The following is a 115,343-nucleotide window of genomic DNA, read 5'->3' as shown; positions in this document are numbered from 1 at the left end:
ACACGTGACGATCAGATCTCCGATACCCGTAAGGCCAGAGAACGTCAGGGGATTGGCACCCATTTTCGTACCCAGTCGTGCGATTTCTGCGAGCCCCCTCGTAATGAGCGCTGCTTTCGCATTATCACCGTAACCAAGGCCGTCCGTGATCCCGGCAGCAAGGGCGATGATGTTTTTCAGGGCCCCGCCGATTTCAACACCAAGAAGATCAGGATTTGTATATACCCTGAAGTTCTTGTTCATGAAAAGATCTTGCACTTCTTCTGCAGCCTTCATATTCTTCGAGGAGACCGTGACCGTCGTCGGATGGCGCAAGCTTACTTCTTCGGCATGACTCGGTCCTGAAAGGACAACGATCGCCTCCCTGTTCACTTCATCCATTTCTTCTTCGATGATTTCAGAGATCGTCATGAGTGAATCGGGTTCGATCCCTTTACTCACATGAACAACCGTCAACGGGCCAGCCTGCTCCTCCTGAATCCGTCCGAGCACCCCGCGGATCGCTTTTGTAGGGACCGCAAGGATGATCGTGTCCACCCCTTGAAGGGCTTCTGCCAAATCGTGATAGCCGCGGATCGTTTCAGGTAGTTTAATATCTTTCAGATATTTCCCGTTCGTATGATGACGATTGATTTCGTCGATCTGTTCTTGTTTATGTCCCCATAGGCGGACCGGTACGTCGTTATCGGCGAGGACCATGGCCAGGGCAGAACCCCAGCTCCCCGCGCCGATCACGGCAACTTCTTTAGAATGTTTCACTGCCTACACCTGCCTCATTATTTTCTTGCTCTTGCAATGATACGAATAGGAGTTCCTTCAAATCCAAATGCATCCCTGATCCGGTTTTCCAGGAAACGTTCGTAAGAGAAATGCATCAATTCAGGATCATTGACGAATACAACGAATGTAGGAGGCTTGACGGCCACCTGTGTCGCATAGTAGATCCTCAGACGCTTCCCATTGTCAGTAGGGGTCGGATTCATCGCGACAGCATCCATGACCACTTCATTGAGCACGCTGGATTGAACGCGCATGGAGTGGTTTTCGCTGGCTACGTTGATCATCGGCAGAAGCGTATGGATACGCTTCTTGGTAAGGGCCGATAAGAAAACGATTGGTGCGTAGTCAAGGAACTGGAAGTGATCCCTGATGTTCTTCTCCCACTTGTTCATGGTCTTTTCATCTTTCTCAACCGCATCCCATTTATTGACGACAATGATGACGGCACGGCCGGCATCATGGGCATAGCCCGCGATCTTCTTATCCTGTTCGATGATGCCTTCGTCGCCATCGATGACGACCAGGACGACATCAGATCGTTCAATCGCTCTCAAGGCACGAAGGACGCTGTATTTCTCCGTCGTTTCATAGACCTTCCCTTTTTTCCTCATACCCGCAGTATCGATGATGACATAGTCCTGACCATCGTAGGAATAAGAGGAATCGACTGCATCCCTGGTCGTTCCGGCCATATTGCTCACAATGACCCGGTCTTCTCCAAGAAGGGCGTTCACAAGGGATGATTTACCGACGTTCGGACGGCCGATCAATGAGAACTTGATCACTTCATCATCATAATCCTCTTCCTCTTCCTGCTTGAAATGCTTCACCACATCATCCAGAAGATCACCCAGGCCCAGACCATGCGATCCTGAAATCGGATAAGGCTCCCCGAACCCAAGGGAATAAAAATCATAGACCAATTCCCTCATTTCTGGGTTATCTACCTTATTTACCCCAAGAACGACCGGTTTACTCGACCGGTAAAGGATCTTTGCCACCACTTCGTCTGCAGCTGTCACTCCTTCTCTTCCATTTGCCAGGAAGATGATGACATCGGCTTCATCAATGGCGATTTCAGCCTGCTGCCTGATTTGATCTAAAAAAGGCTCGTCCCCGATCTCGATCCCGCCCGTATCGATCATATTGAATTCATGAGTCAGCCACTCTGCAGAACTATAGATCCGGTCCCTCGTCACACCAGGTACGTCTTCGACGATTGAGATCCGTTCACCGACGATGCGGTTGAAGATCGTCGATTTCCCGACATTCGGACGTCCGACGATGGCTACTACTGGCTTTGTCATATTGTTCACCCTTTCTATCTATCGCTTCCGTTTCATTAATTCGCGTTTATGTAGAGAAGGACTGGCCCTTCACTGGGTCAGTCCCCTTAACTTAAGTATTTTAACAATAAAAGATGAAACTAGCAATTAGTGTTTTACAATAATGAATAAGCCTTCGTCCAACTCATGGGCAATTCCATCAAGGATGGCTTCCAGGTTATTGCACACTTTCTGCAGTTCTTCAATGGTTTTACAGTGAAAGACCGCTGTTCCTGAAGGCACTCTTTCAGGCGATGTGGTAACTGCTGCCAGGATGAATTTTTGTATGACCGTGCTCATTTATGGGCCTCCTTGTTCGCCTTGGATTCAGAGGGCATCCTGATGGCATTTTCAAGCGTCGGGACCTGACCGAGTATGGAGATTGCCATATCGACATCCTTTTTCTGAGGTAGCACGAAGATTCCCACGCGACCATCATCGAGATCCCGCTTTGCCAGCGGTGTAAGGGCAGGCGTACCTGAATCTTTGTAGATCCCGAGCGACGTGGAGATATCATGGAGGATCGCCTGTCGTTGACCAAGGTTCGCCAGTGTCGAACTGGCATCGAAGGTTTTGGGGGCGAGAATGAAGCCCATCCCGTACTTCATGATCTCCTCCTGTCTTGCAGGAAGTCCGATATTCATGATGTAGATATTATCGACATATAAGCCGGGGCCATCAAAATGAGGCTTGATAAACTCAATATCCACAATGTCCTTAAGCTTCCCACCAGCCATCAGCAGATGGGACACAAACATACAGACCAGACTGACGACAAGGGCGATATAAAAATTGAACACAATGAAAGTCAAGGTCGCGATCAATGAAGTGAAGATCACCAGATAATTACGGCTTTCAAAAGCAACCGCAATCCCTTCTATATAGGTGGCGCCACGTGGTACAAGCTCATAGGCATCCAGTTCCGTGAGTGTCGTCCTCTCCATATTACGGACGTCCCTGAACTGTGAAGCCGCCACCGTCAGGAAGGTGATGGCCGTGAAGTTCTCTTCCATCAGGGCAGGGATCGCGATGGCCCCAAGACCGGATGCAATGAATCCAAGTGCAATGTGGATGATCTTGCCGTGAAGATACGTCGGATATTGCCGGTAGTCCGTTCGCAGCATATAGATTCGTGTCAGGGTCCCTGCCACTACCCCGAAGATCACCGGAAAAACATAGTCATTCATAAGTGATGTGCATCCCCCTTGTTTTCCTGAAGTTTCGCATTAAATAATCGATTTATAAACAGAAGCCCATCAATCCCGACCAGGATAAGAAACGATACGGCAGCTGCGTCCATGTACTTGTGCTCACCGATCGTATGGCCAAAACCGATGGTCGTCAGAATCATTCCGATGAATACCTGCCCCAAGGCACCTCCAAGAAGGACAGATGCATACCTCACATTCCTTGAAGCAACGTCGCTGTAAAAGAGGAACCCCATTACAATCAGGACCGATACATCAAGAATGAAGGGATCTACGATCACGAGGACTGGGTCATAGATCGATACGAGCTTCACACCTGTCAGGCACATGGCCGTTGAGATCAAGCTGATGAAAAGGTACAATTTTTTACGCAGCGGCAACTCTCTTATGGTCCACAGGGCCAGTAATACAATCAGTACCAAGGGAACGGTGACTCGGTAGTGACCCATTCCGAATTCATATGGAAAGGAAGCAACCAGGACCAACGTGCAAAAGGAAATCCAAAAGCGGACCCGTCCCTTCTTCATCAGAAACGTACTGTAAACCCAGACTCCCCATAATATCCACAAATAAAATATACCTTCCATGACGTTCACTCTCCCTTACTATCTACATTATGGAAAATATTTATGTATCCCATTCATGTATGAGAAAAATCATCACTGAAAAAATAAAGGAAGGGGGTGAGAGACAGATGGGAAAAGATCGCCAGGAAAAGAAACTGAAACAGAGTAAGCGAGTGGAATCAGATCGTGACCAGGGGCTTCATTACAAAGGTGCTACAAGCATGGAAAGCCCTGATGAAAGCCGAAAGCATAGGTGATCCACCTGCTCAGAGATACGTTGGGGTTCAAGCAGACTTGAATCCATTTATCACATAAAAAAGAACGGATCCCGTCGGATCCGTTCTTTTCTTTATATTCCCCTTCTGCTGAAACGTTCTGGTTCAAGGCCACGTACCATCAGCCAGTGGTACACATGCCCTGTAAGGATGAGGGGCGTCTGATGGAGATCTTCAAGCGTCTCACAGCCCAAAGCGCTCATAAGATAGCGTATATCCGTATGGATCTCATTGACTTCCTTGATGGTAGCTTGAAGTCCATCGCCCAATAGTTTACCAAGAAGTACACCTGCCATACCGGCAGCCGATGCCCCGAGACTGATCGACTTGACGATATCCAGACTATTCATGATACCACCTGAGGAAATGATCGGCAGGTCTGTGGCCTGATGGGCTTCTGCAATGGAAATGGCCGTCGGAATGCCCCAATCATCAAAGAAATGAAGCATCCTTTCACGACGTTGATTTTCAATCCTTGAGAAGTTGGTACCTCCGAAGCCACCGATGTCGATTCCGGCTATCTTCGTTCGGGAAAGGGCCTGTGCCGCTTCCCTACTGATTCCGAAGCCGGTTTCTTTCACTATGACAGGTACAGACAGGCCTTCTGCAATCAATCCGATTCGCTCCAGTGCTCCTTTGAAGTCACGATCCCCTTCAGGCATGGTCAGTTCCTGGATGACATTCAGATGGATTTGAAGGGCATCAGCACGGATCATCTCCACGGCGTCCTGTGCCTGCTGAACCGTAGCCTCACTGCCCAGGTTCCCAAGTACGATCCCCTCAGGATTATATTTCCGTACGATTTCATATGTGGATCTTTCTGACGTGTCCTTCAGTGCGGACATCTGTGACCCCACGGCTATGGCCATACCTGTTTCCCTGGCAAGAACCGAGAGATCCTCATTGATCTTGGATGTTTGTTCCCCGCCACCACCGGTCATAGCATTAATGAAAATCGGCGAACTCCACTCAAGTCCGCCGATTTTTGTGTGAAGATCAATATCTTCAAGTGCTATATTCGGTAAGCTTTGGTGAACAAAAGCTACTTCATCAAAACCGGTCTTTCGAAGCTGACCTGTTGATAAAGCATGTTTAATATGATCCTGTTTTCGTTGAGCTCTTGTCACACGCATCACCATTTTGTATTTTATCGTAAAGCAATCCCCCGCCATAACCGGCAAGGGGATTGTAATCAAACCTGCTTTTATTTCAAATCTTTCAGTTTATCACCGATCATTTCACCGAGCTGGAACCCTGTGCTTTCTTCCGGCATTTCATAATCGGTTACTTCCGCTTCTTTTTCTTCAAGCGCCTTGATGCTCAATGAAAGGCGTTGATCTGCTTCATTCACATCAAGGACCTTCACTTTCACATCCTGGTTCTCCTGAAGGACTTCATGCGGTGTACCGATATGCTTGTGAGAAATCTGGGAAATATGCACAAGTCCTTCTACGCCGGGGAAAACCTCGACGAATGCGCCATAAGAAACGAGGCGTTTCACGACCCCTTCAAGGACGGTTCCTTTTGGTGCTTTGCTTGCGATCTCACTCCAAGGTCCAGGTAGAGTCTCCTTGATGGATAAGGAGATCCGTTCGTTGTCACGGTCCACGCTTAGTACCTTGACCGTTACTTTCTGACCTTCTGTCACTACGTCTGACGGTTTCTCAACATGTTCGTGGGAAAGCTGAGAAATATGGACAAGTCCGTCCACACCACCGATATCGACGAAAGCTCCGAAATCAGTGATTCTTTGTACGGTTCCTTCAAGGACGGAACCGGATTCGATGTCGACGAGAAGCTGCTTCTTCTGCTCTTGCTTCTCCGCTTCGACCACTGCGCGGTGGGAAAGGATCAAGCGATTTTTCTCCTGGTCCAATTCCACGATCTTGAACGTAAGAGTCTTATTCTTGTAATCTGCGAAATCCTCAACATAGTGATCTTCGACAAGTGAAGCTGGCACGAAACCGCGTACGCCGAGATCGACAACAAGACCACCCTTGACGACGTCTTTGACTTCCGCTTCAAAGATCTCCCCTTGTTCAAAGCGGTCTTTCATATCTTCCCATGCTTTTTCAGCATCAACTTTGCGTTTGGACAGGACTAAGAGCTCCTCTTCCACTTTCGTCACGATTAGCTCAAGTACATCCCCTTCACTGACTACATCGGATGCTGTTTCAATATGAAGGCTTGAGAGTTCACTGATTGGAATGATGCCATCCACCTTGCTATCCTGGACATCCACTAGGACCTGTTTCTCTTCGACCTTAGTGACGGTACCTTGAACTCTTTCACCAATCTCGAGATTTTTCACTTCGATTCCATTCATGTCTTCCATTATGTACTCCTCCTTAATCCATGACTGCAAAAAATTTGAACTTCTCGCATGCATTTTAAATATTCTTTCTATTAACTTCTAATAAATAGTCCTTTTTGTCAAGCAAGAAAGCTTATATTAATGATGGTTCTTCATTAAATCGGAGATATGACCCATGATGATGTCAGTCGTTTGCTCGGCGTTCATCTTTTGCCCCCTGATCGGATCCATATCGATCGGCGGACCGAAGACGACCCTGAGCTTCCGGAATGGTTTGTATGGACCAATGATGGCACACGGTACGACATGAGCGTCTGAGCGTAGTGCAAAGAATCCCGCTCCTGCCAATCCCTTTCCGATTTCTCCTGTTTTACTTCTAGTACCCTCTGGGAACAGACCTAAAACCTCTCCCTCTTTCAAAACCTTCAGACCCTTCCTCAATGCCTCCCGGTCGCTCATCCCCCTCCGTACGGGGAAAGCGTGGATACCCGGAAGGATCTTCCCGAGGATCGGTACATTGAAGAGCTCCTCTTTGGCCATAAACGACACGGGTCTTGGGGCTGCGACTCCGACGACCGGGGGATCCAGGTTGTCGATGTGATTCGAGCAAAGGAGGACGCCCCCTTCTTTAGGGAAGTGTTCAAGACCCTCCACCTGAATGCGGTACAACGGAGAAAGGATGGACTTCACAAGGCCTCTTGCAAAGGAATAAAGATTCACATCAACCGATCCTTTCCACTTGTTTCATGATTTCCTGCACCACTTCATTGATTGAAAGGGAGGTTGTATCGATTTCGATGGCATCCTCTGCCTTTTTCAGCGGTGCAACTTCCCTCTCGGAATCGATTTTATCCCGAAGGGCGATCTCTTCCTTCAACTTTTCAAGGTCGGAGGGAAAACCTTTTCTCAAATTCTCAGAATGACGACGCTCCGCCCGCTCCTCCACGCTCGCAAGCAGGAAGATCTTCACTTCAGCATCTGGTATCACATGGGTTCCGATATCGCGGCCGTCCATGACGACGCCGCCTTCCCTTGCAAGCTGCTGCTGCCTGCTGACCATTTCTTCACGGACCTTGGAGTGCACAGCAACATGTGAGACCGAATTCGTTACGTTTGCCTGCCTGATCTCATCCGTTACATCCGTTCCGTCTACGAGGACGATCTGTCCGCCATCTGTAGGCTGCAACTCGATGACCGTAGCATCCAATACCTCTTTAAGGGCATCCTCATCTGTCAAAGCGACACCTTTATTCAATGCTTTATATGTCAGGGACCTGTACATGGCACCTGTATCGATATAAAGATAAGACAATCTTCCCGCCACGATCTTTGCGACGGTGCTTTTTCCTGCCGCTGCAGGACCATCAATAGCTATTCTCAAATTCATTTTCATCCACCTGCTTACATTCCTAATAAATTTCTTATCCATTTTAACATAAATCATCGGGGGCGCATCAGGAAAGTTTTCCATTCAGGGGTTCGGGCTAAGAGGGGGGAACACCAAGGAAGGAAGGAGGAGAGGAAGGGCTTTACGCCCCTATCTGCCTGGATTCTTGATTGTTTCGAGTATTTCGCTGTATGTCAGTTTTTCCACTCCTTCATAAAATGTGATCTTCCGAAGGGACGGAATGGGATCATAGTGGATGAGCCACTGGGCGGCAAAGAGCAGGATCAGATGCATGATCATCAGTTTGAGGAGGATTCGTTCGACGGCTTTCATTCCATCACCTTTTCCATTTGATTAGAAAAAGTATGCACCATCCATTAGATATTATTCATGCAAACCCTTTTTTTCTGTGATCTAGCTGTTTTTCAAAACAGAATCGCATGATGTGGCGCTTATGGGCTTCATCCGGTGCAATGAATTCAATGCTTGCAAGTTTTCTCCTGTCTTTTTCCCATATTCGACTGACCCTTCCCTTCAGCTCAAGGTACTGGTTGGCCTTTTGCAAAGGGAGGACAAGGAATAGCTCTACTTCTTCCTCTTCCCGGATCCCTGCATCCTCTTTCAGGATGAGAGCGCATCCCCCTGCACTGATGTCTTCCGTAACCGTGACAATCTGATTCCCCTCCGTCTTCAGACTGATGTCGACCGGTGCTTCGATCCGGACGAAATGCCGCCTCTGGATCCGTTGAAACTCTTCCTCTGATGGACGCTCCAGCTCGATCAAAGGAATTTCCGCCATCCTTCTCCCCACCACATCCGTCTTACATTCCAACACCGTCTGGTCCTTCAGGACAAAACTCACCTTCAGGCGCGTTCCGTTGATAAGGAAAATGGATTTCCCCGTTTTCTGATGGATTGGATAATCAATCAGGACCTTATCATCTTCCAGTTCGCACACCCTGCATTTATACGTCCCTTCTACTCCGTCCTGCTCCAACTGCAGAGTCATCCCAACTTCAAACACAGTTCTTTCCTCCTATCCTTTTATACCTACTTTCATTATGCCATTCCTTTCTTTTGTTTTCCATAATTTTTCATCTATACAAGAAAAAACGGGCCATTTAGCCCGTTTCCTGCTTAATAAAGCTGTTCTGTACTTTTCATACGCTCGACTTTTTCTTCCTGACCGTTCTGTGCGTTGATGAAGATCCTGAAGGTGTCCTTTCCCATCATTCCTAGGAATTCATAGCAGAGCACCTCTTCATTCAGATCATTGACGATGACTGCCTGTCTCTCTTCCATCACTTTCAGATTCGGACTGGTGTATCCCTTTGCCTTCTCAATCGAAATGGTCGGCTCAGCCGTTTCTCGGTCATGATGATTCCTCAGGTATTCGTCTGCAGCAAATCCGACGATCTGACCGTTGTCAAGGGCCACCTTCACTTTGATTGAATCAGGATAGATCCTTACCCCATCAATCGTCTTCACGAAGGTGAAGACACCGATATTATTGTACTGAGCGCTTTCAAACAGCTCCAACTGCTCGAAATCATTATCGTTCAGGAACTTTGAAGCATTGCGTGAGGCCTCATTCAAGGAGATGACGGCATCCTTCACATTGCGGTTATTGATATACCAGATAGGATAGCCGCCTTTTTTCGTAACATCCATACTGGCATCCGTCCCACCATTGCCGATGGAAACGGAATAAAATTCAAACTCTGAGCCCTTCCCGCTTTTTTCGACCCTTGCATCCTTCGATTCACCGATACCCGAATACTTTCTCAAGAGGGCGACCGCTTGATCCTTCGTAATGTTTTTCCCTTTGAGCTTCTTGAAATTATTTTCTTTTTTCTGATTGTTTACGAACGTCGTTGTCCCGACATTTGCTTCTGTATAGCCCGTTACATTTTTTTCAACGGTCTTGAATCCGTCGATAATGGTATTATCGGCTTGCTCTTTTCCACTGGCTAGGGCCATTTCAACATCCATCCAACGGAGGTTATTCTTCATGACCAGATTTTGTACGGTTCGAAGTTCATCCTGGATTTCCGCACTTTGTTCATACAATTTTTCGAGTGATTTGTATTCTTCATCTGTCAACGGGTTCTTATCGAGGTCACGTACGGCCGTGCGATAGCTGAAGTCACCGATCTGGCTCAGGAATTCCTCCGTTTTGTTGAACGGCAGGAGCGATAGGGGCAGCTGCCCCACATCGCTGTGCGCCTGTGAAGTCAGCCTCCACACATCCGCCAAGGCCGGTGACAGAGACTTCCTTGAATTCATGGCGAGCGTGGCGCCGATTCCGTCATGCAGCATGTCCATCTGGTAAGTCAACTCATGGAAGGCTCGCTGATAATTATTCTCTGCGTTGATGAGTATCGCATTCTTCTCCTGGTGCTCCTGATACCCCCAGAAGGCCGTTCCTGCCACGCCTATGACTAATACTGCAATGATTATTCCTCGTATCATCTTGGATCACCCCTTAATTACAGAATATATGCTTCCCGATTTTCTTGATCTGTGGTCTGGTCCAAATCCATTTACTTGTGGCCGTCTCCGGATTGAAATAGTAGAGGGCACTCGACGAAGGATCCCATCCATTTATGGCATCCATAACTGCTTCCTTGGCCCTCTCATTCGGTGTGAGCCAGATCTGACCATCCGCTACGGCTGTGAATGCACCTGGTTCGAAGATGACTCCTGCCGCTGTGTTCGGGAAGGAAGCGCTGTCGATCCGGTTCAATATGACGGCAGCCACAGCCACCTGACCTTCATACGGCTCTCCCCTGGCCTCACCGTAGACAGCGTTGGCCATGAGTTGGATATCATTCTGGGAATAGCCGCTCGGTGCATTGACGGCCGATGGTTTTGCCCCGGATGATCCTTTATTGGCGTCCGTTTTCCCGGTGCTCTGCTTGCTTTGGGCGGTGCCCCCATAGTAGGTGAACTTGTTTCCTTTATTGATCTGATCATGCACATACTGTTTATCGAACTTTGAAGCTTTGGTTAACTTATCTTTCGTCGTTTTGCCTGCGAGACCATCAATGGGCAGTCCGTATTCGTACTGAAAATTACGCAGGGCCCAATAGGTTCCCCACCCGAATACCCCGTCAATCTTCCCGTTATAGAACCCTATATATTGAAGTCTCGCCTGAAGCTCGATGACATCATCACCGGTGGCCCCCTGCTGGATGACCTGCCCTGTGAACGCATCTGTTTCCGATGCTTCGGACGATATCATAACAAGGATGCAGACCAGTACTGCAGCGCCAACTTTCCAAATTCTCTTCATCATGCGTACCCTCCATATTCTCATTTCACATTTTCAGTAGTTTTTGTAGAGGCATCCATTTTATGCAAAGCTCTTTGCTCAAATATGCAGTCATCCAACACTGATCTGCATGAAATAAAAAAAACACTCAGCCTGAGTGTCTTACGGGATCCTTGATCATTTTTGATTTATAGTGGTGTTCTGATAGCCTGTGAGCTTGTTTTACCTTTTTCAATCCTAGCCACCAAAGGAAGAACATGAAGGGAATCATAAAATACACCCAGTTTTTTTCTGAAAGGAAGATATAATTGTAGGTACCATGCAGGATGATGGGCAGGGAGATCGACATGATCATCCACTTCACCTTCCCCTCTTCCGGGGAGAACTTTGCTTTTCCAAGGTAATACCCCATCAGGACACCGAATAATGCATGACTTGATACAGGAAGGAGTGCACGTCCGAATGCGTACTCCACTCCGTTCGCTACGAGGTAAAGGATATTTTCCACTGTCGCGAATCCCAGGGAAACACTTGCTCCGTAAATGATACCGTCATAAGGTTCGTCGAAATGTACATGCTGATAAATGACGACGATGAGGATGAACCATTTAAAAAACTCCTCCAGGAATCCTGAGGAAAGATAGGCGGTGGAGAAGTTCGAAGTGACAAACCCTTCGACATCCAGTACGTATTGGAGGAACATGATTGGAAAGGTGATGATCACACCAAATAAAAAGGCCTTGAACACCAGCGCCACAGGTTCTGCATCGTATTCATCGCGTAGGTAAAAATAACTCAGCAGCGCCAAGCCAGGTGCTATGCCTGCTGATAAGATCACCAGCATAAAAAGTCCTCTTTTCTTTCCGTTTCCTTCATCGTATCATGTTAAACTAGGAATGAAAATAGTATCTTATCGACTGGAGGAGAAATCCATGAAAAAGAAAATCATCGTCATCCACACGGGGGGAACCATCTCCATGATGGAGGATGCAGAGACCGGTGCCGTAAGTCCAGGCAAGGAGAATCCTCTTTCTGTCCAGACATCCATCGTATCCGACCTTGCCGATCTACACGTGATCGAGGCATTCCATCTTCCTTCTCCCCATATCACACCAGTACATATGGAAAAGATCAAGAGGCTGATCGAGGATTCATATAAAGAAGAGCCCTTCCATGGGGTGGTCATCACGCATGGAACGGATACATTGGAAGAAACGGCCTACTTCCTGGATCTCACACTATCACTGCCGATCGCAGTCGTTGTGACAGGTGCCATGCGATCAAGCAATGAAATCGGAGCGGACGGTCTCTACAACCTCATATCATCGGTTCGCGTCGCGGCCGATGATAAGTCCATCTCCAAAGGGGTCCTCGTCGTTCTGAATGACGAGATCCACTCTGCCAAAAACGTAACCAAAACCCACACAAGTAATGTATCGACCTTCCAGAGTCCTCAATACGGACCGATCGGGATCGTCACCAAGCAGGGCATCCTGTATCATCACCAGCCCACTTCAAACGAGCATTATCATGTGTGTGACGTCTCCAAAAAGGTGACATTGATCAAAGCTTATGCAGGAATGGACTCCGATCTGCTGAAAGCGATCAAGGAGCTAAGCTACGAAGGAGTCGTCATTGAGGCACTCGGACAAGGTAATCTTCCACCTGGTGCACTCGAAGGAATTAATGAACTTATTGCCGCCAACATACCGGTGGTGCTGGTATCCAGATGCTTCAACGGAATTGCTCAGGATGTGTACGGTTACGCAGGCGGGGGCAAGGAACTGAAGGAAAAAGGGGTCATATTCTCCAACGGCCTCAACGGACAGAAAGCGCGGATCAAGCTAATGGTGGCCCTGTCCCAGACAAGCGATATGAATGAGCTTGAATTGATTTTCAAACAATAAAAGAGGCTCGGACAACTTGTTTTAGTCATAGTAAAACCCGAATTCATTTGCCTGATATCAGGAGTATGAATTCGGGTTTTCAATTTGCTTCATGAACATGACTATTTCATCATTTCCAGCGGTCGATCCGAGTACAAGACGCAATTTCCAGCGGTGCCGTGAGACCCCAAGAACTCAGGGATTACCCATTGTAAGTGAAGTCTTGCACGGAGATCATGATTTATTCGGACAGTGTTCGCCACTCCATGGTCCCTGTTAAGTTTTGTCCCGACCTTTTTATCTTTCCTTCCCGGCGATATTCTCTGCGATCAGTCCTCCATGATGCCTGCCGTTTTCAATGAAGATTTCATTGGCATTATTACCGGCCGCGATGACACCTGCAATATAGATGTTGTCAACATTCGTTTCCATCGTCTCTTCGTTGATCAAAGGCCTTCCGGATTCAGGATCAAGCTCAATTCCCATCTTGGTAAGAAAACTGTGATCAGGGTGATAGCCCGTCATGGCGAATACATAATCATTTGTAACGGAGAAGGTTTTTCCATCCCTGCTGTAGGTGACGGTTTCATCCGTGATTTCTTCCACGCATGCATCGAATTCCATCTTGATTTCACCGTTTCGTACGAGGGCATCGAAATTAGGAAGGATCCACGGTTTCACACTCTTCGAGTACTCACTGCCCCTGTAGATGACCGTGACCCTTGCTCCTGCCTTATTCAATTCAAGTGCTGCATCGACAGCCGAATTTTTCCCGCCGATCACAACCACATCCGTGTCAAAGAAGGGATGGGCTTCCTTGAAGTAATGGTATACTTTATCCAATTCTTCTCCAGGTATCCCCATATAGTTGGGGTGATCATAATAACCCGTGGCAATGACGATATAGTTACACTCATATTGGTCTTTTGTGGTAGAGACAATGAAGGTGTCACCCCTTTTCTCCACCTTCTCCACTGTTTCAAAGCGATTGATCCTCAGATCCTTCCTTTTCGCCACCTCACGATAATAAACAAGCGCCTGATTCCTGCGCGGTTTATGCTCTTCAATGACAAACGGAACGTCCCCGATCTCGAGCTTCTCGCTGGAGGAGAAGAATGTCTGATGTGTCGGGTAATGATAGATGGCGTTCACGATATTTCCCTTTTCAATGATTAAAGGATTCAATCCTTGTTCTCTCAATCGGATGGAAGCCGATAATCCACACGGCCCCCCACCGACGATGATGCAATCTTCTTTTTTCAACTGTGACACTCCTTCAAATACAACGGATCTTTTTCTCGTTTGGTCTTACACATATTATGTAATACTTTTAAAAGGAGGTCAAAGAATCATGACCCCCAACTCTTCCCTTTGTCCTTTCCACCCAAGCGAAAAAGGCCGCCCTTATCGGACGACCTCATTGAGTTTCTTAAATCCAGCCCCTGAACCGACACGCTTCCGCCATTTTACGGACGCCGACCATGTAGGCAGCGAGCCTCATGTCGACGCGCCTCGTTTGGGCGGTATCGTAGACATTTTGGAACGAATTCACAAGGATCTTCTCTAACTTCTCTTCTACTTCTTCTTCGGTCCAGTAGTAGCCTTGATTGTTTTGAACCCACTCGAAATACGAGACTGTCACTCCACCCGACGATGCCAGTACATCCGGGACAAGGAGGATGCCGCGTTCCGTCAGGATCTTTGTGGCTTCAAGGGTCGTTGGTCCATTGGCAGCTTCCACCACGATCCCTGCCCTGATATTATGGGCATTCTCTTCTGTAATCTGATTTTCAATGGCAGCCGGGACGAGGATATCGCAATCGAGCTCTAAGAGCTCTTCATTAGAGATCGTGTCGTTGAACAGCTTGGTGACGGTCCCAAAGCTGTCCCTCCTGTCGAGCAGGTAGTCGATATCAAGACCGTTCTCATCGTGTAATCCACCATACGCATCAGAGATCCCGATGATCTTCGCTCCTGCATCATGCATGAATTTAGCCAGGAAGCTCCCTGCGTTCCCGAAGCCCTGGACCACTACACGCGCCCCTTCCAGGTCAATTCCTTTTTTCTTGGCTGCTTCCCGTATGCAGATCGTCACCCCTTTGGCAGTCGCCGTCTCCCTACCATGGGAGCCCCCCAGGACCAATGGTTTTCCCGTAATGAACCCTGGGGAATTATATTCATCGATGCGGCTGTACTCATCCATCATCCAGGCCATGATTTGTGAGTTAGTAAATACATCAGGAGCCGGTATGTCCTTTGCGGGACCGACGATTTGACTGATGGCCCTGACGTATCCTCTGCTCAGACGCTCCAATTCACGGAAGCTCATATCCCTTGGATCACAAATGATACCACCTTTTCCTCCACCGTAAGGCAGATCTACGATGCCGCATTTCAGGCTCATCCAGATTGAAAGGGCTTTTACTTCCTTCTCCGTAACGTTCGGGTGGAAACGGATACCCCCCTTGGTCGGCCCGACCGCATCATTGTGTTGCGCCCGGTATCCTGTGAACACCTTCACTTTCCCGTCGTCCATCCGCACCGGAATCTTCACCGTCAACATACGGACAGGTTCTTTAAGTAATTCGAATACTTCCTCGGGATACCCCAATTTATCCAATGCAAGATGAATAACCGTTTGCGTTGATTTCAATACATCATGCTGATGACTTTCTTTCCCCTTATCGGCTACCATTTTTATACTAAACCTCCCAGTATTCTACACTGTGATAAGACGTGTCGTCCGCTTTCATAGCATAGTATACACGTTTGATCCTCCTGTGCAAAGGCAGAAATGCAAAAAACGAATAAAAACTGTAATCGCTTTCATTTTTAATTTTTTCCTATCAAATTTTATCATTATTTCCTTTTCGCTTAGGCGACGGGACTGGCGCAACCCGCTTCTTACCTCATCGAACAAGCAAAAAAATCACCTTCATACGAAAGTGACCTGAACGTGCATCTATAGGGAGTTTGGGGCATCAAAAGAAACGAAGAAGCTCTCGGTCTGCATCTCTTTCGATGAGCATCCGTCCGTATTCCAGTAGAATATGCTTGGTCATGGACGATATCTCACCATATTCCTGTAAAATCGCTTCCAACAATGACCGTTCCTCCGGAGAAAGATCATCGATGAACAGATAGTAGCGGCCTTCATGAAAATACAAGCCTGTATTTCCATTGGACTGCTGCCACCAGTGGACGTCTGAAATCCGCTTGACTGCCGAGATGATATCCTCGATATCTTCCATGAAAACAAGGAGATGCCTCTCTCCAGCAGGAGCTTCCTCATGGATATCTTCCCAATCCGAATAATCCTCATCTGCTTCGAGGGTGAGGATCATGCAGACTTCTCTTTCATCGAAGGATTCAATTTCCACTGTGATTTCCATCTGGGCTTCGATCCCGAACTTCCATTGGACCTCTTCCAGCATATCTTCGAACAAATCATGCCACATATATGAATTTTTCCATTCTTCTTGTTCGAACAACCCTTTTTGCTCAAGTTCTTCGACTGTGATGGAAAATTTTATTTTGTTTTCGGATATTCGCTCCAGCTTCATCCTTTGTACCCCCTAAGTGTATGACGGTTTAACACATACTATGTTCAGGGGGTAAATCAGTGCATGGTACCTCTACAATTTGCTCTTTAGCCATGCTTCCCAATCACTCTTCTGCTGGCCGACGATATGATCTGCATATTCCGCTTTCTTATTACTCGTGAGATGATCGATGGCGAACCCTCCCATTCCGATCTCAAGGCCAGGACGAGTCTTGGTCAGGGACTCTACCAATTCCAGTAGAGCATCTACATTTTCCCTCATCGTGCAAGAGAAAAATAGGAACTTGGGCTGCACTTCATCCAATACTACTTCAATGTCATTTTCCTTGATGCTTGACCCAAGATAAATCACTTCGAACCCTTTCCTTCTCACATACAATGTGAAGATGAGGAGGCCGAGCTCATGCCACTCACCTGGTCCACATACGGCCACGACCTTAGGCAGGATGCCGTTGTGGGGGAATGAGTGCATGATGATCCCGATCCTCGACCTGAGGATGGAGGTGGCGAAATGTTCGTGCGCCGTCGTAATTTCTCCGTTCTCCCACATGTCACCGATCCTGACAAGCAGGCTACCGAGAATATCGATGACGACCTTGTCGATCGTATAGATTGAAAAAGATTGATTGATCAATTCATGAGCCTTCGTTTCGTCAAAGCTCAGTAATGCTTTTAATAAATCATCCGATATGCTTTCCGTCCTGTCCTTCTGTACAGGTGGTGAGAGTTCCTGATCCTCAAGCTCACTCTTGTCCAGAAGCGACACGGCCTGGCTGATCGTAAATCCTTGGTCCACCTTTTGTACAAGCCAGCGCAGGATGCTTACATGCTGTTCTGTATAGAGGCGATGCCCCGAATCATTCCTGATGGGCGCGATGATCTGATAGCGTCTTTCCCAAGCACGAAGAGTACCGGGTTGAACGCCTAAGATGGTTGATACTGCTTTTATATTATACTTGCCTTCTTGTTTTTTATCATTGCTCATATTAAATCCCCCATGTCCACTCTTCTCACTAGAAGTATAATCCAGAAATTCCGTTGTGTAAAATTTGTATAGGCTATGAATAACCTCTGTGTATAAGCGGGGGACTACTCCTTACCTGAACCGTGCCCGATTGTGATGATATGGGTCTCCGCTTTAGCGCCGAGCCTCAGGGGAAGCAGAGACGTACCATATCCTGCACTCGTCACCCTTGTGACTGCCTGCAGCCGGTCGACGCCGGACTTCGGATAAAGGCCCCATCCGAACAGCCTTATTTGTCCCCCATGGGTGTGGCCGCTGAGCATCAGGTCGACCCCGTCCGATGCTGTAAGCTCTGCACTCAAAGAAGGGTCATGGCTCAGCAGGATCTGGCATCTATCGGGATCGGTCCCTCTCATGGCATGGGGGAGGTCAGCCCTTTCAAGTGTTCCGTCATCTACCCCGATGAAGGTCACTGCACCGTAACCTGCGGTATCATTCACGATCTCCCGGACACCCTTTTTTTGAAACAGGGCCTTCAGCCGGTCCGGGTCCACTTCGTAATCATTATTCCCCCACACAAAAAAAATCGGTCCAATGGAAGATAATGCATCAAGATTCTGCCCCACCCTGGACAAGGGGACCCCTCCCTCGGTCAGGTCTCCAACGATGACGACTACGTCCGCTTTATCCTGCACTGCATGTATAATGTTTTCTGAAATCCTTCGTTTATGTATATCGGACAGGAAGAATATCTTCAGGGAAGGAGCATCTACCGGGTAAGAAGGGAATCGAAACGTGAGTTCCCTCACCCGATCGGCGAACGCCTCCTTCACCATGTACACTATGAGGGCAACCCCAACGATTAAAAGAATACTAATGATCCACATGACGTCCGCCCTCTCGTTTAAAATCTAAAGATATCATACCATACACGCATGAAATGGATATGAATATACAAGCATGCACCCAACCAATCCACGTTAATGCGAAGATGGACAGTAAATGGGCGAACATCAGAATATATCTCGGCTCCCTGTCCATGAGGGCTTGAAGTTCCACCTTGATTACCTTCCCTTGAAGAATGAAACCGGCAATAAAGAATGCAGAAGCCACAAAGAATCCGCCCGGGCTGAGGACGGCGCCCACGATGAGATCGGAGATTGTCTCACCCTTGTGAACAGGGAACAGACGGATGAAAGCACCTCCGAACAGGACCGATAGTACCAGTAACCGGATTTCACGCATAAAAAAACCTCCCATACATCAACGTATGAGAGGGGATGAATTTCATTCACATCATTCATCTTCGTGTATATCCAGGATCCTGAAGCCCGACTTCTCCAACTTGGAAATGAATTTGTTCATATTATCCTTTTTCTCGAGTTTTAGAACGATCCTCCGCAGGAGTTTATCCGTTTCATCGAACGTGACCAATGAGATGACAGATTCGGAATGTTGTTGGATGATATCCCCCAGACGGGCGATCCTTCCCTCGGTCTCGACTGAGGAGAAAGCGATCCTTATTCCCTTCGTATTCATGCCGAAAGCACTTTTGAAGTGATCCAGTACATCGAATCGTGTAATCAGACCGAGGAATTCCCTATCTTCACCAGCCACGGGAAGGATCGGAGCATCCTGAAGCAGGACCAACGCACTCTCAAACACATCCTTCTCCGTCACGTAGGTGCCTTGTTCCGATGCCACTTCACCTGCTTTCACTTCATTGAGGAACACGTCTTTTTCCATCCCCGACTCGAAATAATGCCGGTAGATGGAGAAACGGCTGATCGTTCCCGCGTATTTCCCATTCGACAGAACCGGTACACCGTCGATTTTATGATGTTCAAGGACATCCAGTACTTTTTTCAAGGATTCGTCTACACTTACGACATAACACTTATGCTTAGGAATCATCACGCTTTTGACAAACATGGCTGTACCACCTCTATATTATTTTTGTATAGTATATAATTCAACGTCGACAGGGCCCATCCCTTCTATCCACGGCATTTATTTTCCTCATGTTTTCTCCCCAGCTTCATATGCTTCTATGAAGGATCCTGATGAAGGAGGCGTAGGAATGAGCAGTTTTTATAAAACCTATGAACCATATGTCAGCCCGTTTGACCCATGTCCCCCCATCACCATGAAGGTGTACTCCACTCCCCCTCAGCTCTATATGGGATTTCAACCACCCGGCTTGGAGCAATTCACTCCCCGCGAAGCATTGCGGACCGGAACCTTGTGGAAAGCATTCTATGATCCGTACTACAGTCCTTACGAGAAGATGAAAGGAGACTAATCTTATATGACGCAGCTTCCCCAAGAGTACTATGACATTCTTGAAGAGCTTCAGACCGTCGACTTCGTCATTGTCGAACTGACCCTTTACCTTGATACCCATCCGACAGATCAGGAAGCGATTTCCCAGTTCAATATGTATGTAAAAACGCGTAAATCCATCAAGAAAACCTTTGAAAAGAAGTTCGGACCCCTCACGAGTTTCGGGAGCAGCTACTCGGATTATCCGTGGAAATGGAAAGAGGCCCCGTGGCCATGGCAAGTATAACGAAACCAAGGAGGCGATCCGTTTATGTGGGTATATGAAAAGAAGCTCCAGTACCCGGTCAGGGTAAGCACATGCAATCCGAAGCTTGCAAAGTTGTTGATCGAACAATACGGCGGAGCTGACGGGGAACTCGCCGCAGCACTCAGGTATCTGAATCAGCGGTACACCATCCCCGACAAGGTGATCGGACTCCTCACCGATATCGGAACCGAAGAGTTCGCCCATCTGGAGATGATTGCAACGATGGTGTATAAACTTATCAAGGACGCCACCCCGGAGGATATGAAAGCGGCGGGACTCGATGCCCACTATGTCGATCATGATGGTGCAATCTTTTATCATAATGCAGCTGGAGTCCCTTTCACGGCGTCCTATATTGCCGCGAAAGGAGATCCGATTGCTGATTTATATGAAGATATTGCAGCGGAAGAAAAAGCACGGGCGACCTATCAGTGGATCATCAATATGAGTGATGATCCAGATTTGAATGACGGCCTACGATTCCTCAGGGAAAGGGAGATCATCCATTCTCAGCGATTCCGGGAAGCCGTTGAAATCCTCAAAGAAGAACGGGACCGGAAAATATTCTTTTAGTCTATTTCGCTTCATGGAACAGGTTGATGTCATATTGTTTTTTCATGGTTTCAAACACGATGTGCCGGTTCTTCCAGGCTTCTTCTTTCCAAAGATCCTTGCTGCGATCGATGATCTCGCATCGCAGGGCATGAAACTCTTTTTCCGCTTTTTCTTTACGCTGGTGAAAGATTTTGGTGGCTCCTGCCATGCCTGCTACAGCAAGGAAGGCATACAAGTGCAGCGATCTGGATACGAAAGCGGAGATCATGGAGGCTGCTGAATAGGCATGAGGGCCAATTACCGTATGAGTCAGATAGTATAAGAATATGGTACAGCCCACCGCGGTCACCCAAAGGGCAAAATGATGCTGTTTCTTCAGTTGATCGAACTTCTTCTTCTTTTCAATGAGATTCGTCAACATCTGCTCCGTTGCACGGTCGGTGATGTTTTTCATTTCATCCATCCCCTCACCCCCCTCGATTCATTATATGAGCCCGTCCTTTTTTTAGAAGCACGTAAAAACCCGCCTTCCACGGAGGCGGGTTCTTATTCGTTCAAGGGAATCGTCAACACTTGTCCCGTATAGATTTCATTATCTTGAATGCCATTGGCTTCACTGATGATCTGTACACCGGATGGGGATTGATAATAATCCATTGCAATCCGGTAGAGCGTTTCCTGGGGCTTGACCGTATGCTGAACCACACGTCCTGCTTCTTCGCTTTTTTCTTGTTCAATCGCAGCCTGTTCCTGCTGCTTCTTTTCTTCTGCTTTTTTCGCTTCCTCTTTTTCTTTTGCCTTTTTGGCTTCTTCGCGCTCTTTCGCTTTTTTAGCTTCAGCTTTTTCTTTCGCTTTCAACGCTTCTGCCTTTTCCTTTTCTTTCTTGGCTTTCGCTTTTTCAGCTTCTTCCTTCTTCTTGTCCTGCTCTTTTTCCTTATCCTCATCAGCAGTTGGGGCCGTCTCATTTGGCTCCCCTTGATCGTATTGTACCTCTTCTACTCCATTTTTACTTGAGAAGACCACAAGAGGTCCGGATTTATTGACAAAATAAGAATATAGGCTGAGGAAAATGATGGGCATCAGGAAGAAAAACACGAGCAACAGCTTGATGAGGGGATGCTGAATCGCCGTCTTTTTCTTTTTGGATTCCCTTTTCTTCCGCTGTATTTCACTTCTGCTCGGGAGTCCGTCGGATTCATGTACAGGCTCCACTTCCTGCACCCTATCTATCTTCTTTTTTGATTTGGCAGCTTGTTCACGATATGGATCTTTACTCATAGCTATCCCTTCTTTACTCTTCAGATCTCGCCTGATGGCGCATATATAAACCCAAGAGAAAATCAATGACAAAATGCATGACGATGGTGACCAGGAGATTCCCTGTCTGGTCATAGATGATTCCCATGACAAAACTCAACGTCAACACATTGACGATAAGGAACCAATGGGCCCAGTACCTGATATGGATCACAGCAAACACAATGCTTGCCGCCACCAGTCCAAAATGGAACTGAAGGATCCCCCTGAACAACAGTTCTTCGCTCACCGCAATAATGAACGCCAAAACCATGATTTCGAAGAAGCCACGATCAGCGAATATCCTCTCGTTCACCCCACCATCATCATAATAGCGAGACGGAAGCAGTTTCATCATGATCAAATCCGCTGTCACAACCAGGATCCCGAAGGCTCCTCCGATCCAGAGGACCTCCATGTGAAAATCGAACTGTTTCCACCATTGATCAAAATCGCCGATCAACACATAGCCAAGACCGATGGAAACGGCTATGAGGAGGCATTGAGTGAACATGAGATGGAATGTCACCTGTTTTTTGGATAAACCTTTAAGGATATCTCCTTGCTTTTGCATTATACCACTGATCCTAACAGTATTTTTTTGAGCTGGTCCGCCCAATTCTCTTGGGACGGATACGAATGAACGCCCTCGCCATGGAACTCACCAAGATCTGACCCGCACCGGTCACAGCACCGTTCAGGTCGATCCTGAAGCTCCTCACCAAAATAGTCAAGGAGCACTTGACGTCTGCATGACGCCGTGTGGAGCCATCCCATGACCGAATCGAGATTCCTGCGCTTATAGGCAATGCGGGCATCCCTGATCCGCTTGATTTCTTCTACCATTCTATCAGAACGATAGCGTGCAAACGACTGAATATAATATTCAAGGAATCTGGACTGCACATCTGAAAGCTGCAGGGCAACGATGATCTCGGACCATTCCATGGAGGGGAATGCTGCTATCGCGCCTTCGATCTGCGCATCATCCGGCAGCTCGCTATGCATGAATTGAAGGGGAATGGACGCATCTTGTTCTGCATACAGGACAAGAGAGACGCTTTCCCTTCCATCCCTTCCAGCTCGGCCGATCTCCTGGAGATAGGATTCAATACTTGACGGCAGATGATAATGGACGACAAAGCGCACATTTTCCTTGTTTACCCCCATACCGAAGGCTGAAGTAGCACAGATGATTTGCAGCTTATCCGATAGGAATTGCTGTTGAATCAGGATCCTTTCTTCATGGTCCATTCCACCGTGATAGTGTGCGACCCCCTCCACTCCATGCTCGCGCAGCCAGAGGGCAACATCTTCCGCTTTCCGTTTACTGGTGAAATAAATGATTCCAGGTCCCTTGAGACGCTCCACGAACGAAAGGACTTCATCCCGCTTATGCCGGTCGTCTTCCACATTCCTCACGAATAATCCAATGTTCTTCCGATCGACCGAATGGACCAACTCGGCTGCCCCCTCCATACGGAGGACCTCACGGATATCATCCCGGACTGTCCTTGTGGCAGTGGCAGTGAGGGCAAGGGTCACCGGCATCCCGAGACGTTCCCTCGCCTCCCCGAGGTCAAGGTAGTCCGGGCGGAAATCGGGGCCCCACTGGGAAATGCAGTGTGCTTCATCGACCACGAACAGCCCTACTCTGATCCTTGAAGAGGCTGTACGGAATGCCTCACTTTTCATCATCTCCGGAGAAACGAATATGAATTTGAATCGATGGATGTGGTCCAACGCCCAGGCTTTCTCCTGATAAGTAAGAAATGAATTAAGGGCGATCACACTCTTCTCCCCATTCACCTTCATCTGTTCCACCTGATCCTGCATGAGGGATAGCAAAGGGGAAACAATAATCACCTGACCATCCAACAGCTGACCGGGAAGTTGATAGCAGAGCGATTTACCGGTTCCGGTGGGCAGCATGGACAACGTATCACAGCCATCAAGAATGGAAGTGATGGTTTCTTCCTGTCCTGCACGAAACGTTTCGTAGCCAAAGTGCCGCTTCAATTCTTCTTGTAGAATCACGGGGTCTCACCTGCCTTCGCAATGACTGCACGGATCTGAAAATAGGACAACTCAGGAAATCTTTCCTTGATCGGCTTGAGGCGCTTCGTCTTTAACTCTGTCAGAACGCCCAGCACCTCTTCGTACACCCCTTCATCTATGAATGACGTGACGGGAAAGTCATGGAGTGTCAAGATGATCTCGATCAAATGGTCTTCAATCGTATTCACTTTCAGCTCACGGATCCTGGCGATTTCCTCAACGGGTATCCCCTTCTGAAAAAGCTCGAGCGTTTTTTTGGTCGAAGCGGTGAGGGGTTGGATATGCTCCTTTTCCTCTATGATCGAATAGACTATCGGGTAGGCACCTGCATCCTCTTTGGCACGTGCGATGATGAAGTGGAGAAGGTTCAGGAATCTGAATCGGTACTCCTCACGGTCCACACCGAACCGGTCGGCTGATTGCCCTTCCGTTGCTCCATAGTCCCGATATCCCGTCAGCCTCTCAACAAGGATCCCCGGATCTTCACCAGGCGTTGTTTGGGCTAGCAAGGTGTACAGCTCTTCAAACAACTTTGCCGACAAAACTTCTGTCTTCCCCTGCTTCCGGATGAATACTTTTAACCAATCTTGAACTTTCCGGTCCCTCTGCACGGGAAAGTACGATGTTTCGTTCATTCGCGCATTGGATAACACCTGTACCAGTAGGCTGAGTCTCTTCCAAAGGAGGATGGACTGATCACCATGCTTCAATCCATCCATATGGGCGGGGTACGGTTTTTTTTGAAAGTAAAACGCCAAGCCCTCTTTTCCGGAATGAGTCAGCCGGGCGCGATTATCATCGTTCAGCGTGATGAATCCCTTATCCTGAAGCATAGCAATGCAACGGTCAAAGTACTCCCTCTTTAGTTTTGGAAGTGACAGGAAGAGAGCCTGCAGCCCAAAGAGATGTGCATCCTGTATGGATTGTGAAGACTTTTTCCCTTTCATGATATGGAAAACGGAATAAACAGACCGTTCTTCCCCCAGCCTTTCCAGGGAGTCCAAAATCAAATAGTGAAGATATGTCAATGCGATGACTCCTTAACGTGTAGGTTATTGTCAAATATTGTACCACGAAAACACCCTCAACCGAGGTTTTGTTTTGACGGAAACGGATAAAAATATGAAAAAGAGTACCTAACTATTGAAAAGTTACCCATTCCTCTATAAAATGATGATTAGTAATTGATTTTCACCATTAAACAACGTGTATAATGATGAATTATATAGAATTATCTTCGGGAGGTTTTTTCTTTGCCAAAGTATACGATCGTGGACAAAGATACATGTATCGCTTGTGGAGCTTGCGGTGCAGCAGCACCAGATATTTATGATTATGATGATGAAGGTATTGCATTCGTCACACTGGACGATAACCAAGGGACTGTTGAAGTTCCTGACGTCCTTGAAGACGATATGGTCGATGCATTCGAAGGTTGCCCTACCGATTCCATCAAGGTAGCTGACGAACCATTCGACGGCGATGCATTGAAATTCGAATAGGATGTAAAAAAGACGGCGATTGATCGCCGTCTTTTTTATGTTGTTTGAATAGAAATGAGCCCCCGGTGGAGGCTCATTTTCAATTAGGCCATGCGTCGAGTCCCGAATTGCTTCGACAGCCACTTTTGGATCCTGATGAATAGCAGTGTGAACACAGCCGCTACCAGGATTCCTTTAAGGATATTGAACGGAACGATACCGGTCACGATGATTTCTGCCGGCAGTTCGAAATTCATGAAGTATTTATAGGCTGGAAGGAAGATGAAATAGTTCATGATCCCCATGCCGATGCTCATGACCAGCGTACCGGTAACAAGCCCGGTAAGAAGGCCTTTTTTCGTTTGGAAACGTGAATAGATAAGGTGAACGGGCAAGATCAGGAGGATCCCAGCAGCAAAGTTTGCCACATGTCCTACCGGTACACCTGTTTCAGAACCGGTCAATACATAATCAATCACATTCTTGAACAGTTCCACCAGGATTCCTGCGACTGGTCCCAGAGCGACCGTTGCCATCAAGGCCGGTACATCACTGAAGTCGATCTGCAGAAACGCCGGAAAAGGCGGGATAGGGAAGTTTAAAAGCATCAATACATACGAAATGGCACTCAGCATACCAACTGTGACGAATGTGCGTGTCGTCATTTTTTTCATAGCACTCTCTCCTTTTGGAGATTCATCTCAATCGAAGATGGTCATGCCCGAGCCCCAATAAAAAACTCCCAGATAAATGATATCCAGGAGAGTTAAAGGCATGCTCGAATAGACATTCAGACTTCCCTTTTCTGAACGCATTGGCAGTAACCTTCATCTTCTCCCATCCAGACTATACTGTCGGCTTTGGAGTCTCACCAAATCCTGCCTCAAAAAGGCTCGCGGGCTTAGAAGCAAAAATGCTTCATCACCGCCGGTAGGGAATTGCACCCTGCCCCGAAGATGAATCATATTATTTTATTCTTACTCATTATACATAAGAAGTGCCATTATGTGAAGAGAAATGCTTTGAATTCGAAACAATCAGTGAATCCTTAACGTTTGCGAAGGATAGATCGGCGAATCCCTGCGTAAATCATTGGCCGCCAGAAGCTTGTCCAGTTCTATTCCATGAGCGACGGCAATAGAATAGAGTGTGTCCCCCTGCTCTACTTGATAGGAATCCTCCCTTAGACTCAATTCCTGACCTACAGCGATCGTGGCATCCTTCAGACCGTTCCATTTCTTAAGGTCATCCACGGTCAGACCATGTTCATGGGAAATGGACCATAATGTATCGCCTTTCTTGACTCGATACGAATCACCAGCAACCTGTGACGCCGCAACGGTCTGATACGGATCTTTCTTTTCAGCGAACACCACTTGTCCGACCCCGCCTTGTCCGAATACGACAAAAGGATCTATGGCATTCTCCTTCTCAAACGTCCATTCTCCTGCGTGGATCTCAAAATGAAGATGGGGACCGGTGGATATCCCGGTATTCCCTAGCTTCCCGACCGGCTCACCCCTATGTACTTCCTGCCCTTCTTTTACCCCTCTTGAAATGAGATGAGCATATACCGTCTCATATCCATTGTCATGACGAACGAATACCACATGACCATAGCTATCTGATAAGTACGACCTTGTTACGACCCCGTCTGCCACCGAATGAACGGGGCTGCCTTCCTCGCCCCCGATGTCCATTCCTTTATGGGTCCCGGATCTGGAACCAAACACATCTGTAATGGTGCCATCAACCGGAAACCTCCATTCAGCAGTGGAATCACTCTCTGCTTTTGCGACTCTCCCCGTCATGAAAATCATGCCTACACACAGCGCCAACACAATCACAATCAACAGTCTCCGACCATAATCAGCAATCATACCGTTCCTCCTATTAAATGCTCACCCAAAATTGAACAACACCTCTCACTATATGCCCCTGCCCGCTACACTATTCCAAAAAAACCCTACCCATCAGTCTGCCATTAAACAAAAGAAATATACCAAGAAAAGCGGAGGCGGGTCGTTCTGCCCCGACAAGCATAAGGCGAAGGTACCAGAAAGGCGTTCTGTGCCTTTTTGGTGCCTTTGACTTATGACCTCGAGGGGCAACCCGCCGGAGCTAGACATGAAGAAAAGCGGAGGGGGCTCGCCCTGAGGCGACAAGCATAAGACGAAGAAGCCGGAAAGGCGTTCTTGGCCTTTTTGGCTTCTTCGCCTTATGACCTCGAGCCTCCATCCGCCGGAGCTGTACAATTAGAAAAGCGGAGCGGGGCTGACATTTTACGGATGATTGCATGAAGACGGGTCCGTTCCTTTCCGCTGCAGGGACTTGCTTTCCTGCGGGGAGGAAGTCGAGCTTCCTCGGCTGCGCCTGCGGGATCTCGACCTTTCCTCTTTTCCCGCGGGAGTCAAGTCCCTTCCGCTCCAATACACTCTGTGTTTTTTTATGGTTGCTCTAAATTCTCACAGGAACTGCCTCTTCGTTTGAAATCCAACACCTCTACATATTCAGCAGAAAGGAGTCACCGGTGGAGAACGCATTTAAAATAAATGAACAATGATCGTTTATCTTCCACTCTAACGTTTTGGATACATATTGATTTGAATGCAGAGTGAACAACCATAGATTCCTTTTAGATTCAGCCAACAGCGGTTTCCGACTTGCGATCGGCTCATTCCACTGCACGTCATTTCTTATCACTAGTCATAAAAAATGAAGAGGCTGAGACAAGCAAGTTTTAGTCATAGTAAAACCCGAATCATTTGCCTACGATAAAGCAAATGATTCGGGTTTTACATTCGTTTAATGAACATTCAAATTTTCATCGTTTCCAGCGGTTGATCGGAGTGCAAGACGAAGACTCCTGCGGGAAGAGTAGCTGATGTGAGACCCCGCAGGCGTGCCGAGGAGGCTCACGGGCTACCCGAGGAAAGCGAAGTCTTGCACGGAGATCATGAGCGGCATTAAGATCCTATACTGATCGTGTTCGGTATTAAAGGGGCCTTTTTTAGTTTTGTCCCATCCTCTTCACTTATTCCTGTAGGGTGATTCGATTTGGTGCGATGGGTGTTTCGATTGGTGCATCGAATGCAAAACCGTCCCATTCTTCTTCGCTGATGTTTTCAAACATCACCTGTTTGTAGCCGAAGCTTCGCGCTGTGAGGAGGAGTGATTCGATTAGCTCCAAGGCTTCTGTTTCATCCATATTCTCCAGGTGTACTTCATTCATGAAACTGATGGTCGGGTAAGTACCCTTCTCGACTACGCGAACATTCAGCCCTTCGGGTATGGCACTTTCATAAAATTCCGAATCGGCTTCATTCATGGCTGTAACAGCACTATCCAAGTCTTCATATTCCAGGTTATCAGGCACAAGAAAATGGTCAAGCCCGTTAGGCGAGTACACAAAGAAAGCTTGTTTTGCATTCTTCGGCAGATCGATTTTCTTTAGGACCCCGTATCCGCTGAATTGCGGATAATTCCCATCCTTATCCTTGAGATGAAGCTGGTCAAAGCCCCTTCCCTGGAAGGAGTAAAACAAAGAGTAGTAGAATGCATATTCCATTGCGCTGTTGCCCGTATACGCCTCATCCCCATTCAGGGTGAAATTGATATCATCTCCATACCCTTTTGAAACGGTTCCTTCCAAGGGAACGAATTCTTCCATGCTAAGCTGTTCTTCTGGAATGAGCTTAGCGAGTTCCGTATATCCATCCAGCCACTCATCTTCATCCGACAAGTGCTTGGTCACGCTCACAGGGACAGGGACTCCTTCAGGTGAAATAAGGCCAAACGTATAGACTTCAGCATCCTCCACCATGCTTTCATAGAGGGAGAGTCGGTTCTCTTTATCAGCCACAGCCTTATCTGCTTGAAGGTCCTTGCTTTCATCCATCATGGAAGCTCCCTGATCTGAGCGGCTTTCTTCCAGTGGTGACTGCTGTAGAAGAGCAGGGCTCAGCAGGGTGAAAATCAATATGGCGGCAACGGCCACCAGTCCAGGTATGATTTTCTTCCCTTTCAAAAGTCGCTGTTTTTCACCTTGTTGGCTGATAGAAGCATATATGGACTCAGGTTTTCGCTCATCTTTGATCTTTGGAAGCTTTTTGACCAGTTTTTCTATGTCCCGGTCATTCCAATCAGATTGCTTCACTATCGTCCCCCTCCTTCCGCAACCGTTTGTTCATTTCCATCCGCATCCATTTGACGGCGCGGTGCTGGGTTGTTTTCACTTTGCTCTCCGACCAGTTCAATACCTCTGCTGTTTCCACAATGGATAGCTCCTGGAGATAGCGCATGATGATGACCATTCGATGATCCGTTGAACAATACTTCAGACATTCATACAGTTCGCGCACCTCCTCATTGGCCAGGGCGATTTCTTCAGGCAGGGGGTTCTCATCGGACAACTCACTCCGACTCCAGTCAAATTTGTCCAGAAGGCGATTTCTCCAGTTCTTCTGCTTCCTGAAGTGATCGATTGCCACATTCTTCGCTATAGAGAATAGCCAGGTCCGTTCAGAGCTCTTCCCTTCAAAATGCTGATGTGACTTGAGTACGCGGATATACACTTCCTGTACAAGGTCCTCAGCCAATTGTCTGTTCTGTACCATATAGAGAAGAAATTGAAATACATCCTGATGGTACTTTTTATACATGTCCTCAAAAACGGAGTGCACTTCTTTCCCTCCCCGTCATTCCATTAGTCGTTATATCCTTGCAAAAGGTTACACATTATCAAATATAGTAGTTTCTGGGACGTTTGGAAAGACCTATATTTCAATTCCTGCCCTGCGCACAAAAAAGAACCCATACGGCTGATGGCCGTATGGGCTGAATACGCAAAATCCATGATTGTTCCCCGTGTAACAAGAAAAATCGGGATGATCCTGCAAATCCCATGCGAGAAATGACTAATAAGGAAGAAAGAAGGTGAACGTTGTCCCTTGATCAAGCTTGCTTTGCACCTGGATATGGCCACCGTGGGCTTCCACGATATTCCGAGCGATCGCAAGACCGAGTCCCGTTCCCGCCTTCCCTCTTGTCCTTGCTTTATCCGCTTTGTAGAATCGTTCAAAGACGAATGGCAGATCCTCCTCAGGGATCCCGGATCCTGTGTCTTGTACAAAGAAGAGGTAGCCTTGGGTATTCCGATTGAGGGAGACCGTCACTTCTCCTCCCCCCGGAGTGTGCCGTATGGCGTTATCGATCAGGTTGGTCAGTACCTGTTCAATCTTATCGGGATCGATGGACAGTTCGCGTTCCCTCTCAACCTCACTCTCAAACTGGATGGCAATCTTCTTCTCTTTGGCAACGCCCACAAATTTATTGGCTACCCGTTCCGTAAAGGGCATGATGCTGACAGATTGTTCTTGAAGGGTGATATGCCCCGCTTCCATCCTTGCAAGATCGAGGAGATCATTGACAAGCCTTCCCATACGGAGCGACTCATCATAGATGATGCGGGCGATTTCTTTTTTCTCTTCTTCAGTTTCTGCAATATCATCCACAATTGCTTCACTGTAGCCCTGGAGCATCGAGATCGGGGTCCTGAGTTCATGGGACACATTCGCAATAAAATCTTTCCGAAGTTTATCAAGTCGACGTTCTTCCGTCATATCCCGTACGACGGCAACCGCGCCACGGATCGTATTGTTGTTATACAGCGGGCTGACGATCACCACGTAGCTCCGGCCTTGAAGTGTGATCTCGTCGGTTTGTTCCATGGCGGTCACCACGACGCTCTGCAACAGTTCTTTGACGATGGCCGGAATCGCTTCGCCTTCGTTGCTACCGTGCTCGTAGTACCATTGCTGGAGGAACCGGTCGGCAGGCGGGTTCGTAATGAGGATCGTACCGTCCCGATTGAAGGTGATGACTCCGTCGGCCATGGAACTCAGAATGCTCGACAGCTGTTCTTTTTCCTGATTCAGGGCATTGATATGGAACTTCAGCTGTCTTCCCATCTGGTTGAATCCCGTCGCGAGTTCACCGATTTCATCTTTTGTCAGGATCGGTACTTTCGTATCGAACTTCCCTTTCGCCACTTCGAAGGCTGCTTCCCTCATCTTCCTCAATGGCGATGTGATCCTGGTGGAGAGGAAGAATGCAAAGATGGTGGTGAGGATGATGGCGATCCCCATGGCAAGGACGATAAGCTTCGTTGTCTGTTTCGTCGTATCCTTGATCACATCAAGGGACTGATAAAGATAGACGGCCCCTTCCTGACCGTTGACGCTCAGATGGCTACCGACGATGATGATGTTCTCATGCCGGTTGGCAGAGGATTCCGATGGAACTTCATATTCCCTCTTGATGGTCTTGTCACGGACTTTCACTTCCTTCAGTTCCGGGTCATTTCTGATGAATCGGTGAATATCCTTCTCGACCCCGGTGGAGTCCTGGGAAAACAGTTCTTGGTTATCATCGACCGTAATGAGAATATTGACGGGATCATCGATGATTTCACTGCCAAGCTCGAGGCCAAGATCAAGGTCTTCATGATTCTCAATCACCTTGGCTACTTTGTCGGCAGTGATCGTGAGCTCGTTTTCCACCACATCCACATGGTAGTTCTGAAAGAACTCAAGAAGCAGGATCGTCAGGATGAAGAGAACGAAGGAAACGAGGAGAAGGATGGTGACCCAAAGCTTCCCGACTACACTACGCCACAGTCTCATTCATTTGCAACCTCGAACTTATATCCGACGCCCCAAACGGTGACGATCATGCGGGCAGCGTCTTCCGATACTTTGTTCAATTTTTCACGAAGGCGTTTGACGTGGGTATCCACTGTCCGAAGATCTCCGAAGAATTCGTAGTGCCAGACTTCTTTGAGGAGATGCTCACGATCGAACACCTTATCCGGGGCCTTTGCTAGGAAGTACAGGAGTTCATATTCCTTCGGTGTCAGGTTCACATCGATTCCATCGGCACTCACCCGGTGAGCATCGTTATCAATGGTCAGATGCTTATAGACGATGAGATCCTTCGCCTTTGCATCTGTCTGGATGAAACTGGTCTTGGAAGACCTTCTGAGAAGGGCTTTCACCCTCAGAACAACTTCCCTTGGTGAGAATGGTTTCACGATGTAATCATCGGTTCCCACTTCGAAGCCTTGGACGCGGTTTACTTCTTCTCCTTTTGCCGTCAGCATGATGACAGGCGTCGTCTTCGTCTCGCGAAGATTCTTACACACTTCGATTCCGTCCATCCCAGGCATCATCAAATCGAGAAGGATGCAATCATATTCACGTTCAAGAGCCATTTCAAGGGCACGCTCCCCGTCTTCTGCTTCTTCGATTTCATAATTTTCTCTTTCCAGATACATTTTCAATAGTCTTCTGATGCGGTCTTCATCGTCCACGACCAGAATCCGGATGTTTTCTTCCATGGGTTTTCCCCCTTTAGCATAGTTATCTCCATTTTAATCGGAAATAGTGGTACTTTAAAACCGATAAGCTTTGTTGAGGTGTTCATCTATGTACGCTTCCTGCTGTCCGCCGTTTCATTGTACCAAAAAGCTGACAGGGGCATCCATGTCAGCTTTTTGACTCTTTGCAATCAGGCATATGAGTGTAAGCCTGCAATGATCAAGTTGACGGCCACCAGGTTGAAGAGGATGATGGCGACCCCTACGACGGCCAACCATGCCGATTTCTCCCCGTGCCAACCTTTGGATAATCGTAAATGAAGAAAGGCCGCATAGAACAGGAAGGTGACCAGCGCCCACACTTCCTTCGGATCCCATCCCCAGTAACGGTTCCAGGCAATCTGTGCCCAGATCATGGCGAAGATCAAGCCGCCTAGTGTGAAGACCGGAAATCCGATGAGGACGGACCGATAGCCGATTTCATCCATGAGATTCAGGTTCACATTTTTCACCATTGGCTGCATTTTCGCAGCGATGCGCTTACGCAAGATCAACCTGAGGAGAAGATAAAGGACCGCTCCGGATAGGATTGACCAAATCACCGTATTAAGTTTCTTCGCATTGATGAGGGCAGGCATTTCAACCAGGGGCTTCATGACCCCTTTTGTCTGCAGCTCACCTTCATTCGGTCCTACGAGTGCAGGCAATGTATATTGCGCTACTGCTTCCTTCTCTTCCTGGTTGATATAGTTGAAGTCTGCCTGGTAGTCCATCCCTTTAAATACGACTGACACCACGACGAAACCAAGTACGACAACCAGTGAGAACATGACCGTTTCGAGCCAGAATGATTGTCTGCTTCCTTTAGAATGATCCACTGATTTCAGAAGGTAGATCAACCCTGCGACGAAGCTGATGGAAAGGATCGCTTCACCGGCCGATACGGTCGTGACATGGATCTTCAGCCAGTCACTTTGAAGGGCTGGGATCAGCGGTGAAATTTCCGTCGGGAACATGCTTGCATAGGCAATGACGAGCTGCGCAAACGGCAGCGCGATGATTCCAAGAACGGTAGATTTATACATAAAGTAAATGATGATGAACGCACCCACAAGCATCATTCCGAAGAATGTGGTGAATTCAAAGAGATTGCTCACCGGGGCATGACCCGCAGCCCCCCATCTCAGGAAGAAATAGCCGATTTGCGCAACGAACCCGATGATCGTCAATGTGATACCGATCGTACCCCATTTGCGCTGATTTGTTTCCGTCGTGTTCTTTTGGCGGATACTTCCACCAAAGAAGAACGTCGCCACCAGATACGTGATAAAGGAGATGTAGAGCAGGTTACTGCTCCATTCTGCCATTGTTGTCGACATCCTTTTTCCCCCTTGCTTCTTTCGATTCTTGTTGATCTTCCGGTTCCTTTATTCCTGTTCCATCCAGGATGTGGCTGATTTCGTGCTTGAGGCCATGCCAGTTTTTATTCGTATGCCCCGCAACGATGATGCCCTCCTCGGACTTTCTAAGCCAGATTCTCCGGTGATGCCAATACGCCCCCTGGATGACTCCGATCATGAAGATAGCTCCCCCGACTGCCAGGATCCAAAGCGTTAGGTCCTTTGAGAACGTCAGGGCTGAGATATCCCGTGAATCAATCCCTGCGAACGATAGCTTATACTCATTTTCCCCGAGTGGTTCCAGGTTTTTCTGGATTCCGATGAAGGCAACCTCCCCATCCGGTTTTTCAGGTGAGAACAACTCGAACAGGAATGCCGGGTTATTTGGTAGTGGAGAGGCAGTTTGAGGCTCGCCCTTTTTATCAAATCCTGAAAAATCAGGATAATAGCCTTTGAGCTTCACTTTATAGCCATCATCAAGGTCATACTCTTCCTCCGGATCCATCAGATTGACGGTGAACGCCCCGTGCTGATCACCCGTGTCTTTTTTATCCAGAGTGAAGCTCATGCTTGTCAACTCATCAAGCTTATAGCTAGTCTGATAAACCGCATAGTTGCCGAATTTCAGAGGATGATTCACCCGGATGGATTCTTTTTTCTCTTCGGACCGTTCCACTTCCTGTCCCGGAAGGCGTTCTCCTGATTCCTTATAGAGGACCACATCGGTCTGGAAATTCTTCGCGACATCTCCATTCTTCTCGATGGCCTCACTGAACACTTCTTTGTCTTTCTCTTTATCATAGGTTTCCATGATGAAGTTTTCATTTTTGATGAAATATTCGTTATCCGTTCCGGGAACCGCGCGGGTTTCTCCTTCCCGGATCCAGATAGTTTCATTCAGGTACATACCCGGGACGAATCGGAGCATGCCGCCTATGAGAAAGATGATCAGGCCGATATGATTCACATAGGGACCCCAGCGCGAGAATCGATTTTTTTCCGCCAGGATGCTTCCATCTTTTTCTCTTATCTTATACTTCTTATCTGATAATCTCTTCTTTACATCATCCATCGCTGTCGGCTCAAGACTAGAAGCCTCAGTCTTCCCATAAAATCTCTGCCTTTTCAGGAATCCTTCATGCCGGTCGACCCTTTGATTCTTGAGGGCCCTGTGAAGGGGGATCACCCTGTCCAGGCTGCAGATGACGAGGGATACTCCGATGGAAGCGACAAGGAGAAGATACCACCATGAACTGTATAGATCATGGAATCCAAGGGTATAGTACAGATCTCCTAAGAACCCGTATACATCTCCATAGAACTCTTCCGGCGGCCTTCCTCCGGGTATGTATTCTTCCTGGGGCAGCACCGTGCCCAAAGCCGATGCAACAAGCGTGAGGACGATGAGCCACACGCCCACCTTGACGGATGAAAAGAAATTCCAGATCTTATCGATGATGGATTTACTGTAGGTTTGAGAACGCCTGGCGCTTCCCTCATAGCGCATATCATGCAGCTTCTCATTTTTTGCTTCTTCTGTAAGGGCCCGTCCACACGATTCACACAGGACCGTCCCATTGGGATTGACGTGACCGCATACGCATTTGATCTCTTTCATGTAAAAACCCCTTCTGTCAGGCTGGCGTTATGGCTTGATACTCTCAAGATCTTCTATGATATCTTCTTCTGACATCGTCCCCGTGATGATCTTTTCGATTTCCCCATCTGGGTTGATCAGCATGGTCGTCGGAAGCGGATCGATTCCATAAGCATTCTGCACTTCTTCTTCCTTATCGACGACAATCGGGAATTCCAGCCCGTACTTCGAGGAGAAGCTGTTGATCAGGAAGTCCGACTGCCCTACATTCACCGCAAGGATCTGAACGCCTTTATCCTCATACTTTTTATATTGATTGTTCATATAGGGCATCTCACGTTCACAGGGCTTACACCATGTCCCCCAAAAATTCAGGAATACCCCCTGCCCTTTGTAGTCGGAAAGCTGATGGGTGTTGCCATCCATGTCTTTAAGGACAAAATCAGGAGCCTGATCACCCACCTGAAGCTTTCCGCGATCTTCCTTGGTGAAGTTGGCATACAGCGTGTAGCCGACGGCTGACACCAGTATCAGCAAGATGACCGACCGGATCATCAGTCTGCGCTTTTTCTTGTTCATCGTAACCCTCCTTGCTCTGAAATCGCTATCAAAATAAGTGAAATAAAATGACTTCCTATCGAAGTCCTTATGTATGCCTCCCCATCACTTCAAAAATGATAGAAGGAAAGGGGATGATCGATTGATCAACCCCTGCCAGTGTCTGGTTCAACCGTTTCTAGAAGCAGGGGCCTTCCCCATAGATGGTAAAATTCCTTTCCAATTATACCATTTTTCTTCATGACGGTCTTTCAGATTATATGAATGATTCGTGACACTTTTATTTGTTGGCGGCTGATTCTGCCAGCGTGCGGAGCTGCTTAACTTCGTGAGGGGTCAGCTCTCTTCCTTCACCAGCTGTCAGACCCTGGAGGGTGAGGGAGCCATAGCGCTCGCGCTTCAGCTTCTGCACCGGGTATCCGATATGCTCGAACATGCGGCGGACCTGACGATTACGGCCTTCATGGATCGTGATTTCAATGATGGACTTCCCTTGCTTCTTGTCCATGCTCAGCATTTTCACTTTCGCCGGAGCGGTTCTACCATCCTCGAGCTTCACACCCTTTTCAAGTTCCTTCAGCTTGAATTTGGATGGGATGCCCTTCACCCTGGCAACGTACGTCTTTTCAATTTCATTGCTCGGGTGCATGAGGAGGTTCGCGAACTCTCCGTCATTCGTAAGGAGCAACAGGCCTGACGTTTCGTAGTCAAGACGACCGATCGGGTAGATCCTCTCGTCGATTTCCTGGAAGAAATCCGTCACGACCTGACGATTCTTATCATCGGTCACGGCAGAAATGACGCTCCGCGGTTTGTAAAGCATATAATAGACTTTATTTTCCCGTTCGATCTGGACTCCGGAGACATCCACCCGGTCGGAAGCCGCTACCTTGGTTCCCAATTCTTTGACGACTTTCCCATTCACTTTGACTTTGCCTTCTATGATCAGCTGCTCAGCCTTGCGCCTTGATGCGACACCGCTGTGTGCAATAACTTTTTGTAAACGTTCCACGGTCTTTCACCTCATTTTTCTATTCCTTCATGAATTATGGCATAAACCATGGAAAATAGAAAGGTATAAAAAGAAAACGGGGGTTCCGCTTTCCTTTTATACCTTTTTAGAAATGTTGCCCTATTAGAACATCAGTGTCACTACGAAGATGGCCGCTGCAATTCCGACCACATCGGCGAGAAGACCGACCTTCAAGGCGTCCCCCATCCTTCTGATCCCAACAGCACCGAAGTAGACGGTCAAGACGTACAGTGTCGTGTCTGTACTTCCCTGTAGTACAGATGCAAGCCTCCCTATGAAGGAGTCCGGTCCATACGCCGCCACCATATCGCTCATCATTCCGAGAGCGGCCGTCCCGGAGATCGGCCGGATGATGGCGAGGGGGACGATTTCCGGCGGGATCCCTATGGCCAGGAGACCCGGCCGGATCAGATCGACAAAGAATTCCAAAGCACCTGATTCCCTGAAAATCGTGATGGCAACAAGCATTCCGATCAGGAAAGGGATGATCGACACGGCAATCTTGATGCCTTCCTTCCCTCCTTCCACGAAGGATTCGTAGGTTGGGACTCTCTTCCACGTTCCGTACAAAAGAATGAAGCCGATCAATAGGGGGATCATCCAGAGTGAAACCAACGAAATCCACTGCATCACTTCACCCCCCGCTTCGTTCTCCTGTAGTGGAAGTAGCGGTCAATGAAGATTGCACCGATTGCCGACAGGATGGTTGCCACCAGGGTAGGACCCACGATTTCCGTCGGCGAGGCTGAATCATATTTCATCCTGATGGCAATGACTGTCGTCGGGATCAGGGTGATGCTTGAGGTATTGATGGCCAGAAACGTGATCATCGACCTGCTCGCAGAGTCCCGCCCACCGTTCAGCTGCTTCAGCTGTTCCATCGCTTTGATCCCAAGGGGGGTAGCCGCATTCCCAAGTCCGAACATATTCGCCATCATATTGCTTAAGATATACCCCATGGCCGGATGGTCTGCCGGCACTTCCGGGAACAGCCTCTTCACAAACGGCCTGCAGAGTCCCGCCAGCTTATCGAGGAGCCCCGCCTCCTGGGCAATCCTCATCATCCCGAGCCAAAAAACGAGGACGCTGATGAGGCCGATACAGAGGGTGACCGCTTCATTGGCCGATTGAAAGATGGCTTCGTTCACTTCGGCCATCCTCCCATTGATCACAGCAAAAACGAGACCGATGATCGTGAGCGCCACCCAGATGATGTTAACCATTTCCGTTCACACCAAGCACCGATTGGATGGAGCCGGCCCATAGCTTCCACCAGCTTTTCTTCTCGGGTTTTGATCCTGATTCAAAATAGACCGGGAGAGAGTCCACTTGTTCATCATCCAGATAGACGAGGGCATTGCCGACAACATCAGGCGCCCCCTTTCCATCGGCCCATTTCTTCTCAGGCTTCATCATCCTGTACTCCACCCTGACACCGTCCACTTCGTTCTTTTGAAGGGTCAGGACCGCATCTCTGTCCACACGGACATGCCCTTGATAAATAGGGTCATCGATGTTTTCGATTTTCCCTTTCGCTATGACGATTTTATAGTCATACTGCTTGAATCCATACTCGAACATGGAGATATGATCATTCCAATCATCCGGTCCGTTCAATGTAACGGCGATCAAGTTCTCCCCATCTTTAGAGGCTGTGGAGACAAGCGTCCGTTTCGCCCTCTTGGTGAAGCCTGTTTTTCCTCCCGTACTGTATTTATAAAGCTCCGTCAAAAGCCTGTTCTTGTTCTTCCACTTCCTGTCCCATTTCTCTTCAGGATTGGGCGCTGTATGGAGCTTGGTCCCGGCAATCTCAGCATAGCGCTCATTTTTCATGGCGTACCTGGTCAGGATCGCCATATCCCTTGCGGTGGAATAGTGGTCCTCATGATCATCCAACCCATGTGGATTGGAAAAATGGGTGTTTTCCATACCAATTTCACGGGCTTTTTCATTCATCATATAAACGAACCCATCGAGACTGCCTCCTACGTAATCTGCAATGGTAACCGCCGCATCATTCCCCGATCTCAGCATCAGCCCGTACACGAGGTCTTCCAATTTGATTTTCTCCCCCGCTTTCAGGTACAGCGAGGATCCTTCTGTTCCGACGGCATCATCCGGCACCGTTACATCGCGGTCAAGCTTCCCAGATTCCACAGCCAGGATCGCTGTCATGATCTTGGTGATACTCGCAATCCTGCTTTTCTCATCCGCATCCTTTTCATACAGGACCCTGCCAGTTTCCTGATCCATCAGGATCGCCCTCTGCGAGCTCACAGATGGAGCAGCCTGTACCTTTCCTGAAACCAATGAGAACAAGAGGACAACGATCAGGAGGCTGTATATGTAGACTTTCCGATTATTCCCCTTCACCTGCATCTACTCCTTGTCATGACTATTTGTACAAGTTTATGCGGGACAACGGGTAATATGATTGAATACTCCCTTGCGCTTGCCATAAAAAAAACACCGCCCAATCCGGACGGTGTTTCAGAATCATTCATTGCTCTCCAGCGTTTCCTGGAATTTTTCAAAAAACAGATCTGCTTCCTCATCTGCAAATTCTTCTTGTACATAATCGGGCAGTGGTGGAAGCTCCTCTATGCTCTTCAACCCGAAATATTCGAGGAATTCTTTGGTCGTACCGAACAGGTAGGCCCTGCCTGTTCCCTCGGCGCGCCCCACTTCTTTCACCAGCCCTTTCGATGTGAGGGTTTGTACGGGACGTTCTGTCTTGACCCCCCGGATCTGTTCAATCTCAGCACGTGTGATGGGCTGCTTGTACGCGATGATGGCCAAGGTTTCAAGTGCCGCCTGGGACAGGAGGCTCACATTTGGTGATTCCACCAGCTTTTTAAGGTATTCAGCATGTTCTTTTTTTGTGGCGAGCTGATAGGCACCCGCGATTTCCACAACTGCGATTCCGCGGTCATCATACCATTCTTTCAGTTCATTCATTCTGTTAAATGCTTCGTCTTCCGGTATCTCCAAAACCGAACAGACCTGTTTCAGGGAAAGACCTTCGTCTCCAGCTGCGAAAAGCAGGCTTTCGAGGATGGCTTTCCAATTACGTTTGTCCAACTAGTCCTACCTCCTCACTTGCTTCCACAAAAATTTCCGTGAAATTCTCTTCCTGATCGACGATGATCTTTTGACGTTTCATCAATTCAAGGACGGCCAGGAATGTGACAACCAGATGATCTTTTTGATTGGAGGGGAAAAGGCTGGTGAAGGTAGTTCGCTTCCTCAAACTTTGCAGGCTCACTAAGATTTCATCCATTCGTTTTTCTATGGAAATCTCCTGCCTGGTAATTCTCGTTGACACAGGCTTTTGGAGCTTTTTGCGTCGCAATAATTTATTGAATGCACCGAGCATATCATAGACTGTAACCTGGCCGATGCTGTCTTTCAGGTTTGAATCCTCTATGTATTCAGATAGGTCGCTTGGCGGCTTCGTGAAGACCTGGCCCCGCTCTTCTTCCCTGCTCCGTAGTTCTGTGGCAGCTTCTTTGAATTTGCGGTATTCAATCAGTCTTTCCACCAGTTCGTCCCTCGGATCCTCTTCCTCGAATTCGATTTCTTCATCGAGGGAATCTTCATCGTATTTCGGCAGGAGCATCTTGCTCTTGATCGCAAGGAGCGTCGCCGCCATCACAAGATATTCACTCGCAACGTCGAGCTTCAGATCCTTCATGGCGTGCACATAGATCATATATTGCTCGGTAATCTGTGCCATGGGGATATCATAGATATCGATTTCCAGTGAATTGATCAGATGCAGTAGAAGATCCATCGGACCTTCGAACGCTTCAATTTTCACGTTATATTCCATTTCATCACCAATTTCCATTGTACAGACTTAAAAAAGAGCTACTTATTAGTATAGTAGATTGACTACCATTCTCCAATAGAAATTTTACCCCCTGCTCAATTCGTTTCACCATACGGGGGAGTATGCTACACTAACCCTATTGAAAGGAGCGGTTGAATGACACAACACCCCATCCCCTATATCGAATTCCTCGCCCACTTCAATGGGAGCAGGGATTATTTTGAGTGCCATGAGGTCCTAGAAGAATACTGGAAAGACATCGATCCCGGCAACAGGGACTCCCACTGGGTCGGCCTCATCCAGATTGCCGTCGGGATGTATCATTATCGCAGGGATAACCTGAATGGTGCAGGACGAATGATCCGTAAGGGTACGGAGAATTTGAAGCGTCACCGTTCGGTCGTGAGAGATTTAGGCCTTGATGAAAGCAGAATGTTTTCCATCCTTTCAGAAACAGAGGAAAGCATTGCGAAAGAAATGCCCTATCGCAGTGTCAGCCTCCCAATACAGGATCCAGACCTTCTCCGATCGGTTCAGCAGTGGTGCACTCATAACGGATACGGCTGGTCTCTCCCGAGTGACTTGACCGATCACGAGCTCATTCATCGACATTCACGCAGGGATCGCTCCCAAGTGATCCAAGAACGTGAAGAAGCCCTTCTCAGAAAAAAAAGAAACTAGCCTCAGGGCCAGTTTCTTTTTTTCATTCATTCATTTCCCCTTCGCATCTTTCGAAAAAGGAAGCGGTTTCTTCGTTGGGTTTGACGTCTAGCTCAGAGTACATGTCCTTCAGATGTTTCACCATCGCCTTTCCGATTCCCTCATGGCGATGGGACGGATTGACGGAAATGTGATGGATTTCCATCGCGCCTTCTTCTTTCTGCACTCCGATCAGTCCAACTATGTCTTCTTCTTTCCATAAAAAAAGCTGCCAATTTTCATCCGTTTCATACTGCTTCATGGTTTGCTGAAGCTTCTTCAGATCCTTTTCACTTGGCATGAAAGATAATAATCCCATTGCGATCTTTTCAAAAGCCTTTTTATATCGGATTAACATATTTACCCCTCGTTACGTTTATATCCAGATAATTGTATCATGGACAAAACAATCATTTTAATAAGCGAATGTTTTACTATCTTACTAAAACTGTTCTTTTTTATCAACTACCGTTTAGTTTCCCGCTAAGAAGAGCCAGTAAACCACTCCCCACGCCAAACCAACTGCCAAAAGAAGGAAAAATAAGCGCGTGTTATTTTTCGACATAGCATCCCCCCCGATTCAACACCCGATCTATGAACGTATCTGGTAGACTCGCACTCTATCTAGTATAACAGGTCATGGGAATATCCGGCACCTTCAGCCAGGATATTCCCATGAACGTCACATTCAATCGAGTGGTAGGTCAAGGGAGAGGATATCCTCATAGGTCTCCCTTTTCACTACAAGGCGATCCTTCCCTCCTTCCACGAAAACGACGGGCGGACGAGGGATACGGTTATAGTTATTCGCCATGGAATAACCGTATGCGCCTGTGCAGAAGACGGCCAGGAGGTCACCAGGTTCTGAAACCGGTAACGGCAGATCCCAGATCAGCATGTCACCTGACTCACAGCACTTCCCTGCAATGGATACGGTCTCTTCCACAGGTGTCCCTGCCTTATTGGCAAGTACCGCCTCGTATTTCGCGCGGTACAGAGCAGGACGGATATTATCACTCATCCCTCCGTCGATGGCGACATATTTCCTTACTTCCGGTACGACCTTGGTCGATCCGATGCTGTAGAGGCTCGTCCCCGCATCCCCCACCAGTGAACGACCCGGCTCGATCCAGATTTCCGGCATGTCCAGTCCATGACGCTCCACTTCTTCCTTCACCACTGTGATCATGTCTTTTACATACTGTGCAGGTGGGATCGGCTGATCTTCGTTCGTGTACCGGATACCGAAGCCTCCACCAAGATTGATGACCTGAGGTACGAACCCATGCTGCTCCTCCCACGATGCCACGGTGTCGATGATCTTCCTTGCGGCCAGGATGAAGCCGGTCGTTTCAAAGATCTGCGACCCGATATGACAGTGGAGTCCAAGGAGTTCGATGCCCTCCATGGCCACTGCCTTTTTCATCGCCTCTTCGGCTTGGCCGTTTCCAAGATCGAAGCCGAACTTCGAATCCTCCTGCCCGGTGAGGATATAATCATGGGTATGGGCCTCGATCCCAGGAGTGACACGGAGAAGCACCTTCGTCGACCCTCCACGTTCAGCGAGTATGGCGCCAATCAGCTCAAGCTCGTGGAAGTTATCGACGACAATGCAGCCGATCCCAAGTTTGAGTGCCATTGCAAGCTCTTCATACGATTTATTGTTTCCGTGAAAATGAATCTTCTCGACTGGAAAACCCGCTTTGATCGCCGTATGGAGTTCCCCTCCGGAAACCACGTCCAAGGACAGCCCTTCTTCTTTCATCAACTGAAAGATCGCAATGCTTGAAAAGGCTTTGCTCGCGTAGGCAACCTCCGCTTTGACGCCCAGCTCTTCAAACGTATCCTTAAAGCCGCGTGCGCGTTCCCTGATCAGTGATGTATCATATATGTACAGGGGGGTACCGTATTGTTCCGCAAGCTTTACGGTATTGACCCCACCTATGGTCAGTTGACCCTGTTCGTTAATTTCCTGAGATCCATGAAGTTCCATTCTCTGCTCATTCCCCTCTTTAATCCTTTACTAATTAAAAGTAATTTACCATAGAATGAGGGGGCTTGCAATCCTTCCAGGATTCAGCTCGGCTGTTTGTGACGGTTCCGTGCATGGACGATGCTTGGTCTGATTTTGGCACCCGGCACCGAACGCCTGATGAGGATCTGTAGGAACGCTTTCGGACTGAATGGCAGCAGGGGCCACATGTAAGGAGTATTCAGTGACTTGATATTGGTGACGAATAGGACGTAAAGGGTACATCCGATCACGAGTCCCGGAATATGGAACAACGCCACGAAAATTAAAATGACCAATCGTGCCATCTTGTTGGCGACGCTTAATTCATAACTCGGGGTGGCAAAGGTACCGATCGATGCAACCGCTACATAAAGGATGACCTCCGGTTGGAAAAGCCCTACATCGATGGCAATCTGACCGATCAGGACCGCCGCGATCAGACCCATGGCCGTTGAAAGCGGCGTTGGCGTGTGTATGGCCGCTATCCTGAACATCTCCACCCCGAGATCTGCAATGAAGAGCTGGGCGATCACCGGGATATTGGTCTGTTCATCGGGACCAACATACTTGATTGCTTCCGGCAATAATGATGGATCCAAGACAAATAGGTACCATAAAGGCAGAAGGAATAACGATGCCAGGACACCTAGGAATCTCGTCCAGCGGACAAATGTCCCCACTGCAGGAGATTGGCGATATTCTTCCGCATGCTGGAGATGATGAAAATAGGTGGTCGGCGTGATGATCACACTCGGTGAGGTATCCACGAAGATCAGGACATGCCCTTCCAAAAGGTGGGTCGCCCCGACGTCCGCCCTTTCCGTGTACCGGACGAGGGGGTACGGATTATACCCTTGTTTGACAAGGAATTCCTCGATTGTTTTATCGGCCATCGTCAGGCCGTCGATTTTTATGCTTTGAAGCTCTTGTTTGACGATTTCGATCAGGTTCGGATCGGCCACGTCCTCGATATAGGCGATGGAAATGTCCGTTTTGGACCGTTCACCTATCCTGAAGATTTCGAACCGGAGTCTCGGATCCCGGATCCTCCTGCGGGTCAGGGCTGTGTTGACGATGATATTCTCCACATAGCCATCACGTGAACCCCTTACCACCTTTTCCGTATCCGGCTCTGACGGTTGCCTTCCGGGATAGCTCCTCACATCGACGATCAGGGCTTCCGGGGCCCCTTCCACAAAGACGGCGATCAACCCTGATAGGACTTCATCCACCGCTTCCTCCACCGTTTTGACAGGTTCGACGGACTGGTGGACCAGACGATTGTGTACAATATCATAAATCTTACTGGTTGCCCGTTCATTATCATTCACATCAACGAGTTCTTCAACGATATGAATGACATACGATGCATCGGTCAATCCATTGATATAATAGATATGGACACCCTTCTTCAGGATCATCAGCTTACGTACGCCCAAGTCGAAGCTTTTATTCAGTCCAACATGGTTTTGCATATACTCTTCGAGTTTCCCCAAGTCTTTTGGAATCGGGGTCTTCCTGATTTCACCCATTGTACCCACTCCTCTCTAAGATGATTTCCACTGCTTTTTTCGTGATGGGACTGCCCTGGGAGTAGTGATCCCGCTTCGCCATTTTCCCTATATCCCCTACACCGACGATCACCGGCACATCCAGTTCATCCAGACAATACACCGTATCACCAGTCAATCTGCCCATTTCCATTTCCGGCACGCCGAATTTATCGACTCCATAGGGGGTGAGCTCTCCGAATTTATCAATGCACACGTCGACCCTCGTCCACTCCGCATGCCTTGTATGACTGGCAACGGCTATAACACCCAGCACTTCGATATCATCATGCTGCGCTACGTACTTCATGGCTCTCTCTCCAGACCCTTCCCCAAGGAAGCCGCTATCATCGAACATGACAAAAACGGGGTCGCATTTAGCCTTTTTGATCAACTTGACCACTTCCGGCCCGGAGAGGACGGTCGGATTCCCCTTCGTGCTGGAAATACAACGTCCCCCGAACTCCTTGGCCACGCATTCAACGGCCTTTTTCGCATATTCGTCACCGTCGGTTATAAGGATGACCTTCCGTTTCTTCTCTGTCATTTCAACGACCGCCTCTGCTTTTGATTACGGCTGTACCAAGTACAGCCAATGGAATAGGGACCCTGCGATCTTGCCCAGGACAATGGCCATGATGAGCGTGATGATCTGGCTTTCGATCCCGATCCTTTTTGCCAGGATGGGAAATACATTGAGCACCTCCGTCAGGGCAGCTGCCATCAAACCGATGAAAATGCCGCTTGCTGCACCGATGGGAATCAGGATGATGGCGGCTGTGTGAAGCGTAAAATCATTCAGTGAGATGACCGTGCCCGAAAGCGCCCCCGTCACGACTGCCCATTCATAGGAATGGATCATTTTCATCGTTTTCGTCAACTGTGTAAGCCTGGGGATGATCCCGAGGACCGTCAAGAATGCCACCAGCCCCGAGCCTACAGCAAGTCCCCCTCCGAACCCAACAAACAGTGCCAGGAGGATTTTAATGGTCATCGAGCTTTTTCTGACTTTCTTTGTTTTCATGCATGATGACATACTGATCAAGGTCCTGCTGGTAGTTGAACATCTCTACTTCTAGGGGGCTTGGTTCTTCATTGATCCGTTTTTTGAACACATGATTGAAGAACAGAATCATCCCGAGTCCCAGACCGATGGAATAGGGGATTTGATAGATCAGCGGATGTGGGTCTACTCGACCGGTAATGAAAAAATACATGCGCTGATGAACTTCCCTCATGCTCACATCTTCATGGAAGTTGATGATGGCGAGCGCCGTTCCGATGAATAAGAGGAGCCAGACGCCTGCGAAAAGGGGAAGGGATACCTTTTTCTTTTCATACACCACTTCGATGATTGTTTGGACCGGACCGATCGTTTGGATATCGAGAGAGGGATGGACGGCATTAATGCGCCTGATGGCCGTCATCACATCCACCACGATGATGTTTTTATCTTCCACTGTAACGTGATGGACAGGTATGTCTCTGATGCTTTCCAAAATCGGCTCCGGTGCGATGAGCTGGGCAATCTGCCCCAATTTCACTAAACTCTCTTCCCTCACTTGGATCCGGTGGCGCAATCGGATATACAGAACGTTCTCCAACATACTCACTTCCTGATTTCCTTGATTTTCACCTTGTTACCCATAGTATGGATGTTCAAAAATTATTTATGTAAACGCCCTGTTTCCTCTCCACACCAAAAAGCCCGCAGGCCCCTTTATTCAAGGGTCCTGCGGGTTTTCATTCTGTATTCATTTGTTCCTTCATCGACTTGAGGATTTTCTTTTCAAGCCGTGATACTTGCACCTGTGAAATGCCTAGCCGCTCGGCCACCTCCGACTGGGTTTGATCTTTGTAATAGCGGAGGTACACGATCAGGCGCTCTCGTTCATCCAGTTCCAATATCGCTTCTTTCAGGGCGATTTTATCAAACCATTTATAGTCGGTCTGATCGGCGATCTGATCCAGTAATGTGATGGGATCGCCGTCGTTTTCATAGACCGTTTCATGGATGGAAGATGGAGCCCTGCTGGCTTCTTGCGCCATGATGACTTCTTCCGGGGAATACTCCAGATGTTCGGCCAGTTCGTTGACAGTCGGCACCCTTCCGAAGGTTTTCGACAACTCGTCCTTCGCCTTCCGGATCTTATTCCCCATTTCTTTGAGGGACCGGCTCACCTTGACGGTGCCATCGTCCCTGATGAAGCGCTGGATCTCCCCGATGATCATAGGGACCGCATAGGTGGAGAATTTCACATCATAACTCAAGTCAAATTTATCAACGGATTTAAGAAGGCCGATGGAACCGATTTGGAACAGATCATCCGGCTCGTACCCCCGATTGAGGAAACGCTGGACAACAGACCAGACCAGCCGCATATTCTTCTGGACAATAATGTCCCTCGCTCCCTGATCACCATCTTGACTGAGTTTTATCAGTTCCTTGACCTCGTGATCCTTTAAGAATGGCTGCGCCTTTTCCTTTTCATTTTTCACTTCGACATCCATGGGCACGACTCCTTAATTGCATAGCGTTTTACTATTGGTTAAGTGCTTTTTCAGCCTTACCGTGGTGCCTGTACCTGGGTGTGAGGATATTTCGATTTCATCCATGAAGTTTTCCATGATTGTGAAGCCCATGCCAGAGCGTTCAAGTTCCGGCTTCGATGTATATAAGGGCTGGCGTGCTTCATCCACATCCCCGATCCCGATCCCTTCATCTCGGATGGTCATATCGATGTAGCCATCTTCTTCCATGATGACAGAGATGAATACCTGGCCCGTCGGTTTGTTTTCGTAGCCGTGGATGATGGCATTGGTGACGGCCTCGGAGACGACGGTTTTAATTTCCGTGAGTTCATCCATAGTCGGATCAAGCTGCGCGATGAAGGATGCCACGGTTACACGGGCAAAGGACTCATTCTGACTCACTGAACTGAACTGGATACTCATTTCATTCCTCATTCAAGCGACCCCCAATCGTTGCAATGCATTTTCTTCAGACGGTTCAAGACGAATGATCTTGAATAGACCTGACATCTCAAAAAGGCGGTTGACTGAATGAGAAATGGCACAAACGACCATCTCTCCATGTTTTTGCTTGATTTGTTTGTAGCGGCCCAGGATGACGCCCAAGCCGGAACTATCCATGAAGCTCAGTTCTTCAAGGTTCAGGATGATATGGCGGATATTTTCATTCTCGATCAGGGCGGATGCCCTTTCCCTTAATTCATCGGCGGTATGATGATCCAACTCCCCGCTCAGACGGATGCACAGGACGTCACTTTTCACTTCTAGGTCAATAGCAAGACTCACTATAGAAAGCCTCCTTCTCTGTCTTATAGTGAGTGATTTCGCTATTCTTTTTCAAGAATCCTTCCTGATGACAAAACTAGAAGGAATTCGCCATAATTAGTCAATGTTTATAGATCGGTCTTGGTGAACATGCTCATGCTTCGTTTATAGAAGTCCCACCAGCTTGCCTTCTTCACATCGCTCTTTGCCACAAGTGGTGTTTCAAGTACCTTCTTCCCTTTGTTCATGATGACGAGCTTACCGATTTCGTCCCCTTTCTTGACCGGGGCCTTCACCTCATCTGCAATGCTCACCTTCTGCTCTACCTTATCAAGTTTCTCTCCTTTTTGAGTCAGGATTGACACAGGCTCTTGTGTGACGGCTTGGAGTTTGCGATCCTTCCCTTTCGACACTTTGGCTTCGCCTATGTCGTCACCCTTTTTATAGAGGGGCTTGGTTTGATATTGATTGAAGGCGTAATCCAGCATGGTGCTCACTTCGTTGTTGCGGTCCTTAGGGGACGGTGCACCGAACACGACGGCGATGACCCTCATATTGCCTTTTTTCGCCGTGGCGGTGAGACAATATTTCGCCTCGTTGGTGAAGCCGGTTTTAAGACCGTCCACTCCATCATAGAAACGGACAAGTTTATTGGTATTCACCAGCCAGAACTTCTTATCTGTATTCTCCCTGAGATACGATTCATAGCTTCCGGTGAACTTCGTGATCCCTTCATATCTCAGTAATTCCTTTGCCATCATGGCCATATCATGGGCAGAACTGTAATGGCCCTTTGACGGAAGTCCGGTTGGATTTTTAAACTGGGTGTCCTTCAATCCCAGTTCCTTTACCTTGGCATTCATTTTCTCAACGAAGCCTTTTTCACTGCCTGCGAGATGCTCCGCCATGGCGACGGATGCGTCATTGGCAGAACCGATGGCGATTCCTTTCAGCATTTCCTCCACAGACATTGTTTCACCCGGCTCAAGGAAGATCTGTGACCCGCCCATCGATGCTGCATGTTCACTGGTGCGGATCTTGTCTTTCCAGTCGATCTGGCCATTCTCGATTGCCTCCATGATCAGGATCATGGTCATGATCTTTGTCATGGATGCCGGAGCCAAGCGTTCATGACTGTTCTTATCGTATAGGACAGAGCCCGTATCCCTTTCGATCAGGACCGCTGATTTTGCCACTTCAGCAAGTTCGGACTTCTTCTCCTCAGCAAATCCCGATACGGGGTTCAATGAAAAAATAAAGAAACATAGCGTCAGGATAGACAGTACACGTTTCATGTTAAGATCCTCCATTCATCTTCAATATTCAAAACTTCTATCACCATTTTTTCCAACATAGACCTTTTTATACAAAGGCTTCCGAAAATTCTCTGCAGATGTTGTGGATTCTCACTGTCTCAAAGCACAAAAAAACCACCTTCCGTTTTCAGGAAGGTGGTGCTGGTAATCAATGTGTGATTTCTGTGTGGATCAAGGTCGGTGCTGCTACTTTCTCAGGAGATAGCTTGATGCTTTCATATAGCTTTTCTTTCACCCGTTCCAGTTCAGCTTCATCATTGCTGTATATGGTCACCAATGATTCCCCTGCCTCTACAGGGTCACCGATCTTTTTCCTGAGCTCGAGGCCGACGGCAAGGTCGATGACGGAATCCTTCGTCGCCCGTCCCGCTCCGAGCCACATGGCTGCAGTTCCGACGGCATCTGCGATGATCTCGGATACATATCCTGATTCCTTGGCAGGCAGTTCACTCACGTGGGCAGCCTGAGGGAGTTTTGCTGGTTCATCCACGATGGATGCGTCTCCCCCTTGAGAGGCGAGGAAGACCTTGAAGCTTTCAAGGGCGGATCCATCCTTCATGGCTTTTATCAATCGTTCCCGTGCTTCTTCAATGGAATTCGCCTGTTCGGCCAGGTAGACCATGTGACTTCCAAGGGTCAAACAAAGTTCAGTCAAGTCTTCCGGTCCTTCACCCTTCAGCGTATCGATTGCTTCCTTCACCTCGAGGGCATTCCCGATGGCAAACCCGAGGGGCTGACTCATATCAGAGATGACGGCCATCGTTTTCCGACCAACATTATTTCCGATATTGACCATGGCACCGGCGAGCTCTTTGGAGTCTTCAAGAGTCTTCATAAAGGCGCCTGCTCCGGTTTTGACGTCGAGTACAATGGCGTCGGCTCCTGCTGCGATCTTTTTGCTCATGATAGAGCTTGCGATCAGCGGTATGCTATTCACCGTCGCCGTTACGTCTCGAAGCGAGTACAGCTTTTTATCAGCAGGGGTCAGGTTTCCACTCTGTCCGATGACAGCCAGCTTGTTTTTGTTCACAAGACGGATGAATTCGTCATTTTCGATTTCCACATGGAAGCCTTCGATGGCTTCAAGCTTATCAATGGTCCCGCCCGTATGCCCGAGCCCGCGGCCGCTCATCTTCGCCACAGGTACTCCAACGGCCGCTACAAGGGGGCCAAGTACGAGGGTCGTCGTATCACCGACGCCACCCGTCGAGTGTTTATCCACTTTGATGCCTTCTATGGCGGAGAGGTCGATCTGATCCCCCGACTCCACCATCGCCATGGTTAAATCGGCACGCTCCCTTTCGGTCATATCCTTGAAGAAGATCGCCATGGTCAAGGCGCTAACCTGATAATCCGGAATGGATCCTTCTGTATATCCATTTACGATGAAGTTGATTTCCTCCGTCGTCAGTTCTTTTCCATCACGTTTTTTCTCTATTAGGTCAACCATTCTCATCACTTTCACCCACTTATACGTATTAGCTTACAATGACTTGACGATTTCTTTTACATACGAAAGGAAGTTGGCACGGACCAGTTCGGTCGTCTCCATGACCTCATCATGGGACAAGGGTTGATCCAGGATTCCTGCAGCCATATTGGAAATACATGAGATCCCGAGAACCTTCATACCGCCGTGACGGGCCACGATGACTTCGGGAACGGTGGACATTCCGACGGCATCGCCTCCCAGGACACGTGCCAGGCGGACTTCTGCAGGTGTTTCATACGTAGGACCTGTATTGCCAACGTACACCCCTTCCTGCACATTAATGGAAATCTTACCTGCAATTTCCTTGGCAAGCTGGCGAAGATCCCTGGAATAAGCTTCCGACATATCCGGGAAGCGGGGACCCATGCGGGAGTCATTCGGGCCGATGAGGGGATTCCCACCCATATTGTTGATATGATCCGTAATGATCATAAGGTCGCCTGCCTTGAAGCTCTCATTGACGCCTCCAGCCGCATTCGTTACGATCAGAATCTCGACTCCAAGCTCCTTCATTACGCGCACCGGGAAGGTTACTTTATCAAAGTCATATCCCTCGTAGAAATGGAAGCGCCCCTGCATCGCCACGACTTCCTGACCTGAAAGTCCGCCGTACACAAGCTGACCCGCATGTCCTTCCACTGTGGAAACAGGGAAGTCGGGTATTTCATTGTAGGGGATCTTAACAGGCTCTTCGATCTCATCTGCCAGTACTCCGAGTCCGGAACCCAAGATCAAGCCAATTTTCGGTGTCTTGGTGAATCGTTCGTTCAGGTAGCGTGCGGCTCTTTCAATTTGTTCGTATTTCATGGTCACCTCTCCTTTACCTCTCTATATTGGTGGCGGCAGCTGCTGCCCGGCCATCTAACATTCAACGTGTGGAACCTTATTTCAGTGATGTCAGGAAGCTTTCCCCGAACTTTGGATGTTTCACATTGAAGTTATCGGCAACCGTAGCCCCGATATCGGCGAATGTCTTCCTCACAGGAAGCTCTTCACCCTCTCCGCTGAATCGCTTTGAATAAGCAAGAAGCGGCACATATTCACGCGTATGGTCCGTTCCAGGGGCCGTCGGATCATTCCCGTGATCAGCCGTGATAATCAGAAGATCTTCCTCGGTCATTTTCTCAAAAACCTCTGGTAGCCTGGCATCGAATTCTTCCAATGCTTTCCCATAACCTTCAGGATCGCGTCGATGGCCGAACTGGGCGTCAAAGTCGACTAGATTCAGGAAGCTCAAGCCTGTAAACGGCTGGTCCATGGTGCGGATGAATCCATCCATTCCGTCCATATTGTCCTTTGTCCGAACTGAATCCGTGACCCCTTCCCCGTTATAGATATCGGAGATCTTCCCGATGGCAATCACATCATATCCCGCATCCTTCAGTTCGTTCATAACGGTGCGATCGAATGGTTTCAATGCATAGTCATGTCGATTCGATGTTCTTTTGAAAGCACCCGGCTCACCGATGAACGGGCGGGCGATGACACGTCCAACGAGGAATTCATCATCCTTCGTGAGTTCCCTTGCAATTTCACAGATGCGGTATTGTTCTTCAATGGGAATGATGTCTTCATGTGCAGCAATCTGAAGAACGGGATCGGCGGATGTGTACACAATCAGGGCACCGGTCTCCATATGTTCTTTCCCCAGTTCATCAATGATGGCCGTTCCGCTTGCAGGTTTGTTCCCGATGACGGTCCTGCCCGTTTCCGCCTCCAGTTTCTGGATGAGCTTTTCCGGGAAGCCTTCCGGATAGGTTTTGAACGGCGTATCAATGTTCAAGCCCATGATTTCCCAGTGGCCTGTCATGGTGTCTTTCCCTACGGATGCCTCCTGCATTTTCGTGTAGTGGGCAAGAGGCTTTTCAGCCTTGTCGATCCCCTTGATTTCACGGATGTTGCTCAGACCCAGCTTGGCCATATTGGGCATATGAAGCCCATTCATGTGTTCCGCGATGTGACCGAGGGTATCGGCCCCTTTATCATCGAACAGGTCCGCATCGGGTGCTTCCCCTATTCCCACTGAATCCATCACGATCAGGTGGACCCTTTTGTATGTATAGCTGCTCATATTATCTGCCTCCTGTAAACAACCGCCTTTAAAACGGTTACATTTTCATCAATGCTAGTAGTGTACCCTCTGCCACTGAGCGTGAATCAGAACGATACAACGTCAGAAGTCTGACATCTATATTCTACTTTCCCCTTCAAAAAAATACAAGGGAGATCCCGCAAATTTTGCGGGATCTCCCCTCCCCTAAGCCCTTGGATGGAATTTTGTATACACATCCTTCAGACGGGTCTTTGTCACGTGCGTATAGATTTGTGTGGTGGAAATATCGGCATGTCCGAGCATTTCCTGAACCGCCCGCAGATCGGCTCCATTTTCAAGGAGATGCGTGGCGAATGAATGCCGTAATGTATGAGGCGTGAGTTCCTTCTCAATATTGGCCTTTTTCTGCAGGGCCTTGAGATTTTTCCAGAACCCCTGCCTGCTCATCCCGCGGCCATGATGGTTCAGAAAAAGGTGATCATCCCGTTCTCTCCCCGACCTGAGCTTCAGACGAGAATGTTCGAGATAATCCCCGAGTACATTCATCGCCGTCTGGCCGATGGGAATGATCCTTTCCTTATTCCCCTTTCCTATACAGCGGATGAAGCCCATATTGAGGTGAAGATCATCGAGCTTCATACCAATGAGTTCACTCACACGGATACCCGTTGCGTATAAGAGCTCAAGCATGGCCTTATCCCTCATGCCGAGAGGGGTGGAGGCATCGGGCGCCTCCAGGAGCGCTTCCACCTCGGATAAGCTCAGGATCTTGGGAAGCTTGCGTTCGGTCCGCGGTGTTTCGAGATGGACCGTCGGATCCTGCTCCACGGCCTTCTCCCTTAAAAGGAACTGGTGGAATGAGCGGATCGAAGCGACATGCCTTGCCACAGTCTTCGACGATTTCCCCTGATCACCAAGATGACCGAGGAACTGGACGATGTTCACACGTGACACTTCATTCCAGCCTTCCATTCCTTCTACATTCTTAATATAGAGGGAGTAGCTCTTCAGATCGCGCTTGTAGGAATCAATCGTGTTCTTCGAAAGCCCTTTTTCCACTGTTAAGAAATGCATGTAATCTTCTATATGGTCTTCCAACATCCATTACTCCCCGTTCGTATAAAAAAATAATAATCGATCATACCAGTGTGCTTCCTCGTCTGCAACCGCCGAGGAAACTTTCACGGCCGACCCCTCCGGTTCATCATATCGGTGATACCCTTCGTATTCTTCACCGATCCACATGATGCCGTAATAAAAAAGGATCGTCGATCCCGTAAAAAGGATAAACACCTTCAGCGTCTGCCAGATCATCCGGACTCCTTTACCCATCTTCCATCCTCCCCGTCATCTATTAATACAAGCTATGACGGTTTTCCTTCATTTTATACCTGAACGGATGAAAGTTTAGGCGGTTTCCCGGCAAAAAGCCCCGAAGATTATGTATATCGCATGCTTGCGACGGGATCCCCGGGGCTTCGATTACTCTTCATTATCCTGGCATCTTGAGCAAATGCCATGAAAGGTCAATCTGTGGTCTTTTATTTTAAACTTCCAGTCACGTTCCACAATGTTTTCAACGTCTTCCAATAAGTCTTCCTGAATTTCATCCACTGCTCCACATTCAATGCATACGAGATGATGATGGAAGTGGGCAGCTCCTTCTTGGCGAAGATCATAACGTGATACTCCATCGCCAAAGTTGATTTTATCCACAATTTTCAGCTCGGACAACAGCTCCAGGGTGCGGTACACCGTGGCAAGTCCGATTTCCGGAGATTTTTCCTTAACGAGGAGGTATACATCTTCGGCACTGAGGTGGTCTTCTTCATGTTCGAGCAGCACCCGCACAGTCGCTTCACGCTGGGGTGTAAGCTTGTAACTGGCTGAGTGAAGGTGCTTTTTGATTCGTTCGATACGGCTTTCCATGGTCCCTTCCTCCCCCGTCAATATCTAGTTTATTATAACAAAAAGGGAGGAATAAGCAAAATAAAATTATTACAAACAAAAAAGTAGAATGATTCTTATATAAGAATGGATTTACTTGATTTTTGAAATAACCGTTTCCATCAGACTCGGAGAAAGGTACGCCTCCACTCCCGCTGCCACCGTAATGACGGCGATGGCTGCCACAAGGAATACCACGTATCGTGAAAAGAACGGGATCATGGGCAACTGCATGGACGTTTGTCCCCTCATGAAAATCTTCCTGATCAACGTGATGGAAAAACTTGCGCTCACTGCTCCTATGAAGATGAAAGCCGGGATGATGATGATGTTTTGTGGAAGGATGCTGACGAATGACAGCAGGAAGCCACTCCAGCCCATCTGGTTCACGAGAAAGCCTACGGAAAAACCGACCACGACCCCCTTCATGAACACGAGAACGAAGATCAGCGGAAGTCCGATGATCGAAATCCCGAGCAACCAAAGGATGCCAAGCGACTTCACATTATGAAGGAAGCTTTGCCTGAACATATCTTCGGAAGAAGTCATCCTCCCCCCTTCTATCTCGGTGAAGAATTTCCCCAGATAAAGATACAGATCTTCTTTCTGGGCGAAAGACAGGGAATTGACGACGATGGCACCGAAGATCACACCCATGAGGAATAATGTGATCATGAATAAATAGATCGAGGAATGGGCTTGTACATGTTGGATTAGTGGATTGGATTGGGAAAATTTTTTACGCATCACTGTGCTCCTCCTAGACATCGATTACTAATCTATATGAGGGAGCACCCAGACATATGACAAGATCCCTCCCGGATGACCGAAAGGGACCTGTATGGAAAGGATCAGCGCGCTGCCGCCTGTAGTTCAAGATACTGAATGGCATACGCCGTCTTGGCGTCATAGATTTTCTTTTCCTTCATGAGTGCCTTCGCTTCCTCCAGCCCCACTTCCAAGAGCTCGACGAATTCATCTTCATCCGGACCCTTCGCATCTTCCATTTTATACAGATCCTTTGCGACGTACAGATGCACTAGTTCATCAGCGAATCCCGGGGAAGTGTAGAAGGAAATCAAATGCTCAAGCTTTCCGCATCCATATCCCGTTTCCTCTTCAAGCTCCCTCTCTGCTGTAAGGGCAGGCTCTTCACCAGGCTCAAGCTTACCTGCAGGGATTTCAATAATGGCTTTCTCCAAGGCTTTGCGGTACTGCTCGACCATGACGATCTTTCCTTCTTCCGTGAGGGCGATTACTGCCACCGCGCCCGGATGCTTGATCAGTTCACGTTTGGAGGTCTTTCCGTTCGGGAGCTCCACTTCATCAATCTGAAGGTTGATGATCTTTCCTTCGTATACGGTTTCCGACTGGATCGTTTTTTCTTCGAATTTACTCATTTGCGACTCTCCTGTTCTTTCAACGCTGGATTCTTCATACATTCTACCATACTTCCGAATCGGGGTGGAATTCTTGGAGATTCTGGTGGATAAAGATCGTGTCATCCTTAAAGGCAAGGCGTGGGAGATCAGAAGGAAGTTGAAGGAATACAGTCTCCGGTTCGATACGGTCCATGATTGGATCAAAGCGATGCATTCCGAGTCCCGTTAATTGTTTATCCCGTCCCCCATCCGTTAATATAATAGAGGAAAGAGTATCGGAAGGGATGGATGAATAGTGGATAAGAGAGAACTTGGAAACTCCGGTCTATATGTATCAAAACTCGGACTCGGATGCATGTCCCTCGGGACGGAGGAACAATCGGCGGTGGAGATCGTCCGCTATGCACTGGACCATGGCGTGAACTATCTAGATACCGCCGATTTATATGATTTTGGACAGAATGAAAAAATTGTGGGACAAGCCTTGAAGGGGCGCAGGGACCAAGTAATCCTCGCGACCAAAGTCGGGAACCGCTGGGACGATGTGGATGATGGGTGGCGCTGGGATCCTTCCAAAAGCTACATAGAGAAAGCCGTAAAGGACAGCCTTCGCCGCCTGGGTGTCGACTATATCGATCTGTATCAGCTTCACGGTGGCACGATCGAAGACCCTTATGAAGAAGCCATCGAGGCTTTTGAAACGCTGAAAAAAGAAGGCTTGATCCGGGCGTATGGAATTTCGTCCATCCGTCCGAATGTGATCAAACGTTTCCTTTCACACGCCGATATCCAGAGCATCATGATGCAGTACAGCCTCCTCGACCGCCGCCCTGAAGAATGGATGCCCCTCCTTGAGGAGCATGGTGCAAGCATTGTGGCGAGAGGGCCCCTTGCCAAAGGGATGCTTTCAGAGCGGATGCTGGCAAAAGCCTCGGAGAACGTCCGGGAGAAGGGCTATCTGGACTATTCTTACGGTGAACTGGAACAAACGCTTTCGTCCATTAAAGAGAGACTGGACTCTAGAAGCATGAATGAACTTGCCCTTCAGTACGTGCTCTCCCACCCGTCGGTCGCTTCGGTCATCGCAGGAGCAAGCTCAAAGGAGCAGCTCGCTCAAAACATCGACGCGGTGAATGCTGATCCGCTCACGGATGAAGAAGTCAAGCTCCTGAAGGATTTGACCACATCTTCCAGATATGATGCCCACAGGGACTGATCCATAGGAAAGGGACGGCTATCCATAGCCGTCCCTTTCTCTTTATCCTCGATCTTTGAACTCTTTCCAATTCATGCTGCTCTCATTCAAGAGCTCCTCGAAGCTTTTATTCTTCTCCCGACGCTTTTGCTCTTCTGCCTTCAAGCGCCGTTCTTCGGCTTTCTTGTCGGCCTCTTCGTTCTCAAGCTCCTGCTTCTTATGTTTAAGCTGCTCGAATAGATCGGCATTGATGGAATGTTTGAGCGTCAGTTCTGCTTCCTGTTTCTTTTTCTTTGACATCTCGATCCCTCCCCACCCCTTAGTTATAAAACGTCCGACCTCATAAGTCCACTATCTTGCAACAATTCGTTCAGGAAAAGGGAGTTCGGGTGTCAATTAAAAAAAGACCGGGTATCGAAAACCCGGTCTTCCTAATTCACGACTCTCTTTCATTCGGAATCAATAGGCTTCAAGCTTTACATCATCATGGACGATGAGGTCCGCAGCCGTTGATGACTTGATGTCGTCCACGCTGAACCCGTTGGCCACTTCCCGGAGAACCAGCCCTTCATCTGTGACGTCCATCACGGCACGATCGGTGATGATGCGATCCACGACGCCCCTGCCTGTAAGCGGAAGGGTGCATTCCTTGAGGATCTTGCTCTCCCCGCTCTTATTCACGTGCTCCATGATGACGATGATGCGTTTTGCCCCATGGACAAGGTCCATGGCTCCGCCCATCCCTTTGATCATCTTGCCGGGGATCATCCAGTTGGCGAGATCACCATTTTCCGCCACTTCCATTCCACCGAGGATGGCGATATTGATATGTCCTCCCCGGATCATGGCGAAGGACTCCGCACTATCAAAGTACGCTGACCCGGGAATGGCCGTCACGGTTTCTTTCCCTGCGTTGATGAGATCTGCATCCACTTCCTCTTCTGTCGGATACGGTCCGATACCGAGTAATCCATTTTCTGATTGAAGGACCACCTGTTTATTCTCCGTGATGTAGTTGGCTACGAGCGTCGGCATCCCGATGCCGAGGTTGACGTAGAAGCCATCCTCGATTTCTTTTTCCGCACGTCTGGCAATCCGCTCCCTCATACTTCCTCGATCCATTTCCTCCACTCCCTTTCTTATGATTTTACCGTTCTCCGCTCGATCCGCTTTTCTTGATCGGCTTGAATGAGCCGTTGGACGTATACGCTCGGCGTATGGACCTCCGCCGGGTTCATGCTGCCCGTTTCCACAAGCTCTTCCACCTCGGCGATGGTCACCTTACCGGCAGCGGCAATCATAGGATTGAAGTTTTGGGCGGTTTTATTGTAGATGAGGTTTCCCATCTTATCTCCCTTCCAAGCACGGACAAGTGAAAAATCGGCGGTGTAGGCCTCCTCGAGGAGGTATTCCTTCCCATTGAAGGTGCGCGTCTCCTTGCCTTCTGCCACAGGGGTACCGACGCCTGCCGGAGTGTAGAATGCCGGGATGCCGGCTCCGCCCGCACGGATTTTCTCAGCGAGGGTCCCCTGCGGGACGAGCTCTACTTCCAGCTCTCCAGAAAGGACCTGACGTTCGAACTCTTTATTCTCGCCTACATACGAACCGATCATCTTGTCGATCTGTTTGTTCTTCAATAGTAAGCCTAGTCCCCAGTCATCCACCCCGCAGTTATTCGAGATGACAGTCAAGTTCTTGACGCCTTTCTTTTCAAGGGCCAGGATCAATTTCTCCGGGATCCCACACAGGCCGAAGCCTCCTACCATCAATGTGGCCCCGTCCTGGATATCGGCCACAGCTTCATCATACGATGTGTATACGGTTTTCATCTCGTTCCCTCCTTATTCTATTGATTCAGCTCAACGATCGTCGCGACGCCCTGTCCTCCACCGATGCAAAGCGTGGCAAGACCGTGGGTGACATTTCGCTTCTTCATCTCGTGAATGAGGGTCACAAGGATCCTGGTCCCGCTCGCACCGATCGGGTGGCCGAGGGCAATCGCCCCACCATTCACATTCAGGCACTCCTTATCGAAATGAAGCTCTTTATCAACAGCGAGCGATTGGGCCGCGAAGGCTTCATTCGCTTCGACGAGCCCCATATCTTCAAGGCTCATCCCTGTCTTCTCCATAACCTTCTTCACCGCCGAAACCGGTCCGATCCCCATCACACTCGGATCGACGCCTGCACTGGCATTCCCTTTGATCACGACAAGGGGGCTGATTCCGAGCTCATCCGCCTTCTTCTTCGACATGACCACCACTGCTGCTGCACCGTCGTTGATTCCCGATGCGTTTCCTGCCGTGACCGTCCCCTCTTTTTTGAAGGCCGGACGGAGCTTGGATAGTCCTTCGGCCGTCGAGCCTTTCCTCGGAAACTCATCCTGACGGAATACGACTGCTTCCCCTTTTCGCTGCGGAATCTCCACCGGTACGATTTCATCGTCGAATCTTCCTTCTTCGATGGCTGACACAGCTTTTTGCTGACTCCATGCGGCGAATTCATCCTGCTCTTCCCTCGTTAACCCATACCGATCACACAGATTCTCAGCCGTGACGCCCATATGGTAATCATTGAAGGCACACCAGAGGCCATCAGAAATCATGCTGTCGACCACTTTTTGATCCCCCATCTTATAGCCGTCCCTTGCCCCTTTTAATAAATAGGGGGCCATGCTCATATTCTCCATCCCTCCGGCAACGACGATATCCGCATCCCCCGCAAGGATGGCCTGCGTTGCCAGGTGGACGGTTTTAAGGCCGGAGCCGCATACTTTATTGATGGTCATGGCGGGGACGGTTTCCGGCAGTCCCGCCTTGATGGAAGCCTGACGTGCTGGGTTCTGCCCAAGGCCGGCCTGAAGCACATTCCCCATGATCACTTCATCAACCTGATCGGGATTCACCCCCGCTTTATTCAATGCTTCTTTGATCACAATGGCGCCAAGGTCCGGCGCCGATACGCCCTTCAGTGAACCGTTGAATGTCCCGATTGCTGTCCGGACTGCACTGACGATGACTACTTCATTCGACATCATTCTTCCTCCCTTTCTTACAATCTGGTGTGTTTTTAAGAGAGTTCGACCATAAAAACATTCCCATCATACAGTTTTCGATGAAAGCGCTTAAAACCCTCTAAATTTGACGAAAAATTTTTAGTTGATTTATATATTAGAATATTTCTACAATAGAAGCAGGAGGGAGATTATGAAACTACCTAAACAAGTGACCATCATCGAAGTCGGTCCCCGGGACGGACTTCAAAACGAACAGAACTTTGTGCCGACTGAAGTAAAAGCCGCCTTCATCCGAAAGCTCAAGGCAGCAGGGATCAAGGAGATGGAGCTGACTTCATTCGTTTCCCCGAAATGGGTGCCACAGATGCGTGACGCATATGATATTGTGGAAAACTGTCTGACGGAGGATTCTCGTGACATCGTATTGGCACCGAACCGGAAAGGGGTCGAACGCGTCTATGAAACAGGATGCCGTGCCATCGCCGTATTCGTGGGCGTGAGCTCGGGGTTCAATCGGAAGAATATCAACAAGTCGACGGAGGAGGCCTTGGAGGAGACCTTGCCTCTAGTCAAGGAAATGAAGGAACGGAACTATTTCGTCCGTGCCTGCATCTCGACGGCATTTCACTGTCCGTATGAAGGGAAAGTTGATCCCTATGAGACCCTCGCCATCTGTAAGGCGTTCCGTGATGCCGGGGTGGATGAACTGAGCGTCGCGGATACAATCGGGCAAGCCAATCCCCTCGAGGCATTCTCCCTCTTTTCCCTGTTGAAGCGTGAATTGCCCGACGTGCTCATGACGGCGCATTTCCATGACACACGGAAGATGGCCCTGCCCAACATCCTCGCTTCCATGCAGGCAGGCGTCACCAGGTTCGATGCATCGGCGGGCGGTCTCGGAGGTTGTCCTTTCGCACCGGGTGCAACAGGAAATGTTGCAACGGAGGACGTCGTCTACATGCTGGACTCCATGGGGATCTCCACCGGGATTGATCTTGAAAAACTGACCGGGGCCATTCGGGAGGTCTCTTCCCACATTTCACGAAAAATTGAAAGCGGTTACTATAATCTAAGTCTTTGATATCCTTTTAGCGCTCCCTTTGGGTGGCGCTCTTTTTTTATCTGTGGAGTGCTCTCCGTTTCTCTTTTCAGCCCGATTTGCTACTATGGAAGAAAATGATGTTTCGAGGTGAGCCATGAGATGAAGAAGAAGTTAGCCGTACTGGGAGGCGCCGTCTCCACCCTGGGCCTGCTCGGCCTCTACATAACCAACCGCTTCATGTATTTGCCGAAAAAAGGTGAGAAGGACATTTACGAACGGGAGATCCAGGCAAACCGCCTGATCGAACGTGAATACAATACCCTTCCGAAAGAGGAGGTCACCATCACCTCTCCCTTCGGTTATTCCATCAACGCCGTTTTCATCACCCCGTATCCAGAGGGGAAATTCATGATCTTCTGCCACGGTGTGACGGAGAACAGATGGAACTCAGTGAAGTATATGAATCTATTCCTAAAGAGGGGCTTCAATGCCGTCATCTATGACCATCGACGCCACGGGAAGTCCGGCGGGAAATCGACGAGCTATGGATATTATGAGAAGCAAGATCTGAAGGCCGTGGTGGACGAGTTGATCCGTCGCGAAGGAGAAGATATCCAATTCGGGATCCACGGGGAATCCATGGGGGCCGCCACCCTCCTTCTATATGCAGGGAGCGTCGAGGACAGAGCAGACTTCTATATCGCGGATTGTCCTTATTCCGACTTCGGCCAGCAGCTGACCTACCGGATGAGCGCAGAGGCGAAGCTTCCATCCAAAGCGGTCCTCCCCCTCATCAACGGGATGCTGAAGCTCCGGGAAGGCTATACCTTGAAGGACATCGCGCCACTTGCCGTCGTGGACCGGATCAAAAAACCCATCCTCTTCATCCACAGTGCCGATGATGATTTCATCCTGCCCCGCATGACGGAGGAGCTTTTCCAAAAGAAAAAGGGACCCAAGCAACTATACATGGATTTCAAAGGCGCACACGCCCAATCGTATAATGATAATCCAGAGAAATATGAAGAGGTCATCGATGAGTTCCTTCAGCGTTTCACCGGAGGCGGGGCATCATGATCCCTAAGGCATTTGCTGAAAAGATGGTGACCATTCACGGGGAGCGGGGCATGGAATGGATCCGCCGGACGGAAGAGCTGCTCGCCTCCATCAAGCAGGAACGCAATCTCACATTCGGGGAGCCATTCGACCTCAGCTACCATTTCGTCGTCCCTGCATCTGATGGCAATCACGACTACGTGTTGAAGACAGGGTTTCCCGGTCAGGAATTCACCCATGAATACCTGGCTCTCAAAGCCTTTGAAGGGCCGGGTGTGGTCAAGTTGATGGAAGGCAAACCGGAAGAAGGCTGGATGGTCCTTGATCTTGTAAAGCCCGGAACCCCTCTCCACACCATAAAGGAGGAAGCGGACGTGCTCGGCATCTGGTCTGAATGCGCAGGGGCGCTTTGGCGTCAGCTTCCAGACGACGATGCAGATTTCCCGACGGTCTCAGATTGGTCTAGGGGCCTCTCCAGGCTCCGTGAGCGCTACGGTGGAGGAACCGGCCCCATACCGGAGTATTTGCTTGAAAAGGCTGAAACCCTTTTCCCCGAGTTGCTTTCAACAGCCGGTCCCCTTTATCTTTTGCACGGTGATCTGCATCACGGCAATATCCTGCATTCAGACAAGGACGGCTGGACGGTCATCGATCCGAAAGGACTGATCGGAGAGCGGGAATATGACTGCATCCAGTTCATGCTCAATCATTGGCAGGACCACCCGGAACCCCTTTCGCTCCTCGCTTTGAGGGCCGGGACGCTTGCATCTTCCCTTTCCCTTTCCTACGGGAGACTGATCCGCTATGGTCTTTGCCACGCTATACTCTCTGCCAGCTGGTGCACGGAAGACGGCGTCGGCGACCCATCCAACGGCATTGAACTGGCCAAACTATTCGACACACTCATCCAAGACGAACACTGACAGAAGGAGACACGACATCATGACATTCTATAAGACTTTATTTTTTGACGTGGACGACACGCTACTGGACTTTAAAGCAGCAGAAGAAGAGGCCATCACCCTTCTCTTCACGGAACATGGGATACCCCTTACGGAAGAGACAAGGACCCGTTATTCAATCATCAATCAATCCCTGTGGCGAGACCATGAACAAGGAAGATTGGATCGGGATACGCTGCTCAACACCCGATTCTCTCTCTTCTTCAAGGAACTCGGACAGGAAGTCGACGGGAAGGCTCTCGGCGAACAGTATCGATCCTATCTTGAAAAGGGGGATAAGCTCATGGACGGCGCCCTTGAAACCATCACAGCCCTGAAGGAAAATCACGATCTTTACATCGTCACCAACGGGGTATCGAAAACTCAATATAAGCGCCTCACTTCTTCCGGGCTTCATCCCTTATTCCTAGAAACCTTCGTATCCGAAGACACCGGCTATCAAAAGCCGATGAAAGAATTCTTCGACTACGTCTTTGCACGGATCCCGGGCCTTGACCGGTCAGCGAGCCTCATTATCGGCGACTCCTTGACTGCAGATATCCAAGGGGGATCCATGAGTGGGATCGATACCTGCTGGTACAACCCTACCGGTAAGCCGAATGACAGCGGAATCGTGCCTACCTATGAAATCCGCGACCTCCGGGAGCTTCTGAAGCTTCTACAAAAATACGAGGCTGAGACAAACATGTTTTAGTCATAATAAAACCCGAATCATTTGCCTACGATAAAGCAAATGATTCGGGTTTTAAATTTTTTGATGAACATTCAAATTTCATCGTTTCCAGCGGTTGATCGGAGTGCAAGACGAAGACTCCAGCGGGAAAAGTAGCTGATGTGAGACCCCGCAGGCCTGCCGAGGAGGCTCACGGGCTACCCGCGGAAAGCGAAGTCTTGCACGGAGATCATGAGCGGTATTAAGATCCTATACTGATCGTGTTCGGCTTTAAAGGGGCCTTTTTTAGTTTTGTCCCAGCCTCGTTTCGGTTCATTCCGGGAACAACACAAAGTTCATTCGTCCATTGATGATCTGACCGGGACTTTTCAGTTGGAAGGTGTTGCTTGAAGGTGAAAAGTCGATTTTCAATTGTTCGTCAAGGAAGACCATCTTGGACTTCTCCACAAGGATGGGGCCATCATTCGTCTCGATCACAAGATCCTCGCCTTCCACGGGCTCACGTACATACCAGAGCGTCGGAATCCCACTGACGACGCACCCGCATCCCTCTGTGTCATACTTTAATTTTAAATGGCCTTCCCGGCCGGAAATTTTCTGATTGATGATTTCACTTGCTTTTTCGGTCCACTCGATTTTCATCTTGTCTGCCTCCTTTACCCTTCCATACTATCATAGTTGGAGAAGACGTATTGCAATTTCGGCTCAGTCCCTATACTATCAAAGAGATTACACGATTTTGAAAGGGTGGATTATGATGTCAAAAGCACAGATCAAAGTGAACGATAACGGGTCTTTCCGGGTCAGCGGGGATGTCGAACTCGTAGATGCCGACGGAAATGTATTCCCAACCAAACCGGTCTTCACCCTATGCCGATGCGGCATGTCTGCGAATATGCCGTTTTGCGACGCATCCCACAAAGGGAAGTTCGATTCCTGCGTGCGCGCCGAAAAAGTCCTGGACGAGGAATAATCACTCATCGATCCGGATATCTGCTATGTCAGCTAGCCGGATCGCATGGACCTCACCGAAACGATCCACTACACGAAGCTTCCCCTCAATGGAATCTGCGTGCTGAATTTCCCCCATGAGGAGACGGTGCTGCTTCCTTTCATAATGAGTGATCAACACACTTCTGCTATATTCCATCGCTTCTGTCACCACTTCATTCATCATCTCGAACTCCTGTTCATCGAGCTCCCTCCGCTTTTCAAACGAGTCTTCCTCCGCCCAATCCCTCAGCATTTTCACATGCTCGGGAAGCATCATCGATGTCCACTTGATTTTCCCACGATCGCGAATCATTCCGTTCACCTCTCATTCCTTTACGATTTATGACCGCCGACCAGCTTGGCCCGGTGGCGTGCCGTACCGGCCGCCGTGTAGGATACCGCCCTCAGAAGGGATGAAGATCCATATTTACTCCGGATCCCGTCCACCACATAGCCGAGTCTTTTCAGTTCCGGACGCTTCAAGTCGAAAAGCGACATTTGAAGCGGGCCATCTTCCACGATATTGGATAACGTAATGGATAATTTCCGGACGGTTCTTCCGCTGTAATTCTCTTCGAACAGTTCCAGGCAGGTCCGGTAAATTTCCATCGTGATGTTTGTCGGCTCTTCCACCGTCCTGGACCGGTGGAATCCACCGCCGAATTCTTCATGACTGTATCCGAGGCCGAAGCTGATGGTCCTTGCCGCCTTTTTATGGGAACGGGCTCGCCGGGCGACCTCCTCGCACATCTCCAGGATGACATGTTTGATTTCTTCCTTGTCTTTATAATCCCGAAGCAGGATCTGACCTTTACCGAAGCTCACCTGTCCATCCATGATGGGGGCCCCGATTTCAGACAGGTCGACTCCCCATGCATGATGGTACAGCTGATTTCCCATGATCCCGAATTTCGCTTCAAGTTTCCCGAGCTCATACTGGGCAAGCTGGCCCACCGAAAAGATCCCCATTCGGTTCAGCGTTTTTTCAAGGCGTTTGCCGATCCCCCACATCTCGCTCAAAGGAGAAAGCGGCCATAATTTATCCGGGACATCTTCATACGTCCACTCGGCGATCCCCTTGGATTTCGCATCAAGGTCAAGACAAAGCTTGGCCAGGAGCATATTCGGTCCGATCCCGATGGCACATGGAAGCTGAAACTCCCTCTCCATGTCATCCTGGATCTTACGGGCGACTTCCTCCGCCCCGCCCCACAGTCCCATTGCCCCATCGATCTTGATGAAACTCTCATCCACACTGTACGTATGAATGGCCTCCTTCGGGACGTAACGGTGGAACAGCTTCGTGATCTCCATGGATATCCGTACATAGGTCGCCATCTTCGGCTCCACCAGGCATATCCGGTCGTCCCGGGGGATTTCATACATCCTCGCCCCGGTCTTGATCCCAAAGTCCTGCTTCAGCTTCGGTGAAGCCGCCAGCACGATGCTCCCCTGACGGCTCTGATCGCCGACGACCGCCAGATAGCAATCCAGGGGATCAAGTCCCATCATCACAGCCGAACAACTGGCATAGAAGCTCTTCATATCGATGCACAAAATCTTTTGATGCGGAAGCCCGCTGTAATCGACACTCATCTCTCCCACCCCCAAACCAGAACATCCGTTCCACATAGTATATGATGATTGTATACGAATATACGTTCCTATTTCAACAAAAATTATTGGTAAAAAGAAAAGCGGAGGCGGGTCGCACTGAGGCGACAAGCATAAGACAGAGAACCCGGAAAGGCGTTCTGTGCCTTTTTGGGTTCTCTGCCTTATGACCTCGAGCCTCAACCCGCCGGAGCTGGACACAAAGAAAAGCGGAGGGGGCTCGCACTGAGGCGACAAGCATAAGGCGAAGATCTCAGGAAGGCGGTCTTGGCCTTTTTGAGATCTTTGACTTATGACCTCGAGCCTCAAGCCCCCGGAGCTGGACATGAAGAAAAGCGGAGGCGGGTCGCACTGAGGCGACAAGCATAAGGCGAAGACACCGGAAAGGCGTTCTGTGCCTTTTTGGGGGCTTTGACTTATGATCTCGAGGGGCAACCCGCCGGAGCTAGACATAAAGAAAAGCGGATGGGGCTCGTTCTGAGGCGACAAGCAAAAAGCGAAGACACCAGAAAGGATTCTTACCCTTTTTGGGTTCTTCGCTTTTCGACCTCGAACTTCCACCCCACTCAGCAGTTATTGTCCTTAAGGTAAGCAGAGAGCCTGACGCGATCCTCTACCGCCTGTTTCAATAAACTGAACTGCCCGAGGATCACCGCATCCTCTATTTTTTTCAGTACGATCCAGGCTTGATCATAGACGTCCTTGTCGATGATACCGGATTCCATGGCATCATCAAGTTCATCCGCATCAAGGATTTCCCTCTCACCGGTAGGCAGCACCACCAAGTCAAGGTATAGGTCGTCCATCCAGGGCACCCCGTCCTCCTGCCCCGTTCCCCGGCAAATGTCGATGTACCACTGCACAATTTCCCCTTCTCCGTTGAACATCGTTGTAAGAGTGTAAGCACCGTGGGATGGAAAATGCTGAAGCCACTGATACCCATTGTCCACAAGACACACTCTCCGCTCTCCGTAGCTTTTCCAAAGTGGCTCTCCCACTTCCTTCATCTCTACCAGCGTAATGTCTCCTTCGAACCCTTCCCGTTTGACAGAGGTCATGCCATACCGCTTTGTCAAAACCCGTTTCCACCCTCTACGATCGCCAAATTTCCTTTTCATCCTGCACTTCTCCCCTATACTGAAAATACCCTTTTTTCCTATGAAACGTAAAAGGATCGGTCACAGTGACCGATCCTCCCATTCAATTTGCAACAGGCCGCGCAGGAACCATCACCCGCTCATGCTGAAGATTCACCACGACCTTCACGTCCATTCCGATGGAAGGGTCCGTGAAACGCACATCATAAACCCCCGGCACCTCCTTGGTGACGGAACGAAGCATCACTTCTGAAAATCTCGGATCTTGGAGGACGAGACGGACGGCATGGCACTCCTTCATACTCCCCTCATCGGAGAGGAGGCTCATTTTTTCCGCCTCTGCCCTGCGCGGATGGGACTCGGAAATCTCTCCGTCTGCTTCTACCTTGACTTTATCCCCGAGACCTACGTCCTCAACCGGGATTTCATCCCCGTTCCCATTTATCACGACTGCCTCTTGTACAGAAAACCATATATCATTGATTAAAAGTTCTTTTGCTTCCACCTGGGTGACAAAGCCTATGTATGATCCACTGGACTGTCTATGTTCCACCGCGTTCCCCATTCCGCAGCCGGTCATCAGGACCATGGCGGTGACAAGCATCACAGCGATCGAATAATTCTTCATAGACTCCCTCCCCTCCCTACTTTAGACGGATGAGCAGGGGAAAAAGTTTCATGAAAAATGAAAATTTCGAATAAATCAAAAGATGATCAATCCCGTTTTCAGTCGAACATCCGTCCCTCAACTAGGGGTGCGGTAAGGTCCGATCATTTTTTGAAGAAGAATCGATTCCCGACGGTTTCAATCACACCAGGGAAGAGCTGATAGAATAAACTGCCGGTATTCATCCACCGCGGAAGATTGATTTCCCTCTTGGAAGTAAACAAGGCATGAATCACTTTATCTGCCACTTTATCTGGGTTCAGCATGAACTTTTCGACATTTTTCACATAGGTGCCCGACTCATCCGCAATGGTAAAGAAGTCGGTGGCAATCGGTCCTGGATTGACAGCCGTCACCAATACGCCGTACCGCTTTGCTTCCATCCTCAGACCGTTCGTGAAGCCGAGGACCGCATGCTTCGACGCCGAGTAGGCACTTGATTTGGGCGAAGCAAACTTCCCTGCTTGGGAAGCGATGTTGACAATATGACCATAGCCCTGCTCCTTCATGATCGGCAGGACTTCTCCGGTGCATGCCATCAGTCCGAGGACGTTGACATCGATCATCCCCTTCACTTCCTCAAAGGACACCTCATGGGCTTCTTTGAAGATTCCGAAGCCTGCATTATTGATCAACACATGGATAGGTCCGAACTCTGCCTTGATTTCCCTGAATGCCTTCGCTACTGCCTCGTGGTCCCGTACATCAAGGGGATAGCCCACTACCTTGACACCGTATTGATCCCGAAGTTTTGCGGCCAACCCATCAATGAGCGGGGTTCGGCGTGCGATGAGGGCAAGATTTGCACCGGACTCGGCGGCCTTTATCGCCATCCTCTCCCCGATTCCCCCGGAGGCACCGGTGATGATGATGGTTTTTCCTTGTATCTTAGAATTCATTGAAACTCCCTCGCTTAAGAAAAATAGTAGTACACCCCATCTTGTTTCTCTACTTTTATTCTATCCGATGCCTCAAGATAATCAAGCTGCCCGATTGTTTCGGATAAGGTGAGACCGAGCTCCTTCTTGTACACGGCAGGGAACAGCCTTTTGCAGATCTCAAAGGCCGTCATGGGGCGGGCCTGGATCATCGTCTGGACGGAAGCGGCCCGCTCTTCCTGCTTTCGCTTCCTTCTGACGATGAGTCCCTGTACATCCCGGACGTCCTCTCCGTGCCCTGTATATGCCACCGAAACCGGCACGTTTGTCAGTTTATCGAGGGATTCATTATACTGCAGCATGGGCTTCGGTCTTCCTCCGCCAGTGAATAATGGTTCAATCAACGGGTTCGGGGAAATATGGGCCAGGATATGGTCGCCGGCGATGAGGGTGCCATCCTCCTCACGATAAAATGACAGGTGACTCTGAGCATGTCCAGGGGTACCGATGATCGTCCAGCCTGGAAGACCGGGCAATTCTTCTCCTTCTTCTACGCAGCGGTCAAGGGGACGATTCCCCATCAGGATGAGAAGATGTTCAAACGATGTGATCTTCGAAAGGATTTCTTCATCTACTCCCGATTCCCGGGCAAGGTTGAAAAAGAACGTGCCATACGCGTCGAGAAAATCCGAATCCCTGTGCAGCCAGTGACGGTTATACGGATGCCCGATGATCTCCACCGAAGGGGCGAATCGCTCGACCATGCCTGCATGATCGGGGTGATGGTGGGTCAATACCACCTGGTCGATGTCCTCCAGCCCGTATCCCGCTTCACCTATCTGTGCATTCAAACGCTCCCACGCTTCCTCTGTAAGGGGACCCACATCGACTAAAGTCAACGCATCCCCTTTCAATAGGTAAACATTCACATCCCCTACTGCATACGGTGTGGGTAAAGTGATTTTGGTTATGGTATCCTTCAATGTCTTTCACCTACAGTTAGATAATTTATTGGACCTGATGGCTTAAGCCGCCCCGCAAAAATGAATGGTCCTTCATTTCAGTGTACCTTGTAATCCCGCCCGTGTCATTTTTCTTTTTTCAGAATAAACTGAAATAAACCTTGACAGACGGGTTGCCTATCGAAGATAATCACCTATAATACGAATCGGCCAAAGCGATGAGAAGGACCAGTAGCATGCTGATGATGCAAGAGAGCGGTATCCACCGGCTGCAAGATACCGCCATCCTCTCTGCATGCGAACCTACCTTTCGAGCGTCTTTAATAAAGAACGTGTTCCAGCGTTATTGGAAAATGAGTGTGCCCGCTTATCGGGCAAAACAAGGTGGTACCACGGGAGCAGATCCTTTCGTCCTTTTTCTGGATGAAGGGTCTGTTTTTTTATTTTTGTACACTCAGGAGGGGAATGAATAGATGAACACATTATTTATTGGAGCAGGCTCGATGGCTTGTGCGTTGATGAGAGGGGCATTGAAATCCGGGGCGTTGAAAAAGGAAGAGACGTATGCGCTCAATCGTTCGAATGACATGCGGATGAAGGAACTTGATGAATGGTTCGGGGTGTTGAGACCAGGTGGCGGCCAATCATTTGACCTGGTGGTACTCGCCATGAAACCCAAGGATTTTGACGAAGCGGCAGATGTGATCCGGAACCATCTTTCCAGCAAAACGGTCATCCTGTCGGTCCTCGCAGGAATTCCGGTCTCTTATATTCGTGAAAAGCTCGGGTTCCAAGGGGGGATCGCACGGGCCATGCCGAATACGAGTGCCGCCCTTGGAAAATCAGCGACCGCCGTGACCCTTGATCGCTTTGACGATCGAGTCATGGAAGAAGCCGTCGTGCACCTGCTGGACTCGGTGGGTCTGACCGTGGAGGTGGAAGAACATCAGCTCGACCTTATCACCGCCTTATCGGGGAGCGGACCGGCCTATATTTATTATATGGCGGAAATGATGCAGGCAACGGCCGTTGAACTCGGCCTCCCATCGGAGCTTGCGCGGGATTTGACCATCCGGACGATCACCGGCGCAGGGGCCATGCTTGAAGAATCGGGACTGGACGCCGAGGAGCTGAGGAAGAATGTCACGAGTCCTGGTGGGACGACGGAAGCAGGAATCGAGGCGTTGAAGGCACACGGAGTGGAACACGCCATGTTCGAGTGCATTTCTTCCGCACGCAATCGCTCGGAGGAACTTGGCAGGCAGCTCATCAAGACAGAAAAGGACTGAAGCATCCCGGAGCAGATTTCTTTCCCATCCTCATGCCGCGTTGATATAATCTTGTGCATCGGGAAAAATAAAATCCTGAATTGGCAGAATGGAGGGAAAAGAATTGAATCGAAAACTATTTCAACCATATACGATCAAGAATGTAGAATTGAAAAACCGCATCGTCATGGCGCCGATGTGCATGTACTCTTCCCATAATGAAGACGGAAAGATTGAAAACTGGCACCGCACGCACTACACAAGCAGGGCTGTAGGAGGAGCGGGGCTGATCATACAGGAAGCTACCGCCGTCACACCTCAGGGCCGCATCTCCCCTCAAGATCTTGGAATCTGGAGTGATGATCACCTTGACGGCCTGACGGAGCTTGTCACCCTCATGAAAGAACAAGGGGCCAAAACCGGCATCCAGCTTGCCCACGCCGGAAGGAAAGCCGTTCTTGAAGGGGATATCCTCGCACCGTCCGCCATCGCCTTCAACGACGACATGAAAACGCCTGTTGCCATGACGATCGAACAGATCAACGAAACGGTCACAGCGTTCATACAGGGTGCTGAAAGAGCCAGAAAAGCCGGATTCGATGTGATCGAAATTCATGGCGCCCACGGCTATCTCGTCAACGAGTTCCTATCCCCCCTCTCCAATAGACGGGAAGATGAATACGGAGGGAGCGCAGAAAACCGCTACCGCTTCCTGAAGGAAATCATCGACGGGGTCAAAACCGTATGGGACGGTCCCCTCTTCGTCCGTGTGTCGGCGAAGGATTACCATGAGGACGGCCTCGACGTGGATGATTATATCATCTTCTCCAAATGGATGAAGGAGCAGGGAGTCGACCTTATCGATGTCAGCTCCGGAGCCGTTGTTCCGGCACGGATTCCTGTCTTCCCCGGCTACCAGGTGAAACCGGCTGAACGCATCAAGCATGAGGCCGATATCGATACAGGTGCTGTTGGACTGATTACCTCGGGTCTTCAGGCAGAAGAGATCCTTCAGAATGAGCGCGCTGATCTCATCCTTCTCGGAAGGGAGCTGCTTCGGGATCCATACTGGCCCCGTACGGCAGCAAAAGAACTCGGTCACGAGATCACCCCACCCGTTCAATATGAGCGTGGATGGTAAGGCATACGCAAACCAAGGAGGGCATGTCATCGACATGTCCCTTCTTTTTGTCTCCGCTCACTCAGAAAAACCGGTTTTCCTTTGTAGGGAAGCCGGTTTTTTCTGGATTATTCGGTGTAGATCTTTTGGATTTCATATTGAAAACCCTGATACCGGTAATTTTGCTTTTGATACATCTCCCGGGGCGTATCTTCTCCGTCCGCTACAAGGATCACAGTGCGATCCGAATATAGCTCCATAACCTTTTGCTGCAGTCTGGAAGCTATCCCTTTTTTACGATAATCTTCGTGTACCATGAGGCCGTCGATTTCAGCCGTCCCCTCTTTCAGGATCACGTCGACCGCTCCTGCGGGATGTCCTTTGTAATAGGCGAGGAGCTGGGTAACATGGTCATCTTCGAAATGTTGTCGGTGAACGGCCACCTTCCCTTTGGCAAATGATTCACCGTAGATCAGATCCTGTTCATATTGAAACGCAAGGTAATCGTCGAGGCCGCTGATGACTTCAACCCTTATATCAGGATCTTCCTCCATCCGGGGAAAATCGTTCGGGTGGATCGCGTACAGCTCTGTGAAGCTGATCTCAAATCCCTTGGACGCCAGGTGATCAGACAATCCGTCAATCGGCTTTTTATTCTCAGGAAGATGGAACTTCACATGCTTTTGTCCCCTTGCCGCATGATAGTCTTTCAAGTAATCCGCCGTTTCCCTGAATTCCTCCAGGCGGGGCGCCCGCAAAAATTCAATATAATTGCTGCTGTACCTTTCAAGGAACTCCGGGTCATGGACATGTTTGTACAATTCATTTTCTTTCACTAATCGTCCATCGCGATGGATGTTTTTATAGGTGATATGCGTCATGATTGTTCCTCCATTGATTTCCGCGGTACGGTGAATTCCAACAGATCATGGGCCATCATGGTTTCAGGGAAGATGGCTTTTGCTTCCTGTACCAGTTCCGGCCATGCCTCTTTCGCGTAGCGCGATGATATATGCGTCAGGAAGAGAGCCCTTGCCCCGGCATCACGGGCCGTAGCCGCTGCCTGTGCAGTGGTGGAGTGGAAATAATCCCTCGCCATCTGTTCCTGATCCCTGTTAAACGTGGCTTCATGAATGAGAAGGTCTGCCGATTCAGCGAGTGCCCTTGAATTCGGACAGACCCGTGTGTCACCGAGTATGGTTACGGTACGACCCGGGACAGGGGGACCAAGGAAATCCGTTCCATTGATGACCTTGCCATCTTCAAGGGTCACAGTCTCGCCTGCCTTCAATCGTTTGTAAATCGGACCGGGTGCGACCCCTGCTTCCTTCAGACGCTCGACCTGAAGGACGCCTGGTGCATCCTTCTCCGTGATCCTGAACCCGAAGGATTGAATTCCGTGATCGAGCTTTCGGGCTTCAACGGTGAATTGGTCATCACTGAAAATGATCCCTTCCCCGATTTCCACCACATGGAGGGGATAGCGAAGATGGGTCTTGCTGACGGACAGGGAAACCTCGATGAACGCTTTGATCCCTTCCGGTCCGTAAACCGTGAGGGGGCTCTCCCCTCCCTGGAAAGACCTGCTGCCTAGGAAGCCCGGTAGCCCGAATATATGATCACCGTGCAAATGCGAGATGAAGATCTTTTCGATCCTTCTCGGCCTGATATTCGTATGTAAGATTTGATGCTGTGTCGCTTCTCCACAATCGAAAAGCCAGATCGCGCCCCTTTCTTCCAATAGCTTAAGGGCAACGCTTGATACATTGCGGAATTTGGCGGGCACACCTGCACCCGTCCCTAGAAATTGCACATCCACGTTCTTCACCTCTATGTATTCTGTCCTTTCATCATAGCACATCTTTCCCTGTCCTATTAGTAGTGGATATCGGAAAAGAGCCAATCTTTCATACTTTTATCAATTTGAGCCATTCTAATCAAAGGAGCTCCTGCAGTCAGGCAAAAGACTTGCTTATTGAAGAATTAGTTTTTACAATGAAATCATTGTACAAAAGAGGAAGTACCATGCCGGATTTACCGGCAAAAAGATAAAGTGAGGTCATGACATTGAATAATCAGCAAACACCATCTTCTCTCATTACGATTTTCGGGGCGACTGGTGATCTAGCCAAGAGGAAATTATATCCATCCCTTTATCATTTATTTACAAAAGGAAAGATCTCCAAGCACTTTGCCGTCATCGGCATCGGGCGCAGGGAATGGTCGAACGAAACCTTCCAGGAGCACGTAAGAACCTCTGTACATAACGCAATCGGAAGTAATGAAAACATAGAAGAGTTTGTATCCCATTTTTATTATCAGGCTCATGATGTATCAAGCGATGAATCCTACAGGGAATTGAAAACCCTCTCGGATCAGCTGGATGAACAGTATCAGCTTGAAGGAAATCGCATCTTCTATCTCGCCATGGCACCTGAATTCTTCGGTACCATCACGGAGCAACTCAAGAAGCAAGGCGTTACGGATGCAAAAGGTTTCCAACGACTTGTGATCGAGAAACCATTCGGTCACGATCTTCCGTCTGCTGAAGCACTGAATAAACAGATCCGCGAATCCTTCTCTGAAGACCAGATCTATCGCATCGATCATTATCTCGGTAAGGAAATGGTTCAAAATATTGAAGTAATCCGTTTCGCCAATGCTATGTTCGAACCACTCTGGAATAACCGCTACATCTCAAACATCCAGGTCACTTCTTCGGAAGAGCTCGGGGTGGAGGATCGCGGCCGTTACTACGAGAAAAGTGGAGCACTCCGTGACATGGTGCAGAATCACTTGATCCAGATGGTGGCCCTCCTTGCCATGGAACCGCCAATCAAGCTGACAACCGATGAGATCCGCAGCGAGAAGGTCCGCGTTCTTCGCTCCCTTCGTCCAATCGAAGGCGAAGAAGTGAAAGACTACTTCGTACGCGGTCAGTACGGACCGGGTAAAATGCACGAACAAGCTGTACCGGGTTACCGCGAAGCAGACAATGTGGATGATGAGTCCAACACGGAAACATTCGTGGCAGGAAAACTGATGATCGATAACTTCCGCTGGGCAGGTGTGCCATTCTATATCAGAACGGGCAAGCGCATGGAAACAAAATCGACGAAAATCGTCGTGCAGTTCAAGGATATCCCGATGAACCTCTACTACAATCCTGGGAAACCACTTGCGCCGAACCTCTTGGTGATCCATATCCAACCTGAAGAGGGCATCACCCTTCACCTTAACGTTAAGAAAACCGGACAGGATATTGAAACGACTCCTGTCAAACTGAATTTTGCCAGCCACGACCTGGATGGCATCAACACACCGGAAGCATACGAAAAATTACTCCATGACTGCCTGAGGGGCGATGCGACGAACTTCACCCTATGGGACGAAGTGAAATTGTCCTGGGCATTTGTTGACAAGATCTCTGAAATTTGGGAATCTACTCAACAGGAAGACTTTCCTAACTACCCTGCCGGCTCCATGGGTCCAAAGGCAGCAGACGAGCTATTGGACAAAGATGGTTTCAACTGGTGGCCGATAGGGAAACTTGATGTAGAATAACAATGATACTTGAAGGGTGAGGAAACAATGAAGATCTATGACGTAACTGCTCCAATCCACAGCGATATGCCGGTATACAAAAACAAGCCGGAGAAAAAGCCGTCCATCAAGACCGATACAAACGGACACGTAACGGAATCACGCATCTCCATCGACCTACATACCGGTACACACGTTGATGCTCCCCTCCATATGTTCAACGAAGGGGAAACAATCGAAACGATTGATATCAAACAACTCGTCAGACCGGTGAAAGTATTTGATCTGACAGATGCAGAAGAAAATATTTCCTACGACGATATCAAAGACCTTGATATCGAAGAAAATGATTTTGTCATCTTCAAGACGAAGAACTCATGGGATGAAGGGTTCAACTTTGAATTCATCTATGTAGCCGCAGATGCCGCCAAGCACCTTGCAGAGAAAAAGATTGCAGGTGTCGCCATCGATGCGCTCGGAATCGAACGTGCCCAGGAAGGTCATCCGACTCACCGCACATTGATGGGGAATGGAGTGATCATCATGGAAGGTCTCCGACTCAAAGACATTGAACCGGGCCAATACTTCATGGTCGCAGCTCCCCTCAACATACAGAAAACCGACGCTTCTCCTGCAAGGGTCCTCTTGTTTGATGAAATGATCGGATAAGCGAAACACTAAAAAGGGTACCAAATCCATCAGATTTGGTACCCTTTTTTGGTATAGATCATTAAAGTGAATGACCCTATTCAAACCAAACATATAATAACCCACACATAACATGCATAGCCCCGAATTAATCCGTATCAAAAAGAACTTTACTATATACCACGGGAACATATGAATCACGTACATTACGATTATCCTTATCCCCGAAACAGTTCGCTTTGATAAAAATCTTTACTGCGAAAAAAAAAACGCTTAGAAAAGAAAGAGCTGCTACTATACTATCCTAATTAAATTATCCATATAGATTCCTCTGTCATCCCTCGTTTAACCTTGCGAGAGTCCGTGTTGTGGTGTGATTCGTTCACAACATCCTGATAAAATCATATTCTTGCTGAATTGAGGTAACTGAAGCGAAAAAGCATACGGAATTAAATGTGTTAGAAAGGATGAATTCCCTAGACATTTATGTTATTTTTGGAGATTGATGGATTTCATAAGCACAGATTAGAATAACTAATAGGAGGAGACGTCATATGAGAGAAAAAAGAAGTGATATTTTTGGGTTCCTTTCCCTATGGGTTGGTTTTATAGGTTTGTTAAATTGTCTTGTTCCTATCGTGGGGTTAATTATTATAGTGTTTTCGATTATCTTTGGAATAATCTCATTGATAAAGAAGGAGCGGACAAAATGGAAAGCAATCACAGGTATTTCTATTAGTTTTACTGCGTTAATCATTGCAACCGTTGCAATTATAATCTCATTTATTCCGGACCCCACTTTAAGCCAGGGCGACAAGCCTGATTGGGCGCCAGAAAAAGTGTATGATTATGGTTATCCCGTCAAACATGATGAAGTTGAGATATCTGTTAACAAAGTGTTCTTTAGCTATGGAAAAATGGTTCGCCCGGGTATTACCATCAAAAATATTGGCGAAGACACAGTGCAATATTCCCCTAATGATTTTACATTGGTACAAGACCAAGGTAATGAAAAAGGGAAACGCATAAACCCGGTAACTAATTCCGAATACCTGCTAAAAAGCGGAGAATTGGAACCGGGAGAAGAGATCTCAGGTGAAATCGAATTTGTTTTTCCCGTTAACAATTCTTTCTTTGCCTTAGTCTATAAAGATGAAGTCTATATAGACATAACCTATAATTGATTAATCATAGTTCTATATGAAGAGAGATAAACCTCACCTAATGAAATACTTATTGTTACCACCTTGAATTTAGGTGGTTTTTTATTGCAAAACAAAAACTGACTTATAACGATTCATAAGTCAGTTCCAAGTTATTTATTCAAAAAGCAACTCAAGTCGTAACTCGATATCATGAAGAAAGCTTCTTTTTGTTTTTAAATTTGGACTAGAATATAATAATCCACTACACTAAGATTAATGAAAATCAAAAGTTTTGGCAAACAGTACCCCCATAGGCAATGGAGGATCTTCATACTTTTGTCCCTAATCCCTCAGAAAATCCTTATTAAAGCTTGTGTCGGTTTTCGTGTCGTTCCGGGCGCCTTTACTTCCCTTGATGCCCCTTGCAATGGAATCTTTTCCGTACTTGTCCTGGAGTTCAGAAACGACTTTGTACAGAGGTTCTTTTTCTGCTTCTTTTTTGTAGGAGAAAAGGTCAAGCTGTTCCGTTGCTTCGCTCTTTTCCACCACGTCCTGGGCTGTTACCCCCAGGAGCCTCACAGGTTCGCCGTTCCAATGCTTCATGAACAGGTCCTTTGCCACTGCGTAGATATCCTCTTTCTTTCCTACGGGATTCTCAAGTTTCCGGCTCCTGGTGATGGACTTCCTGAACTTGTCCTTGATCATCACCTGAATCGTCATCCCGAGGACGTCCTTCTGATGGAGCCTTGAGGCGACTTTCTCACTGAGTTGCAATATGACGGCCAACAAATCGTGTTGATTGGTGGTGTCTTTCGGAAGCGTAGTGGAGTTCCCCACACTTTTATAATCATAGATTGAATCGGGGTCGACGATCCGCCTGTCGATCCCATTGGCTTTTTCCTTGAGCCGGAGCCCATTGATCCCCAGGCGGGACTTCAATTGGATATCGTTGGCGAAGGCAAGGTCCCTGCAGGTCTCGATCCCCATCCCGTTCAACTTCAACGCTGTTTTTTCCCCGATCCCGTGCATGTCGATGACCGGAAGCGGCCAGATTTTCGCAGGCAGATCACGCTTCCTAAGGACCGTGATGCCCATGGGCTTCTTCATATCCGAAGCCGTCTTGGCCAAGAACTTATTAGGGGCGACACCGATACTGCAGGGAAGATCCAGTTGAGAAAGGATCTGTGATTGGATTTGACCGGCAATTTCTACCGGTGAACCCAGTTCAAACGAATCGGTGATATCCACATACCCCTCATCGATGGAAACGGGTTCCACGAGCTCGGAATATTGTCTTAAAATATCAAACATGCCTTTGGAGGCAGATCGGTAGCGCTCAAAATTCGGACGCATGACAATCAGCTCCGGACAGAGTCTTTTCGCCTCCCAGACGGGCATGGTGGTCTTTACACCGAAGCCCCTCGCCTCATAGCTGCAGGTGACGACGATTCCCCTCCGCTCCTCGGGGTTCCCGGCTATGGCCAGCGGCTTCCCTTTCAAGGTTGGGTCATATGCCATCTCCACGGATGCATAGAAGCTGTTCATATCGACATGGAGGATCACCCGTCCATTTTTAGGATAAAAATTTTTCATACGATCGCGTCTTTCTTAGTTGGATTGCACTTCTTGTTCCGTGACATAGGTTTGGATGTCAGTAATGCCCTTCAATCCGGCCACCAATCGATCGGGATTGATCTGGGTGAGCATGCGATCCTCGAGATTGATGATGCCCGAGAAGTAGTCAGCCTTCCCGTATGCAAGCAAACCGACCTGGGTGAGGGCCGCATCGGAAAACTCGAGGATTTCCTTGGCTTCTTTCACAAGGAGGCCAATCGTCATGATCTCACTCTTCACCACGATAAGAAACGCATCGGTTCGGTCGAGTGATGAAGAATATAGGATTTCTGCAAGGTCAAAGACAGGAATGAGTTCACCCCTTACCTTCGTCACCCCAAGCACAAATGATGGAAGATGGGGAATCGGGTTGATCCCCTCGGATTTTTCAATAGAAACAATGGTATCAACGGGAAGGGCATACTCTTCTTTCCCTGCGTGAAAAACAATGACTTTAGCCATGAACTGACTCTCCTCTCCGTCCGTCTTTCGACCTGGACGTTCGTCTTCCTTTTAATGTACCATAGATTGCCATGTAAGGGGAGTCAGAACAAAAGGTCCACCAGCAAACGCGCTGATGAACCTTTCTCTGGAGCCGGTATTATTTAGATGATGCTGCTTCTTCCACGATGGCAATGACCATCTCAGCCAATTTGTACAGCTCTTCAACAGGCATTCTTTCATTTTTCGTGTGGATTTCTTCATATCCCACAGCTAGATTGACCGTCGGGATGCCGAATCCTGCGATGACGTTCGCATCACTGCCCCCGCCACTTGTTAGAAGCTCACTCGGACGCCCCACTTTCGCTGCGGCACGTTTTGCCACTTCTACGACTTCATCCCCATCGGAGAACTTGAATCCCGGGTACATGACTTCGATCTCCACTTCTGCTTTGCCACCCATTTCGGCGGCTGCTGCATGGAATGCTTCCTTCATTTTTTCTACTTGCGCTTCCATTTTTTCAGGAACAAGGGAGCGTGCTTCTGCCAAGATATCGACTTGCTCGCAAACGATATTCGTTGCCTTTCCGCCTTCGAAGCGTCCGATATTCGCCGTCGTTTCTTCATCGATACGACCGAGCGGCATCTTCGAGATGGCTTTTGAAGCGATGGTGATGGCGGATACGCCTTTTTCAGGAGCAACCCCGGCGTGTGCCGTAATGCCGTAGATTGTCGCTTTCACTTTCGCCTGGGTCGGCGCAGCCACGATGATATTGCCGACTTTCCCATCGCTGTCGAGGGCAAAGCCGTACTTCGCCTTCACGAGTGAAGAGTCGAGGGCTTTAGCTCCGACGAGGCCAGATTCTTCCCCTGCCGTGATGATGAACTGGATGTCACCGTGCTCGATGTTGTTCTCTTTCAACACTCTTACGACTTCGAGCATTGTAGCAAGACCGGTCTTATCATCGGCCCCAAGGATGGTCGTACCATCCGAATAGATATAGCCATCTTCCTTCAGTTCAGGCTTGACGCCCTTAGCAGGAACGACAGTATCCATATGGGAAGTGAAGTAGATCGTATCCGCACCTTCCTTTGTTCCTTTGAGGTTGCAGATCAAGTTTCCGGCACCGTGTCCCGTTACACCTGTCGTGTCATCCTCGAACACATCCACACCAAGTTCGGTGAATTTAGCGGTCAATACTTTCGCAATCTCCGCTTCGTCCTTAGTTTCAGAATCGATCTGCACCAATTCCATGAATTCATTCAATAAACGCTCTTGATTGATCATATTCGTACCTCCAACATTATGTAATCACTCTACTAGTATAGCGCTAATACCCCGGCGTCACAAATAGAGTGCTTTCATGCAGGCCGGAACCTTCCCCATTTGAGCGGATGGTGGCAGGATAAGCTCTTTTTGATTGTCGGAATAGGGAAAGAAGCCGCCTCCGCTTTTCTTTAATGTCCAGCTCCGGCGGCTTGAGGCTCGAGGTCATAAGTCTAATCACTCAAAAAGGCACAGAACGCCTTTCCGAGTGATCCGCCTTATGCTTGTCGCCTCAGGGCTAGCCGCCTACGCTTTTCTTTTGTCCAGCTCCGGCGGGGTGACCCTCGAGGTCATAAGGCAGTCAACCCAAAAAGGCACAGGACGCCTTTCTGGGCTGACTGCCTTATGCTTGTCGGGTCAGCCCTCCCCGCCTACGCTTTTCTTGTTACAGCGGGATGTTTCCGTGTTTCTTTTTGGGGCGGTCTTCTTTTTTGTTCCTCATCATGTCGAGTGCCTGGATGAGTTTGATCCTGGTTTCGCGGGGGTCGATGACGTCGTCGACCATGCCACGAGATGCTGCAACGTACGGGTTGGCGAATTTCTCTCGGTATTCTTCGATCTTTTGTGCCCTGACTGCTTCTGGATTGTCGGATGATGCGATTTCCCGGGCAAAGATGATGTTCGCTGCACCTTGTGGGCCCATGACGGCGATTTCCGCGTTTGGCCATGCAAATACGAGATCTGCTCCGATGGATTTTGAATTGAGAGCTACATAGGCTCCCCCATATGCTTTCCGGAGAATGACGGTCATCTTCGGCACAGTTGCTTCGGAATACGCATAAAGGATCTTGGCCCCGTGGCGGATGATGCCCCCGTGCTCCTGTTTGATGCCAGGGAAGAAACCGGTCACGTCTTCGAAGGTGATGAGGGGAATATTAAAGGAATCACAGAATCGGATGAATCTCGACGCCTTATCAGATGAATCGATATCCAAACCGCCTGCCATGACCTTCGGCTGATTGCATACCAGGCCGACGACTTCTCCCTTGATCCGTGCAAGACCGACGACGATGTTCTTGGCGAACTCTTTTTGAACCTCCATGAAGCTTCCTTCATCGACCACTTGATTGACGACCGTCCGCACGTCATACGGACGGATGGCATCGAACGGGATGATGTCGGTGAGATCCGGTCGATAATCATCTGATTCGCCTGAATCGATACGAGCTGGCCTCTCCTCATTGTTTTGGGGAAGGTAGGTGAGTAATTTCCTGACCTCGCTCAGCACTTCTTCCTCGGTTTTGCCCCTGAAATGGGCATTGCCGCTGATCGAGTTGTGAACCTTCGCCCCTCCGAGATTCTCGGCGCTGATCTTTTCACCGGTCACGGTCTCGATCACCTTCGGGCCGGTGATGAACATCTGACTCGTATCATCGACCATGAAGACAAAATCCGTGATGGCAGGGGAATACACCGCCCCCCCTGCACAAGGTCCCATGATGACGGAAATCTGAGGGATGACTCCCGAGTAGATGGCATTCCGGTAAAAGATGTGCCCGTAACCGTCGAGGGACACAACGCCCTCCTGGATCCGTGCTCCGCCTGAATCATTCAGTCCGATGAACGGGGCTCCATTTTTAACGGCAAGATCCATCACATGGGAGATCTTTTGTGCGTGCATTTCACCCAGTGCTCCCCCAAACACGGTGAAATCCTGAGAAAACAGATAAATGGGCCGTCCATCCACCTTTCCATATCCGGTCACGACCCCGTCCCCCGGTCCTTTCATTCCTTCCAAACCGAAATCGACGCTTCTATGTTCAATGAAAGGGTTCAATTCCACAAAGGTTCCCTCATCAACGAGCAATTCGATCCGCTCACGTGCTGTCAGCTTTCCTTTGGCATGCTGCTTGTCAATCCGCTCATCTCCGCCCCCAAGCTCCACTTCGCGCCTGCGCTCATATAGTTCATCAATTTTCTCATAAATATCCATTATGGTGTCTCTCCCTTCGATGCCTTTTTCTCACAGAGTTCATAGAGTACGCCCATGGATGATTTCGGATGAAGGAACGCAACCGAAGCCCCTCCAGCACCCGTTTTCGGTTTATCATCTATCATCCGGACGCCTTTTTCTTTAAGCTCCTGGATCCTCTCTTCGATCGTTTCGACAGAAAATGCTATATGGTGAAGCCCCTCTCCCCTTTTCTCAATAAATCCTGAGACAGGGCTTTGATCAGAAATAGGCTCCAATAGTTCAATCTTAAGATTCCCGGCATCGAGGAAAGCCACTTTCACCCCTTGATTGGCTACCTCCTCGACCTTTAAAAGCGGAATGCCCAGCACGCCCTCGTAAAAAGGAAGTGCCTCTTCAATAGAGCGGACAGCCACTCCGATATGATCGACTTTCTTCATTCTCTCATCCCCTTGTTGTCACTATCACCACTATCCTATTTCCATAAATGTTGTCGAAATTCCTCCTATAAGCACAAAAAAAGTAAACGTTTTCTTACCTCGGGATCCTTGTTATATTGAAGATTTCACGATAAAATGATGAGTAACCACGCGAACAGATTGGAGCGAACCATTACATGGGCAATAAGAAAATCCAACGAATCATCGTATTCATCATGTTATTCGCCATGATCGCATCCACCATCATGGCCGGATTGACATTCCTGCTATAGCCATACAAAAAAGTCCGCTACGACGTAGCGGACTTTTTTGTATGAAAGGTTCGTGATTTCTTGATTCCTTTGAAGGAGCTTTTCAACTGCAGGTATTCCTCCATTTCACGGACGAACTGATAGAGAGCGGCTCTCGTCTCAAATTCTTCGCGCGTCTTGGGAAGTTCCATCTGTTCGAATTCGACTTTCATATCATAGAGCATTTTCAAGTAAAAGAGAGCGGTGTTCCCGGGATGGATATGATCCCGCAGTTCCTCAAGGAAATCGGCGATCCGGTGGCCCTGTTCCACGGTTTGTGACAGTGAAGCTGCAATGGGCAGGATCCGCTGAAGAATATAAAACTGCTTTTCCCTCATTTTAAAATACAGATAGTACAGATTTTCATGGCGCAGGAAGTGATTTTCCACGTCTTTGAATGCAAGGGTCTTCGCTTCCCTGAGAAGCTTTTCCGTTTCCGTGATTTCCTTCCCGTCCCATTTACCATCATTCGTTTTAAGATAATTGATCATTTCACAAAAGATCTTATAAAAGTTCTCTTCGATCCGTTCTTGATATTCCACCAGCTTGGTTTCGACACTGGGCATATAGAGATTCATCAAAAGGGCGATGCCGATTCCCGTCAAAATGATCCCGAGCTCATTTTCATACAACCCAAGGGAGACGCTCCCTGCGGAATATACGTGAAGGATGATGACGGAACTCGTTACGATTCCCTCAGAAATGTTGAGCGCAACGGTGATTGGAATGAAGATGAGGAGTACGAGTCCGATCACGGCAGGATGATAGGAGATCAACTCAAAGAGGGCACCTGACATAAGCATGGCGATGACACATGCCAGAAACCGGCTCCAGGATGCATTGATGGATTTCTTCTTCGTATTCTGAATGCAGAGGATGGTGAGGATCCCTGCCGATACGAAGTTATCCAGGTGAAGCCACTGGGCCACACTGATGGCAAGCGCTGTCCCTATACCGGTCTTCAGGGTGCGGTATCCAATTTTAAGCATAGGTATTTTCAATCTATATGTCACAACCTTTTCTATCGATTGATTTTGGCTTCTTATAGAATACCACATTTCAAGTCGGGCGATGCCCGATTCAAAACCTTAATTGAATTAGAAATAGTGTGACAGCCACTCCAAAAGAAAAACGGAGCCGCTCAGGCAGCTCCGTTTTGGCGTCACAGTATTTTTTCAAGGAAGACCTTGCCCCTTGTGCTGGTTGGATTTGAGAAGAATTCTACAGGATTTCCTTCTTCCAGTATGACCCCGTCGTCCATGAATACGACCCGGTCCGCCACTTCCCTGGCGAAGCCCATCTCATGAGTGACGATCACCATCGTCATCCCCGAATGAGCGAGTGCTTTCATGACGTCGAGTACTTCTTTAACCATTTCAGGGTCCAGGGCAGAGGTGGGTTCATCGAAAAGCATCACTTTAGGCTCCATGGCCAGTGCCCTTGCGATGGCTACCCGCTGCTTCTGTCCGCCGGAAAGACGGTTGGGGTATTCATCACACTTATCTTTCAACCCCACTTTCGTCAGGAGTTCCATTCCTGCCTTGGCTGCCTGATCCTTTGAGACTCCCTTTACACGGACAGGTGCATACGTCACATTTTCAAGGACGGTCAAATGGGGGAAGAGGTGAAAGTGCTGGAACACCATCCCGACTTCCTGACGAACTTTCCCGATATTCTTTTTGCTCACCAGCTGTTCTTCAAAATGAATATCACCGGATGTTGGCTCCTCAAGGAAATTAAGGCAGCGGAGAAGGGTTGATTTTCCTGATCCCGAGGGACCGATTACGGCTACCACTTCCCCTTTCCCGACGGAAAAGTCGATGCCCTTCAATACGTTTAATTGTCCAAAAGACTTATGGATGGATCTTCCCTTAATCATTGCCTTTCAGTCTCCTTTCAATAAGCTTCCCGATGAATGTCAGGATGATGACGAGGACGTAGTAGATCAGCCCTGCGAACAGGAGAGGCTCGAAAAAGGAATATAGATCGCTTCCCACCATATACGAACGCCTCATGACGTCTGCTGCACCGATCACCGTTACGATGGCCGATTCTTTCGTCAAAGTGATGAACTCATTCACAAGTGCAGGCAGGATGTTCTTGATGGCCTGAGGAAGGATGATATCCATCATCATCCGCGGATAGGAAACACCAAGTGCAAGGGCTGCTTCTTTCTGACCCTTATCGACTGCATTGATCCCAGCCCTGATGATTTCAGAAATGTAGGCGGCTGAATTCAGTGAAAAGGCAAGTATGGCCGCGACTGAGGCCTCTATCTGGGTTCCGAACAGCTGTGGAGATCCATAGAAGATGATCATGAGCTGGAGGACAAGCGGCGTCCCGCGGAAAATGGACGTGTATAAGTCTGCCAGAATGATAAGCGGTTTGATCCGGCTGATCTTCAATAGGGCCAAGAGGATACCGAATAAGAAACCAAGGACCGCGGCGATGGCGACAATTTTCAATGTAACCTTCAACCCTTCAAGTATGAAAGGAATCGAAGGCGTGAGCTGTGCGAAATCTAGTGGCATGCTATCTCCTCCAAGTAACCGGGGAAGGGAACCCCCTTCCCTTCAACCTTATTCTTCGTTGTCGAACCATTTTTCGGCAAGCTTATCGAGCTCCCCGCTGTCTTTCAATTTTTTCAATTCATCATTGAACTCTTTCGTAAGCTTACTTTCTTTCGGGAAGGCGATGGCGTATCCTGACTCTTCCTCATCCACAGGCATGGTCACACCTTGGAGACTGTCTTCTTTATCAAGGTATCCCTTGGCAACCGTATTCTCGATGATCAAGGCATCGAAACGGCCATTTTGCAGATCCTGGATGAGCTCAGGAATTCGGTCCCTGCTTTCGACCTTTACATCCATGCTTTCGGCAAGTGACTTCGCTGCATCCTCCTGGATCGATCCCAACTGCACACCCACTGTCTTCCCGTCAAGATCCTTTTCCGATTTGATTCCACTTTCTTTCGTCGAGATGATCATGTCTTCGGCAGTATAATATACATCACTGAAATCAACGTTTTTCTTACGCTCCGGTTTGACACTCATGGCAGACATAACGAAATCCACCTGTTTCGTCTTCAAAGCGGTGATCAGACCGCTGAATTCCATGTCCTTGAATTCCACTTCATACCCAAGCTCGTCTGCGATCATATTCGCTACATCAATATCGTAACCTACGATTTTGGAGCTGTTGGCCGTATCAACAAATTCAAACGGTTTATAATCTGCCGAAGTCCCCATCACGAGTTTTTTCGGATCTCCTGTTGTGGTCTCGTCTTTGTTCGTCCCGCATGCCGCCAAAGAGAAAGTCAGTGCGACAGCTGCTGCAGATAGTAGTATCTTTTTCATGTGTTATGCCCCCTGTATTTGAATATTTATAAGTGATAATGAATAATTATTGCATAAAAGTATTTTAGCAAATTACGAGCGTTATGCAAGACTATTTTCACATATTTTAAGAAGTTTGTATATTCTGATATTTAACCTCTTAAAAAATCCCCACCTTTCAAGATGGGGATTTCGCTTATACTTCTTCGCAATATTCATCAAAGTACGACTGCAGTTTCGATACGACCGACATTGGATCATGTCCTTCAATCTCATGACGCTCTACCATTTTGAGGATCTGACCATCCTTCAGCAGAGCAAATGATGGAGAGGAAGGCGGGTATCCTGTGAAATAACTGCGGGCCTTCGCAGTTGCTTCCTTATCCTGACCGGCAAATACCGTCACGAGTCGATCCGGGCGTTTATCATAATGGATGGAATGAGCCGCAGCCGGACGAGCAATCCCTCCCGCACAACCGCAAACGGAGTTCACCATTACGAGGGTGGTGCCTTTTGATGTGAGGGCCTGATCGACATCCTCTTCGGTTGTCAGCTGTGAATAGCCTGCCATTTCGATTTCCTGGCGTGCCTGCCGGACAACATCATTCATAAGTAAATTAAAATCTATATCCATGTGGACCTCTCCTTTTCCTTTTCAGCATATCCTTATCATACCAATGAACCTACTGTGGTTTCAATAAAATTCACCTGATCCCGCTCTTATAGAGGGTCAATAGTTCTTCAATCGCCTTTGTCGTCGTGGTGTCCGAACGTTTCAGTCTCTCTTCCATCAGGGGGAGCGTTTCCTTGATCTTCTCATTGAACAGAAAGTCTGTCAAAACCCGCTCTTTCAGCATGGTATGGAACCATTCTTCTTTTTGCTTTTCCCTCCTGCTGTCAAAGACGTGTGACTTCTTCATCTTTTGCTCGAACGTACGGATCAGCTGCCAGAGTTCGCTCAGCCCCTCCTTTTTCAGGGCGGAACACGTGTGGGCGCCCGGAGTCCACCCTTTTGTGGCAGGCGTAAGGAAATGCAGGATTTGATTCAATTCTTTTTTCGTCTTCTCTGCAAGGGAGCGATTCTCGCCGTCTGCCTTGTTCACGACGATGGCATCGGCGAGTTCCATGATTCCCTTTTTCATCCCCTGAAGCTCATCACCAGCGCCCGTAATGACAAGAAGCATGAAAAAGTCCACCATTTGCCGGACAAGCACTTCACTTTGTCCGACGCCCACGGTTTCAATCAGGATGACTTCATAGCCGGCTGCTTCACACAGAAGGAGCGTCTCATTCGTCCGACGGTGGACGCCCCCGAGGGTTCCGGCCGTCGGGGATGGCCGGACGAAGGCCAGGGGATTTTTTGAGAGAAGCTCCATACGGGTCTTATCCCCAAGTATACTCCCCCCGCTTAAAGACGAGCTCGGATCGATGGCAAGGACCGCCACCTTCATCCCTTCCTCACACAACATCTCTCCCAATTGCTCGATGAATGTGCTTTTTCCTGCGCCGGGTACGCCCGTGATACCGATCCGTAGCGAATGGCCCGTATACCCGAGCAACTCCTGCAATAGCTGTTGACCTGCCGCATAATGCTTAGGGGAACTGCTCTCGATGAGGGTGATGCCCCTGGCTAGGGAGGCCCTGTTCCCCTGAAGGATGCCTTCTTTCATCTCCTCGATCGGGATCGGCGCAACCTGTTTCTTGACGAACTTCTTTTTAGGAGGTGCCATCACTCCACCACTTCCTCGTATCCGAGAACACGGTAGATCTCTTTGATTACTTTTTGAGCAGCCACGGGGATGATGGTGCCCGGTCCGAAAACAGCAGATGCCCCGTTGGATAGAAGGAATTCATAATCCTTCGCGGGAATGACCCCGCCGATCACCACCAGGATGTCCTCCCTTCCAAGTGCCTTCAGCTCTTTCACGAGCTCGGGAAGGAGCGTTTTATGGCCGGCTGCAAGGGAGCTGAATCCGACCACATGCACATCATTCTCCACAGCTTGAAGCGCCGTTTCTTCGGGAGTCTGGAAAAGGGGGCCGATGTCTACATCGAAGCCGAGATCGGCAAAGGCCGTGGCAATGACCTTGGCTCCCCTATCATGCCCATCCTGTCCCATCTTCGCGATGAGGATACGAGGTCTCCTTCCTTCATTTTCAAGAAATTCCTCTGCCATCCCCTGCACTTCGCGGATTTCCTGTTCATTGGAGAAATTGGAGCTGTATACCCCGCTGATGCTCCGGATCGTGGCTTTATGCCGGCCGCATGCCCTTTCTACAGCATCTGATATTTCTCCAAGCGTCGCTCTTGCACGTGCGGCTGCCACCGCACGGTCAAGTAGGTTCCCATTCCCGGAGGCTGCTGTTTCAAAGAGATCGTGGAGTGCCTTTTGAACCACTCCCTCATCTCGGGTTTCCTTGAGCTGTCGGATTCTCTCCACCTGTTTCAGCCTGACCGCCGTGTTATCGATATCGAGGGTATCGATCGGATCCTCTTGATCGAGTCTGTACCGGTTGACCCCGATGATGGCTTCTTCTCCAGAGTCGATCATTGCCTGCCTCCGAGCAGCTGCTTCTTCGATCCTCATTTTCGGGAGGCCTGTTTCAATGGCTTTGGTCATCCCTCCCAGTTCTTCGATCTCCTCGATATGTTCCCATGCCCGCTCCATGAGTTCATGGGTAAGGGATTCCACATAATAGGAACCTGCCCATGGATCGATGACTTTGGTGATTCCCGTTTCCTCCTGGAGGTAGAGCTGGGTATTCCGGGCAATCCGCGCCGAGAAATCAGTCGGCAGTGCAATGGCTTCGTCCAGTGCATTCGTATGGAGCGATTGCGTATGCCCCATGGCGGCGGCATGGGCTTCGAGAAGGGTACGTGTGACGTTATTGAACGGATCCTGCTCGGTCAGGCTCCATCCGGAGGTCTGGGAATGGGTACGAAGGGCGAGAGATTTTGGGTTGGCCGGTTCAAATGTTTTCATCATCTTGGCCCAGATGCGCCTGGCTGCCCTCATCTTCGCAACTTCCATGAAGTAGTTCATCCCGATCGCCCAGAAGAAGGATAACCTCGGTGCGAATGAATCGATCCCGATCCCTGCTTTCAATCCCGTGCGCACATAGTCAAGGCCATCTGCCAGGGTGTAGGCAAGCTCGATATCCGCCGGTGCCCCCGCCTCCTGCATATGATAACCCGAGATGCTGATGCTGTTGAACTTCGGCATATGCGTGGCTGTATAATCAAAAATATCCGCAATGATTTTCATCGACATTTCGGGAGGATAGATATACGTATTCCTGACCATATATTCTTTCAAAATATCATTCTGAATCGTTCCGGAAAGCTTCTCCCTGCTTACGCCCTGCTCTTCAGCTGTGACGATATAGAAAGCCAAAATCGGAAGTACGGCCCCGTTCATCGTCATGGACACAGACATCTGATCAAGGGGGATCCCGTCAAAAAGGATCTTCATGTCGAGGATTGAATCAATTGCCACACCCGCTTTTCCAACATCCCCCAGTACCCTCGGGTGATCGGAGTCATACCCCCGGTGGGTGGCAAGGTCGAAGGCGACGGACAACCCTTTTTGCCCCATGCTCAGATTCCTTCTGTAAAAGGCATTGCTTTCCTCGGCAGTGGAAAATCCAGCATACTGCCTCACCGTCCACGGACGGGATACGTACATGGTCGGATAGGGCCCTCTCGTAAAAGGGGCCATTCCCGGGAGATCATTCAAATGCTCGCTGCCGTCCAGATCACGTTCGGAATAGCGGGACTTGACCTCGATGGATTCGTTTGTTGTATAAGAACGATCATGTTCTTTCCCTATTTCACCGTTCCCGGAAGCAAACGGGTCGATGGCAGACCAATCAGGCTTGTTCATCATCATTCATTCCCTCCTCCCAGATGGATAGTAATCGGTCCAGCTTCTCCAGGGCATCCATTCTCATGTGGATCGAACCATTTATCCCAGGAGCAGTTCTCGACCCGGCGATGTCCAGGGTGATCCCTGGATCAATGGCGATGATCGATTCGGACGCTTCAGGCAGGAAACGGTCGTACTCTGCGTCCGTTCCACAGATGACATAATAGGAATACCTTGTTTCCTCTATGAATCTCAGGATCTCACTTTTTGTATGGCACGGACTGCTTTCCTTCGTGTATATGCCCCCGACGGCCAGGAATCCTTTTGTAAAGTCGGCTCTCGCCTTATAATCCTTCCAATCCCCCAGACCGATGATGCCGGCAATCGGTTTTGACCCCCTCTCTGCAATCCGCTGTGCCCTTACCCGGAGACGTTCATATGGGAGGGAAAGGCGCCCGGGCAGATCGTCCTCCACAGATGAGAGCGTGTCCTCAGGATTTGCGTATGCATTTGTACCGATCAGCGTGCTTTTACCTGAAGAAAGGTCATTCAATCGTTCCGCGTGCACCGCTTCAAGATCACGTGCAAGGTCCCCGCTCTCGATATAAGGAATGACCCCTCCGGACTCTTGGATCCGCACGAACTCTTTCCATGCTCTCCGACCGACTTCCTCGGTCAGCCATTCGATATAATACGATCCGGCACCCGGATCGATCACTTTGTCCAGATGGGATTCCTCCCCGATGATCATGGGGATATTCCTTGCCATCCGTTCTCCCAGAACACTTCCGCCACTCCCGTCAAACGGTTGAACATCGATATAGTCAACTCCTCCAAGCGTGGAGGCAAATGCTTCTCCTCCGCTTCTGAGCATATTGACGTATGGATCCAATCGGGATTTATTCAGTGGAGACGTTTCGGCACTCATGCTTCCCCGTTCTGTTGAATCATCCCCGTATGTTTGAATGACGGTCTTCCAAAGGGATGAGAACGCCCTCATCTTCGCCAATTCCATGAAGAATTGACTGCCTACAGCGAAATGAATGTGGATTTTCCCTGCGATTTGATCCATCGTCCACCCCTGTTTCAGCAAAACATCAATGTAGAGGACCCCCTCGGAAAGAGCCAGTGCAAGTTCTTGCACCGCATGGGCACCTTGACTATGATACGGTGAAAGATCTATTATGATGGGCTTTAAGGCAGGTGCAAAACCATGGATGGTTTCCAGATTCCTTATCCAAGCTGGAACATCCCAATCTTTCCCGGAAAAGAGTCCTTGAGATACGGGATCCCAACCGAACACTCCCGAGAAGGCCCCGCCTTTTTCCGTCTTCCACGCATTCATCAATGAAAAATCCCGATCGGTGAGGAAGAATGCATCGGCATCTTTTCCCTTTGCAAGAATCTTTTCCATGAATGGAGGAAAGCCTTCGGGATCGAGTTCATCCCCTCTGAAGGAAATGCACTCCTGTCCTTTCTCCATCGCCTCTTCCAATGCTTTGAACAACCCTTCCCAATTGTTGCGCCAAATGCGCGGGGCCACTTTTGGGCTCCTGCGCTGCGATGTTGCCGCTAATTTGGAAGGAAGATCGTCTTTTGTATATAAAGGCTTCAATGTTATGCCTTCGTAGGTTTCTGTCCGGAGGGAATCAAAGGATTTCCCCTTCAAAGCCGATTCTGCGGCTGCCTTCCACTCCTCGACGGTACGTGCTTCAAATTCCTGCTCCTTCATCTCCCGCAGCATGAAACTCCCCCTATAATGTAATCGTTTACAAATATGAAGATTCGAAATGTTTTCTCTTTACTATTTTAGTATATAGAAAGAAGCCATCAGGTTCAATGCGGGCATATGAAAAAACGTCCCGGGGGACAATCCCGGGACGTTCCTTATCACCATTACTTTTTCGCGTTGATATACAGCTTTCCTTCAGCGCGTTTTGTTTCTACATTTCCGAAATCATCTTCCACTTTCACTTCCACGACTGCTCCAGGAGCTTTCACGTTGGAAGTGGCTGTGTAATAGCCTTCATAATGCCCTTCAGACGTTTCCCTCATCGGGAGTTCTGTCGCATTCGAGGTCATGCTGCGGGCATTCGTCAATGGCATATGGAGAACGAATGTCGCATCGAGTCCAGGCTCACTGTCAAATTCGATCTTGACTGATTCACCTGATTTCAATTCCTTATCTTCTCCAGGAAGCACATTGGAAATCTCAAGATCCCCGTATTTAGCCTCGATGGTGACTTTCTTCGTGGTTTTGTTGCCTGCCTTGTCTTGAGCAACGACTTTAATGACATTTTCACCTTGTTCAAGAAGGATTCGATGGCTGAATGCACCATCCTTCACGTCTGCCTTTTTGCCGTTCACCTTCACCCAATCAAGATTGTCATCAGACACAGTCCCCTTGACGGTAACCGTTTCTTTATTGGTTTTGGATTTATCGGCAGGAGATGTGATGGAAAGCTCAGGCTTTTCTTGATCAAGGATGATGGTAACAGGTTCGGATGCCCCTGTTTGCCCCTGCTCAGTGGAAGCCTTGGCCGTCAGTACATTTTCCCCTTCCTGCAGGCTGACATCAGCAGCGAATTTACCTTGACTGTCTGCTGTTGTTGTAGCCGCTTCTTCATCACCATTCAAGATGATGACATCTGTGTCAGGAGCCGATGTTCCTTCCACTTTCACCTGATCCTTATTCGTGAATGAACCATCTTCAGGTGATGTGATGACCGGCTCTTTCACTTCATAATTCACGGTTGCACGAATCATATAGTTTCCTTCATCTTCAGGAGACTGAGACCATGCCCCGCTGACACGCTGCCAGCTGCGTGCAGCATATTCCCCGTCTTCATCTGTTGCAAGTCCTGGGGCATTCGGATTGGCTTTTGTCTGCGTGTAGACCATGTAGAAGTCACCATCGACCATGATGCCTTCATCACTGAGGTCGACCTGTGTCCATTGACCGTTACGGAGAGCTTCCCCTTCGAATGGTCCAGCAAGCTTCTTGCCTGGAGCACCGTCCGGACCGCTTGCATCATAAACTTCCACTTCAAACTCGGTCCCACCCGGTACCGGCCATTCTGTATCCCAGAATCGGAACAGACCGCCAGTGACGAGGGCTGTATCATTTCCTTCCGCAAGGGACATCTTCACAGCCCATGAGTTGCCAGCTGCATTATAGGCACGTGCATTTTCAGCCGTACCGTCATCATAGCCGATTTCACCAGGGTATCCGATGAATGGTTTCAGTGCAAAATCCTTCGTCTCGGATTCCCCACCTTCAACCGTGACTGATTCTTCTTGACTGTAATAATTAGGAGCGACCACTTTGACCGTATAGTCGCCTTCATATACGTTCAGCTCATATCGTCCGTCAGCGTCCGTTTGGACAGGTTGAACGACAGCATCTTCAAGGACCATGACCGTTGCATTTGCAACAGGATCCCCGGTCAATTGATTCGTGATCGTACCCGTGACGGTTCCTTTAGGAATTTCTTCAAGGGTGAAGTTGGCAGTCGTTGTACTGTCTGCTTCAATCGTCACACTCTGAGTCTGGGAACGGAATCCGTATGTCGATGCCTGCAGGGTGAAATCACCAGCTGCATGAGCGATCTCATAGGATCCTGTTGCCGGATTTGTATAGACACTTCGTCCAGTTTCCAAAACAGATACTTCTGCTTGAAGTGGAAGGAGGACAGGTGCCGGAGCTTCCTTGCTTTGATCTTTAGCCGCAGGCTTTTCAACCTGGATCTTGGCTGGATCTACTTTCGGCTTTTTGGAAACGGAAGAAGCGGCATCCTTCTTCGAATCCAATCCAAGGCTCATTTTCTTGGATGGCTGCAGGGATGAATCGGTCAGCTTGACATCATCAAGGTACCATCCTTGCTTCGGAACACTTCCATCGCTTGTTACATTGAATGCAATGTAGATGCGTTGACCTGCGTATTCACTCAGATCCACCTCTCCATCGATCCATCCGGTCGTCGTTCCGTTGACACGGAGAGCCTGTGTCCACTCTTTGCCGTCTGTAGAGACGAATACATGACCGAAATCATATCGGGTTTCAAGGTCATGCCACTGTTTGAACTGGAGGAAGCTATTTCCTTCAGGCAGATCGACCGGTGGCATCTGCAGGGACATGTTCGCGCTGTTTGCATAATTACCATCTAGCTTTGTAGCATACACTTTTTCACCGGAGGCTGCATTTCCCGGTCCGGAAGTAGGGATTCCCCATTCCCAGCTATTCCCGTTCCCATAAGAGAACCAGCCAGCAGGTTCAGATTCGAAGTCCTGCTCGTAACCGACCGAAATTCCAGGAAGAAGTTCCAGGGAATAGTCATCTGTGGAAACCTCATTCCCACCAAAGTCTACCGCTGTCCATTTATAGGTCACGTTGTCCCTATTCAACGCATCAGCAGGGATGACCGCTTCGTAGGTGCCTTTAGTGAAGTCGCCGCTTTTACGCTTTGCGTCCACATCGACCCACTCACCATCTGCATTTCCATACGACAGCTTAACGGATGTGACACTGACGTTATCCGTTGCTTCTGCTTCCAATTTCAAATCCATGCCTTGATAAACATCTGTCGGTTGTTCATGGTTGATGGTCGGTGCTTCTGTGTCATCGCCTTCTTGCGCGACCTGACCACTCACCTTACCAAGACCATTCATGATGGAATTGACTGCATCGAATGCGTTGACAAGACCATTCCCGAATCCGTTGTTCGGCACATCAGGATACGTGCCGTTCGTCAATGGTACAGCAGTCGTGTTCAAGATTTCCTCAATCTGATCGACTGTCAGGTTGGCGTTCACCTGTTTCAGGAGAGCTACAACAGCTGAAACGTGAGGTCCCGCCATGGACGTCCCGTTCCATCCGCCTTCGTATGTCCCGCCTGGAACGGAAGATCGGATGTTCACACCCGGTGCTGCGATATCCGGCTTGATTTCATCGTAAGGTGATGGACCAAGCAGGGAGAAGCTTCCTAGGTTGTTATTGATATCCGTTGCCCCGGTTGCATAGGACTCAGGATAGTTTGCCGGGTTCGCGATGGAACCAGGACCACCAGGATTCGTAAGGGTCGTATTTCCTGCTGAGAACTCTGGGAAGATTTCCGCCGCTCTCCACGCATTGACCATTTCACGATACCATTCGTCAAGTCCTTTCCCACCGCCCCATGAGTTGTTAACAACGTCCGGAGCTTTTTCAGGATGTGGATTGCCCTCGGCATCTTTTGGAGCAAGGATCCATTCCCCTGCGGCCAATAGATCGGCATCCGTCCCACCTTGGGAAGTGAACGCTTTGACAGCGATCCATTTCGCACCAGGAGCCACTCCGATCTGATTGGAACCATTCGGCTCGTGACCGACCATCGTACCGGTTACGTGCGTTCCATGCCCTTGATCATCATACGGTGTGCCCTGGCCGGCAGTCGCATCGAACCAGTTGAATTCATTGTCAGGCGTATTCGGGTTTTGTGGATCGAACCCTCTGTACTGTTCCTTCAACGCCGGGTGATCCCACTGGACCCCGGTGTCGATGGAAGCGACTACGGTACCGGATCCATCAATGCCCATATCCCATACGGCAGGTGCTCCGACTTTGTCGATATTCCATTCGACAGCGGCCGTTTCACCTTTCTTCTTGGAGGTTTCCTTCTCTTTTACCACCTCTGGCTTGTTGAGCTGACGAACTTCATTCGGCAGGATTTTCTCAACTTCAGCGTAAGTGGAAAGCTTCTCCATCACTTCTTTCGTACTTGTAACGGCCATGCCATTGACAACATAATAGCTTTGGATGTCTTTGACTGCACCGGATTTCTTTTGCTTGGTTAAGTATTCTTTTACTTCTGCTTGTGTTTCAAGTGAGGTAGCACGAAGCTCTGAAACAACGAGATTCCGCTTCAACAATTTACTGTTGTTGGCAGAAAGCTTTTGCTTCTTCGCATTTTTTTCTGCTTTCTCGGCGATTTTTAACGTATCTACCTGCTCCTTGAATTTTACTAAGTATGTGACGTGCTTATCTTTGTCGAATTGTTTCTGGAGCTTTGATGTGATCTTGGATTGTGGAGACACTTTGGCAGAATCTTTTACTGAAGTCGATGGCTTTTCCTTTTGAGCGGCACTGACAGCCCCTGCGTTAAAAGGAAATAATAGTGGAACGAACATCGCTAGTGTCAAAATGATGGATAACCATTTTGCCCTCTGTCTTCTTCTTCCCTTCATCCAATTCCCTCCGTTTGGTTTCATTTTGGTTTTCCGGTCATGATCTCCTTCCATTTTTATTTCACCTGGTAAATAGTAGGTGCTGAACCAAACATAACCAAAGGTTCCTGTCGAATGTTGTAGAGGAATGTCATATATATTCCTAATATTCTGAAAATAAACAGAAAGACTTAGGTACCCTTTTACGAATCGTGACGAAGGGTGTATTAATGAATGACCATTCACCTATCGCATCCCTTATTTTACCGCTTTATGTGGGCCATTCGACTATTCCTTACAAATAGGACACAATAATTCCTCATTAAGTCTCACTTGGAGTTATTGGAAAAAACCATTTAGCCTATCGTCCTATTCGTACTGAATAATTCACCTTATGAAATATTCTTCTGTAACTAATCCGTGCCATTTGCCTACACTTCCCTCCACCTTCTCCTCTCCCTTCACCCTAAAGTCTCATGAAACCCCAAATAAAAAAGGACCCTCCTCCCAGGAAGGGCCCTTTCTCATTTAGTAGATAGACGTTGTTTCTTTTGATGTGTTCTCGAGGATTTCTTTCACTCTCTGCAGGAATCGTCCGCATACAAGTCCGTCCAATACGCGGTGATCCAGGGACATACAGAGGTTCACCATGTCACGCACGGCAATCATTCCGTTGTTCATGACAACAGGACGCTTGACGATCGATTCCACCTGAAGGATCGCTGCTTGAGGATAATTGATGATCCCCATTGATTGCACTGATCCAAAAGAACCCGTATTGTTCACTGTAAATGTACCACCCTGCATATCTTGGGAAGTCAGTTTCCCGCTTCTTACTTTTCCAGCAAGCTCGGTGATTTCCCTTGCAATGCCTTTAATGGTCTTTTCGTCTGCATTCTTGATGACCGGTACATAGAGGGCATCATCGGTTGCAACGGCAATCGACAGATTGATATCCTTCTTCTGGATGATCTTATCGCCCGCCCACATGGAATTGATCTGCGGGTACTCTTTCAGCGCCTGTGCAACGGCCTTGACGAAGAATGCGAAGAAGGTCAGATTATAGCCTTCCTTCTGCTTGAATTCTGTTTTGAGGGAATTGCGGTAGTCGACCAGGTTGGTGACATCCACTTCCATCATCGTCCAAGCATGTGGTGCTTCATGCTTGCTCCGAAGCATATTAGCGGCGATGGCTTTCCTGATTCCGGTCACAGGGATTTCAATATCACCCGGTAAGGTCGTTACATCCGGTGTCTGCGGAGCAGGTTTTTTTGACGGCTGCGCTGCTGGTGCTCCTTGTGGTGGTGATTCCTGTTGCGGAGCGGCCTTCGGTGCTTCGCTCGCCTGAGGGATGTTGCCAGACTCGATGATCTTTTTAAGGTCTTTCCTTGTAATCCGGCCGCCGGCTCCTGTTCCCGTCACCTGGGTCAGGTCGATTCCGTTTTCCTGGGACATTTTCAGGACGGCAGGAGAATATCTGCCTTTATTGCTTGTATCCGCTGAGGCAGGTGTAGACGGTGCTGCTTCTTCTTTCTTTTCCACCTTTTCTTCAGCAGGAGCATCATTGCCCCCTTCTAATTCAATCGAACAGATGAGCTCTCCAACTTCAAGAGTGTCACCTTCTTCGGCAAGGAGTTCCTTGATGACCCCTGTAAAAGAAGAAGGTACTTCTGCATTGACTTTATCCGTTTGCACTTCAGCGATCGGATCATATTTATTGACCGTATCTCCCGGAGACACCAGCCATTTGCTGATCGTCCCCTCGGTTACGCTCTCGCCTAACTGAGGCATTTTCATTTTTTCAATCCCCATGAGGATCCCTCCTTATCATACGGTGATACGTTAAAATTCAGCCAATTCCCTCATTGATTTTTCCACTTTATCAGGGTTGATCATAAAGTGTTTTTCCATTGTCGGTGCATATGGCATGGCCGGTACATCCGGTCCGGCCAGACGCTTAATCGGAGCATCGAGGTCGAACAAGCAGTTTTCCGCGATGATGGCAGACACTTCACCCATGATGCTTCCTTCTTTATTGTCTTCCGTTACAAGCAGTACTTTACCCGTCTTGGAAGCTGCTTCGATGATCGCTTCTTTATCCAATGGATAGATGGTACGAAGATCGAGGATATGTGCTTCGATGCCGTCCTGAGCAAGCTTTTCCGCTGCTTGAAGGGCAAAGTGGACGCAAAGGCCATAGGTGATGACCGTAATGTCTTCCCCTTCGCGCTTCACATCTGCTTTTCCGATTGGAAGCGTGTAATCGTCCTCTGGCACCTCGCCTTTGATGAGGCGGTAGGCCCGTTTATGTTCAAAGAACAGTACTGGGTCTTCATCACGGATTGCTGCCTTCAGAAGGCCTTTAACATCATAAGGCGTTGAAGGCATGACGATCTTCAGACCAGGCTGGTTGGCAAAGACCGCTTCTACTGATTGGGAATGATAAAGGGCTCCGTGTACTCCTCCGCCATACGGTGCGCGGATGACCATCGGACAGCTCCAGTCATTGTTGGAACGATAGCGGATTTTGGCTGCTTCGGAAATGATCTGGTTGACAGCAGGCATGATGAAATCAGCAAACTGCATTTCGGCAATTGGTCTCATCCCGTACATGGCAGCTCCGATCCCAACACCGGCAATGGCCGACTCGGCAAGGGGCGTATCGATGACGCGATCCTCCCCGAATTGATCGTATAGTCCGTGAGTCGCCTTAAAGACGCCTCCTTTTTTGCCGACGTCCTCGCCGAGCACAAATACTTTTTCGTCTCGTTCCATTTCTTCTCTCATGGCCAATGTTACGGCATCAATATAAGACATTACTGGCATAGTGGTTCTCCCCCTTACTTCTCTTCTGCGTAAACATATTTCATAGCGGATTCCGGCTCTGCATAAGGAGCAGCCTCTGCGTAATCCGTTGCTTCATTCACTTGTTTCATCACGCGGTCATTGATTGTTTTCTCCAGCTCATCGTCCATGACGCCTGTTTCTTTTAAATAGGCACCGAACGTAATGATCGGATCATTCGTTTTCGCTTTCGCCACTTCATCTGGAGAGCGGTAGCTGCGGTCATCGTCATCTGAGGAGTGGGGAGTCAAGCGGTAGGAAACCGTCTCGATCAAAGTCGGTCCTTCTCCGCGTCTTCCGCGATCAGCCGCTTCCTTGACCACTTTATACACTTCGATGGGGTCATTTCCATCAACGGTGATTCCTGGCATGCCATATCCGATGGCGCGGTCTGATACTTTCTCACATGCCAATTGCTTCTCGATTGGCACCGAGATGGCATATTTGTTGTTTTCACACATGAAGATGACCGGAAGTTTATGTACACCGGCAAAGTTTGCTCCTTCGTGGAAGTCTCCTTGGTTGGATGAACCTTCACCAAACGTCACAAATGTCACAAGATCTTTTTTCTCCATTTTCCCTGCGAGTGCCAGCCCCACGGCATGCGGCACCTGGGTGGTTACCGGGGATGAACCCGTGACGATACGGTTTTTCTTTTGACCGAAATGACCAGGCATCTGACGACCGCCTGAGTTCGGATCTTCTGCTTTGGCAAAGCCTGAAAGCATCAATTCTTGAGCCGTCATCCCGAACGTGAGGACAACGCCCATATCACGATAGTATGGAAGAACATAATCCTTCTCAGTATCAAGTGCAAATGCTGCACCGACCTGGGCGGCCTCTTGTCCTTGACATGAAATGACAAATGGGATCTTACCTGAACGGTTCAACAGCCACATCCGCTCATCAATTTTTCTGGCGAGGAGCATAGTTTCATACATCTCTACTACTTTCTCATTGGAAAGCCCTAATTCTTCATGACGATTGCTTGCCATTTTTTCAACCTCCTACAGCGTTTATGGATAGCAGGGTGCCTTCTGTCAGGTCCCTGTGTAATGATATGTTCGAGCCGCTTTTGTATTGTCTAGCTGCGGGGCTTAGGGGCTCGAGGTCATAAGCTGTTCTGATCAAAAAGGCAAAGGACGCCTTTCCGCTCAGCCCATCTTATGCTTGTCGCCCCTAGCAAAGCCCCTCCGCTTTTCTTTTGTCCAGCTGCGGCAGGGTGACCCTCGAGGTCATAAGTCGTGCCGGACAAAAAGGCCAAAAGCTCCTTTTCGCCGTCCCGCCTTATGCTTGTCGGGTCAGAGCACCCCGCCTCCGCTTTTCTTTTGTCCAGCTGCGGGGCTTAGGGGCTCGAGGTCATAAGCTGTTCTGATCAAAAAGGCAAAGAACGCCTTTCCGCTCAGCCCATCTTATGCTTGTCGCCCCTGAGCAAAGCCCCTCCGCTTTTCTAGCCATGTATGGCTTTTCCGTCTACTGCCAGGGCGGCTTCGCCTATGGCTTCTGAGAGGGATGGATGCGGGTGGATGGTGTGGGCGATTTCCCACGGGGTTGCGTCAAGTACTTTGGCGAGTCCTGCTTCGGAGATCATGTCGGTGACGTGTGGACCGATCATGTGAACGCCCAGGAGGTCATCGGTTTCCTTATCCGCGACGATCTTGACGAATCCGTCTGATTCTCCGTACACAAGGGCTTTCCCGATGGCCCTGAAATTGAACTTCCCGACTTTGACGTTATGACCTGCGTCTTTTGCTTGCTGTTCCGTCAATCCTACACTGGCGATTTCAGGACTGCTGTAGATGCATTTGGAAATGAGCGTATAGTCGATTGGATGAGGCTTTTGATCAGCGAGATGCTCCACTGCCGTGATCCCTTCATGTGACGCGACGTGGGCAAGCTGCAAGCCACCGATCACATCTCCGATCGCATAGATATGGGATTCTTTCGTTTGGTAGTATTCATTTACCTCGATGAACCCTTTTTCCACCTTGATATCTGTATTTTCAAGGCCGATTCCTTCGACATTCGCCTGACGTCCAACGGAAACGAGGATTTTTTCAGCTTCGAAGGTTTTTGTTTCCCCTTTGTGCTCGGCACTGATTGCGACACTTCCCGCCCCTTTGTTGAGCGTATCAGAGAGGACTTTCGCGCCAGTGACGATCTTGATGCCTTTTTTCTTCATCAATCGCTGCATTTCTTTGGCGATATCTTTATCTTCTGTCGGTACGATGGTGTCCGCATACTCGATGACCGTCACATCCACATCAAAATCTGATAGCATGGATGCCCATTCGATCCCGATGACCCCGCCTCCTACAATGATGATGGATTTCGGCAAGGTTTCAAGGGAAAGAGCTTCATCGGAAGATAAGACAGCCGTTCCGTCAATTTCAAGCCCCGGCAGTGAGCGCGGGCGGGAGCCTGTTGCCACGATGACATTTTTCGGAATGAGCATGGCGTTTTCTTCACCGTTGTTCATTTCGACTGAGATGGTTCCGGGCATCGGTGAGAAGATGGACGGCCCAAGGATCCTTCCAAGTCCTTCGAAGACATCGATCTTCCCTTGCTTCATCAAGTGTTGTACACCTTTATGAAGGCCTTCGACGATGCTTTCTTTGCGTGCCTGGACTTTAGGGAAGTCAAGTTCCACTCCATTGATCTTCACCCCGAAATCTTCACTGTGCTTAGCCGTTGCATAGACTTCAGCACTCCTTAGTAGCGCTTTACTCGGAATACATCCCTTATGGAGGCATGTTCCTCCCAGTTTCCCTTTTTCCACGATTGCTGTTTTCAGACCCAATTGAGATGCACGGATGGCGGCGACGTATCCGCCTGTTCCTCCACCCAGAATGACAAGATCATATTCTTCAGCCATTGTTCATGACCTCCTTATTGTATCCGGGCCTCACTTTTTGACGTTCCCGGATATTCTTTGTATTCTTCTTCACTTTTGAGGACGCGCAGTGCCCCTTCGGCAAGGGCCTGAAGTTCATTTTCACCTGGTTGGATGATGACATCGGCAATCCAGTTGATCCGTTTGGAAATGGCCTTGACGAACCCTTTTCCGTATGCAAGCCCTCCCGTCAGGATGATGGCATCCACCTTGCCGCTCAGCACGGCACTGGCCGCTCCGATTTCCTTGGCAATTTGATAAGCCATAGCGTCATAGACGTGCCGGGCTTTTTCATCACCATGTTCGATCATCTTTTCTACTTTCACCGCATCGCTTGTACCGAGGTAGCCTACAAGACCACCCTGTCCAACAAGCTTCTTCATGATTTCCTCGCGGTAGTAATCACCTGAGAAGCACAGGTCAACAAGATCCCCTGCTGGGACTGTCCCTGCACGTTCAGGGCTGAATGGACCGTCGCCGTGCAGTCCATTATTGACGTCGATCACCTTACCGAGATGATGGACACCGACGGTGATTCCACCTCCCATATGGGTGATGATCAGGTTCAGCTCTTCATATTTCTTACCGAGCTGCTTGGCCACCCTTCTTGCGACTGCCTTCTGGTTGAGGGCATGGAAGATACTTCTGCGCTCGATCAGGGAGAATCCTGACACCCTGGCGAGAGGCTGCAGCTCGTCCACTACCACCGGATCGACGATATAGGATGGGATATTGAGTCCGGATGCAATTTCGAATGCCAGGATGCCTCCGAGATTCGATGCGTGCTGACCGGATACACCTTCTCTGAGGTCGCGGAGCATCTCTTCGTTCACAAGATAGGTTCCACCTTCAATGGGCTTCAAAAGGCCACCCCGTCCACAGACGGCACTCAGTTTGGAAATGTTGATCCCTTCTTCATCAAGGGCTTCGAGGATCGTATGCTTGCGGAACTCATATTGATCGATGATGGTCTGGTATTGATTGATGGTTTCCGTTTCATGCCGGATCGTTTTTTCAAAAACGGAACGGTCTTCATCGAAGACCCCGATTTTTGTCGATGTGGATCCCGGGTTGATGACTAGGATCCGATGCTTGATTTCTTGCACAGCAGTAACCTCCAATAGGGCGAATTATATCTTTATTCTCTCTATTCCAAGGACCCCCTGATGACAAAATGTCGTTTACATAAAGATGGGGTACCCCTCCTTTTTTGGAGGAGCACCCATCAATGTGTTTTAGCGGCGGCTAAGGATGTGATGTCCGTTTTGAAGGAATTGACTCCTTGAACGGCGCATTTTCTCGATGCGTTCTTCTGCCATGCGATCAGCAGCTACATACGTAGGAACATGATCACGCTTGGCAATTTCAATGACGCGCTCAACATTATTATAAACCTGTTCAACCTTTTTCATGGCTCTCTCGCTGTTATATCCATAAAGCTCATCCGCGACGTTGATGACCCCACCTGCGTTGATGACATAATCCGGCGCATAAACGATTCCCATTTCGTGGATGGCATCTCCGTGACGGGATTCTTTCAGCTGGTTATTTGCAGCTCCGGCAATCACTTTCGCCTTCAGCTGTGGAATCGTTTCGTCATTGATGATGGCACCAAGGGCGCAAGGTGCGAAGATGTCACAATCTACTCCATAGATTTCATTTGTATCTACAGCTTTTGCACCAAACTCTTCTACAGCACGCTGAACAGCTTCTTTATTGATGTCCGTTACGATCAGATTGGCACCTTCTTCGTGAAGGTGACGGCACATATTGTACGCTACATTGCCGACACCTTGGACTGCAATGGTTTTCCCCTCAAGTGAATCTGTTCCGAAGGCTTCCTTGGCTGCAGCTTTGATTCCGCGGTACACGCCGTAAGCTGTTACAGGGGATGGATTCCCTGATGAACCGAATGCAGGTGAAATCCCTGTCACATAATCTGTCTCTTCGTGGATCAGGTCCATATCCGCAACGGTCGTACCTACATCCTCTGCTGTGATATATCGACCGTTCAGTCCTTGGATGTAGCGTCCGAATGCACGGAACATCTCTTCATTCTTGTCTTTTCGTGGATCTCCGATGATGACGGTCTTACCGCCTCCGAGATTCAATCCGGCTGCAGCATTCTTGTATGTCATACCTTTGGCCAGGCGAAGGGCGTCTTCAATCGCTGCTTCTTCTGATTCATAGGTCCACATGCGTGTTCCGCCTAGTGCAGGGCCGAGAGTGGTGTCATGGATGGCAATGATGGCTTTCAATCCTGATTCCTGATCTTGGCAGAATACCAATTGTTCGTAGTCGTATTGTTCCATATAGCTGAAGATTTTCATGAGTGTTTCCCCCTATTTATAAGTGTAATTGTGTTAGCGGTTTTCAGAAGAGCAGATGGCGAGTGCCAATGAGTATAGCTTGCTCTCAGCCAGGTCCGACCTGGATGTTAATACAATTGGTGCTTTGGCTCCGGATATGACGGCAGCCACCTTTGCCCCTGCGAAATACATGAGGGACTTATAGAGGATGTTTCCTGATTCTATCGTTGGCACCAGGAGGATATCCGCATTTCCAGCGACCTCGCTGACAATTCCTTTTTGCCCGGCTGCAATCGATGAAACGGCGTTATCAAGGGCGAGCGGCCCGTCCACCAGGCAATCTTTGATCTGTCCCCTTTGGTTCATTACCGTAAGGGATGCAGCGTCCAGTGTGGCCTGCATTTGAGGATTGATGACCTCGACGGCTGCCAGAGGAGCCACTTTAGGCCGGTCGATTCCGATGGACCGGGCAACTGAAACGGTATTTTGAATGATTTGGGCCTTTTGCCCAAGGTCCGGTGAGATGTTCATGGCTGCATCGGTGACAAAAATGAGGTTTTCGAAACCTTCCACCTCAAAGGCAGCTGCATGCGATAGCACATTTCCGGTCCTGAGACCCCACTCTTTATTCAGTACGGCCTTCAGAAGGACGGAAGTGGAGACATGTCCCTTCATCAGAACGTCTGCTTTTTTTTGATTGACGGCTTGAACTGCTAGTTCTGCAGCATGTTGCACAGATGGTGAATGGATGACCTTGATCCGGGTGCTGTTTAGAAGGTCGCGTTGCGATTCTTCCATGACCCTTTCGATCTTCTCACTGTCACCAAAGAGTAAGAACTCTGCCATCCCCCGTTCCACCGCCATGGATACGGACTTAAGGACTTCTTTGTCTTCAGCCGCAGCAACAGCCACGGTGGCATTTTCCTTTCGGGTTGCTAGATCTACTAGAGATTGGAGATTCATGTATGTGATTCAACCCCTTTTACAATTATCGGTTCCACTATTATACTTCGCAAGAAGCGTGCCAACTTTCAAAAACGTGAAAACGCTTCATTTACCTCGAAGTAAGCGTGCAAGTTTTTTCAGGGTGTGCAAATTATTTCATGCTATTTATTTCAATATTATACTTTTCAATTTTATAATATAGATTCCTGACAGAAACATTGAGTGCTTTTGCCGTGGCGGTCTTATTCCCTTTATGTTGTGCTAAAACCGACTGGATTATATGTCTTTCATACCATTCGAGCCGTGCATTCAGATCGGTCGCTTCCGGATCCGACTCGATCTCGGTGGTGCGTTCCTTCGTATGTCCCATGGAGGAAAGATGCTTTTCATCTATATAGGTTTCACTTGCCTCCATGAATATGACGGCCCTGCCAAGTACATTTTCCAGTTCGCGGACGTTCCCGGGCCAGTCATGCTCCATCAGCTTCACTGAAGCCTTTTTCGTCAGTCCTTCCACCTTACGCCCATAATCCTGATTGATCTTCGCGATGAGGCGCTCGGATATCAATGGGATGTCCCCTTTCCGATGACGAAGTGGCGGGATCTGGATCGGCATTCGATTGAGTCGGTAATAGAGATCTTCTCTGAATGATCCGTCCCCCATGCCTTTCTCGAGATTCACATTCGTAGCGGCGATCACCCGGACGTTTATGGGAATGGACTTGGTTCCTCCCACCCGGACGATTTCTTGTTCCTGGAGCACCCTTAAAAGCTTTGCCTGCGTGTTGGCACTCAGCTCCCCGATCTCATCAAGGAAAATGCTCCCATTATTCGCTTCTTCAAAAAGACCCCGCTTGCCCCCGCGCTTCGCTCCGGAGAATGCGCCATCTTCATAACCGAACAGCTCACTCTCCAACAAGTTTTCAGCAAGAGCCGCACAGTTGACCCTGATGAACTTGTTGAATTTCCGGTCGCTTGCATTATGTATGGCGTGGGCAAACAGTTCCTTTCCGGTGCCTGATTCACCCCGGAGCAAAACCGTCGCCGGCGTCTTCGCACCGAGCTTCGCCTGTTCGATGGCAATCTTCATTTCTTCGGAAGTCCCGATGATATCGTCAAAAATATATTTTGCCTCAAGGGTACGGATGATCCTTCGCGCCCGGTCCAATTCATTCGTGAGGGATTGGATCTCAGACATATCATGGATGACACCGACGCTCCCTTTCAGAATGTCATTGACAATGATCGGTGCCACATTGACGATGACTTCCTTTCGCTTCGGGCCGACACGCATCCTCGTCCCCCTGATGGCCTTTCGGGTCCTGAGGACTTTGAGGTGGATGCTTTCGCCTTCGGAGATATCCGCAGTTGCCGGCTGACCGATCACCTCACCGCTTGAAAGTCCCGTGATCCTGGTATAGGCGGGGTTGATCAAGATCCCCTTTCCTTCCTCATCAACGACCGAAATGGCATCATCACTCGATTGGATGATCGCTTCAAGCATCGTCTGGATTTCCTTCAGATCCGTGATCTGTTCAGCAAGGTTCACCACTTCGGTAATATCCTTGAACACCGAAAACGCACCGATTACTTCATCCGTAGATGTGATCATCGGGATCCTGCTCGAAATGATCTTCAAGCCGTTCTGGAGAATCACCTCCTGGTTGATTTCAGACCTCCTCGTTTCGATGGTCGAGATCAACCGGCTTTCAGGCACGACTTCAAGAATGTTCCGGTTTAAGGCATCTTCGCCACTGATCCCCGTCATTCGCTGAGCACTTTGATTGAAAAGGATGATCTTACCCCTGTGATCAATTCCGATCATCCCGTCATCCGTGGAATTGAATATGAGATCCCGCTTGAAGGATTCACTTGTGAGTTCATGGATCAGCTCTTCTTTTTCCTCGAGGAGCTTGGAAATGAGAAAGGCGACACTTCCCGGGATGAGCACAGTGTTCTTCCCGCGTCGATCCCTGATGTCTTCGAATACTTCCCTATCCCCCGTCACCTCGATGACGATATCGATGGAAGCATCAAGATATGGTCGCCAGTCATCTCCGCTGGCAATACCCCACTCCCCGGCAAGCTTTACCCCTGGAGCCTGCCTGTCCACATCGATGACCGCTACTACATTCATGGAGGAGGCTTCATGGAGAATTTTCAAGATTGCCACCCCACCTTTTCCTCCCCCTACTATAAGAACATTCTGCAACATTCTTCACCCCATCGCTTTGTCCGTGCAATATATTTCACAGTTCCATTTTACCTCACAAGGGCCACCTTGACAATTTTCATGATGGAGGTAAAATTCAAGTAAGTGGATACAAAGGGGAAATGTACATAATGTCACGCCTTATCGCTTTGATCATCATGCTCATACCCGGCGCATTTGCAGCGCTCGGTATCAAGCTTATGAGGGACATGCTCTTCGGCATCCTGCAGCCTCCCATACCTTACCTCTGGCTGCAATTCGTACTTGGGTTGGTCTTCTTCGTTGCAGGCCTAGGATTCATCGCAGGATTTGTTCTACACAGGGACCGGAAAAGGAACAAAGTTCAACCTCGTTTCACAAAAAAAAGCTAGCCCGCGGGCTAGCTTTTTTTCGTATTCGTATTCCTGATCCCGACTGCGCGCTCGGGAAAATCGGTAATGAGGGCTGGGCACTCTATACGCAACAGTCTATTTATCGACGTTTCCTTATTTACCGTATAGGGCCTCACCAGAACCCCCGCATTCAGCGACTGGAGGATCATCTCATCTGTGACCGCGTTAAGATTCGGATGGATGGCACCTGCCCCGATGGAACGGGCATAGGACCATGGCATGAAAAGGCGGTTCGAGTAAAGGGCTGCCACTTCCACTGCCGGATTCAACTTCCTGCACTTCACAAGGGAGTAATGATTGAAGGAGGAAATGATGATCCGTTCATCATAACCATATTTCCTGCTCAGTTCGAAGATTTTCTCCTCTAGGCCGATATAGTCCATGACACTGTTTTTCAATTCGATGTTACAGAGGAGATCATTCCCCCTCATCCATTCGAAAACTTCGATCAGGGAAGGCACCCTGCACCGTCGCAGCATCTTCCATTTTCCGTTCGCCTTGAGTTTTTGGATATCCTTGAGGGAAAAATCCTTGACGAAGCCTTTACCATTCGTCGTGCGATCGAGAGTTTCATCATGGATGACGACCACCTGACCGTCCGACGTAAGCTGTACATCAATTTCGAACCCATCAGCCCCGACCCGTGCTGCCTCGTCGAACGCTTCCATTGTATTCTCTGGATGAGTCCCTGCGGAGCCTCTATGGGCAAAGATCAATGTCATACTTTCACGTCCTTTTTTCTTCTATGTATGGTCGGTACCCTTTCACACAAAAATAAAAACCCGGCATCCACCGGGTCACACGTTCTACTTACCCTTTCAAGAAGCCTTATGCTCCAAACGCAGCTTGTCAGCCACCATCGCAATAAACTCGGAATTGGTCGGTTTTGCTTTTGTCATGCTTACAGTATAACCGAATAGGGAGGAGATGGAATCGATATTCCCACGGCTCCAGGCTACTTCGATGGCGTGACGGATCGCACGCTCGACCCTCGAAGCGGTAGTGTTGTATTTCTTCGCGATATCAGGATAGAGGACCTTCGTGATGGAACCAAGGAGTTCGATGTCATTGTATACCATGGAGATCGCTTCCCTTAAGTACATATATCCTTTAATATGTGCCGGTACGCCGATTTCATGAATGATGCTTGTGATGCTCGCATCAAGATTTCTCGGTTTATGATCAGAATTCATTCGGGAGGAAGGCTTCTTGATGATCGGGTTCGTTTTCCCGCTTACCTGTCGGATATGGCTCACCAGATTTTCCATATCGAACTGCTTCAGGATGAAATAGGATGCACCGAGATCGACCGCTTTTTTCGTCACGTCTTCCTGACCGAAAGCTGTCAGCATGATGACATTCGGGATATTCTTCCTCTCTCTAAGGCGTTCGAGAACGGCAAGGCCATCCAAATGGGGCATGATGATATCCAAGACGAGTACGTCCGTTTCGACTTCCTCCAAGAGATCAAGGCAGTCTTGTCCATTATGGGCAATCCCTACAACTTCCAAGTCATTTTGCGAGGCAATATAATCTTCCAACAATGAGGTGAGTTCCCGGTTATCATCCACAATACAAACTTTAATCGATTTCACTAAACGTTTCCTCCTCAGTCCAAATAAATTCACTGTTATTTTTTATTGTAAATTACTTTTTCGACAATGCAACCTAATTTCCTTTTATTTTTGAAAAAAACTTGAAATATATTCTTTTTCCTTCGTTTTACTTTCATTTTCTCTGAATTTCGACCTGATTCGATTTCCACCCTGAACTTTTGTCGAATTATCTTTATTGTAATGGAAATCCTTCCATTTCTCAAACGCACGAAAAAATCCGGCGCTTGCTCAGCGCCGGATTCATTCAACTTGCTCTGCTATGATCTTTTTTGTAAATATCGATGCCTGCTTCGCTCAGCATCCACTCAATATGGACACCGTACCCGCTCGTGGGGTCATTCACGAATACATGCGTGACAGCCCCTACGACCTTCCCGTCCTGAATGATCGGGCTACCGCTCATTCCCTGGACGATCCCGCCGGTTTTCTTCAGGAGCTTTGGATCCGTCACCTTCAGCACCATCCCTTTGGTAGCAGGGTACTTCTGTGGGATCGTGCTCATGATTTCAATATCGTACATTTCGACTTCCTTGCCATCGACCACCGTAAGGATCTGGGCAGGCCCTTCCTTCACCTGGTGGGAAAGGGCGATCGGCATGGGCTTATCCATCCGCTCATTCTCGATGCTCTGATTCAGGCGCCCGAATATACCAAAGGGACTGTTCCTCGTGATATCCCCGATCACCTTATGATCGGATGAGAACCTTGCCAGTTTCTCCCCCGGCTTTCCATCGCTCCCTTTTTGGATGGAGGTTACTTCGGAATGGACGATTTCGCCATCTGCAACGACAATCGGCTTCTTCGTATCCATATCCGATATCACATGTCCAAGGGCCCCGTATTTCTTCGATTGTGGATCATAAAAGGTCATCGTGCCGATTCCAGCAGCCGAGTCCCTGATATACAGGCCGAGCTTATAAGCAGCATCGCCTTTTTCCCTAACCGGCAGGAGAGTGGTTTTGATCGTTTTTTTCTCTCGTTTCACCACAAGTTTCAAGGACTCCTGGTCTTTTCCCGCGGATTGGACAAATGGGGCCACGTCGGAAAGTTCTTCGATCTTGGTTCCATTGATTTCTGTGATCATATCCCCAACCTGGATCCCTGCTTTTTCACCCGGAGAAACTTTTCCTTCTTCCGTATTCACAAGATGATGACCGACGACCAATACGCCAACGGTATTCAATTTGACCCCGATCGATTGTCCACCCGGGATCACTTTAAAATCTTTCAGCACTTCAACATTGACTTCTTTGACGGGGAGTCCGGCAAGTTCAAAGACCACTTCATCTTTGCCGACCCGGCTGCCTCCCACGGATAATTGTTCGTTGTTCGACGAAAGCTGGACCGTCCCTTCAGATGCGGCAGCAGGAGCTGATATGGGGAGAGCAACTTGATCCCCTTCCATCATCCTAATGAACGTGGGCGTTTTCACCCACTGTTGGACAGGTTCCAAAAAACCGATAAAAATGAGCGAAACAAGGAGAATTCCACCTATGCATTTCCTTAACGAATCTGACTTCACTACTTTCACTCTCCTCGCTTCTAATCCAAACACACTGGTGATTTGGCTACAGTTTTACTTTTGCCTTTTGAAAGGACATTTATAACTGGTAATAATGAAAAAAAGCTACCCGCATTGGATAGCTTTTCATGTCTCTTTGATGCTCCCCGCCAAATGAAGGAGCTCCTTGGCATGTTCAAGTGTAAGGTCGGTGATCTCCACACCGGAAATCATACGTGATATTTCCTGAATTTTCTCATTTTCCTCAAGTCTTTTCACCTTTGTGCTCGTACGCCCGTTCGCTTGTTTCTTCGAGATGAACAGATGACAGTCTGCCATCGCTGCAACCTGCGGAAGATGGGAAATGCACATCACCTGTGAATGGACGGCCACTTGATAGATCTTCTCTGCAATCGATTGAGCGACCCTTCCGCTGACCCCTGTATCCACTTCGTCGAAGATGATGGAAGTAATCCCCTGATGCTTGGAGAAGATCGTTTTAAGGGCGAGCATGATGCGTGACAGTTCTCCTCCTGAAGCGACCTTCGAAAGGGGCTTCAGCGGTTCTCCAGGATTCGTCGAGATATAAAACTCGACTTCATCCCATCCGTCTCTCTTGAACTTCCGGTTTACAGCATCCCCGTCGGTCAGGAACTTGACCTCGAATTTCGTTTTATCCATGTATAGCTGTTTCAACTGCTCGTGGATGCTGACCGTTAGCTTCTTAGCCCACTTCTTACGGGCGATGGTCAGATTTTCCGCCTCGACAGAAAGATCATTTTCAAGGGAGCGCAGCTGATCTTGCAGCTGTTGAACATGTGAATCCTTGTTAACGATCGTTTCAATTTCTTCTTCGATCCGTGAGCCATACGCAAGCACCTCTTCGATCGATGACCCATACTTCCGTTTCAGTCCATTGATCTCATTCAGCCTGGACTCGATCATATCAAGCCTGCCCGGTTCAAATTCCAGTTGATCCAATTCCGCCCTGATGGCATGTGCGGCATCCTCAAGGATGTAATAGGCCGAGGAGACTGACTCAAGCGTCCCACCAAACTGGGCGTCCACTTCCGCTGCAGTCTCAAGATGACCCATGGCAAGCCCCGCCCAGTCCATACCTTTTCTTTCCCCTCGCAGGCTGTCATACGACGTCTGAAGGGCTTCATATAGCTTTTCGAAATTGACGAGCTTCAGCTTTTCATCCTGCAGTTCATCATCTTCATGAAGGCGAAGCTCCGCATCCTGGATTTCTTTTTGCTGGAACTGGATAAGATCCAGGCGATGAGCCATCTCCTGTTCATTTTCATTCAAGCGCTTAAGCTGTCTGGACACGGTCTGATATTCTTCAAACACATCTAGATAGGCCGTGAGCGACGATGCAATATCCTTCCCCCCAAACTGATCCAGAAGGGTCAGATGAAGGTGCTCATTCATAAGCTCCTGATGCTCATGCTGCCCATGGATGTCAATGAGGGTCGACCCGATTTCACGCATGGTGGCAATCGTCACAAGCTTTCCGTTCACCCTGCAAACACTTTTACCCGTACTGGAAATATCTCTCCTGAGAACAATCATGCCCTCTTCGATGTCGATGCCGAATTCGGAAGCCTTCGCATGACAGGGATGACGGGGATCGTCCAAAAGGAATAACCCTTCAATCTCTGCTTTTTTCTCTCCATGGCGGACGAACTCGGAGGATCCCCTCCCGCCCACCAATAGATGGATTGCGTCGATGATAATGGACTTCCCCGCGCCTGTTTCCCCTGAAAGGACCGTCAATCCTTCTTCAAATGAAAGGGCGATCGAGTCGATGATGGCAAAATTTTTGATTGAAAGCTCCTGTAACAAGAAATACTCACCTCATATAATAAGACACTTCCGATCATGCATCCCGGATAGAACCGAATCACGTTGGAAAGTGCCTCTGTTTTCATTTAATTTACCCCGTTGAACGGGTGGTCAACCTTTTATAGCATATCAAGGAAACGTTTGGAAATCACTTCGGTTTCCGCTTCGGATCGACAGATGATCAAACAAGTGTCGTCCCCACAGATCGTCCCTAAGATCTCTTCCCAATCCAGGTTGTCGATGAGTGCCCCGATGGCATTTGCATTTCCCGGGAGCGTCTTCATGACCAGCATATGACCTGCAGCATCGATCTTGACGAAGGCATCCGTCAACGTCCTCTTCAGCTTTTGAAGGGGGTTGAAACGCTGGTCAGCCGGCAGGCTGTACTTATAGCGCCCGTCCATAAGCGGGAC

General features: G+C 48.8%; 120 protein-coding genes, 1 riboswitch and 1 other annotated feature (2 of these 122 only partly in view). Of the genes, 21 read left to right on the top strand and 99 right to left on the bottom strand.

What is annotated here, in order from left to right; genetic code table 11:
• From AF331_RS03190 to AF331_RS03170, 5 genes are all read right to left on the bottom strand, one after another.
• A protein-coding gene (locus AF331_RS03190) for an NAD(P)H-dependent glycerol-3-phosphate dehydrogenase (RefSeq protein ID WP_235576349.1) crosses the window boundary here: on the bottom strand, positions 1–699 show its 5' portion. 291 nt of this gene lie to the left of the window's left edge; only the first 699 of its 990 coding nucleotides appear in the window; its start codon is at positions 697–699; its stop codon lies off the left edge, out of view.
• 77 nt (positions 700–776) lie between these two features.
• Positions 777–2,087 (bottom strand): ribosome biogenesis GTPase Der, encoded by a 1,311-nt coding sequence (gene der, locus AF331_RS03185; RefSeq protein WP_053426726.1) that lies wholly within the window; start codon positions 2,085–2,087, stop codon positions 777–779.
• Positions 2,088–2,213: 126 nt separating this feature from the next.
• The gene (locus tag AF331_RS03180; protein WP_048005893.1) at positions 2,214–2,405 is read right to left on the bottom strand and encodes a capping complex subunit for YIEGIA; all 192 of its coding nucleotides are present in this window, start codon (positions 2,403–2,405) and stop codon (positions 2,214–2,216) included.
• Entirely contained in the window at positions 2,402–3,292 is an 891-nt protein-coding gene (locus tag AF331_RS03175) for a YIEGIA family protein (protein ID WP_053426725.1), read from the bottom strand. The genes AF331_RS03180 and AF331_RS03175 overlap by 4 nt, the downstream gene beginning before the upstream one ends.
• Positions 3,289–3,900: a YphA family membrane protein gene (locus AF331_RS03170; RefSeq protein ID WP_053426724.1), complete on the bottom strand. Its 612-nt coding sequence runs from the start codon at positions 3,898–3,900 to the stop codon at positions 3,289–3,291. Before AF331_RS03170 ends, AF331_RS03175 begins: the two co-directional genes overlap by 4 nt.
• 107 nt (positions 3,901–4,007) lie before the next feature.
• On the opposite strand from AF331_RS03170, the gene AF331_RS21710 reads away from it, so the two are divergent.
• Positions 4,008–4,136 carry a YpzI family protein gene (locus tag AF331_RS21710; RefSeq protein WP_082346690.1) on the top strand — a complete coding sequence of 43 codons (129 nt, stop codon included), beginning with the start codon at positions 4,008–4,010 and terminating at the stop codon, positions 4,134–4,136.
• A 92-nt stretch (positions 4,137–4,228) separates the two neighbouring features.
• On the opposite strand, the gene fni is transcribed toward AF331_RS21710, so the two are convergent.
• From fni to prsW, 9 genes are all read right to left on the bottom strand, one after another.
• Positions 4,229–5,281: a type 2 isopentenyl-diphosphate Delta-isomerase gene (fni, locus tag AF331_RS03165; protein ID WP_053427760.1), complete on the bottom strand. Its 1,053-nt coding sequence runs from the start codon at positions 5,279–5,281 to the stop codon at positions 4,229–4,231.
• 77 nt (positions 5,282–5,358) lie between these two features.
• On the bottom strand, positions 5,359–6,492 hold the full coding sequence (gene rpsA, locus AF331_RS03160; protein ID WP_053427759.1) for a 30S ribosomal protein S1: 1,134 nt from the start codon (positions 6,490–6,492) through the stop codon (positions 5,359–5,361).
• Between the two features lie 114 nt (positions 6,493–6,606).
• On the bottom strand, positions 6,607–7,188 hold the full coding sequence (locus AF331_RS03155; RefSeq protein ID WP_053426723.1) for a lysophospholipid acyltransferase family protein: 582 nt from the start codon (positions 7,186–7,188) through the stop codon (positions 6,607–6,609).
• A 1-nt stretch (position 7,189) separates the two neighbouring features.
• On the bottom strand, positions 7,190–7,861 hold the full coding sequence (cmk, locus tag AF331_RS03150; RefSeq protein WP_053426722.1) for a (d)CMP kinase: 672 nt from the start codon (positions 7,859–7,861) through the stop codon (positions 7,190–7,192).
• A gap of 144 nt (positions 7,862–8,005) precedes the next feature.
• Complete coding sequence (locus AF331_RS03145; RefSeq protein ID WP_053426721.1) at positions 8,006–8,188, bottom strand: YpfB family protein; 183 nt, start codon at positions 8,186–8,188, stop codon at positions 8,006–8,008.
• A 55-nt stretch (positions 8,189–8,243) separates the two neighbouring features.
• Positions 8,244–8,879 (bottom strand): flagellar brake protein, encoded by a 636-nt coding sequence (locus AF331_RS03140; protein WP_053426720.1) that lies wholly within the window; start codon positions 8,877–8,879, stop codon positions 8,244–8,246.
• Between the two features lie 113 nt (positions 8,880–8,992).
• Positions 8,993–10,327 (bottom strand): germination protein YpeB, encoded by a 1,335-nt coding sequence (gene ypeB / locus AF331_RS03135; RefSeq protein ID WP_053426719.1) that lies wholly within the window; start codon positions 10,325–10,327, stop codon positions 8,993–8,995.
• A gap of 13 nt (positions 10,328–10,340) precedes the next feature.
• Complete coding sequence (gene sleB / locus AF331_RS03130; RefSeq protein WP_412177704.1) at positions 10,341–11,153, bottom strand: spore cortex-lytic enzyme; 813 nt, start codon at positions 11,151–11,153, stop codon at positions 10,341–10,343.
• Positions 11,154–11,277: 124 nt separating this feature from the next.
• Positions 11,278–11,973: a glutamic-type intramembrane protease PrsW gene (gene prsW, locus AF331_RS03125; protein WP_053426718.1), complete on the bottom strand. Its 696-nt coding sequence runs from the start codon at positions 11,971–11,973 to the stop codon at positions 11,278–11,280.
• Positions 11,974–12,061: 88 nt separating this feature from the next.
• Between prsW and AF331_RS03120 the strand changes: the two genes are divergently transcribed.
• A complete protein-coding gene (locus AF331_RS03120; RefSeq protein ID WP_053426717.1) occupies positions 12,062–13,036 on the top strand; it encodes an asparaginase in 975 nt (324 codons plus the stop codon).
• 276 nt (positions 13,037–13,312) lie between these two features.
• Here the strand turns inward: AF331_RS03120 and AF331_RS03115 are convergent, their stop codons facing one another.
• The 7 genes from AF331_RS03115 to AF331_RS03085 form a co-directional block, all read right to left on the bottom strand.
• Complete coding sequence (locus AF331_RS03115; RefSeq protein ID WP_053426716.1) at positions 13,313–14,278, bottom strand: YpdA family putative bacillithiol disulfide reductase; 966 nt, start codon at positions 14,276–14,278, stop codon at positions 13,313–13,315.
• A gap of 166 nt (positions 14,279–14,444) precedes the next feature.
• Positions 14,445–15,710 carry a Glu/Leu/Phe/Val family dehydrogenase gene (locus tag AF331_RS03110; RefSeq protein WP_053426715.1) on the bottom strand — a complete coding sequence of 422 codons (1,266 nt, stop codon included), beginning with the start codon at positions 15,708–15,710 and terminating at the stop codon, positions 14,445–14,447.
• 286 nt (positions 15,711–15,996) lie between these two features.
• A complete protein-coding gene (locus AF331_RS03105; RefSeq protein WP_053426714.1) occupies positions 15,997–16,578 on the bottom strand; it encodes an adaptor protein MecA in 582 nt (193 codons plus the stop codon).
• A gap of 72 nt (positions 16,579–16,650) precedes the next feature.
• Positions 16,651–17,562, bottom strand: coding sequence for a MerR family transcriptional regulator (locus tag AF331_RS03100; protein ID WP_053426713.1), 912 nt, complete (start codon positions 17,560–17,562; stop codon positions 16,651–16,653).
• A 104-nt stretch (positions 17,563–17,666) separates the two neighbouring features.
• On the bottom strand, positions 17,667–18,428 hold the full coding sequence (locus AF331_RS03095) for a metallophosphoesterase (RefSeq protein ID WP_053426712.1): 762 nt from the start codon (positions 18,426–18,428) through the stop codon (positions 17,667–17,669).
• The gene (locus AF331_RS03090) at positions 18,415–18,786 is read right to left on the bottom strand and encodes a hypothetical protein (RefSeq protein WP_053426711.1); all 372 of its coding nucleotides are present in this window, start codon (positions 18,784–18,786) and stop codon (positions 18,415–18,417) included. The genes AF331_RS03095 and AF331_RS03090 overlap by 14 nt, the downstream gene beginning before the upstream one ends.
• Positions 18,787–18,837: 51 nt before the next feature.
• On the bottom strand, positions 18,838–19,473 hold the full coding sequence (locus AF331_RS03085) for a CBS domain-containing protein (RefSeq protein WP_053426710.1): 636 nt from the start codon (positions 19,471–19,473) through the stop codon (positions 18,838–18,840).
• 148 nt (positions 19,474–19,621) lie between these two features.
• Here AF331_RS03085 and AF331_RS03080 point away from each other — a divergent pair, with 148 nt between their 5' ends.
• From AF331_RS03080 to cotJC, 3 genes are read left to right on the top strand one after another with little or no spacing between them, the layout of a single operon-like run.
• Positions 19,622–19,843 carry a spore coat associated protein CotJA gene (locus AF331_RS03080; RefSeq protein ID WP_053426709.1) on the top strand — a complete coding sequence of 74 codons (222 nt, stop codon included), beginning with the start codon at positions 19,622–19,624 and terminating at the stop codon, positions 19,841–19,843.
• 6 nt (positions 19,844–19,849) lie between these two features.
• A complete protein-coding gene (locus tag AF331_RS03075; protein ID WP_053426708.1) occupies positions 19,850–20,110 on the top strand; it encodes a spore coat protein CotJB in 261 nt (86 codons plus the stop codon).
• 24 nt (positions 20,111–20,134) lie between these two features.
• On the top strand, positions 20,135–20,704 hold the full coding sequence (cotJC, locus tag AF331_RS03070) for a spore coat protein CotJC (protein ID WP_053426707.1): 570 nt from the start codon (positions 20,135–20,137) through the stop codon (positions 20,702–20,704).
• A 1-nt stretch (position 20,705) separates the two neighbouring features.
• Here the strand turns inward: cotJC and AF331_RS03065 are convergent, their stop codons facing one another.
• The 5 genes from AF331_RS03065 to AF331_RS03045 all read right to left on the bottom strand — a co-directional run bounded on the left by AF331_RS03065 (position 20,706) and on the right by AF331_RS03045 (position 24,987).
• Positions 20,706–21,149 (bottom strand): DUF2663 family protein, encoded by a 444-nt coding sequence (locus AF331_RS03065; RefSeq protein ID WP_053426706.1) that lies wholly within the window; start codon positions 21,147–21,149, stop codon positions 20,706–20,708.
• An 83-nt stretch (positions 21,150–21,232) separates the two neighbouring features.
• Complete coding sequence (locus tag AF331_RS22115) at positions 21,233–21,964, bottom strand: LysM peptidoglycan-binding domain-containing protein (RefSeq protein WP_053426705.1); 732 nt, start codon at positions 21,962–21,964, stop codon at positions 21,233–21,235.
• Between the two features lie 13 nt (positions 21,965–21,977).
• A complete protein-coding gene (locus AF331_RS03055) occupies positions 21,978–22,556 on the bottom strand; it encodes a CPBP family intramembrane glutamic endopeptidase (protein WP_235576302.1) in 579 nt (192 codons plus the stop codon).
• A complete protein-coding gene (locus AF331_RS03050; RefSeq protein ID WP_053426704.1) occupies positions 22,556–24,019 on the bottom strand; it encodes a RecQ family ATP-dependent DNA helicase in 1,464 nt (487 codons plus the stop codon). The genes AF331_RS03055 and AF331_RS03050 overlap by 1 nt, the downstream gene beginning before the upstream one ends.
• On the bottom strand, positions 24,016–24,987 hold the full coding sequence (locus AF331_RS03045) for a YpbB family protein (protein WP_160316478.1): 972 nt from the start codon (positions 24,985–24,987) through the stop codon (positions 24,016–24,018). Before AF331_RS03045 ends, AF331_RS03050 begins: the two co-directional genes overlap by 4 nt.
• Before the next feature lie 306 nt (positions 24,988–25,293).
• On the opposite strand from AF331_RS03045, the gene AF331_RS03040 reads away from it, so the two are divergent.
• On the top strand, positions 25,294–25,542 hold the full coding sequence (locus tag AF331_RS03040; RefSeq protein ID WP_048005917.1) for a ferredoxin: 249 nt from the start codon (positions 25,294–25,296) through the stop codon (positions 25,540–25,542).
• An 83-nt stretch (positions 25,543–25,625) separates the two neighbouring features.
• On the opposite strand, the gene AF331_RS03035 is transcribed toward AF331_RS03040, so the two are convergent.
• The 15 genes from AF331_RS03035 to AF331_RS02965 all read right to left on the bottom strand — a co-directional run bounded on the left by AF331_RS03035 (position 25,626) and on the right by AF331_RS02965 (position 41,316).
• Entirely contained in the window at positions 25,626–26,195 is a 570-nt protein-coding gene (locus tag AF331_RS03035) for an ECF transporter S component (RefSeq protein WP_053426702.1), read from the bottom strand.
• 151 nt (positions 26,196–26,346) lie between these two features.
• Positions 26,347–26,483: riboswitch (FMN riboswitch) on the bottom strand.
• 75 nt (positions 26,484–26,558) lie between these two features.
• Positions 26,559–27,401, bottom strand: coding sequence for a M23 family metallopeptidase (locus tag AF331_RS03030; RefSeq protein WP_053426701.1), 843 nt, complete (start codon positions 27,399–27,401; stop codon positions 26,559–26,561).
• Positions 27,402–28,555: 1,154 nt separating this feature from the next.
• Positions 28,556–29,677 carry a hypothetical protein gene (locus AF331_RS03025; RefSeq protein WP_053426700.1) on the bottom strand — a complete coding sequence of 374 codons (1,122 nt, stop codon included), beginning with the start codon at positions 29,675–29,677 and terminating at the stop codon, positions 28,556–28,558.
• Positions 29,664–30,203 (bottom strand): RNA polymerase sigma factor SigX, encoded by a 540-nt coding sequence (gene sigX, locus AF331_RS03020; RefSeq protein WP_053426699.1) that lies wholly within the window; start codon positions 30,201–30,203, stop codon positions 29,664–29,666. Before sigX ends, AF331_RS03025 begins: the two co-directional genes overlap by 14 nt.
• 234 nt (positions 30,204–30,437) lie before the next feature.
• Complete coding sequence (locus AF331_RS03015) at positions 30,438–32,204, bottom strand: ATP-binding protein (RefSeq protein WP_053426698.1); 1,767 nt, start codon at positions 32,202–32,204, stop codon at positions 30,438–30,440.
• Entirely contained in the window at positions 32,201–32,917 is a 717-nt protein-coding gene (locus AF331_RS03010; protein WP_053426697.1) for a response regulator, read from the bottom strand. Before AF331_RS03010 ends, AF331_RS03015 begins: the two co-directional genes overlap by 4 nt.
• A gap of 170 nt (positions 32,918–33,087) precedes the next feature.
• Complete coding sequence (ccsB, locus tag AF331_RS03005; RefSeq protein WP_053427756.1) at positions 33,088–34,263, bottom strand: c-type cytochrome biogenesis protein CcsB; 1,176 nt, start codon at positions 34,261–34,263, stop codon at positions 33,088–33,090.
• Positions 34,244–35,914, bottom strand: a complete 1,671-nt coding sequence (gene resB, locus AF331_RS03000; RefSeq protein ID WP_053426696.1) for a cytochrome c biogenesis protein ResB — start codon at positions 35,912–35,914, stop codon at positions 34,244–34,246. Before resB ends, ccsB begins: the two co-directional genes overlap by 20 nt.
• Before the next feature lie 27 nt (positions 35,915–35,941).
• Positions 35,942–36,472 (bottom strand): thiol-disulfide oxidoreductase ResA, encoded by a 531-nt coding sequence (resA, locus tag AF331_RS02995; RefSeq protein WP_053426695.1) that lies wholly within the window; start codon positions 36,470–36,472, stop codon positions 35,942–35,944.
• Positions 36,473–36,731: 259 nt separating this feature from the next.
• Positions 36,732–37,463 (bottom strand): pseudouridine synthase, encoded by a 732-nt coding sequence (locus tag AF331_RS02990; protein ID WP_048005925.1) that lies wholly within the window; start codon positions 37,461–37,463, stop codon positions 36,732–36,734.
• A gap of 123 nt (positions 37,464–37,586) precedes the next feature.
• Positions 37,587–38,114: a spore maturation protein gene (locus AF331_RS02985; protein ID WP_053426694.1), complete on the bottom strand. Its 528-nt coding sequence runs from the start codon at positions 38,112–38,114 to the stop codon at positions 37,587–37,589.
• Complete coding sequence (locus AF331_RS02980) at positions 38,114–38,707, bottom strand: nucleoside recognition domain-containing protein (RefSeq protein ID WP_053426693.1); 594 nt, start codon at positions 38,705–38,707, stop codon at positions 38,114–38,116. The genes AF331_RS02985 and AF331_RS02980 overlap by 1 nt, the downstream gene beginning before the upstream one ends.
• A complete protein-coding gene (locus AF331_RS02975) occupies positions 38,700–39,863 on the bottom strand; it encodes a D-alanyl-D-alanine carboxypeptidase family protein (protein ID WP_053426692.1) in 1,164 nt (387 codons plus the stop codon). The genes AF331_RS02980 and AF331_RS02975 overlap by 8 nt, the downstream gene beginning before the upstream one ends.
• A gap of 117 nt (positions 39,864–39,980) precedes the next feature.
• Positions 39,981–40,565, bottom strand: a complete 585-nt coding sequence (gene scpB, locus AF331_RS02970) for an SMC-Scp complex subunit ScpB (RefSeq protein WP_053426691.1) — start codon at positions 40,563–40,565, stop codon at positions 39,981–39,983.
• Complete coding sequence (locus AF331_RS02965) at positions 40,552–41,316, bottom strand: segregation/condensation protein A (protein ID WP_053426690.1); 765 nt, start codon at positions 41,314–41,316, stop codon at positions 40,552–40,554. The genes scpB and AF331_RS02965 overlap by 14 nt, the downstream gene beginning before the upstream one ends.
• Positions 41,317–41,472: 156 nt before the next feature.
• Between AF331_RS02965 and AF331_RS02960 the strand changes: the two genes are divergently transcribed.
• Positions 41,473–41,997, top strand: coding sequence for a DUF309 domain-containing protein (locus tag AF331_RS02960; RefSeq protein ID WP_053426689.1), 525 nt, complete (start codon positions 41,473–41,475; stop codon positions 41,995–41,997).
• 22 nt (positions 41,998–42,019) lie between these two features.
• Here AF331_RS02960 and AF331_RS02955 read toward each other — a convergent pair whose 3' ends face one another.
• The 18 genes from AF331_RS02955 to AF331_RS02870 form a co-directional block, all read right to left on the bottom strand.
• Positions 42,020–42,373, bottom strand: a complete 354-nt coding sequence (locus tag AF331_RS02955; RefSeq protein WP_053426688.1) for a GNAT family N-acetyltransferase — start codon at positions 42,371–42,373, stop codon at positions 42,020–42,022.
• Positions 42,374–42,703: 330 nt separating this feature from the next.
• Positions 42,704–44,008: a diaminopimelate decarboxylase gene (gene lysA, locus AF331_RS02950; RefSeq protein WP_053426687.1), complete on the bottom strand. Its 1,305-nt coding sequence runs from the start codon at positions 44,006–44,008 to the stop codon at positions 42,704–42,706.
• A gap of 83 nt (positions 44,009–44,091) precedes the next feature.
• Entirely contained in the window at positions 44,092–45,561 is a 1,470-nt protein-coding gene (locus AF331_RS02945; protein ID WP_053426686.1) for a spore germination protein, read from the bottom strand.
• On the bottom strand, positions 45,554–46,126 hold the full coding sequence (spoVAEA, locus tag AF331_RS02940; RefSeq protein ID WP_053426685.1) for a stage V sporulation protein SpoVABEA: 573 nt from the start codon (positions 46,124–46,126) through the stop codon (positions 45,554–45,556). Before spoVAEA ends, AF331_RS02945 begins: the two co-directional genes overlap by 8 nt.
• A gap of 24 nt (positions 46,127–46,150) precedes the next feature.
• Complete coding sequence (locus tag AF331_RS02935; protein WP_053426684.1) at positions 46,151–46,573, bottom strand: stage V sporulation protein AB; 423 nt, start codon at positions 46,571–46,573, stop codon at positions 46,151–46,153.
• Positions 46,563–47,183 carry a stage V sporulation protein AA gene (locus AF331_RS02930; protein ID WP_048006389.1) on the bottom strand — a complete coding sequence of 207 codons (621 nt, stop codon included), beginning with the start codon at positions 47,181–47,183 and terminating at the stop codon, positions 46,563–46,565. Before AF331_RS02930 ends, AF331_RS02935 begins: the two co-directional genes overlap by 11 nt.
• A 139-nt stretch (positions 47,184–47,322) precedes the next feature.
• On the bottom strand, positions 47,323–48,090 hold the full coding sequence (gene sigF / locus AF331_RS02925; RefSeq protein WP_053426683.1) for an RNA polymerase sporulation sigma factor SigF: 768 nt from the start codon (positions 48,088–48,090) through the stop codon (positions 47,323–47,325).
• A 12-nt stretch (positions 48,091–48,102) separates the two neighbouring features.
• Positions 48,103–48,546 carry an anti-sigma F factor gene (gene spoIIAB / locus AF331_RS02920; RefSeq protein WP_048005938.1) on the bottom strand — a complete coding sequence of 148 codons (444 nt, stop codon included), beginning with the start codon at positions 48,544–48,546 and terminating at the stop codon, positions 48,103–48,105.
• Positions 48,547–48,897 carry an anti-sigma F factor antagonist gene (spoIIAA, locus tag AF331_RS02915; protein WP_053426682.1) on the bottom strand — a complete coding sequence of 117 codons (351 nt, stop codon included), beginning with the start codon at positions 48,895–48,897 and terminating at the stop codon, positions 48,547–48,549.
• Positions 48,898–49,004: 107 nt separating this feature from the next.
• Entirely contained in the window at positions 49,005–50,171 is a 1,167-nt protein-coding gene (locus AF331_RS02910) for a D-alanyl-D-alanine carboxypeptidase family protein (RefSeq protein ID WP_053426681.1), read from the bottom strand.
• Positions 50,172–50,340: 169 nt separating this feature from the next.
• Positions 50,341–51,648, bottom strand: coding sequence for a pyrimidine-nucleoside phosphorylase (locus tag AF331_RS02905; RefSeq protein ID WP_053426680.1), 1,308 nt, complete (start codon positions 51,646–51,648; stop codon positions 50,341–50,343).
• A 27-nt stretch (positions 51,649–51,675) separates the two neighbouring features.
• Positions 51,676–52,491 carry a purine-nucleoside phosphorylase gene (locus AF331_RS02900; protein ID WP_053426679.1) on the bottom strand — a complete coding sequence of 272 codons (816 nt, stop codon included), beginning with the start codon at positions 52,489–52,491 and terminating at the stop codon, positions 51,676–51,678.
• Between the two features lie 76 nt (positions 52,492–52,567).
• Positions 52,568–53,755: a phosphopentomutase gene (deoB, locus tag AF331_RS02895; RefSeq protein ID WP_053426678.1), complete on the bottom strand. Its 1,188-nt coding sequence runs from the start codon at positions 53,753–53,755 to the stop codon at positions 52,568–52,570.
• A 186-nt stretch (positions 53,756–53,941) separates the two neighbouring features.
• Positions 53,942–54,835: a site-specific tyrosine recombinase XerD gene (gene xerD / locus AF331_RS02890; protein ID WP_053427755.1), complete on the bottom strand. Its 894-nt coding sequence runs from the start codon at positions 54,833–54,835 to the stop codon at positions 53,942–53,944.
• Between the two features lie 6 nt (positions 54,836–54,841).
• Positions 54,842–55,069: a YqzK family protein gene (locus AF331_RS02885; RefSeq protein WP_048005944.1), complete on the bottom strand. Its 228-nt coding sequence runs from the start codon at positions 55,067–55,069 to the stop codon at positions 54,842–54,844.
• A gap of 150 nt (positions 55,070–55,219) precedes the next feature.
• A complete protein-coding gene (gene fur / locus AF331_RS02880; RefSeq protein ID WP_048005945.1) occupies positions 55,220–55,666 on the bottom strand; it encodes a ferric iron uptake transcriptional regulator in 447 nt (148 codons plus the stop codon).
• Positions 55,667–55,777: 111 nt separating this feature from the next.
• A complete protein-coding gene (gene spoIIM, locus AF331_RS02875) occupies positions 55,778–56,431 on the bottom strand; it encodes a stage II sporulation protein M (protein ID WP_053426677.1) in 654 nt (217 codons plus the stop codon).
• A 104-nt stretch (positions 56,432–56,535) separates the two neighbouring features.
• Positions 56,536–57,084, bottom strand: a complete 549-nt coding sequence (locus tag AF331_RS02870; protein ID WP_053426676.1) for an NUDIX hydrolase — start codon at positions 57,082–57,084, stop codon at positions 56,536–56,538.
• An 85-nt stretch (positions 57,085–57,169) separates the two neighbouring features.
• On the opposite strand from AF331_RS02870, the gene mciZ reads away from it, so the two are divergent.
• On the top strand, positions 57,170–57,295 hold the full coding sequence (mciZ, locus tag AF331_RS22110; RefSeq protein ID WP_222115160.1) for a Z-ring formation inhibitor MciZ: 126 nt from the start codon (positions 57,170–57,172) through the stop codon (positions 57,293–57,295).
• A 66-nt stretch (positions 57,296–57,361) separates the two neighbouring features.
• Positions 57,362–58,282, top strand: coding sequence for an aldo/keto reductase (locus AF331_RS02860; RefSeq protein ID WP_053426674.1), 921 nt, complete (start codon positions 57,362–57,364; stop codon positions 58,280–58,282).
• Between the two features lie 42 nt (positions 58,283–58,324).
• On the opposite strand, the gene AF331_RS02855 is transcribed toward AF331_RS02860, so the two are convergent.
• The 4 genes from AF331_RS02855 to AF331_RS02840 all read right to left on the bottom strand — a co-directional run bounded on the left by AF331_RS02855 (position 58,325) and on the right by AF331_RS02840 (position 61,298).
• A complete protein-coding gene (locus tag AF331_RS02855) occupies positions 58,325–58,561 on the bottom strand; it encodes a YqkE family protein (protein ID WP_048005950.1) in 237 nt (78 codons plus the stop codon).
• Between the two features lie 159 nt (positions 58,562–58,720).
• Entirely contained in the window at positions 58,721–59,383 is a 663-nt protein-coding gene (locus AF331_RS02850) for a CoA transferase subunit B (protein WP_053426673.1), read from the bottom strand.
• A 17-nt stretch (positions 59,384–59,400) separates the two neighbouring features.
• Positions 59,401–60,090 carry a CoA transferase subunit A gene (locus tag AF331_RS02845; protein ID WP_053426672.1) on the bottom strand — a complete coding sequence of 230 codons (690 nt, stop codon included), beginning with the start codon at positions 60,088–60,090 and terminating at the stop codon, positions 59,401–59,403.
• A 17-nt stretch (positions 60,091–60,107) separates the two neighbouring features.
• The gene (locus tag AF331_RS02840; RefSeq protein ID WP_053426671.1) at positions 60,108–61,298 is read right to left on the bottom strand and encodes an acetyl-CoA C-acetyltransferase; all 1,191 of its coding nucleotides are present in this window, start codon (positions 61,296–61,298) and stop codon (positions 60,108–60,110) included.
• A gap of 169 nt (positions 61,299–61,467) precedes the next feature.
• Here AF331_RS02840 and AF331_RS02835 point away from each other — a divergent pair, with 169 nt between their 5' ends.
• From AF331_RS02835 to AF331_RS02820, 4 genes are all read left to right on the top strand, one after another.
• Positions 61,468–62,358 carry a hydroxymethylglutaryl-CoA lyase gene (locus tag AF331_RS02835; protein ID WP_053426670.1) on the top strand — a complete coding sequence of 297 codons (891 nt, stop codon included), beginning with the start codon at positions 61,468–61,470 and terminating at the stop codon, positions 62,356–62,358.
• 120 nt (positions 62,359–62,478) lie between these two features.
• Positions 62,479–63,396 (top strand): alpha/beta hydrolase, encoded by a 918-nt coding sequence (locus AF331_RS02830; protein WP_053426669.1) that lies wholly within the window; start codon positions 62,479–62,481, stop codon positions 63,394–63,396.
• Entirely contained in the window at positions 63,393–64,298 is a 906-nt protein-coding gene (locus tag AF331_RS02825) for an aminoglycoside phosphotransferase family protein (RefSeq protein ID WP_053426668.1), read from the top strand. Before AF331_RS02830 ends, AF331_RS02825 begins: the two co-directional genes overlap by 4 nt.
• 19 nt (positions 64,299–64,317) lie before the next feature.
• Positions 64,318–65,031: a YjjG family noncanonical pyrimidine nucleotidase gene (locus AF331_RS02820; protein ID WP_053426667.1), complete on the top strand. Its 714-nt coding sequence runs from the start codon at positions 64,318–64,320 to the stop codon at positions 65,029–65,031.
• Between the two features lie 291 nt (positions 65,032–65,322).
• On the opposite strand, the gene AF331_RS02815 is transcribed toward AF331_RS02820, so the two are convergent.
• Positions 65,323–65,652 (bottom strand): iron-sulfur cluster biosynthesis family protein, encoded by a 330-nt coding sequence (locus AF331_RS02815; protein ID WP_053426666.1) that lies wholly within the window; start codon positions 65,650–65,652, stop codon positions 65,323–65,325.
• A gap of 115 nt (positions 65,653–65,767) precedes the next feature.
• Here AF331_RS02815 and AF331_RS02810 point away from each other — a divergent pair, with 115 nt between their 5' ends.
• On the top strand, positions 65,768–65,983 hold the full coding sequence (locus AF331_RS02810; RefSeq protein ID WP_048005959.1) for a CDGSH iron-sulfur domain-containing protein: 216 nt from the start codon (positions 65,768–65,770) through the stop codon (positions 65,981–65,983).
• Here AF331_RS02810 and AF331_RS02805 read toward each other — a convergent pair whose 3' ends face one another.
• The 6 genes from AF331_RS02805 to AF331_RS02780 form a co-directional block, all read right to left on the bottom strand.
• Positions 65,984–66,316 carry a YolD-like family protein gene (locus AF331_RS02805; protein WP_053426665.1) on the bottom strand — a complete coding sequence of 111 codons (333 nt, stop codon included), beginning with the start codon at positions 66,314–66,316 and terminating at the stop codon, positions 65,984–65,986. It abuts the gene before it with no gap.
• 20 nt (positions 66,317–66,336) lie between these two features.
• Positions 66,337–67,599 carry a Y-family DNA polymerase gene (locus tag AF331_RS02800; RefSeq protein ID WP_053426664.1) on the bottom strand — a complete coding sequence of 421 codons (1,263 nt, stop codon included), beginning with the start codon at positions 67,597–67,599 and terminating at the stop codon, positions 66,337–66,339.
• Positions 67,600–68,183: 584 nt separating this feature from the next.
• Complete coding sequence (locus tag AF331_RS02795) at positions 68,184–68,735, bottom strand: ribonuclease FAU-1 family protein (protein WP_053426663.1); 552 nt, start codon at positions 68,733–68,735, stop codon at positions 68,184–68,186.
• Positions 68,736–68,817: 82 nt separating this feature from the next.
• Positions 68,818–69,342 carry a DUF3221 domain-containing protein gene (locus tag AF331_RS02790; protein ID WP_053426662.1) on the bottom strand — a complete coding sequence of 175 codons (525 nt, stop codon included), beginning with the start codon at positions 69,340–69,342 and terminating at the stop codon, positions 68,818–68,820.
• A 143-nt stretch (positions 69,343–69,485) separates the two neighbouring features.
• The gene (locus AF331_RS02785; RefSeq protein ID WP_053426661.1) at positions 69,486–70,280 is read right to left on the bottom strand and encodes an SDR family NAD(P)-dependent oxidoreductase; all 795 of its coding nucleotides are present in this window, start codon (positions 70,278–70,280) and stop codon (positions 69,486–69,488) included.
• Between the two features lie 14 nt (positions 70,281–70,294).
• The gene (locus AF331_RS02780; protein ID WP_053426660.1) at positions 70,295–71,242 is read right to left on the bottom strand and encodes an MBL fold metallo-hydrolase; all 948 of its coding nucleotides are present in this window, start codon (positions 71,240–71,242) and stop codon (positions 70,295–70,297) included.
• A gap of 188 nt (positions 71,243–71,430) precedes the next feature.
• Positions 71,431–71,640 (top strand) — a binding site (T-box leader).
• 54 nt (positions 71,641–71,694) lie between these two features.
• On the opposite strand from AF331_RS02780, the gene proC reads away from it, so the two are divergent.
• Both proC and namA read left to right on the top strand, forming a co-directional pair.
• Positions 71,695–72,510 (top strand): pyrroline-5-carboxylate reductase, encoded by an 816-nt coding sequence (gene proC, locus AF331_RS02770; protein ID WP_053426658.1) that lies wholly within the window; start codon positions 71,695–71,697, stop codon positions 72,508–72,510.
• Between the two features lie 103 nt (positions 72,511–72,613).
• Positions 72,614–73,630, top strand: a complete 1,017-nt coding sequence (gene namA / locus AF331_RS02765; protein WP_152915526.1) for an NADPH dehydrogenase NamA — start codon at positions 72,614–72,616, stop codon at positions 73,628–73,630.
• 107 nt (positions 73,631–73,737) lie between these two features.
• Here the strand turns inward: namA and AF331_RS02760 are convergent, their stop codons facing one another.
• On the bottom strand, positions 73,738–74,490 hold the full coding sequence (locus AF331_RS02760) for a GNAT family N-acetyltransferase (RefSeq protein WP_053426656.1): 753 nt from the start codon (positions 74,488–74,490) through the stop codon (positions 73,738–73,740).
• Positions 74,487–75,428, bottom strand: a complete 942-nt coding sequence (gene rnz, locus AF331_RS02755) for a ribonuclease Z (RefSeq protein ID WP_053427754.1) — start codon at positions 75,426–75,428, stop codon at positions 74,487–74,489. The genes AF331_RS02760 and rnz overlap by 4 nt, the downstream gene beginning before the upstream one ends.
• Positions 75,429–75,670: 242 nt before the next feature.
• Between rnz and zwf the strand changes: the two genes are divergently transcribed.
• From zwf to AF331_RS02740, 3 genes are all read left to right on the top strand, one after another.
• Positions 75,671–77,173: a glucose-6-phosphate dehydrogenase gene (gene zwf / locus AF331_RS02750; protein ID WP_053426655.1), complete on the top strand. Its 1,503-nt coding sequence runs from the start codon at positions 75,671–75,673 to the stop codon at positions 77,171–77,173.
• A 27-nt stretch (positions 77,174–77,200) separates the two neighbouring features.
• Positions 77,201–77,821, top strand: a complete 621-nt coding sequence (locus AF331_RS02745; RefSeq protein ID WP_053426654.1) for a cyclase family protein — start codon at positions 77,201–77,203, stop codon at positions 77,819–77,821.
• A gap of 533 nt (positions 77,822–78,354) precedes the next feature.
• A complete protein-coding gene (locus tag AF331_RS02740) occupies positions 78,355–78,984 on the top strand; it encodes a DUF4352 domain-containing protein (RefSeq protein WP_053426653.1) in 630 nt (209 codons plus the stop codon).
• A 303-nt stretch (positions 78,985–79,287) separates the two neighbouring features.
• Here the strand turns inward: AF331_RS02740 and AF331_RS02735 are convergent, their stop codons facing one another.
• The 5 genes from AF331_RS02735 to mce all read right to left on the bottom strand — a co-directional run bounded on the left by AF331_RS02735 (position 79,288) and on the right by mce (position 84,679).
• Complete coding sequence (locus AF331_RS02735; RefSeq protein WP_053426652.1) at positions 79,288–80,538, bottom strand: DNA polymerase IV; 1,251 nt, start codon at positions 80,536–80,538, stop codon at positions 79,288–79,290.
• Positions 80,539–80,553: 15 nt separating this feature from the next.
• On the bottom strand, positions 80,554–81,021 hold the full coding sequence (locus tag AF331_RS02730) for a chemotaxis protein CheW (protein ID WP_053426651.1): 468 nt from the start codon (positions 81,019–81,021) through the stop codon (positions 80,554–80,556).
• Between the two features lie 139 nt (positions 81,022–81,160).
• Complete coding sequence (locus AF331_RS02725) at positions 81,161–82,288, bottom strand: tripeptidase T (RefSeq protein ID WP_053426650.1); 1,128 nt, start codon at positions 82,286–82,288, stop codon at positions 81,161–81,163.
• Between the two features lie 424 nt (positions 82,289–82,712).
• Positions 82,713–84,260, bottom strand: a complete 1,548-nt coding sequence (locus AF331_RS02720) for an acyl-CoA carboxylase subunit beta (protein ID WP_053426649.1) — start codon at positions 84,258–84,260, stop codon at positions 82,713–82,715.
• Positions 84,260–84,679, bottom strand: a complete 420-nt coding sequence (mce, locus tag AF331_RS02715; RefSeq protein WP_053426648.1) for a methylmalonyl-CoA epimerase — start codon at positions 84,677–84,679, stop codon at positions 84,260–84,262. Before mce ends, AF331_RS02720 begins: the two co-directional genes overlap by 1 nt.
• Positions 84,680–84,855: 176 nt before the next feature.
• On the opposite strand from mce, the gene prli42 reads away from it, so the two are divergent.
• On the top strand, positions 84,856–84,951 hold the full coding sequence (gene prli42 / locus AF331_RS22105) for a stressosome-associated protein Prli42 (protein ID WP_148795406.1): 96 nt from the start codon (positions 84,856–84,858) through the stop codon (positions 84,949–84,951).
• 17 nt (positions 84,952–84,968) lie between these two features.
• On the opposite strand, the gene AF331_RS02710 is transcribed toward prli42, so the two are convergent.
• From AF331_RS02710 to AF331_RS02630, 17 genes are all read right to left on the bottom strand, one after another.
• Positions 84,969–85,958: an aromatic acid exporter family protein gene (locus AF331_RS02710; RefSeq protein WP_053426647.1), complete on the bottom strand. Its 990-nt coding sequence runs from the start codon at positions 85,956–85,958 to the stop codon at positions 84,969–84,971.
• Positions 85,959–86,131: 173 nt separating this feature from the next.
• Positions 86,132–86,848: an amino acid ABC transporter ATP-binding protein gene (locus AF331_RS02705; protein WP_053426646.1), complete on the bottom strand. Its 717-nt coding sequence runs from the start codon at positions 86,846–86,848 to the stop codon at positions 86,132–86,134.
• Positions 86,841–87,500, bottom strand: coding sequence for an amino acid ABC transporter permease (locus AF331_RS02700; protein WP_053426645.1), 660 nt, complete (start codon positions 87,498–87,500; stop codon positions 86,841–86,843). Before AF331_RS02700 ends, AF331_RS02705 begins: the two co-directional genes overlap by 8 nt.
• 48 nt (positions 87,501–87,548) lie before the next feature.
• Positions 87,549–88,325 carry a transporter substrate-binding domain-containing protein gene (locus AF331_RS02695; RefSeq protein WP_053426644.1) on the bottom strand — a complete coding sequence of 259 codons (777 nt, stop codon included), beginning with the start codon at positions 88,323–88,325 and terminating at the stop codon, positions 87,549–87,551.
• A gap of 175 nt (positions 88,326–88,500) precedes the next feature.
• Positions 88,501–88,938 carry a BrxA/BrxB family bacilliredoxin gene (locus tag AF331_RS02690; protein WP_053426643.1) on the bottom strand — a complete coding sequence of 146 codons (438 nt, stop codon included), beginning with the start codon at positions 88,936–88,938 and terminating at the stop codon, positions 88,501–88,503.
• A gap of 70 nt (positions 88,939–89,008) precedes the next feature.
• Positions 89,009–90,034: a methylmalonyl Co-A mutase-associated GTPase MeaB gene (gene meaB, locus AF331_RS02685; protein WP_082346684.1), complete on the bottom strand. Its 1,026-nt coding sequence runs from the start codon at positions 90,032–90,034 to the stop codon at positions 89,009–89,011.
• A complete protein-coding gene (gene scpA / locus AF331_RS02680; protein WP_082346848.1) occupies positions 90,034–92,190 on the bottom strand; it encodes a methylmalonyl-CoA mutase in 2,157 nt (718 codons plus the stop codon). Before scpA ends, meaB begins: the two co-directional genes overlap by 1 nt.
• Positions 92,174–93,913 (bottom strand): methylmalonyl-CoA mutase family protein, encoded by a 1,740-nt coding sequence (locus tag AF331_RS02675; RefSeq protein WP_053426641.1) that lies wholly within the window; start codon positions 93,911–93,913, stop codon positions 92,174–92,176. Before AF331_RS02675 ends, scpA begins: the two co-directional genes overlap by 17 nt.
• Before the next feature lie 152 nt (positions 93,914–94,065).
• Positions 94,066–98,391: a S8 family peptidase gene (locus AF331_RS02670; RefSeq protein ID WP_053427752.1), complete on the bottom strand. Its 4,326-nt coding sequence runs from the start codon at positions 98,389–98,391 to the stop codon at positions 94,066–94,068.
• 507 nt (positions 98,392–98,898) lie between these two features.
• Positions 98,899–100,182, bottom strand: coding sequence for a dihydrolipoamide acetyltransferase family protein (locus tag AF331_RS02665; RefSeq protein ID WP_053426640.1), 1,284 nt, complete (start codon positions 100,180–100,182; stop codon positions 98,899–98,901).
• Between the two features lie 30 nt (positions 100,183–100,212).
• Positions 100,213–101,196: an alpha-ketoacid dehydrogenase subunit beta gene (locus tag AF331_RS02660; protein ID WP_053426639.1), complete on the bottom strand. Its 984-nt coding sequence runs from the start codon at positions 101,194–101,196 to the stop codon at positions 100,213–100,215.
• Between the two features lie 14 nt (positions 101,197–101,210).
• Positions 101,211–102,209 (bottom strand): thiamine pyrophosphate-dependent dehydrogenase E1 component subunit alpha, encoded by a 999-nt coding sequence (locus AF331_RS02655; protein WP_053426638.1) that lies wholly within the window; start codon positions 102,207–102,209, stop codon positions 101,211–101,213.
• A 455-nt stretch (positions 102,210–102,664) separates the two neighbouring features.
• The gene (gene lpdA, locus AF331_RS02650; protein ID WP_053426637.1) at positions 102,665–104,089 is read right to left on the bottom strand and encodes a dihydrolipoyl dehydrogenase; all 1,425 of its coding nucleotides are present in this window, start codon (positions 104,087–104,089) and stop codon (positions 102,665–102,667) included.
• Between the two features lie 14 nt (positions 104,090–104,103).
• Positions 104,104–105,213, bottom strand: coding sequence for a butyrate kinase (gene buk / locus AF331_RS02645; protein ID WP_053426636.1), 1,110 nt, complete (start codon positions 105,211–105,213; stop codon positions 104,104–104,106).
• A gap of 129 nt (positions 105,214–105,342) precedes the next feature.
• Positions 105,343–106,437, bottom strand: coding sequence for a branched-chain amino acid dehydrogenase (gene bcd, locus AF331_RS02640; protein WP_053426635.1), 1,095 nt, complete (start codon positions 106,435–106,437; stop codon positions 105,343–105,345).
• A 33-nt stretch (positions 106,438–106,470) separates the two neighbouring features.
• Positions 106,471–107,379, bottom strand: coding sequence for a phosphate butyryltransferase (gene yqiS / locus AF331_RS02635; protein ID WP_053426634.1), 909 nt, complete (start codon positions 107,377–107,379; stop codon positions 106,471–106,473).
• A gap of 133 nt (positions 107,380–107,512) precedes the next feature.
• Complete coding sequence (locus tag AF331_RS02630; protein ID WP_053427751.1) at positions 107,513–109,573, bottom strand: sigma-54 interaction domain-containing protein; 2,061 nt, start codon at positions 109,571–109,573, stop codon at positions 107,513–107,515.
• 131 nt (positions 109,574–109,704) lie between these two features.
• On the opposite strand from AF331_RS02630, the gene AF331_RS02625 reads away from it, so the two are divergent.
• Positions 109,705–109,944, top strand: coding sequence for a DUF2627 domain-containing protein (locus AF331_RS02625; protein WP_053426633.1), 240 nt, complete (start codon positions 109,705–109,707; stop codon positions 109,942–109,944).
• An 8-nt stretch (positions 109,945–109,952) separates the two neighbouring features.
• Here AF331_RS02625 and AF331_RS02620 read toward each other — a convergent pair whose 3' ends face one another.
• The 5 genes from AF331_RS02620 to ahrC all read right to left on the bottom strand — a co-directional run.
• Complete coding sequence (locus AF331_RS02620; protein ID WP_053426632.1) at positions 109,953–110,687, bottom strand: glycerophosphodiester phosphodiesterase; 735 nt, start codon at positions 110,685–110,687, stop codon at positions 109,953–109,955.
• A 96-nt stretch (positions 110,688–110,783) separates the two neighbouring features.
• Positions 110,784–111,560 (bottom strand): sporulation transcription factor Spo0A, encoded by a 777-nt coding sequence (gene spo0A, locus AF331_RS02615; RefSeq protein ID WP_053426631.1) that lies wholly within the window; start codon positions 111,558–111,560, stop codon positions 110,784–110,786.
• Positions 111,561–111,825: 265 nt separating this feature from the next.
• A complete protein-coding gene (gene spoIVB, locus AF331_RS02605; protein ID WP_053426629.1) occupies positions 111,826–113,103 on the bottom strand; it encodes a SpoIVB peptidase in 1,278 nt (425 codons plus the stop codon).
• Between the two features lie 126 nt (positions 113,104–113,229).
• Entirely contained in the window at positions 113,230–114,930 is a 1,701-nt protein-coding gene (recN, locus tag AF331_RS02600) for a DNA repair protein RecN (RefSeq protein ID WP_053426628.1), read from the bottom strand.
• A gap of 119 nt (positions 114,931–115,049) precedes the next feature.
• A protein-coding gene (gene ahrC, locus AF331_RS02595; protein ID WP_222115393.1) for a transcriptional regulator AhrC/ArgR crosses the window boundary here: on the bottom strand, positions 115,050–115,343 show its 3' portion. 159 nt of this gene lie beyond the right edge of the window; only the last 294 of its 453 coding nucleotides appear in the window; the start codon falls outside the window, past its right edge; the stop codon is at positions 115,050–115,052.

Source organism: Rossellomorea marisflavi (genome assembly GCF_001274775.1).
GTDB lineage: Bacteria > Bacillota > Bacilli > Bacillales > Bacillaceae_B > Rossellomorea > Rossellomorea marisflavi.
This window is presented reverse-complemented; position numbering and strand designations above follow the sequence as displayed.

What these genes read in the sequence shown, in the direction of transcription:
- der (WP_053426726.1), bottom strand. Translation starts at nt 2,087, where the DNA reads ATGACAAAGCCAGTAGTAGCCATCGTCGGACGTCCGAATGTCGGGAAA.
- AF331_RS03180 (WP_048005893.1), bottom strand. Translation starts at nt 2,405, where the DNA reads ATGAGCACGGTCATACAAAAATTCATCCTGGCAGCAGTTACCACATCG.
- AF331_RS03175 (WP_053426725.1), bottom strand. Translation starts at nt 3,292, where the DNA reads ATGAATGACTATGTTTTTCCGGTGATCTTCGGGGTAGTGGCAGGGACC.
- AF331_RS03170 (WP_053426724.1), bottom strand. Translation starts at nt 3,900, where the DNA reads ATGGAAGGTATATTTTATTTGTGGATATTATGGGGAGTCTGGGTTTAC.
- AF331_RS21710 (WP_082346690.1), top strand. Translation starts at nt 4,008, where the DNA reads ATGGGAAAAGATCGCCAGGAAAAGAAACTGAAACAGAGTAAGCGAGTG.
- cmk (WP_053426722.1), bottom strand. Translation starts at nt 7,861, where the DNA reads ATGAAAATGAATTTGAGAATAGCTATTGATGGTCCTGCAGCGGCAGGA.
- AF331_RS03145 (WP_053426721.1), bottom strand. Translation starts at nt 8,188, where the DNA reads ATGAAAGCCGTCGAACGAATCCTCCTCAAACTGATGATCATGCATCTG.
- ypeB (WP_053426719.1), bottom strand. Translation starts at nt 10,327, where the DNA reads ATGATACGAGGAATAATCATTGCAGTATTAGTCATAGGCGTGGCAGGA.
- sleB (WP_412177704.1), bottom strand. Translation starts at nt 11,153, where the DNA reads ATGATGAAGAGAATTTGGAAAGTTGGCGCTGCAGTACTGGTCTGCATC.
- prsW (WP_053426718.1), bottom strand. Translation starts at nt 11,973, where the DNA reads ATGCTGGTGATCTTATCAGCAGGCATAGCACCTGGCTTGGCGCTGCTG.
- AF331_RS03120 (WP_053426717.1), top strand. Translation starts at nt 12,062, where the DNA reads ATGAAAAAGAAAATCATCGTCATCCACACGGGGGGAACCATCTCCATG.
- AF331_RS03110 (WP_053426715.1), bottom strand. Translation starts at nt 15,710, where the DNA reads ATGGTAGCCGATAAGGGGAAAGAAAGTCATCAGCATGATGTATTGAAA.
- AF331_RS03105 (WP_053426714.1), bottom strand. Translation starts at nt 16,578, where the DNA reads ATGAAGCTGGAGCGAATATCCGAAAACAAAATAAAATTTTCCATCACA.
- AF331_RS03100 (WP_053426713.1), bottom strand. Translation starts at nt 17,562, where the DNA reads ATGAGCAATGATAAAAAACAAGAAGGCAAGTATAATATAAAAGCAGTA.
- AF331_RS03095 (WP_053426712.1), bottom strand. Translation starts at nt 18,428, where the DNA reads ATGTGGATCATTAGTATTCTTTTAATCGTTGGGGTTGCCCTCATAGTG.
- AF331_RS03090 (WP_053426711.1), bottom strand. Translation starts at nt 18,786, where the DNA reads ATGCGTGAAATCCGGTTACTGGTACTATCGGTCCTGTTCGGAGGTGCT.
- AF331_RS03085 (WP_053426710.1), bottom strand. Translation starts at nt 19,473, where the DNA reads ATGTTTGTCAAAAGCGTGATGATTCCTAAGCATAAGTGTTATGTCGTA.
- AF331_RS03080 (WP_053426709.1), top strand. Translation starts at nt 19,622, where the DNA reads ATGAGCAGTTTTTATAAAACCTATGAACCATATGTCAGCCCGTTTGAC.
- AF331_RS03075 (WP_053426708.1), top strand. Translation starts at nt 19,850, where the DNA reads ATGACGCAGCTTCCCCAAGAGTACTATGACATTCTTGAAGAGCTTCAG.
- cotJC (WP_053426707.1), top strand. Translation starts at nt 20,135, where the DNA reads ATGTGGGTATATGAAAAGAAGCTCCAGTACCCGGTCAGGGTAAGCACA.
- AF331_RS03065 (WP_053426706.1), bottom strand. Translation starts at nt 21,149, where the DNA reads ATGGATGAAATGAAAAACATCACCGACCGTGCAACGGAGCAGATGTTG.
- AF331_RS22115 (WP_053426705.1), bottom strand. Translation starts at nt 21,964, where the DNA reads ATGAGTAAAGATCCATATCGTGAACAAGCTGCCAAATCAAAAAAGAAG.
- AF331_RS03055 (WP_235576302.1), bottom strand. Translation starts at nt 22,556, where the DNA reads ATGCAAAAGCAAGGAGATATCCTTAAAGGTTTATCCAAAAAACAGGTG.
- AF331_RS03045 (WP_160316478.1), bottom strand. Translation starts at nt 24,987, where the DNA reads ATGAAAGGGAAAAAGTCTTCACAATCCATACAGGATGCACATCTCTTT.
- AF331_RS03035 (WP_053426702.1), bottom strand. Translation starts at nt 26,195, where the DNA reads ATGAAAAAAATGACGACACGCACATTCGTCACAGTTGGTATGCTGAGT.
- AF331_RS03030 (WP_053426701.1), bottom strand. Translation starts at nt 27,401, where the DNA reads ATGATTGCTGATTATGGTCGGAGACTGTTGATTGTGATTGTGTTGGCG.
- AF331_RS03015 (WP_053426698.1), bottom strand. Translation starts at nt 32,204, where the DNA reads ATGAGACTGTGGCGTAGTGTAGTCGGGAAGCTTTGGGTCACCATCCTT.
- AF331_RS03010 (WP_053426697.1), bottom strand. Translation starts at nt 32,917, where the DNA reads ATGGAAGAAAACATCCGGATTCTGGTCGTGGACGATGAAGACCGCATC.
- ccsB (WP_053427756.1), bottom strand. Translation starts at nt 34,263, where the DNA reads ATGGCAGAATGGAGCAGTAACCTGCTCTACATCTCCTTTATCACGTAT.
- resB (WP_053426696.1), bottom strand. Translation starts at nt 35,914, where the DNA reads ATGAAAGAGATCAAATGCGTATGCGGTCACGTCAATCCCAATGGGACG.
- resA (WP_053426695.1), bottom strand. Translation starts at nt 36,472, where the DNA reads ATGAACAAGAAAAAGCGCAGACTGATGATCCGGTCGGTCATCTTGCTG.
- AF331_RS02985 (WP_053426694.1), bottom strand. Translation starts at nt 38,114, where the DNA reads ATGCAGTGGATTTCGTTGGTTTCACTCTGGATGATCCCCCTATTGATC.
- AF331_RS02980 (WP_053426693.1), bottom strand. Translation starts at nt 38,707, where the DNA reads ATGGTTAACATCATCTGGGTGGCGCTCACGATCATCGGTCTCGTTTTT.
- AF331_RS02975 (WP_053426692.1), bottom strand. Translation starts at nt 39,863, where the DNA reads ATGCAGGTGAAGGGGAATAATCGGAAAGTCTACATATACAGCCTCCTG.
- AF331_RS02965 (WP_053426690.1), bottom strand. Translation starts at nt 41,316, where the DNA reads ATGGAATATAACGTGAAAATTGAAGCGTTCGAAGGTCCGATGGATCTT.
- AF331_RS02960 (WP_053426689.1), top strand. Translation starts at nt 41,473, where the DNA reads ATGACACAACACCCCATCCCCTATATCGAATTCCTCGCCCACTTCAAT.
- AF331_RS02955 (WP_053426688.1), bottom strand. Translation starts at nt 42,373, where the DNA reads ATGTTAATCCGATATAAAAAGGCTTTTGAAAAGATCGCAATGGGATTA.
- lysA (WP_053426687.1), bottom strand. Translation starts at nt 44,008, where the DNA reads ATGGAACTTCATGGATCTCAGGAAATTAACGAACAGGGTCAACTGACC.
- AF331_RS02945 (WP_053426686.1), bottom strand. Translation starts at nt 45,561, where the DNA reads ATGGGTGAAATCAGGAAGACCCCGATTCCAAAAGACTTGGGGAAACTC.
- spoVAEA (WP_053426685.1), bottom strand. Translation starts at nt 46,126, where the DNA reads ATGACAGAGAAGAAACGGAAGGTCATCCTTATAACCGACGGTGACGAA.
- AF331_RS02935 (WP_053426684.1), bottom strand. Translation starts at nt 46,573, where the DNA reads ATGACCATTAAAATCCTCCTGGCACTGTTTGTTGGGTTCGGAGGGGGA.
- sigF (WP_053426683.1), bottom strand. Translation starts at nt 48,090, where the DNA reads ATGGATGTCGAAGTGAAAAATGAAAAGGAAAAGGCGCAGCCATTCTTA.
- spoIIAB (WP_048005938.1), bottom strand. Translation starts at nt 48,546, where the DNA reads ATGAGGAATGAAATGAGTATCCAGTTCAGTTCAGTGAGTCAGAATGAG.
- AF331_RS02910 (WP_053426681.1), bottom strand. Translation starts at nt 50,171, where the DNA reads ATGAAACGTGTACTGTCTATCCTGACGCTATGTTTCTTTATTTTTTCA.
- AF331_RS02905 (WP_053426680.1), bottom strand. Translation starts at nt 51,648, where the DNA reads ATGAGAATGGTTGACCTAATAGAGAAAAAACGTGATGGAAAAGAACTG.
- AF331_RS02900 (WP_053426679.1), bottom strand. Translation starts at nt 52,491, where the DNA reads ATGAAATACGAACAAATTGAAAGAGCCGCACGCTACCTGAACGAACGA.
- deoB (WP_053426678.1), bottom strand. Translation starts at nt 53,755, where the DNA reads ATGAGCAGCTATACATACAAAAGGGTCCACCTGATCGTGATGGATTCA.
- AF331_RS02885 (WP_048005944.1), bottom strand. Translation starts at nt 55,069, where the DNA reads ATGGGTAAAGGAGTCCGGATGATCTGGCAGACGCTGAAGGTGTTTATC.
- fur (WP_048005945.1), bottom strand. Translation starts at nt 55,666, where the DNA reads ATGGAAAGCCGTATCGAACGAATCAAAAAGCACCTTCACTCAGCCAGT.
- spoIIM (WP_053426677.1), bottom strand. Translation starts at nt 56,431, where the DNA reads ATGCGTAAAAAATTTTCCCAATCCAATCCACTAATCCAACATGTACAA.
- AF331_RS02870 (WP_053426676.1), bottom strand. Translation starts at nt 57,084, where the DNA reads ATGAGTAAATTCGAAGAAAAAACGATCCAGTCGGAAACCGTATACGAA.
- AF331_RS02855 (WP_048005950.1), bottom strand. Translation starts at nt 58,561, where the DNA reads ATGTCAAAGAAAAAGAAACAGGAAGCAGAACTGACGCTCAAACATTCC.
- AF331_RS02850 (WP_053426673.1), bottom strand. Translation starts at nt 59,383, where the DNA reads ATGGATCGAGGAAGTATGAGGGAGCGGATTGCCAGACGTGCGGAAAAA.
- AF331_RS02845 (WP_053426672.1), bottom strand. Translation starts at nt 60,090, where the DNA reads ATGAAAACCGTATACACATCGTATGATGAAGCTGTGGCCGATATCCAG.
- AF331_RS02840 (WP_053426671.1), bottom strand. Translation starts at nt 61,298, where the DNA reads ATGATGTCGAATGAAGTAGTCATCGTCAGTGCAGTCCGGACAGCAATC.
- AF331_RS02835 (WP_053426670.1), top strand. Translation starts at nt 61,468, where the DNA reads ATGAAACTACCTAAACAAGTGACCATCATCGAAGTCGGTCCCCGGGAC.
- AF331_RS02830 (WP_053426669.1), top strand. Translation starts at nt 62,479, where the DNA reads ATGAAGAAGAAGTTAGCCGTACTGGGAGGCGCCGTCTCCACCCTGGGC.
- AF331_RS02825 (WP_053426668.1), top strand. Translation starts at nt 63,393, where the DNA reads ATGATCCCTAAGGCATTTGCTGAAAAGATGGTGACCATTCACGGGGAG.
- AF331_RS02820 (WP_053426667.1), top strand. Translation starts at nt 64,318, where the DNA reads ATGACATTCTATAAGACTTTATTTTTTGACGTGGACGACACGCTACTG.
- AF331_RS02815 (WP_053426666.1), bottom strand. Translation starts at nt 65,652, where the DNA reads ATGAAAATCGAGTGGACCGAAAAAGCAAGTGAAATCATCAATCAGAAA.
- AF331_RS02810 (WP_048005959.1), top strand. Translation starts at nt 65,768, where the DNA reads ATGTCAAAAGCACAGATCAAAGTGAACGATAACGGGTCTTTCCGGGTC.
- AF331_RS02805 (WP_053426665.1), bottom strand. Translation starts at nt 66,316, where the DNA reads ATGATTCGCGATCGTGGGAAAATCAAGTGGACATCGATGATGCTTCCC.
- AF331_RS02800 (WP_053426664.1), bottom strand. Translation starts at nt 67,599, where the DNA reads ATGAGTGTCGATTACAGCGGGCTTCCGCATCAAAAGATTTTGTGCATC.
- AF331_RS02795 (WP_053426663.1), bottom strand. Translation starts at nt 68,735, where the DNA reads ATGAAAAGGAAATTTGGCGATCGTAGAGGGTGGAAACGGGTTTTGACA.
- AF331_RS02790 (WP_053426662.1), bottom strand. Translation starts at nt 69,342, where the DNA reads ATGAAGAATTATTCGATCGCTGTGATGCTTGTCACCGCCATGGTCCTG.
- AF331_RS02785 (WP_053426661.1), bottom strand. Translation starts at nt 70,280, where the DNA reads ATGAATTCTAAGATACAAGGAAAAACCATCATCATCACCGGTGCCTCC.
- proC (WP_053426658.1), top strand. Translation starts at nt 71,695, where the DNA reads ATGAACACATTATTTATTGGAGCAGGCTCGATGGCTTGTGCGTTGATG.
- AF331_RS02760 (WP_053426656.1), bottom strand. Translation starts at nt 74,490, where the DNA reads ATGACGCATATCACCTATAAAAACATCCATCGCGATGGACGATTAGTG.
- zwf (WP_053426655.1), top strand. Translation starts at nt 75,671, where the DNA reads ATGACATTGAATAATCAGCAAACACCATCTTCTCTCATTACGATTTTC.
- AF331_RS02745 (WP_053426654.1), top strand. Translation starts at nt 77,201, where the DNA reads ATGAAGATCTATGACGTAACTGCTCCAATCCACAGCGATATGCCGGTA.
- AF331_RS02740 (WP_053426653.1), top strand. Translation starts at nt 78,355, where the DNA reads ATGAGAGAAAAAAGAAGTGATATTTTTGGGTTCCTTTCCCTATGGGTT.
- AF331_RS02735 (WP_053426652.1), bottom strand. Translation starts at nt 80,538, where the DNA reads ATGAAAAATTTTTATCCTAAAAATGGACGGGTGATCCTCCATGTCGAT.
- AF331_RS02730 (WP_053426651.1), bottom strand. Translation starts at nt 81,021, where the DNA reads ATGGCTAAAGTCATTGTTTTTCACGCAGGGAAAGAAGAGTATGCCCTT.
- AF331_RS02725 (WP_053426650.1), bottom strand. Translation starts at nt 82,288, where the DNA reads ATGATCAATCAAGAGCGTTTATTGAATGAATTCATGGAATTGGTGCAG.
- AF331_RS02720 (WP_053426649.1), bottom strand. Translation starts at nt 84,260, where the DNA reads ATGGATATTTATGAGAAAATTGATGAACTATATGAGCGCAGGCGCGAA.
- mce (WP_053426648.1), bottom strand. Translation starts at nt 84,679, where the DNA reads ATGAAGAAAGTCGATCATATCGGAGTGGCTGTCCGCTCTATTGAAGAG.
- prli42 (WP_148795406.1), top strand. Translation starts at nt 84,856, where the DNA reads ATGGGCAATAAGAAAATCCAACGAATCATCGTATTCATCATGTTATTC.
- AF331_RS02710 (WP_053426647.1), bottom strand. Translation starts at nt 85,958, where the DNA reads ATGCTTAAAATTGGATACCGCACCCTGAAGACCGGTATAGGGACAGCG.
- AF331_RS02705 (WP_053426646.1), bottom strand. Translation starts at nt 86,848, where the DNA reads ATGATTAAGGGAAGATCCATCCATAAGTCTTTTGGACAATTAAACGTA.
- AF331_RS02700 (WP_053426645.1), bottom strand. Translation starts at nt 87,500, where the DNA reads ATGCCACTAGATTTCGCACAGCTCACGCCTTCGATTCCTTTCATACTT.
- AF331_RS02695 (WP_053426644.1), bottom strand. Translation starts at nt 88,325, where the DNA reads ATGAAAAAGATACTACTATCTGCAGCAGCTGTCGCACTGACTTTCTCT.
- AF331_RS02690 (WP_053426643.1), bottom strand. Translation starts at nt 88,938, where the DNA reads ATGGATATAGATTTTAATTTACTTATGAATGATGTTGTCCGGCAGGCA.
- meaB (WP_082346684.1), bottom strand. Translation starts at nt 90,034, where the DNA reads ATGGCACCTCCTAAAAAGAAGTTCGTCAAGAAACAGGTTGCGCCGATC.
- scpA (WP_082346848.1), bottom strand. Translation starts at nt 92,190, where the DNA reads ATGATGAACAAGCCTGATTGGTCTGCCATCGACCCGTTTGCTTCCGGG.
- AF331_RS02675 (WP_053426641.1), bottom strand. Translation starts at nt 93,913, where the DNA reads ATGCTGCGGGAGATGAAGGAGCAGGAATTTGAAGCACGTACCGTCGAG.
- AF331_RS02670 (WP_053427752.1), bottom strand. Translation starts at nt 98,391, where the DNA reads ATGAAGGGAAGAAGAAGACAGAGGGCAAAATGGTTATCCATCATTTTG.
- AF331_RS02665 (WP_053426640.1), bottom strand. Translation starts at nt 100,182, where the DNA reads ATGGGGATTGAAAAAATGAAAATGCCTCAGTTAGGCGAGAGCGTAACC.
- AF331_RS02660 (WP_053426639.1), bottom strand. Translation starts at nt 101,196, where the DNA reads ATGCCAGTAATGTCTTATATTGATGCCGTAACATTGGCCATGAGAGAA.
- AF331_RS02655 (WP_053426638.1), bottom strand. Translation starts at nt 102,209, where the DNA reads ATGGCAAGCAATCGTCATGAAGAATTAGGGCTTTCCAATGAGAAAGTA.
- lpdA (WP_053426637.1), bottom strand. Translation starts at nt 104,089, where the DNA reads ATGGCTGAAGAATATGATCTTGTCATTCTGGGTGGAGGAACAGGCGGA.
- bcd (WP_053426635.1), bottom strand. Translation starts at nt 106,437, where the DNA reads ATGAAAATCTTCAGCTATATGGAACAATACGACTACGAACAATTGGTA.
- yqiS (WP_053426634.1), bottom strand. Translation starts at nt 107,379, where the DNA reads ATGAATCTCCAATCTCTAGTAGATCTAGCAACCCGAAAGGAAAATGCC.
- AF331_RS02625 (WP_053426633.1), top strand. Translation starts at nt 109,705, where the DNA reads ATGTCACGCCTTATCGCTTTGATCATCATGCTCATACCCGGCGCATTT.
- AF331_RS02620 (WP_053426632.1), bottom strand. Translation starts at nt 110,687, where the DNA reads ATGACATTGATCTTTGCCCATAGAGGCTCCGCAGGGACTCATCCAGAG.